Annotated in this window: 99 protein-coding genes, 4 pseudogenes and 1 riboswitch (2 of these 104 running past the window's edge); of the genes and pseudogenes, 40 read left to right on the plus strand and 63 right to left on the minus strand. The window is 63.4% G+C overall.

The features are described from left to right. Positions 1-860, plus strand: a pseudogene (locus NL532_RS00845) (polysaccharide pyruvyl transferase family protein) (its annotated part extends 190 nt beyond the left edge of the window); the annotation flags it as partial. Between the two features lie 225 nt (positions 861-1,085). Here the strand turns inward: NL532_RS00845 and NL532_RS00850 are convergent. The 9 genes from NL532_RS00850 to NL532_RS00890 all read right to left on the minus strand — a co-directional run bounded on the left by NL532_RS00850 (position 1,086) and on the right by NL532_RS00890 (position 11,721). Then, positions 1,086-2,549 (minus strand): lipopolysaccharide biosynthesis protein, encoded by a 1,464-nt coding sequence (locus NL532_RS00850; RefSeq protein ID WP_023684224.1) that lies wholly within the window; start codon positions 2,547-2,549, stop codon positions 1,086-1,088. Next, on the minus strand, positions 2,546-3,715 hold the full coding sequence (locus NL532_RS00855; protein ID WP_023736209.1) for a glycosyltransferase: 1,170 nt from the start codon (positions 3,713-3,715) through the stop codon (positions 2,546-2,548). Before NL532_RS00855 ends, NL532_RS00850 begins: the two co-directional genes overlap by 4 nt. A gap of 221 nt (positions 3,716-3,936) precedes the next feature. Then, entirely contained in the window at positions 3,937-5,178 is a 1,242-nt protein-coding gene (locus tag NL532_RS00860) for a glycosyltransferase (RefSeq protein ID WP_023828590.1), read from the minus strand. 223 nt (positions 5,179-5,401) lie between these two features. Next, positions 5,402-6,481 carry a glycosyltransferase gene (locus NL532_RS00865; RefSeq protein WP_023828591.1) on the minus strand — a complete coding sequence of 360 codons (1,080 nt, stop codon included), beginning with the start codon at positions 6,479-6,481 and terminating at the stop codon, positions 5,402-5,404. Between the two features lie 31 nt (positions 6,482-6,512). Further along, positions 6,513-7,844 carry a UDP-glucose dehydrogenase family protein gene (locus NL532_RS00870; RefSeq protein ID WP_023828592.1) on the minus strand — a complete coding sequence of 444 codons (1,332 nt, stop codon included), beginning with the start codon at positions 7,842-7,844 and terminating at the stop codon, positions 6,513-6,515. A gap of 55 nt (positions 7,845-7,899) precedes the next feature. Further along, positions 7,900-8,799: an endo-1,3-1,4-beta-glycanase ExoK gene (gene exoK / locus NL532_RS00875; protein WP_023828593.1), complete on the minus strand. Its 900-nt coding sequence runs from the start codon at positions 8,797-8,799 to the stop codon at positions 7,900-7,902. Between the two features lie 121 nt (positions 8,800-8,920). After that, entirely contained in the window at positions 8,921-9,316 is a 396-nt protein-coding gene (locus tag NL532_RS00880) for a cytochrome P450 family protein (RefSeq protein ID WP_023828594.1), read from the minus strand. A gap of 127 nt (positions 9,317-9,443) precedes the next feature. Next, positions 9,444-10,466 carry a glycosyltransferase family 2 protein gene (locus NL532_RS00885; RefSeq protein ID WP_023702337.1) on the minus strand — a complete coding sequence of 341 codons (1,023 nt, stop codon included), beginning with the start codon at positions 10,464-10,466 and terminating at the stop codon, positions 9,444-9,446. A 130-nt stretch (positions 10,467-10,596) separates the two neighbouring features. After that, a complete protein-coding gene (locus NL532_RS00890; RefSeq protein WP_023732547.1) occupies positions 10,597-11,721 on the minus strand; it encodes a nucleotidyltransferase family protein in 1,125 nt (374 codons plus the stop codon). A 478-nt stretch (positions 11,722-12,199) separates the two neighbouring features. Here NL532_RS00890 and NL532_RS00895 point away from each other — a divergent pair, with 478 nt between their 5' ends. From NL532_RS00895 to NL532_RS00920, 6 genes are all read left to right on the plus strand, one after another. Further along, positions 12,200-12,352 carry a lasso RiPP family leader peptide-containing protein gene (locus NL532_RS00895; RefSeq protein ID WP_023684233.1) on the plus strand — a complete coding sequence of 51 codons (153 nt, stop codon included), beginning with the start codon at positions 12,200-12,202 and terminating at the stop codon, positions 12,350-12,352. A gap of 162 nt (positions 12,353-12,514) precedes the next feature. Next, positions 12,515-12,784, plus strand: coding sequence for a PqqD family protein (locus NL532_RS00900; protein WP_245259933.1), 270 nt, complete (start codon positions 12,515-12,517; stop codon positions 12,782-12,784). Positions 12,785-12,809: 25 nt separating this feature from the next. After that, a complete protein-coding gene (locus NL532_RS00905; RefSeq protein WP_023702339.1) occupies positions 12,810-13,184 on the plus strand; it encodes a lasso peptide biosynthesis B2 protein in 375 nt (124 codons plus the stop codon). A 3-nt stretch (positions 13,185-13,187) separates the two neighbouring features. Further along, on the plus strand, positions 13,188-15,104 hold the full coding sequence (locus NL532_RS00910) for a lasso peptide isopeptide bond-forming cyclase (RefSeq protein ID WP_023816355.1): 1,917 nt from the start codon (positions 13,188-13,190) through the stop codon (positions 15,102-15,104). Further along, positions 15,104-16,072, plus strand: coding sequence for a phosphoenolpyruvate carboxykinase (ATP) (locus NL532_RS00915; protein ID WP_023715553.1), 969 nt, complete (start codon positions 15,104-15,106; stop codon positions 16,070-16,072). The genes NL532_RS00910 and NL532_RS00915 overlap by 1 nt, the downstream gene beginning before the upstream one ends. A gap of 5 nt (positions 16,073-16,077) precedes the next feature. Next, entirely contained in the window at positions 16,078-17,913 is a 1,836-nt protein-coding gene (locus tag NL532_RS00920; protein ID WP_023715552.1) for an ABC transporter ATP-binding protein, read from the plus strand. A gap of 47 nt (positions 17,914-17,960) precedes the next feature. On the opposite strand, the gene NL532_RS00925 is transcribed toward NL532_RS00920, so the two are convergent. Then, positions 17,961-18,206 carry an exopolysaccharide production repressor protein gene (locus NL532_RS00925; RefSeq protein WP_348524265.1) on the minus strand — a complete coding sequence of 82 codons (246 nt, stop codon included), beginning with the start codon at positions 18,204-18,206 and terminating at the stop codon, positions 17,961-17,963. Positions 18,207-18,840: 634 nt separating this feature from the next. Between NL532_RS00925 and NL532_RS00930 the strand changes: the two genes are divergently transcribed. The 3 genes from NL532_RS00930 (at position 18,841) to NL532_RS00940 (ending at position 22,167) form a co-directional block, all read left to right on the plus strand. Beyond that, a complete protein-coding gene (locus tag NL532_RS00930) occupies positions 18,841-19,518 on the plus strand; it encodes a sugar transferase (RefSeq protein ID WP_023746616.1) in 678 nt (225 codons plus the stop codon). 218 nt (positions 19,519-19,736) lie between these two features. Continuing rightward, a complete protein-coding gene (locus tag NL532_RS00935) occupies positions 19,737-20,960 on the plus strand; it encodes a polysaccharide biosynthesis/export family protein (protein WP_032885928.1) in 1,224 nt (407 codons plus the stop codon). 115 nt (positions 20,961-21,075) lie between these two features. Next, complete coding sequence (locus NL532_RS00940) at positions 21,076-22,167, plus strand: acyltransferase family protein (protein WP_023828595.1); 1,092 nt, start codon at positions 21,076-21,078, stop codon at positions 22,165-22,167. Between the two features lie 10 nt (positions 22,168-22,177). On the opposite strand, the gene NL532_RS00945 is transcribed toward NL532_RS00940, so the two are convergent. From NL532_RS00945 to NL532_RS00965, 5 genes are all read right to left on the minus strand, one after another. After that, complete coding sequence (locus NL532_RS00945) at positions 22,178-23,461, minus strand: O-antigen ligase family protein (RefSeq protein ID WP_023828596.1); 1,284 nt, start codon at positions 23,459-23,461, stop codon at positions 22,178-22,180. 288 nt (positions 23,462-23,749) lie between these two features. Further along, complete coding sequence (locus NL532_RS00950) at positions 23,750-24,577, minus strand: SDR family NAD(P)-dependent oxidoreductase (RefSeq protein WP_023684241.1); 828 nt, start codon at positions 24,575-24,577, stop codon at positions 23,750-23,752. 101 nt (positions 24,578-24,678) lie between these two features. After that, positions 24,679-25,164, minus strand: coding sequence for an acetone carboxylase subunit gamma (locus NL532_RS00955; RefSeq protein WP_023828597.1), 486 nt, complete (start codon positions 25,162-25,164; stop codon positions 24,679-24,681). Next, positions 25,161-27,365, minus strand: a complete 2,205-nt coding sequence (locus tag NL532_RS00960) for a hydantoinase B/oxoprolinase family protein (RefSeq protein WP_023828598.1) — start codon at positions 27,363-27,365, stop codon at positions 25,161-25,163. Before NL532_RS00960 ends, NL532_RS00955 begins: the two co-directional genes overlap by 4 nt. A gap of 12 nt (positions 27,366-27,377) precedes the next feature. Next, positions 27,378-29,537, minus strand: a complete 2,160-nt coding sequence (locus tag NL532_RS00965) for a hydantoinase/oxoprolinase family protein (RefSeq protein ID WP_023828599.1) — start codon at positions 29,535-29,537, stop codon at positions 27,378-27,380. 110 nt (positions 29,538-29,647) lie between these two features. On the opposite strand from NL532_RS00965, the gene NL532_RS00970 reads away from it, so the two are divergent. Continuing rightward, a complete protein-coding gene (locus NL532_RS00970) occupies positions 29,648-30,427 on the plus strand; it encodes a helix-turn-helix transcriptional regulator (RefSeq protein WP_023806175.1) in 780 nt (259 codons plus the stop codon). Positions 30,428-30,436: 9 nt separating this feature from the next. Here the strand turns inward: NL532_RS00970 and NL532_RS00975 are convergent, their stop codons facing one another. The 8 genes from NL532_RS00975 to NL532_RS01010 form a co-directional block, all read right to left on the minus strand. Next, positions 30,437-31,018: a DUF1349 domain-containing protein gene (locus tag NL532_RS00975; RefSeq protein WP_023755594.1), complete on the minus strand. Its 582-nt coding sequence runs from the start codon at positions 31,016-31,018 to the stop codon at positions 30,437-30,439. A gap of 14 nt (positions 31,019-31,032) precedes the next feature. Next, positions 31,033-32,472 carry an aldehyde dehydrogenase family protein gene (locus tag NL532_RS00980; protein ID WP_023828600.1) on the minus strand — a complete coding sequence of 480 codons (1,440 nt, stop codon included), beginning with the start codon at positions 32,470-32,472 and terminating at the stop codon, positions 31,033-31,035. 168 nt (positions 32,473-32,640) lie between these two features. After that, positions 32,641-33,126 carry a hypothetical protein gene (locus NL532_RS00985; protein ID WP_023668827.1) on the minus strand — a complete coding sequence of 162 codons (486 nt, stop codon included), beginning with the start codon at positions 33,124-33,126 and terminating at the stop codon, positions 32,641-32,643. 98 nt (positions 33,127-33,224) lie between these two features. After that, the gene (locus tag NL532_RS00990; RefSeq protein ID WP_023668828.1) at positions 33,225-34,106 is read right to left on the minus strand and encodes an ABC transporter permease; all 882 of its coding nucleotides are present in this window, start codon (positions 34,104-34,106) and stop codon (positions 33,225-33,227) included. Next, complete coding sequence (locus NL532_RS00995) at positions 34,103-35,062, minus strand: ABC transporter permease (protein WP_031202827.1); 960 nt, start codon at positions 35,060-35,062, stop codon at positions 34,103-34,105. The genes NL532_RS00990 and NL532_RS00995 overlap by 4 nt, the downstream gene beginning before the upstream one ends. Positions 35,063-35,099: 37 nt before the next feature. After that, positions 35,100-36,743, minus strand: coding sequence for an ABC transporter substrate-binding protein (locus NL532_RS01000; RefSeq protein ID WP_023828602.1), 1,644 nt, complete (start codon positions 36,741-36,743; stop codon positions 35,100-35,102). A gap of 35 nt (positions 36,744-36,778) precedes the next feature. Continuing rightward, positions 36,779-37,555 carry a DUF427 domain-containing protein gene (locus tag NL532_RS01005; protein WP_023828603.1) on the minus strand — a complete coding sequence of 259 codons (777 nt, stop codon included), beginning with the start codon at positions 37,553-37,555 and terminating at the stop codon, positions 36,779-36,781. A gap of 15 nt (positions 37,556-37,570) precedes the next feature. Then, the gene (locus tag NL532_RS01010; RefSeq protein WP_023668832.1) at positions 37,571-38,929 is read right to left on the minus strand and encodes an LLM class flavin-dependent oxidoreductase; all 1,359 of its coding nucleotides are present in this window, start codon (positions 38,927-38,929) and stop codon (positions 37,571-37,573) included. A gap of 191 nt (positions 38,930-39,120) precedes the next feature. Here NL532_RS01010 and NL532_RS01015 point away from each other — a divergent pair, with 191 nt between their 5' ends. Beyond that, positions 39,121-40,923 (plus strand): dipeptide ABC transporter ATP-binding protein, encoded by a 1,803-nt coding sequence (locus NL532_RS01015; RefSeq protein WP_023745189.1) that lies wholly within the window; start codon positions 39,121-39,123, stop codon positions 40,921-40,923. Between the two features lie 81 nt (positions 40,924-41,004). Here NL532_RS01015 and NL532_RS01020 read toward each other — a convergent pair. Then, positions 41,005-41,184, minus strand: a pseudogene (locus tag NL532_RS01020) (ATP-binding cassette domain-containing protein); the annotation flags it as partial. A 139-nt stretch (positions 41,185-41,323) separates the two neighbouring features. On the opposite strand from NL532_RS01020, the gene NL532_RS01025 reads away from it, so the two are divergent. From NL532_RS01025 to NL532_RS01050, 6 genes and pseudogenes are all read left to right on the plus strand, one after another. Continuing rightward, on the plus strand, positions 41,324-42,559 hold the full coding sequence (locus tag NL532_RS01025; protein ID WP_050590935.1) for an ROK family transcriptional regulator: 1,236 nt from the start codon (positions 41,324-41,326) through the stop codon (positions 42,557-42,559). A 16-nt stretch (positions 42,560-42,575) separates the two neighbouring features. Continuing rightward, a complete protein-coding gene (locus NL532_RS01030) occupies positions 42,576-43,655 on the plus strand; it encodes a Gfo/Idh/MocA family protein (RefSeq protein ID WP_023828604.1) in 1,080 nt (359 codons plus the stop codon). After that, positions 43,655-44,491 carry a sugar phosphate isomerase/epimerase family protein gene (locus NL532_RS01035; RefSeq protein WP_023694227.1) on the plus strand — a complete coding sequence of 279 codons (837 nt, stop codon included), beginning with the start codon at positions 43,655-43,657 and terminating at the stop codon, positions 44,489-44,491. The genes NL532_RS01030 and NL532_RS01035 overlap by 1 nt, the downstream gene beginning before the upstream one ends. After that, positions 44,488-45,291: an alpha/beta fold hydrolase gene (locus NL532_RS01040; RefSeq protein WP_023694228.1), complete on the plus strand. Its 804-nt coding sequence runs from the start codon at positions 44,488-44,490 to the stop codon at positions 45,289-45,291. Before NL532_RS01035 ends, NL532_RS01040 begins: the two co-directional genes overlap by 4 nt. Positions 45,292-45,441: 150 nt before the next feature. Next, positions 45,442-45,501, plus strand: a pseudogene (locus NL532_RS01045) (hypothetical protein); the annotation flags it as partial. 71 nt (positions 45,502-45,572) lie between these two features. Continuing rightward, positions 45,573-46,007, plus strand: a complete 435-nt coding sequence (locus NL532_RS01050; RefSeq protein WP_280799750.1) for an ROK family protein — start codon at positions 45,573-45,575, stop codon at positions 46,005-46,007. A gap of 26 nt (positions 46,008-46,033) precedes the next feature. On the opposite strand, the gene NL532_RS01055 is transcribed toward NL532_RS01050, so the two are convergent. From NL532_RS01055 to NL532_RS01080, 6 genes are all read right to left on the minus strand, one after another. Further along, on the minus strand, positions 46,034-47,032 hold the full coding sequence (locus tag NL532_RS01055; protein WP_023668840.1) for an ABC transporter ATP-binding protein: 999 nt from the start codon (positions 47,030-47,032) through the stop codon (positions 46,034-46,036). 30 nt (positions 47,033-47,062) lie between these two features. Next, positions 47,063-48,124 (minus strand): Gfo/Idh/MocA family protein, encoded by a 1,062-nt coding sequence (locus NL532_RS01060; RefSeq protein WP_023755586.1) that lies wholly within the window; start codon positions 48,122-48,124, stop codon positions 47,063-47,065. A gap of 250 nt (positions 48,125-48,374) precedes the next feature. After that, the gene (locus NL532_RS01065; RefSeq protein ID WP_023668842.1) at positions 48,375-49,214 is read right to left on the minus strand and encodes a carbohydrate ABC transporter permease; all 840 of its coding nucleotides are present in this window, start codon (positions 49,212-49,214) and stop codon (positions 48,375-48,377) included. A gap of 225 nt (positions 49,215-49,439) precedes the next feature. Beyond that, positions 49,440-50,369, minus strand: a complete 930-nt coding sequence (locus NL532_RS01070) for a carbohydrate ABC transporter permease (protein ID WP_023828605.1) — start codon at positions 50,367-50,369, stop codon at positions 49,440-49,442. 240 nt (positions 50,370-50,609) lie between these two features. Further along, on the minus strand, positions 50,610-51,869 hold the full coding sequence (locus NL532_RS01075) for an ABC transporter substrate-binding protein (RefSeq protein ID WP_023668844.1): 1,260 nt from the start codon (positions 51,867-51,869) through the stop codon (positions 50,610-50,612). 1 nt (position 51,870) lies between these two features. Next, on the minus strand, positions 51,871-52,827 hold the full coding sequence (locus NL532_RS01080) for an N-acetylmuramic acid 6-phosphate etherase (protein WP_023828606.1): 957 nt from the start codon (positions 52,825-52,827) through the stop codon (positions 51,871-51,873). Positions 52,828-53,026: 199 nt separating this feature from the next. Between NL532_RS01080 and NL532_RS01085 the strand changes: the two genes are divergently transcribed. The 6 genes from NL532_RS01085 to NL532_RS01110 all read left to right on the plus strand — a co-directional run bounded on the left by NL532_RS01085 (position 53,027) and on the right by NL532_RS01110 (position 60,133). Further along, positions 53,027-53,905 carry a glucosamine kinase nucleotide-binding domain-containing protein gene (locus tag NL532_RS01085; RefSeq protein WP_023668846.1) on the plus strand — a complete coding sequence of 293 codons (879 nt, stop codon included), beginning with the start codon at positions 53,027-53,029 and terminating at the stop codon, positions 53,903-53,905. Beyond that, positions 53,902-54,684, plus strand: a complete 783-nt coding sequence (locus NL532_RS01090) for a GntR family transcriptional regulator (RefSeq protein WP_023732576.1) — start codon at positions 53,902-53,904, stop codon at positions 54,682-54,684. The genes NL532_RS01085 and NL532_RS01090 overlap by 4 nt, the downstream gene beginning before the upstream one ends. After that, complete coding sequence (locus tag NL532_RS01095) at positions 54,681-55,712, plus strand: SIS domain-containing protein (RefSeq protein WP_023694234.1); 1,032 nt, start codon at positions 54,681-54,683, stop codon at positions 55,710-55,712. Before NL532_RS01090 ends, NL532_RS01095 begins: the two co-directional genes overlap by 4 nt. Further along, positions 55,709-56,884, plus strand: coding sequence for an N-acetylglucosamine-6-phosphate deacetylase (gene nagA / locus NL532_RS01100; RefSeq protein ID WP_023732577.1), 1,176 nt, complete (start codon positions 55,709-55,711; stop codon positions 56,882-56,884). The genes NL532_RS01095 and nagA overlap by 4 nt, the downstream gene beginning before the upstream one ends. A gap of 9 nt (positions 56,885-56,893) precedes the next feature. Continuing rightward, the gene (locus NL532_RS01105; RefSeq protein ID WP_023828607.1) at positions 56,894-58,006 is read left to right on the plus strand and encodes an NAD(P)/FAD-dependent oxidoreductase; all 1,113 of its coding nucleotides are present in this window, start codon (positions 56,894-56,896) and stop codon (positions 58,004-58,006) included. A 72-nt stretch (positions 58,007-58,078) separates the two neighbouring features. Further along, entirely contained in the window at positions 58,079-60,133 is a 2,055-nt protein-coding gene (locus NL532_RS01110) for an ABC transporter ATP-binding protein/permease (RefSeq protein ID WP_027049251.1), read from the plus strand. Positions 60,134-60,207: 74 nt separating this feature from the next. Here the strand turns inward: NL532_RS01110 and NL532_RS01115 are convergent, their stop codons facing one another. The 5 genes from NL532_RS01115 to NL532_RS01135 form a co-directional block, all read right to left on the minus strand. Then, on the minus strand, positions 60,208-61,719 hold the full coding sequence (locus NL532_RS01115; RefSeq protein ID WP_031202829.1) for a malonate--CoA ligase: 1,512 nt from the start codon (positions 61,717-61,719) through the stop codon (positions 60,208-60,210). 230 nt (positions 61,720-61,949) lie between these two features. Then, positions 61,950-62,687 carry a GntR family transcriptional regulator gene (locus tag NL532_RS01120; protein WP_023694237.1) on the minus strand — a complete coding sequence of 246 codons (738 nt, stop codon included), beginning with the start codon at positions 62,685-62,687 and terminating at the stop codon, positions 61,950-61,952. A gap of 494 nt (positions 62,688-63,181) precedes the next feature. Continuing rightward, the gene (gene rpe / locus NL532_RS01125) at positions 63,182-63,859 is read right to left on the minus strand and encodes a ribulose-phosphate 3-epimerase (RefSeq protein ID WP_023746599.1); all 678 of its coding nucleotides are present in this window, start codon (positions 63,857-63,859) and stop codon (positions 63,182-63,184) included. Positions 63,860-64,162: 303 nt separating this feature from the next. Further along, entirely contained in the window at positions 64,163-68,035 is a 3,873-nt protein-coding gene (locus NL532_RS01130; RefSeq protein ID WP_023828610.1) for a DUF7929 domain-containing protein, read from the minus strand. A gap of 10 nt (positions 68,036-68,045) precedes the next feature. Further along, positions 68,046-70,319, minus strand: a complete 2,274-nt coding sequence (locus NL532_RS01135) for an NHL repeat-containing protein (RefSeq protein WP_031202833.1) — start codon at positions 70,317-70,319, stop codon at positions 68,046-68,048. Between the two features lie 202 nt (positions 70,320-70,521). Between NL532_RS01135 and NL532_RS01140 the strand changes: the two genes are divergently transcribed. After that, a complete protein-coding gene (locus NL532_RS01140; RefSeq protein WP_023696926.1) occupies positions 70,522-72,114 on the plus strand; it encodes an ABC transporter substrate-binding protein in 1,593 nt (530 codons plus the stop codon). 6 nt (positions 72,115-72,120) lie between these two features. Next, positions 72,121-72,984, plus strand: a complete 864-nt coding sequence (locus NL532_RS01145; RefSeq protein WP_023696925.1) for a hypothetical protein — start codon at positions 72,121-72,123, stop codon at positions 72,982-72,984. A gap of 6 nt (positions 72,985-72,990) precedes the next feature. Here NL532_RS01145 and NL532_RS01150 read toward each other — a convergent pair whose 3' ends face one another. The 7 genes from NL532_RS01150 to bcoG form a co-directional block, all read right to left on the minus strand. Then, the gene (locus NL532_RS01150; protein WP_023696924.1) at positions 72,991-73,932 is read right to left on the minus strand and encodes an alpha/beta hydrolase; all 942 of its coding nucleotides are present in this window, start codon (positions 73,930-73,932) and stop codon (positions 72,991-72,993) included. Positions 73,933-74,055: 123 nt separating this feature from the next. Beyond that, entirely contained in the window at positions 74,056-74,838 is a 783-nt protein-coding gene (locus tag NL532_RS01155) for a carnitinyl-CoA dehydratase (protein ID WP_023828612.1), read from the minus strand. Beyond that, positions 74,831-76,909, minus strand: a complete 2,079-nt coding sequence (locus NL532_RS01160; protein WP_023828613.1) for an acetate--CoA ligase family protein — start codon at positions 76,907-76,909, stop codon at positions 74,831-74,833. Before NL532_RS01160 ends, NL532_RS01155 begins: the two co-directional genes overlap by 8 nt. A gap of 3 nt (positions 76,910-76,912) precedes the next feature. Further along, positions 76,913-78,076, minus strand: a complete 1,164-nt coding sequence (locus NL532_RS01165; protein WP_023736236.1) for an acyl-CoA dehydrogenase family protein — start codon at positions 78,074-78,076, stop codon at positions 76,913-76,915. 5 nt (positions 78,077-78,081) lie between these two features. Next, positions 78,082-79,176, minus strand: coding sequence for a carnitine 3-dehydrogenase (locus tag NL532_RS01170; protein WP_023828614.1), 1,095 nt, complete (start codon positions 79,174-79,176; stop codon positions 78,082-78,084). A gap of 2 nt (positions 79,177-79,178) precedes the next feature. Further along, on the minus strand, positions 79,179-79,802 hold the full coding sequence (locus NL532_RS01175; RefSeq protein WP_023738057.1) for an HD domain-containing protein: 624 nt from the start codon (positions 79,800-79,802) through the stop codon (positions 79,179-79,181). A gap of 14 nt (positions 79,803-79,816) precedes the next feature. Beyond that, complete coding sequence (gene bcoG, locus NL532_RS01180) at positions 79,817-80,740, minus strand: 3-dehydrocarnitine:acetyl-CoA trimethylamine transferase BcoG (protein ID WP_023668863.1); 924 nt, start codon at positions 80,738-80,740, stop codon at positions 79,817-79,819. 77 nt (positions 80,741-80,817) lie between these two features. On the opposite strand from bcoG, the gene NL532_RS01185 reads away from it, so the two are divergent. Beyond that, positions 80,818-81,798: a GlxA family transcriptional regulator gene (locus NL532_RS01185; protein ID WP_023668864.1), complete on the plus strand. Its 981-nt coding sequence runs from the start codon at positions 80,818-80,820 to the stop codon at positions 81,796-81,798. Between the two features lie 61 nt (positions 81,799-81,859). On the opposite strand, the gene NL532_RS01190 is transcribed toward NL532_RS01185, so the two are convergent. Together NL532_RS01190 and xylA are read right to left on the minus strand one after the other, a co-directional pair. Then, a complete protein-coding gene (locus NL532_RS01190) occupies positions 81,860-82,063 on the minus strand; it encodes a hypothetical protein (protein WP_023668865.1) in 204 nt (67 codons plus the stop codon). A 205-nt stretch (positions 82,064-82,268) separates the two neighbouring features. After that, positions 82,269-83,594 carry a xylose isomerase gene (gene xylA / locus NL532_RS01195; RefSeq protein WP_023816371.1) on the minus strand — a complete coding sequence of 442 codons (1,326 nt, stop codon included), beginning with the start codon at positions 83,592-83,594 and terminating at the stop codon, positions 82,269-82,271. Between the two features lie 113 nt (positions 83,595-83,707). Between xylA and NL532_RS01200 the strand changes: the two genes are divergently transcribed. Beyond that, entirely contained in the window at positions 83,708-84,070 is a 363-nt protein-coding gene (locus NL532_RS01200) for a nuclear transport factor 2 family protein (protein WP_023689938.1), read from the plus strand. Positions 84,071-84,260: 190 nt separating this feature from the next. On the opposite strand, the gene xylB is transcribed toward NL532_RS01200, so the two are convergent. From xylB to NL532_RS01215, 3 genes are all read right to left on the minus strand, one after another. Beyond that, positions 84,261-85,715, minus strand: a complete 1,455-nt coding sequence (xylB, locus tag NL532_RS01205) for a xylulokinase (protein ID WP_023828615.1) — start codon at positions 85,713-85,715, stop codon at positions 84,261-84,263. Between the two features lie 81 nt (positions 85,716-85,796). Then, on the minus strand, positions 85,797-87,122 hold the full coding sequence (locus NL532_RS01210; protein ID WP_023702516.1) for a tetratricopeptide repeat protein: 1,326 nt from the start codon (positions 87,120-87,122) through the stop codon (positions 85,797-85,799). A 24-nt stretch (positions 87,123-87,146) separates the two neighbouring features. Next, a complete protein-coding gene (locus tag NL532_RS01215; RefSeq protein ID WP_023702517.1) occupies positions 87,147-87,770 on the minus strand; it encodes a LysE family translocator in 624 nt (207 codons plus the stop codon). Between the two features lie 229 nt (positions 87,771-87,999). Between NL532_RS01215 and NL532_RS01220 the strand changes: the two genes are divergently transcribed. From NL532_RS01220 to NL532_RS01245, 6 genes and pseudogenes are all read left to right on the plus strand, one after another. After that, a complete protein-coding gene (locus tag NL532_RS01220) occupies positions 88,000-88,767 on the plus strand; it encodes a L,D-transpeptidase (protein WP_023828616.1) in 768 nt (255 codons plus the stop codon). Between the two features lie 99 nt (positions 88,768-88,866). After that, on the plus strand, positions 88,867-90,033 hold the full coding sequence (locus tag NL532_RS01225; protein WP_023828617.1) for a diphosphate--fructose-6-phosphate 1-phosphotransferase: 1,167 nt from the start codon (positions 88,867-88,869) through the stop codon (positions 90,031-90,033). Next, positions 90,033-90,797, plus strand: coding sequence for an MBL fold metallo-hydrolase (locus NL532_RS01230; protein ID WP_031202836.1), 765 nt, complete (start codon positions 90,033-90,035; stop codon positions 90,795-90,797). Before NL532_RS01225 ends, NL532_RS01230 begins: the two co-directional genes overlap by 1 nt. A 15-nt stretch (positions 90,798-90,812) precedes the next feature. Then, a pseudogene (locus tag NL532_RS01235) lies at positions 90,813-91,043 on the plus strand (PDZ domain-containing protein); the annotation flags it as partial. A gap of 134 nt (positions 91,044-91,177) precedes the next feature. Then, positions 91,178-91,789 carry a sulfite oxidase-like oxidoreductase gene (locus NL532_RS01240; RefSeq protein ID WP_023684287.1) on the plus strand — a complete coding sequence of 204 codons (612 nt, stop codon included), beginning with the start codon at positions 91,178-91,180 and terminating at the stop codon, positions 91,787-91,789. Beyond that, complete coding sequence (locus NL532_RS01245) at positions 91,786-92,526, plus strand: FAD-binding oxidoreductase (protein ID WP_023828619.1); 741 nt, start codon at positions 91,786-91,788, stop codon at positions 92,524-92,526. The genes NL532_RS01240 and NL532_RS01245 overlap by 4 nt, the downstream gene beginning before the upstream one ends. Before the next feature lie 45 nt (positions 92,527-92,571). Here the strand turns inward: NL532_RS01245 and NL532_RS01250 are convergent, their stop codons facing one another. The 8 genes from NL532_RS01250 to NL532_RS01285 all read right to left on the minus strand — a co-directional run bounded on the left by NL532_RS01250 (position 92,572) and on the right by NL532_RS01285 (position 100,412). Then, the gene (locus tag NL532_RS01250) at positions 92,572-94,038 is read right to left on the minus strand and encodes a nucleotidyltransferase family protein (protein WP_023828620.1); all 1,467 of its coding nucleotides are present in this window, start codon (positions 94,036-94,038) and stop codon (positions 92,572-92,574) included. Next, the gene (locus NL532_RS01255; RefSeq protein WP_245264019.1) at positions 94,038-94,730 is read right to left on the minus strand and encodes a glycosyltransferase family 2 protein; all 693 of its coding nucleotides are present in this window, start codon (positions 94,728-94,730) and stop codon (positions 94,038-94,040) included. Before NL532_RS01255 ends, NL532_RS01250 begins: the two co-directional genes overlap by 1 nt. Continuing rightward, complete coding sequence (locus NL532_RS01260) at positions 94,715-95,467, minus strand: glycosyltransferase family 2 protein (RefSeq protein ID WP_023684291.1); 753 nt, start codon at positions 95,465-95,467, stop codon at positions 94,715-94,717. Before NL532_RS01260 ends, NL532_RS01255 begins: the two co-directional genes overlap by 16 nt. A gap of 33 nt (positions 95,468-95,500) precedes the next feature. Next, positions 95,501-96,244, minus strand: coding sequence for a glycosyltransferase family 2 protein (locus NL532_RS01265; protein WP_023668880.1), 744 nt, complete (start codon positions 96,242-96,244; stop codon positions 95,501-95,503). Beyond that, complete coding sequence (locus NL532_RS01270) at positions 96,241-97,290, minus strand: hypothetical protein (protein WP_023806205.1); 1,050 nt, start codon at positions 97,288-97,290, stop codon at positions 96,241-96,243. The genes NL532_RS01265 and NL532_RS01270 overlap by 4 nt, the downstream gene beginning before the upstream one ends. Before the next feature lie 152 nt (positions 97,291-97,442). After that, on the minus strand, positions 97,443-97,865 hold the full coding sequence (locus tag NL532_RS01275; RefSeq protein WP_023684294.1) for a PqqD family protein: 423 nt from the start codon (positions 97,863-97,865) through the stop codon (positions 97,443-97,445). Positions 97,866-98,026: 161 nt separating this feature from the next. Continuing rightward, complete coding sequence (locus NL532_RS01280) at positions 98,027-99,127, minus strand: FAD-binding oxidoreductase (RefSeq protein WP_023828621.1); 1,101 nt, start codon at positions 99,125-99,127, stop codon at positions 98,027-98,029. Between the two features lie 37 nt (positions 99,128-99,164). Next, positions 99,165-100,412, minus strand: coding sequence for an aromatic ring-hydroxylating oxygenase subunit alpha (locus tag NL532_RS01285; RefSeq protein WP_023828622.1), 1,248 nt, complete (start codon positions 100,410-100,412; stop codon positions 99,165-99,167). Positions 100,413-100,529: 117 nt separating this feature from the next. Further along, a riboswitch (cobalamin riboswitch) is annotated at positions 100,530-100,731 on the minus strand. Between the two features lie 499 nt (positions 100,732-101,230). Between NL532_RS01285 and NL532_RS01290 the strand changes: the two genes are divergently transcribed. The 3 genes from NL532_RS01290 (at position 101,231) to NL532_RS01300 (ending at position 102,012) form a co-directional block, all read left to right on the plus strand. After that, positions 101,231-101,437 (plus strand): DUF680 domain-containing protein, encoded by a 207-nt coding sequence (locus tag NL532_RS01290; protein WP_023668885.1) that lies wholly within the window; start codon positions 101,231-101,233, stop codon positions 101,435-101,437. A gap of 66 nt (positions 101,438-101,503) precedes the next feature. Continuing rightward, positions 101,504-101,707 carry a DUF680 domain-containing protein gene (locus NL532_RS01295; protein ID WP_023668886.1) on the plus strand — a complete coding sequence of 68 codons (204 nt, stop codon included), beginning with the start codon at positions 101,504-101,506 and terminating at the stop codon, positions 101,705-101,707. Positions 101,708-101,778: 71 nt separating this feature from the next. After that, positions 101,779-102,012: a DUF680 domain-containing protein gene (locus NL532_RS01300; protein WP_023715518.1), complete on the plus strand. Its 234-nt coding sequence runs from the start codon at positions 101,779-101,781 to the stop codon at positions 102,010-102,012. A 73-nt stretch (positions 102,013-102,085) separates the two neighbouring features. Here the strand turns inward: NL532_RS01300 and NL532_RS01305 are convergent, their stop codons facing one another. From NL532_RS01305 to NL532_RS01325, 5 genes are all read right to left on the minus strand, one after another. Next, positions 102,086-103,198, minus strand: a complete 1,113-nt coding sequence (locus NL532_RS01305; RefSeq protein WP_023668888.1) for an ABC transporter ATP-binding protein — start codon at positions 103,196-103,198, stop codon at positions 102,086-102,088. A gap of 66 nt (positions 103,199-103,264) precedes the next feature. Continuing rightward, a complete protein-coding gene (bglA, locus tag NL532_RS01310) occupies positions 103,265-104,929 on the minus strand; it encodes a beta-galactosidase BglA (protein WP_031202838.1) in 1,665 nt (554 codons plus the stop codon). Positions 104,930-104,934: 5 nt separating this feature from the next. Further along, the gene (locus NL532_RS01315; protein ID WP_023668890.1) at positions 104,935-106,089 is read right to left on the minus strand and encodes a carbohydrate ABC transporter permease; all 1,155 of its coding nucleotides are present in this window, start codon (positions 106,087-106,089) and stop codon (positions 104,935-104,937) included. Position 106,090: 1 nt separating this feature from the next. Then, positions 106,091-107,104, minus strand: a complete 1,014-nt coding sequence (locus NL532_RS01320; RefSeq protein ID WP_023668891.1) for a carbohydrate ABC transporter permease — start codon at positions 107,102-107,104, stop codon at positions 106,091-106,093. Between the two features lie 235 nt (positions 107,105-107,339). Continuing rightward, positions 107,340-108,695, minus strand: a complete 1,356-nt coding sequence (locus tag NL532_RS01325; protein ID WP_023668892.1) for an ABC transporter substrate-binding protein — start codon at positions 108,693-108,695, stop codon at positions 107,340-107,342. 364 nt (positions 108,696-109,059) lie between these two features. On the opposite strand from NL532_RS01325, the gene NL532_RS01330 reads away from it, so the two are divergent. Next, positions 109,060-110,082 (plus strand): substrate-binding domain-containing protein, encoded by a 1,023-nt coding sequence (locus NL532_RS01330; protein WP_023668893.1) that lies wholly within the window; start codon positions 109,060-109,062, stop codon positions 110,080-110,082. Positions 110,083-110,248: 166 nt separating this feature from the next. Continuing rightward, complete coding sequence (locus NL532_RS01335; RefSeq protein WP_023828624.1) at positions 110,249-111,595, plus strand: NAD(P)/FAD-dependent oxidoreductase; 1,347 nt, start codon at positions 110,249-110,251, stop codon at positions 111,593-111,595. Between the two features lie 25 nt (positions 111,596-111,620). Here the strand turns inward: NL532_RS01335 and NL532_RS01340 are convergent, their stop codons facing one another. From NL532_RS01340 to NL532_RS01350, 3 genes are read right to left on the minus strand one after another with little or no spacing between them, the layout of a single operon-like run. Then, positions 111,621-113,033 (minus strand): S8 family serine peptidase, encoded by a 1,413-nt coding sequence (locus NL532_RS01340; protein ID WP_023711314.1) that lies wholly within the window; start codon positions 113,031-113,033, stop codon positions 111,621-111,623. Then, positions 113,023-113,691 carry a hypothetical protein gene (locus NL532_RS01345; protein WP_023755564.1) on the minus strand — a complete coding sequence of 223 codons (669 nt, stop codon included), beginning with the start codon at positions 113,689-113,691 and terminating at the stop codon, positions 113,023-113,025. The genes NL532_RS01340 and NL532_RS01345 overlap by 11 nt, the downstream gene beginning before the upstream one ends. Before the next feature lie 14 nt (positions 113,692-113,705). Further along, the gene (locus NL532_RS01350; RefSeq protein ID WP_023683483.1) at positions 113,706-114,272 is read right to left on the minus strand and encodes a sigma-70 family RNA polymerase sigma factor; all 567 of its coding nucleotides are present in this window, start codon (positions 114,270-114,272) and stop codon (positions 113,706-113,708) included. A gap of 235 nt (positions 114,273-114,507) precedes the next feature. Between NL532_RS01350 and NL532_RS01355 the strand changes: the two genes are divergently transcribed. Further along, positions 114,508-114,769, plus strand: partial view of an integrase core domain-containing protein gene (locus tag NL532_RS01355; protein ID WP_023826017.1) — the start only. 929 nt of this gene lie beyond the right edge of the window; 262 of the gene's 1,191 nt are visible here — the first part of the coding sequence; it begins with the start codon at positions 114,508-114,510; its stop codon lies off the right edge, out of view.

A 114,769-nucleotide genomic window follows, 5' to 3' on the forward strand; every position in this document is an offset into this window, starting at 1 on the left:
TGTCGGAATCCCTGTTCCGATACAAGAATGGCAGCGGGCTGAGGGACCGGTTCAAGCCGATCTACAATCGGCTCGTTCTCCAGGCCCTGCGCTGGTTTGGCAGCAGCGCGCTAGGCAATTTTTTCAGCCATCGCGACCGGCGCGGTCTCGATATCTACGCCGACGCGGACATGGTGGTCACCACAGGGGGAACCTATCTCGTCGAGAACTACAATCTCGAACGACGCCTCAATCAGTTCAGGCTCGATGCCGTATTTGGCAAAGATCCGGTCTTCTTCACGCAATCCCTCGGTCCGTTCGACAAAAGTTACAACCGCCAGGAGCTCGGCCCGATCTTTGACCGCAGTCCGCTCATCCTGTTGCGCGACGAACGGTCGCGGACCCATATCCGGGACTTGGTGAAGGATCTCGGCAAGTGCCACGTGGTGGCCGATGCCGTATTCGCCTTGGCCGATACCGACAGGATCCGCAAGCGTCTCGCTTCCAGCCAGCCGCCGGCCTCGGCGGGCCGCGTCGCTATTTCGGTCCGCCACTGGAACTACGTCAGCGACGGTGAGGGCGGCATGCGCCGCTATCTGGATTCGGTCCGCGAGATCGCCACAATTCTTGTCAGGGACCTTGGCAAGGAGGTGACCTTCGTCTCCACGTGTCAGGGCGTGCCGGAATATGCCCATGACGATTCCAAGACCGCACAGGCCATCGTTGCCGAGCTCGATCCTGAGATCGCCAGCCACGTGACAGTGGACGCTTCGTTCCACACGCCGGACCAGTTGATGGCGCTGGTGAAGGGCTTCGACTTCGTCGTCGCGACGCGCATGCATATGATGATCATGTCGCTTTGCGTCGGCACGCCGGTGCTGCCGATCGCCTACGAGTTCAAAACCAAGGAAGTGGCCAAGCGAATCGGTGTCGACGATGTGCTGCTCGACATCGACACCGTGACGCCCGAAGAGGCGCGCGAAAAGCTCGGCCGATTTGCGGGAAATCTCGACCGCTATCGCAAGACAAGCCTTCAGGCCGTGCTCGAAGAACATGCTTCGGCAATGTCGGCCACAAACCTGCTGGCGCCGCTGATCGCCGGCCGCTCAGCGGATATTGCGCGCGGCGTTGGACAGGGTGGTGAACAAGGCGCGTCGCGACTGCGGGACGGCAAGCATGAAAACGAGACCGATGCCGTAGTTGAGGGCAAGCGCCAAAAAGACCGCGAGCAGGTCTGACTGGCCCGTTAGAGACGCCGGCAACCACAGGTACAGGAACCAGGCAAGCAGGGACGAGGCGATGAAAAGCCCCTGCATGAGCAGGAAGTCGGCGGCGGTCACCGGACCGACGCGATGGACCAGTAGCGCCAGCACGGGAACGCGCAGCACGTAACCGCTGATGGCATAGGCCGCGGCAACGCCGACGGCGCCCCAGTGCAGGCCAACGACGAAGGCAGCGACGGTCGTCAGCGACGAATAGATGCCCCAATGGAACATGGTCTTCGTCTTGCCCTGACAGATGAATATCCATCCCGTCGTGCTTGAAACGGACTGGACCAGGCTGGCGATGCCCAGCCAGGCAAAGATCGGTGCGACCGGTGCCCAGCCCGCGCCGAAGAGAAGTCCGACGATCTGATTGGAGGTCAGCGTCAGCGCCGCGATGCCCGGCATGGTAACGGCCGCCAGCATCCAGTTGGTGCGCACATAGATATCGCGAAAGCGGGCCTTGTCATCGTGGATGCGGCTGAGCAGCGGCACCATGACCCGTGTAAGCGGCTGGTTGATGTTCTGAAGCGGGAACAACAGGAGCTTGTAGGCGCGGTCGTAATAGCCGAGTTCGATCGCCCCGGAATATTTTCCGATGAGAATGTTGTCGAGATTGCGCGAGAAGAAGTTGGCGAGGTTGAAGCCGGTCAGGTTGGCGCCGAACGACAATATATCGGCATCGACCTTCAGGTCCGGCCGCAAAGGCGTCCAACGCGCCACCAGCCAGGCGGCAGCCAGGGCGATAGCTGCCGAAACCGCCGGGCCGATGACCAGCGACCAGTAGCCCAACCCCGCATAGGCCGCGATCGCGGCGGCCAGAAGTCCGGCGGCGGCGCTTATCACGTCGTTCAGTGCGAGCTGGCCGAACTGCAGGTGCCGGTTCATCAACGCCAGCGGCACTGCGGCGAGACTGCCGAGAAGCAGCGGCAGGGCGGAGCCAAGGGTGATGCCGGACATACGTTGATCGCCATAGAACGCGGCGATGGCAGGCGCCAGGCCGGCCACTACCACGGCACTACCCAGCCCGACGAGCGCGCTGATCCAGAACACCTGGTTGAGCTGCTGGTTGCTGATGTCCTTGCGCTGAACCACAGCCTGCTGCAGGCCCAGATTCTGAAGCAGCCCGACGAAGGCCACGATCGGCCCGACGGAAGCCACCAGACCGAAATCCTCGGGGACGAGCAGACGGGCCAGCACGATGACGGAGAGAAACTGGATCGCCATCTTGAAGCCCTGGGCGCCGATGGTTACCAGCCCGCCGCGCAGGGCGACACGACCGAACTGGGGGGGCGGATTGGCGTTCATGCAAGCGACCTCGTTTCGCCAAGCCGCATGGCGATTTCCACGAAATGTTGGTTCAGCAGATCGGAGTTGAACTCGGCCTCGATCTTCTTGCGCGCTGCGAGAGCGATCTCTTCACACGGCTTCGGATTCTCGGCGATCCAGGCAAGCTTTCCGGTCAGCGCCGCAACGTCCCGCTCAGCCACGAGAAAACCCGTCTTGTGATCATCGATCAGTTCAGGGATCCCGGAATGATACGTGCTGACCACCGTCAGGCCGGCGGCCATCGCTTCCATCAGGGAAACCGGAATGCCTTCCAGATCGCCATCGCGGGCGCCGACGCTGGGCAGCAGGAACACATGCGCATCGCGCAGACGCTGTTTGACTTCGCTGTGCGGCCGGGGCCCAAGAAAATTCACCCTGTCGGCAATGCCAAGCTCTGCGGCGATCCCCTTCAGCTGCTCGAGAAGTTCTCCGCCGCCGATCACCGAGTAGATCCAGTCTCGCCGCGGCAGGCCAGCAAGCGCGCGAAGCGCATATTCGATGCCCTTCTTTTCAGTCAGGCGGCAGACCGAGATGAAGGAGAGCGTAGCCTGCTCCCATGAACGCCACCGATAGTCGATGTCACTCGGCCGCACCCCCATATGGTGAACCACAACCTGCTCCGGCGATGCACCGACCTCAATCAAGGCATCGCGGAAAAACGCATTCACCGGCAGTTGAAGAACGCCCTTTTCGAACACAATCTTGTAGCGCGCGAGCGTATTGTCATGCAGCGGTTCGCCGACATCACGGCCGTGAAATATCGTCACCAGGGGAGCGGAAATCCTCCCGCGCTTGATCGCGCGGGCCACGCGCATGCCGTTGTTGCCGAAATGGGCAACGATGACGTCGGCGCCCTGCAGTTTTCGCGCATGAGCAATGTCGATGGCGGTCGAGAGCTTGTCCCAGAACCTGCCGGACCACTTCCTGAGCAGCGGGCGATAGCGACCCAGGCCACCCCACCAGCATACGACCTTTCCTGGCAACGCCTGCCAGCGCGGATCATCGATGTTGCTGTCCCTGCCGAAGGACGTCTCGTTGCAGACGACGCCGACTTCCATGCCGCGCTCAAGGCATCCGGCTATCTGGTCGAGAACAAAGGTTTCGGACAATGAGGGAAACTTGTCGACTACAAAGCAGATCTTCATCGGCAGGATGCGCTCGTCCGGGGAGCCGGTGTCCCTTTGACAAAAGCCGGGCCGAAGACAGGGTGGCGGAAGCACAAGACATGCAGCATGGAACTCTACCGCTGTTGGCCCACCCGCAGGAACGTTAGTACAGGTCTTGCTGCACTGCAACATTTTTGGTGCAGTGTAGCAAGATTTCCCTCAGCTTGGCGTGCCTGCCGATCAAACGCAGAGGAGCAGTGTCAGCCGGCAGATGAAGGATCCGCCAAGCCCTCGGAAACGCCGACATGACCGGTGGGTGCATGCGCAGAGCTCGATGTGGCCAGTTGGGTAACGATCTGCGCAAAACGTTCATTCAGAACATCTGCGTTGAAGTCCTCCTCGACTTTGCGGCGTGCGGCAAGCGCGATACGCTCGCATTCGGTCGGGTGCTCCGCGGCCCAGGTAAGCTTGCCGGCAAGCGCTGAAATATCTCGCTCGGGCGCAAGCAACCCCGTCTCCCCATCCTTGATGAGCTCCGGGATTCCCGAATGATACGTGCTGACCGCAATCAATCCGGCGGCCATGGCCTCCATGAGCGCGACCGGAATGCCTTCCATATCCCCGTCGCTGGCAGTGATACTTGGCAGCAAAAAGAGATGCGCCATGCGAAGCCGTCTTTTCACCTCTGCGTGAGGGAGGCTGCCGAGGAATGTTACGCGACCAGCCAAGCCCAGCTCTACGGCCAGCTTCTCCAGATTCATCCGCAGAGGACCGTCGCCAACAATGTCGTAACGCCAGTCTAGCTGCGGCTGGGAGGCCTTGAGGGAGGCCAGGGCTCGCAAGGCGAACTCGACGCCTTTCTTTTCGACCAGGCGGCAAACCGTCGTCACGACCAGTTGGGTGCCTTCCCACGATTCCCAGCGATAGCCGATTTCGCGGGTGTCAATTCCCATATGGTGGACCGTCGTGCTCGCCTGGGACAGGCCGGCTTCCAGCAGCATCGTGCGGAAGTAATCGTTGACGGGCAGGTTCAGGGTCCCATGCTTGGTCAGCCCGGCATATTGTGTCGCGAGCACTGCCTGCCGCGCCGGGATCGCCACGTCCGCGCCGTGAAAGATGGTTATGATCGGTGGTTTGAGCACCTTCCATTTCTTCAGTGCGGCTGCTCTCTCGCCGTTCTGTCCGAAGTGGGCGACAATCACGTCGCAGCGGTTCAGGCGGCGTGCAAAGGCGATGTCGAGAACGGTCGAGGCCTTGTATCGCAGACGCGGCGGCAGACGCTGTACAAATTTGCTGATTACAGCGGCCCATCGCCACCAATGTCGGGTTCTGGCGAGCAGCGTCGCCATCGGCTCGCTTTGCCGGTCAATTCGGTGGTCACCTTGCATCTTTTCGCAGACCACTTCGACCTGAAAGCCCCGCGCCAGCAGCCCAGCCATCTGGTCCACGACGAAGGTTTCCGAAAGCAGAGGGAATTCGCCGACGACAAAGCCCACGCGCATGACCCGCCCATAAGGTTGGGGCTTGCTCGGACCAAGCGGTCCATATCGCACAAGCCCTAATGTAGACAGGCAGAATACACGTTGATTGCTGCAGTGCCACAAAATATTGCACTGCAGCAATTAAAAGTGATCCGGACGGGCGCACGACGCCTGGACCTGGCTAACGGGAACTTTGCGCGACCACGGTCGTGCAGCGTCTCAGCTGAAATGCAACACGACGCGTTTAGGCTGCGCGCTCCAAACCGACACGTCTTGCGCGGTCGAGAACGCCCATGAACGTTGCGAACTGGCTGTCGGGGTTCATCTGCCGCCGCTCCGAAAACTGACGTGCTGTCGCTGACAGCCGCTTGTACTCGGCCTCATCGCTCCACAGCCGCCTGATCGTTGCGACCCAGTCGGCGAGCGGGGCGTCGTAGTCCAGTACCACGCCGCCGGCGCCGATCGCTTCCGGCAGACCGCCGCGCCGCGAGCCGACCACGGGAATGCCACTACAATGCGCTTCCGAGGCCACCCGGCCCCAGGCTTCTTCCCATTTGCTGGGCGCAAGCAGGATTTTCGTGCGGCCGTAGACCGTCTTCATGTCGCTGGTGCGGCTTTCCAGCTTGACGTTCTGGAGGGGAGAGATTGTTGCTTCGATCCGGGCTCGATGATCGTCGTCGAGCTTCCAGCTTTCGACGAACAGGAACGGGATCTCGGGACAGGCGGCGGCAATGCGCACCGCAAGATCGAAGCCTTTTTCCTCATATGGATTGATGAGCGTGACAAATTCACCGGTCGTCGGTGTGCTGTAGAACGCGGGATTGATGGTCGGCGGAATAACCGTCGAATCGATATCGAATTTTGCCTTATAGGCGCGCGCGGTGAACTCGGAGTTGGCGATATAGACCGCCGAATGGAGCTCACGCAGATCGCCGGCCAATTCGTCGAATTCGACATTCCTCAGATAGACGGTCAGCGGCACGCCAAGCCTCTGCAGCTCTCTGCCGATCGGCACCGACTTGTGGCACTGCACGACCGCGACATCCGGCCTCAACTTTTTGACGGCGAAGTCGGCCGCTTCCCAGGGGAACCACGCCCGTACAACCGGATAGCCCGGGAAATTGTCGATGACCGCGCGCTGACGAAGGAGCTTCATCTTGGCGCGCGCCCTGAAGCCGAACATGCCGTCGCCGAACAGCGCTGCCAGAACGGATGCCTCGTGACCGTTTTCGCGCAATTGCTCGACCAGGTGGTGGGTGCTCGACTGGACGCCCCCGCTGAATTGCGGCGTGTAGCCGGTGCCGCCTGCAAACAGAACTTTCATGAACCTGGCTCCGCGTTGTGCCGCCCTGCCTTCACGCCGCCATCCTGCCGATCGAGAAATACTCGATGCCGTGACGGGCCATGACCTTGGGATCATAGAGGTTACGGCCATCGAAGATGACCGGCGTGGTCAGGGCATCCTTCACCGCGTCGAAGGACGGGGCGCGGAAACTCTTCCATTCGGTGGCGATCAGCAACGCGTCGGCGCCGCGCAGTGCCGCCTCCTTGGTGCCGCACAACAAAAGGTCGTCGCGCAGGCCGTAGATGGCCTGGCATTCCTGCATCGCCTCGGGGTCGTAGGCCTGCACATTGGCGCCGGCCTGCCACAGCGCCTCCATCAGGACGCGCGCCGGCGCCTCGCGCATGTCGTCGGTGTTGGGCTTGAAGGCGAGGCCCCAGAGCGCGAAGGTCTTGCCCTTGAGACTGCCCTTGAAATAACGGTGCACCTTGTCGAACAGCACCGACTTCTGGGCATTGTTGCGCTCCTCCACGGCGCGCAGCAGCTTGGCGTCGAACTTGACACCTTCGGCGGTCTTGATCAGCGCGCGGACATCCTTGGGAAAGCACGAACCGCCATAGCCGAGGCCGGGATAGATGAAGTGGTAGCCGATGCGCGGATCCGAGCCGATGCCCTTGCGTACCTCCTCGATGTCGGCGCCGAGCTGCTCGGCCAAATTGGCCATTTCGTTCATGAAGGAGATCTTGGTCGCCAGCATGCAGTTGGCGGCGTACTTCGTGAATTCGGCGCTGCGCACGTCCATCACGATCATCTTCTCGTGGTTGCGGTTGAACGGCGCGTAGAGCTCCCGCATCACCGCCTCGGTGCCCTCGCTGTTGGTGCCGACAATGATGCGGTCAGGCTTCATGCAGTCGGCGACGGCGGAACCCTCCTTGAGGAACTCAGGATTGGAAGCGACGTCGAAAGCCAGGTCCTGGCGCCCGCGCGCCTTCAGCGTCGCGGCGATTTTGGCCTTCACCTTTTCGCAGGTGCCGACCGGCACGGTCGACTTGCCGACGACGATCTTGGGACCGTCCATCTCGCGGCCGATGGTCTCGGCCACCGCCAGCACATATTTGAGGTCGGCCGAACCATCTTCGCCGGGTGGCGTGCCGACCGCAATCATCTGGATCTCGCCATGCTTGACGCCGGCGGCGGCATCGGTGGTGAACTTGATGCGGCCGGCGGCGTGGTTCTCCTTGACCAGGGCCTCCAGTCCCGGTTCGAAAATCGGCACCAGGCCCTGGTTGAGCCGCTCGACCTTCTTTTCATCGACATCGACGCACACCACCTGGTGCCCGACCTCCGCCAGCACCGCGGCCTGCACGAGACCGACATAGCCAATTCCAAAGACCGTCAAATTCATTCGGGTTAATTCCTGTTCACGCCCTTTGGCCTTATATGGCCGGGCCGGTTCAGATCTACTTTATGCTGCTTACACTGCATGCCAGCGATTCCGGAAACTGGCACGGCTGGCCGAGCGCGGTGAAGGCGACGCGCTGCACCTGCATCGTCACCTGGCGGCCGGGGTCCGAAAAGGCGCCCATCCAGTTTTTCAGCGTGTCGCTGCCCCAGAGGCTGAAGAATATCTTCTGCGAGTGGGTCGGCAATTGCTCGGGATTGGTCACTTCCTGGACCAGCTTGCCGTTGACGTACCAGCGCAGCCGGTCCTTTTCCCAGATGAAGGCATAGTCGTTGAAGCCCTTGTCGGCGCCGCCTTCGACCTCGGCCAGCTTCTCGTTTTTGGGTTTGCCGGCGATGTAGCTGTTGACCTGCACCTTGGATGTATCCTTGGTCAGCACCTCGAAGTCGATCTCATACCAGGGCTGTTTGTCGGCAGGGCCGATATAGGTGAAGAAAGCGGCGTTGAGACCGGATCCGGTGTCGGTCTTCATCCGTGCTTCATAGGTCCCATAGCCGAAGCGCTGCTTGGTCTGGATCTCGGCGCAGGCGAACTCGCGGTCCTTCAGTTTGCGCTTTTCGAAGCCGAGCGTCAGCATGTTGTCGGAAAATTTTACCAGGCTTTTCGACCAGGTGCAGTTCTGGTGATTGCCGTTCGACCAACCGTCGGAGACATACCAGCGCGAACGATCGAAACTCTTGAAATCGTCGACGAAGGACGGTGCGCTTTGCATCTCCGGGGAGGCGTCCTGGGCGCGGGAGGGGTGGGCGGCGCCGAGCAGAGCTGCGGCTGCCGCCAACAGAAGCGCACCAACGGATAGAAGACGCGTTGGGTTTACAAGACGCATTGGCCGATTTGGCCGCGCGGAAATCATGGCATCGATTGCCGCCATGGGCGTCGTCTTCGGATCTGCGTTCATATCAATTCACCTTTGTGCTGTTCCGCCCCAACCCAAAGTCACCGATTGGCCCACATTGCTAACGGGCCGATCCCGATCCTCCGTCCCCGAACTTTCTCTTCTGTGTCTCGTGTGACCGTGTTCAGCCGAAGCGACCTGCGGGTTTGACATATTCCCCGTGCGAATCAGAACCCTGGCCATCCTCGCCGACGATCGCGTCGAGTGAATGACGCAGTTCCTTCATCCGGCTCGTCTGGCGCACCAGCTCGGCGATGCGCTGTTCGCAGTTCAGGATGGACTTCGTCAGCTCGCCGACTTCCGACAGCTTGCGTGCCGACGCCGAGCCGTTCTCCATCGACTCGACCAGGAAGGCCGCGTTGGTGGACTTCGACCGGTAGCGGGCCTCCAACCCGGTCTTCTCGGCCGCAATCTCGGCCGTGATCTGATCCAACAGCTTTGCCAGACGGTCGAAACGCGCCAGATCGGTCTGCTTGTCGCGCGCTGGGTCCCTGGACCTGAAGCCGAAAATTGAAGCCATCCGGTTGGCCTTCCAAAATTGCTGCACCGCAACATACAGTGCCATCGTCGGGGCGTGTAGGCAACCTCCGAGTTTCAGAAAGGCAATTTTTTCAGCCTTGCGGCCGCCGTCCCGGACTTGGCGGAGCCTACTTTTGCGCCGCCGTGCTGGTAGCGGCCATGAGGAAGCGCAAGGGCGGCACCGGCTGCTGCCGCGGGGACAGACCGGCGTGGCGAAACAAGGCATCGAGCTTGTCGGCGGCCACGCCGACAACGATAGGAATGAGGTTCGACTGGCTGGCCAGCGCATAGGCGGCGGCAGACGCCATGCCGCGCTCGGCCTTCACATCGAGGAAATTGCGCAGCCGGTATTTGTCACGCACATGCCGCTCGTGCTTGCGCAGCAGGGCCTTGGAGCCTTCCGGCAGGCTGTCGATCTTGAGCAGTGCCAGATCCGCATCGGCGAGGCGCTTCAGATCCTGTGTCTTGTGGCGCCCGCTCAGCGAATCGGCGCGCACGATCGCGCCATAGCCGCAGGAACGGATGACCTTGAAGCGTGCGCCAAGGGCAAAGGCGCGGGCGTACAGTTCATAGTCTTCGCCGAGACGCAGGTTCTCGTCGTAACGCAGCCCATGCCTGTCGAGGAAAGCTCTTGATATCACCGGCTTGAGAAAGCCGAGTTCGCCGCGCTGGACACGCCGTCTGGAGATGTTGCCCTCGATGAACCGCTCGAAGTCGAGGAATTCCGGGTCCGCCGAAAAGGACGGGGCGACGATCTTCGAGACATCGGTCGCCGTATCGTCACGGATCAGCATGATGTTGTCGGCGGCGAAATCCCAGTCGGCGCTGGCAAACAGCTGGCGAAACCGTCCCTGAAGGAAGAAATCGTCGGCGTCGAGAATGCTGATGAAAGGCGATTTCGACCCGGCAATGGCGGCGTTGCGGGCGAAGGACGGGCCGCGATTGGCGTCGAGCCGGATGACCGAAAGCCGGCCGCTGCCATCATCGGCAGCGCTGGCCACCTTTGCGGTGTCATCGGTGGAGGCGTCGTCGACGACGACGACTTCCGCCACCTCCGGCTCGCGCAGCGCCGAGGCGATGGCTGCGGGAATGGTCCGGGCCGCGTTGCGCGCCGCGATGATCACGCAGACCCGGGATTCTGTCATGGACATAGGGTGGCCTTTCGATTGCATAAAGTGTCGCGAGGCCCCTCGCCCTCCCGGCGCGCGGCGCCGGACCCCGATCCATCCCCAGCGGATCGGGACGGAACGTTATCTGCCTGCTGCATGACGACCCTCATCGTCACCGGCTTTCCCGCTCGAAAATCCGCCGGCTGAGGTCGGCTGACGCGGCCCAGCCGGCCTCGGTCAGGTAGCGGACAGGTTCGCGGCCGCACAATTCCCACAAAACGGTGCGCCGTTGCGGCCATCTGAGCGACGACAGCCACGGCGCGATGACCATGTGGAACAGGTCTTCATTGCCGATGCGTGACAGGATCCTGGTGGCCCGATCCGACAGCAGCGTGCCGGCGCCACCAAGCAGCACATCGGCGGCGCGCAGGCCCAGCAGCAGGGTGTCAGCCAGCCCCTGCTCGGCCGCGTAGTCTAGCACAGTCTGCTGCTCGGCCTCGCTCAGCCGACTGGCAGCGGCCCGGACATCGCAGACATAGCCCGCGCATGGCTCGCGGTTGAACAGCGCCTTTGCGACACTGATGCAGGACAGAAGCAAAGTGTCGGAGGCCGAGATGAACGGCACGCTGGAGCCGGCGATCGCAAGCGCGCGCTTGCGGCGCAGGAACCCTTCCGTATCGCGCGGGCTGGGCGATCCCGGCTGCTGGAGCCGGTAATGGAGATCGACGGTGGACAATTTCCGACCTTGGCTGCGAACCATGTGCTGCTCGCCCAGAAAGCGCACCCACCAGACGGAGCGGGACTTGCCGGCGACCTCGTAGCCGATCGAGCGCAGCGCATCGCGAGCCCTAAAGAAGCCGGCCGGCGACACCAATATGTCAACATCTCCGGACGGCTTCATGAAATGGTCGCCATAGAGCAGTTGCTGCTGGAGGGGCCCCTTCAGGAACACGAAATCGATGCCGCTGCCGCGCAGCGCCTTGTCGATGGCCATCGAATCCATGATGCCGGACGAGTTCATCGCAATCGTGCGCCGGCGATAAGTGTCGAGCCACTCGAGCAATCCCGGCGGCGTCTCGCCCGCCGGTGGGCGCGACAGCGCCTTCAGCATGAAGGTGGCGACCTTGTTCAGCCTGGCGATGTCGCAAACATCGGCAACGGAGATGGCCGGTGCAGGCGCGGCGCTGGGGCTCGCCCCGGAGGCGAAGAACAGCCGCAGGCACGCCTGCACATAGGCCACTTCGTCGGCGCAGCCAGCGGCGCGCAACCTTTCGAAGGTCCCTTCCTGCAAGGCCATCTGCTGCAGCATCTCCGCAAAAAATTCGCCAGGCGCGTTATATTGCAAGTGCGAAGCAAAGCATCGCCAAATTCATGCGCCGCGTCCAGTTTTTCCTTTGGCGCCAATTTCCTGCAACCTGAACGTTTCGCAACACAGTCCTAGATGCAAGGCGCCGCCTGATCGGGGCTTGTGACGGGTACGTCAGCAACAATTTTGTGGGAATGCGCCAGCGCCCAAGTGAGGAGCATTCGAAGGAAAATTTAACGTAATTAAATCAGATACTTAGTTGATGGCCTCGGACACTCTGCTGAATTCTCCTGGGATGTGAAAATGCAAAGCGCTTTGATCACCATTGAAGGGAGTCGCAACCGAGAATTGATTAACGGCTGGTAAATCAGGCTTGACTCATAAATGCTGCCATGCAGCTATTGCGGTGCAGCAATAGCTCGCTGCCGGCAATCGACAGGCCGCTTCCAGTCCACAAGTGGAGAGTAAATTGGAACAGAATGTTGAAAAGCATGAGTACGAAACCCCTAGCCTGACGGTCCACGGCTCGATCGAGACCATCACGCAAGGCGGTAGCGGTACTACGGCACTCGACGCCTCGTTTCCGGCACATACGCCGGTCGGCGAACTCACCTTCTCCTGAGTATTCTCTCGTTGGGGTGACAAAGTCCGGACTCTGCAAACAGAGCGCACTAAGGAGAGTCGGGGGTCAAACCCCGGCTCTCGCGTCTTTGTCCGGAATTGCCGAAGCGTTGGTTGTGAGCGAGGTTTAGGAATGGACTGGAACCCCACGGACCATGATCGGATGAGCGCGAGCAAGGATGCCGTGGCCTGCGAATTCGGCAACGGCCTGGCGCTGCTCGATATGAGGTCCAACATCTATTACAGCCTGAACAGCGTCGGCGCCTATATCTGGGAGCTGATCCAGGAGCCGCGGCCGATTTCCGAAATCCGCAGCGCCGTGCTGGATCGCTACAATGTCGATCCGGAACGCTGCAAGGCCGATGTCGATGGATTGTTGAAGGGCTTGGCGGACGCCGGGCTTGCGAGGCTCCATGATGAGGAACTTGTCTAGAGCTTTCTCACTTAGCGGGCCGGAGATGCTCTTTCTCGCCCACTGCCTTGCGGTGGTCGTGGCGGTGCGGCTGGGGCTGACGCTGCTTTCCTACAACAAAGTGCGCCGCATGGTGACCCGGCTCGACGCGCGCGAACCAGCCGACATCGGCGATCTCAGGCGTGTCGCCTGGGGCGTGGCTGCGGCTGCCCGCCTGGTGCCTGGCGCAAGCTGTCTGACCCAAGCGCTTTCCGGCCAATATTTGCTTGCCCGCCAGGGCAACGCCTCAAAAATCCGCATCGGCATCGAGCGCGATACCGGCACCGAGTTGAAGGCGCATGCCTGGCTGGTCAGCGGCGACCATATCGTGCTCGGCGGCTCGCTTGGCGGGTTTAACCATCTCGTCGACCACGGCCAGTGAGCGATGAGCGGCGTCGCCGGAATTCTGCTGAGGCAGGAAGGCAGGCAGGCCGCCGCGGCCGACATCCAGCGCATGCTTGCCCGCATGCAGCATCGCGCGCCTGACGGCAGTTCGTGGTGGATCGACGAGGGCGTCGTTCTTGGCCACGCCTGGCTCAACACCACCGATGAAGCCGGCCCCGGCCCGCTGACCATGGCCGGCGGCAAGCTCGCAATCACCGCGGATTGCCGGCTGGACAACCGCGACGAACTCTTGGCCAGGCTCGGCATCCGGGACAATTCGGTTGCCGACGCCGTGCTTGTGATGCGCGCCTATCTGCGCTGGGGCGAAGCCTGTCCCGAATATCTGCAGGGCGACTTCGCCTTTGCCATCTGGGACGCCGAGCGCCAGAAGCTGTTTTGCGTGCGCGATCATTTCGGCGTCAAACCCTTCTACTACCATTCGAGCGACCGGCGTTTCGTCTTTGCTTCCGAGATCGGGCCGATCCTCGATGTCGGCGGCGTCGACATGCGCATCAGCGAACACCAGATTTCCGGCTTCCTCGCCGGGCTGCCCGACGATCCGCAATCGACTGCCTATGCCGATATCTTCCGCCTGCCGGCGCGCCATAGCCTGACGGTGACCGGGAACCAGGTGGTGTTGCGCCGCTACTGGCAGATCGAACCGTCGCCAAGACCGATGCGGGCGGACACGGCCGAGGAATTCCGCCATCTGTTCTCGCAATCGGTCCGCAACCGCATGCGCGGCACGCCTGCGGTCGGGGCGATGCTGAGCGGAGGCCTCGATTCCTCCTCGATCGCCTGCGTGGCGGGCCTGCAGAATGCCGCCCAGCAAAGACCGAGGCTGCCGACCTTCTCGCTGGTGTTCGAAAAGGGCTCGCCGATGGATGAGCGTCCGTTCATCGAGGCGGTGCTGGGCCAGCAGAAGGTCGACGGCACTTTGATTTCCGTCGGCGACTACGCGCCCTTCGCGGAATTCGAACGCATTCTGGAGGAGCAGGAAGAAACGTTCCTGGCCCCCGGCCTGTCGCTGACCCGCGACATCTACAGGACGGCCGGCGCCAAGGGCATGAAGGTGCTGCTGGACGGCCATGGTGGCGACGAGGTGGTTTCGCAAGGCCACGGCCATCTGCACGAACTCGCCGATGCCGGCAAATGGATGGAGCTGTGGCGTGAGCTGCGCAGCGCTTCCAACACTTATGGCGACGGCATGCTCGGCCTTTACTACAAGTTCCTGACCCTCTACGGGCCTGCCTGGCGCGTCGCGAGAATCAAGCGGTTCGCGAACCGCGTGCTTGGCAAATTGCGGCGCCATCCCACTGGGCGGCCGGCGACGAGCTGGCGCGGCCTGATCAATCCGGACCTGGCGATGCGCACCGACCTCGTCGAACGGTTCCGCAGGGCCGGCTATATGCCGCCCGCGGTCAGCGCCAGCGAGACCTTGACCCATCGCTGGCTGCTGTCGAACGGCATGGTGCCGCACGCCTTCGAGGTACTCGACAAGGCGGCGGCGAATTTCGGCGTCGAGCCGCGCTACCCCTTCTGGGACAAGCCTCTGGTCGAGTTCTGCCTGACACTGCCCGGCGCGGAAAAGCTGAACCAGGGCTTTGGCCGCTCGGTGTTGCGCCGCGCCATGGAAGGAATTTTGCCGCCGGCAGTGCAGTGGCGGCGCGACAAGATCGATTTCACCTCGAACCTGGTCAAAGGCATGCTCGGCAATCACCGCGATCTCCTGGACAAGGTGCTGGTGAAAGATGCGGCGCGGATTGCCCCTTACGTCAACCTGCCTGAGGTGACCGCCGCCTATGGCCGCATTTCCAGCCAACCCGAGGCCGCGACCTTGCCCGATGTCCAGTATGTATGGCGTTCGATTTCGCTATCATTGTGGCTGCGGCAGGTGCAACAGCGCGGGAGCCAATGATGATGCCGGCCAACATGCCTCTTGCCGCTGATGACCGCCATGCAATTGCTGCTCGCGCACAGCACTTCTACAAAGCCTATGGGCTGACGATCGCTTCGCAGGTCGAACTGCCTGAGCTAGAGCCGAGCGAACCAGCTTGCGTCGATGTGCTGATCACGGTCGGCCCGATCGACCTGCCAAAACCCTCGCCCGAGACCGGAACCGCTTTCCGTTTCGAGCCGCGGCAGCAATATTTGGCATGGCAGACGGTCGGCGCCTTCCTGATCACCGATGCCTGCCGGATCGAGGTGGAGCCGGCGCCCGATGTCGACGATGCGCTGCTGGCGTTTCCGCTGCTCGGTCCGGTCATGGCACTGCTCCTGCACCAGCGCGGCCTGCTCATCCTGCACGCCAGCGCCATTGCGGTCGGCGGCAAGAGCGCTGTCTTCATGGGCGACAAGGGCGCCGGCAAATCGACGACGGCGAGCGCGATGATCCGTGCCGGGCATCGATTGCTGACCGACGATGTCGTGGCGCTCGATCTCACGGACCGGCCGATGATCGTTCCGGGTTTTCCGCAGCTGAAACTCGCCGCCGATGCCGCCGCCGCGTTTCCCATCCGCCAGGCAGAGATACGCCCGCAGGTGCATGCGGCGATCGACAAGATGCAGCACCGCCTGCACGCCGGATTTGCGGCAGACGCGGTGCCGGCGACCCGGATCTATATCCTCGAGCGCAGCGACAAGGCAGCGATCACGCCGCTGCCAGGCATCGGCGCCCTGCCGGCGATCATCAAATTTTCCTATGTGACGCGTTTCGGCCGTCCAGCCCTGGTCGGCGATTTTGCCACGACACATCTTCGCCAATGCGCCGCCCTGGCCAGCCAGATCGGCGTCTGTCGCCTCGAAGTGCCCACCGGGCTCGACCGTATCGGCGAAGCCGTCGCCCTGATCGAAAACGATCTGGCGGCCGACAAAGGGCCGCGGTGACTGACATGTCCGCATCGCAGATCCTGCGCTTTTCGTTTTACCGCGATGTCGCCGGCTTCGGCGCCGCCATGGCCCGGATCGGCGGGCGCAGGACCTTCACGGCATTGCTGTTCCTGATCCTGGGAAGCCTGACCGAAGGCATCTCGATCCTGCTTCTGGTGCCGCTGCTGCATCTGGTCGGGCGACCCGAGCAGAATTTCGCGGTCAGGTTGCCTGACCGCGACTGGGTGCGCTGGCTGGCTCCGGACGGAACGCTGCAATTGACCACGGTGCTTTGCCTGCTGGTCGGGCTTGTCGCGCTGCAGGCGGCGTTCAACCGCTATAAATCCGTCTACATGGCGCGGCTGCTGCTCGACTTCATCAATCGCCTGCGCATGAACCTGTTCGAGAGCATCGGCAAGGCGCGGTGGGGGATATTCGCGCGCATGCGCAGCTCCGATCTCGACCATGCGCTGACCGGCGATATCGACCGCGTGCAGTCGGCGGCGTTCTCGCTGCTGATGCTGGTGCAGATCGCCGTGCTTCTGGCGGGTTATCTCGTTGTCTCGCTGTTCATTTCGACAGTGATGACGGCATTTGCCATTGTCGTCGGCATCGTCACCTTCCTGGCGCTGCAGCCGTTTCGGGCACGAGCCAGCGCCTTCGGCCGGGTTTTGACCAGCAATCGCCAGGAGCAGTACCGAACGGTCTCGGAGTTCCTCGGCGGCATCAAGGTGGCCAAGAGCCTGAATGTCGAGGCGACCTATTACGCACAGCTTCGCGCGACGCTGGAGAAGATGAAGGCCGACAACATCAACTACGTCCGCAACAGCACCATCGGCACCGCTCTGTTCCAGGTCGCCAGCGTCATTGGTCTGAGCTTGTTCATCTATGTCGCCCTGATCCGCTTCAACCTCTCACTGGCCGAGATCGTTGTGCTGCTTCTGGTGTTCATGCGCATTGCGCCGCGTTTCATGGACATGCAGATGCAGGCGCAGCAGGTGCTGATCAACCTGCCGGCCTATGCCTCGATGCGCGACATGCAGGCGCGTTTCGATGCCGAACGCGAGCCGGCAAACCTCGAATCGGATGCCAAGCTGTCGCTCGATGTCGGGCTCAACATCCGCAATGTCTCCTTTGCCTATGAGGCCGGCGGCAAGCCGGTGGTGAGCGATGTCACCTTTGGCCTTCCCGCCGGCAAGGTAACGGCGCTGATCGGTCCGTCAGGCTCGGGCAAGAGCACGCTTGCCGACATGCTGCTTGGCCTGCTCGAACCGAGCGAGGGCAAGATCCTGGCCGATGGCGTCGAGATCGGCGCCGCCAACCGCCGGCGCTGGCGCGACCAGGTGGCGTATGTGCCGCAAGACGTGTTCCTGCTGCACGATACGATCGCCGCCAATCTGCGCCTTGCCGCGCCGCAAGCCAGTGACGCGGAGCTGTGGACTGCACTGCGCGCTGCGCATGGCGCCGACTTCGTCGAGCGGCTGGAGTTGCGGCTCGACACGGTGGTCGGCGACCGCGGCGTCCGGCTCTCGGGCGGCGAACGCCAGCGCATCGCGCTGGCGCGCGCGCTGCTGCGCAAACCTTCGCTGCTCATTCTCGACGAGGCGACCAGCGCGCTCGACTGGCAGAACCAGTCCCTGATCGCCAAATCGATCGACGGCTTGCGCGGATCGATGACGATCCTGACCATTGCGCACAGGCCATCGATGATCGCCTTCGCCGACTGGGTGGTTGCAGTCGAAAACGGACGAATCGTCGAAGTGGGGCAATATCAGAGGTTGAAAGCGAAGGCCGGCAGCCGCCTGTCGAAAATGCTTTCAGGCGAGCAATCGGAACCCGAGCCGGCCGAAGCAGGCTGAGTCCGGCTGCAAGATGATCCGAGGCCGACCTTGCGGCTTCAGACTGCTCAATGCACGCTGCGCCTCGCCGAGAGCTTCTCGCCTTCAACCGCCTTGTCGGCGCCGAGGCTTCTTTCGGCGTCGCGAGCCCTGTCGGCCGATGTCGGCGCGCTGCTGGCGATCATAACATACACCAGCAGGAAATAACCGACTTGGATGAGGACAGCGCAGCCGATGACGCGAAGCACCGTTGTGGTGACCGTCGCGCCGTCGACATAGGACCACGCGACCACGATCGCGAGGGCGAAAACCATTCCAATGACGAATTTTGGTAATGACATGTTCGGCGGCCCGTCAACCGGCCCGAGCATGCAAAAGCGATGACTTACCCACCCGAGTATCTCCCCATTCGCCATGCGAGCTTATTTAGCTGCTCTTTTTCGGCCGGTTGCTTCCGGCCTTCCCAACCCATCCAGACTCTATCAGGAATAATTTGCGACTCTATTAAGGCGCGAAACTGACGGCAAGGGCAACCAGCAATAATTTTCGGGTTGGCGGCGGCTTGGACTCCGCCATGCTGCGATGCACACGCAGGGGTGGTGACCTAACTCGTCATGCGCTTTATACTACAGTAGAATCTACAATGTTGATTAGTATTTTACTTGATTAATTTAGCAAAGCCAGTGATTCGAAAATCAGTTAAAGCCGTTCCCTCTGCGGCAAAGGACGATTTGCCCAAAACCCGCCGAAAAAAGGCATTACATTTCCTACGGTTGCTAATTATTCGTCACAAACCCGCCATAAAGGGCAAAATTTGGGCAAGGAGCGTTTATTATTTAGTCAATTCCTGACGTGACTATTTCAGCCATATGGGAAATTGTGTGTTGCGCTGCAGCATTTTTTTGGTATCGTGGCATAAACCATCCGTTCAACGTATGGAGCTTTTGCATGAGGGACGTTGCCAAGTCGGCCAATGCGGCATTTTCGCATGTCGGCGTAGATTTTCCGCCACCCATCGGCGGGCTGCTGAAGCGCAGTTTCGATGTTTTCGGTTCACTTGTCGGCCTGGTGGCGCTTAGCCCGCTGTTCCTGATGGTGGCCCTTCTGGTCAAGCTTTCCGACGGCGGCTCGATCTTCTACGGCCACAAGCGCATCGGACGCGGTGGGCGGATTTTCCCCTGCCTCAAGTTCCGCACCATGGTCGAAGACGGCGAACGTGTGCTGGCCGCCTATCTCGCGGCCAATCCGGAAGCCAACGCCGAATGGATCGCGACCCGCAAGCTGAAGAACGATCCGCGCGTCACCCGCGTCGGCGCCGTTCTGCGCAAGCTCAGCCTCGACGAGCTGCCGCAGATCATCAACATCCTGCAGGGCGACATGAGCCTTGTCGGGCCTCGCCCGGTGGTGCGCGACGAGCTTGAGATCTACGGCAGCGCCGCGGTCTATTATTTGAAGTCGCGGCCGGGCCTGACCGGGCTCTGGCAGGTGAGCGGACGCAACGATGTCTCCTATGACAGTCGCGTCGCGTTCGACCGTCACTATGTCGAGAACTGGTCGCTGTTCGAAGACGTTCGCATCATCCTCAAGACCGTGCCTGCGGTGTGGATGTCGCGCGGTTCCTACTGACCGACCGCAACTGGTCAGCAATCGGGCCGGCACGGCCCGAAGCCAATCCGGTCCAAAGCTATTCGGCGATGGGCCGGTCTCGCATTGCAGCCATAGTGTTCTGCCAGGTTCCGAAGGAGGCACTCGGCAGCAGGCCTATCGGGCGGATGGGGCCAAAACGGATCGGAAACGTTCAGTTGAAAACAGACATATCAGCGTATTTTCGCCTTGCCGGCCCGATGCGGCCGGCACGGCTCGTCGCCACGTGCCTCGCTCTGTCGCTCGCGGTTCCAGCCATGGCCGACGAGTACCGGCTCGGCTCGCAGGACAAGCTCAACATCCGCGTCGCCGAGTGGCAGACGGTGGAAGGCACGTTCCGTGACTGGTCGGCGGTAAACGGCGAATATTCGGTCGGTCCCGCCGGCAATTTGTCGGTGCCGTTCGTCGGCGAACTGCCGGCCGCCGGCAAGACCACGTCGGAGGTTGCGGCCGCGATCAGCGTCGCCCTGCAGCGCAAGCTTGCCTTGTCGGACAAGCCGGAAGCCTCGGTGGAAATGGTGCAGTTCCGGCCGTTCTACATCTCGGGCGAGATCCAGACGCCTGGCCAGTTTCCCTATGTGCCGGAGCTGACCGTGCTCAAGGCGATCAGCATCGCCGGCGGCATCCGGCGCAACGCCGATTTGGGCACCCAGCTCGGCAAGGACCTGATCACCGCCAAGGGCAATTTCGACATTTATGACGACCAGCGCGTGCGGTTGATCGTCAAGCGTGCCCGCATCGATGCCGATCTCGCCGGCAAGGAGAGTTTCGAGGCGCCTAAGGAAGTCGAGGGCGACCCGCGCCTGGCGACAATCGTCGCCGACGAAATGCAGATCCTGATCTCCGACCAGAAAGCGTTGAAGCTGAAGCTGCAGGCGCTTGACGATCTGAAAGGGGTCCTGCAGTCCGAAATCGAGGCGCTGCAGAAAAAGATCGTCAACCAGCAAAAGCAGGTCGACCTGGCGCAGCAGCAGGCGGACAGTATCGGTCCGCTGGCGCAAAAGGGCCTGGTCGCCAACGCACGCCTGCTTTCCTCGCAACAGTCGGTCACCGATCTGCAGGGCAAGATCCTGGACTATGAGACGGCGATCCTCACCGCCAAGCAGTCGGTCAGCAAGGCGACGCAGGATGCCATCGATGCCCAGAACACGTTGAACTCGAGACTTGCCGCCGACCGGCAGCAGGTCGAAGCAGACCTCAACGAAGCCGCACTCAGGGTCAACATGCAACAGGGCCTGATGGCCCAGGCATCGGACCCGGCCACGACCGCCGCCATCACAAACAACAATGAAGAGCCGGCGCTCATCTATTCGCTGGTGCGCGTGACCGACGGCAAGACCAGCGAGATCGACGCCAAGGAAGATACGCCGGTGCTGCCGGGCGACGTCATCAAGGTGAAGCTGGCGCCGACGGCCAGCCAGTAAGTTCCTGTCTCGCTCAGCTAGACCGGAACGACGGAGGGGCGGGAGAACCAGTTCGGCTCGTTCGCGCCAGGGTGCGGGCGGGAACTTCCGTTTTTCGACCGCTTGAAGGCATTCCATGCAGCCCGCCGCACCGCGCCACGTCTACCTCAATCTCGATGCCATCCGCGGCGTCGCGGCGATCAGCGTCATGCTCTACCACTTCTCGCCGTTCCTGGCCCCCGGCAAGGTGCTGCCGTCGAGCTATCTGGCGGTCGACCTGTTCTTCCTGCTCAGCGGCTTCGTCATCGCGCATGCCTATGACCGCAAGATCGAAAACGGCATGGGCTTCGGCACGTTCGTGGCGATCCGCCTGATCCGCCTCTACCCGCTCTACCTCGCCGGCACGCTGCTCGGTTTCTTCTATCTCATCGTCAAGAACCGGCTGATTCCGGCGGAATACATGCCGATCTCCGAGATCGGCACCATGCTGACGACCGGCATGTTCTTCATCCCGCTGGTCAGCGACGCCTATCGCACGATCTTTCCGCTCAACCCCGCGTCGTGGTCGCTGTTCTTCGAGCTGATCGTCAACATGGCCTATGTCGCCTTCTTCTTCCTGCTGACGAAACGCGTGCTGAGCACGCTCATCGCCGTCAGCCTGGTGTTGCTGGTGGTCGTCTCTATCATTGCCGGCACCCTCGACTTCGGCATGACCGGATCGACCATCATCAGCGGCCTGCCGCGCGTCTGTTTCTCGTTCTTCCTGGGCGTGCTGCTTTGCCGGTCCATGACACGCTATCAAAGCGGGCTCGGCTTTCTGCGGCGCGGCTGGTGGATAGAGGCCGCGATCGCACTGACGCTCGTCGTCTTTGCCATCGCGCCGGCCGGCGGCGCGCGCGTCGCCTACGATCTCGCCTGCGTCGTCTTTGTTTTCCCGGCGCTGGTGGTGGTCGGCACTATTGCGCCGACGGCGCCGCGCCTGTCAGGCCTCTATGGCTGGCTGGGGCGGATTTCCTACCCAATCTACATCATCCACACGCCGCTGCTGATGATCATCGCCGGGGCGGGCAAGGCCGCAGCGATCGACCCGTTCGCGCATCATCCCTGGTTCGGAATCGTCATGGCGGTTTCCGTCATCGTCATCGCCGACATCGCCACGCGCCTCTATGACGAGCCGTTGCGCCGCTTCCTGCAGCGGCTGATGCTGCGCAAGCGCGCCGTCGCCTGAGATAAGCAAGTCAGACGCGCGCCGGCATGCGGCCGTTGGCGGTGTTCTCGTCCGGCACCGGAACATAGGCCCGCCTTGCCCTGGCGAGCGGCACCGGGCGCAGCTTGAACAGGCCGTAATAGACGATGAACGAGGCCATGAAATAGGGGCCGAGGATCTCGACCTCGAAGAAGGAGCGGATCAGCATCATGCCGACCGCGCCGGCGAGCACCACCGAATCGGCGCTCCAGTCACCGAACACCACCTTCGAAACATGGCCCCAGAAGGAGCGCAGGATGATCAGCGCCAGCATCGTCACGCCGATGAAGCCGAGCTCGACCAGCGTCTCGATATAGGTGTTGTGGAAATGGAAGCCGGTGCGGGTGGAGATGTAGAACTCGGCCCAGAGCCGTTCCGGATCGGCAAAACCCTGGATCCAGTAGGCGGCATAGCCATAACCGAGCACCGGACGCTGCTGCGCGGCGGCCCAGCCCTGTTCCCAGAGATAGGTGCGGCCGGTCAGCGTCGAATCCTTGCCGAAGATGCCGAGCACGACATCGAGCAGGCCAAGGTTCAGCGCAGCCATCACACCGCCGACCAGCGCGGTAGCGCCGACGACGAACAGCACGCGGCGGTAGCGGCGTGACAGAACCTTGCTCATGGCAAGCAAGGCAACGACACCGATCACCGCCGGAAGCGAAGCGACCGACGTCGCCGAGTGGGCGATCGCAAGCATATAGACCGACAGCAGGATGATCGGCGCGGTCCAGACGAAGCTCATCCAGTTGCGCCGGTAGAAGGCCAGAAAAGCGAAGCAGAAGAAGATGCCGAGCGAGGCGAAGAAGCCGATCTGGTTCTTGGAGCCGAAGGCGCCGACGAAATTGGTGGTGCCGTCGATAGTGTCGAGCGCATAGGCGCCAACCTTCAGCGAATACAGCAGCACGATGAAGATGCCGATCAGCGAGCCCAGCACCAGCGTGCGCGTGCTGATGGTGCGCGCCGCGATGTAGGCGCACAGCATGTGGGAGAAATATTGCAGCCCCGCCCGCGCGCTGGTGCCGGCCGCTTGCGACCAGAACAGCGACAGGCAGACATAGGCCGCAAACAGCAGCGGCAGCCAGGCGCTGGAGAGATCGCGGGCGAAACGCCGGTAATCGACGAACAGCAGCGGCAGCCATACCAGATAGTAGGCGAGGATCAGGATCTGGCCGAAATTGGTGGAGTAGGCGAAGGCAAAGACCGACACCGCAACGGCGAAGGCGGCATAGACCTTGTTGTTGTCCGGATCGATCAGAATGGATTTCGGGATCTTCATATCCGTACCGGATTTCTCATGCTGCCGCCTTTCGGCTGGGCTGAAGCGCCCATGGTCGGCTTTTCTGCGTCAGGTCCGCCCTTGCATGCGCGATCGCCGGAACCTGCCCTTGCCGGACCCCTATCAGCGGGCATCCATTGTGCAGTGCACAATATAACCTCTATGCCTGTCACTCAATGGTAAATTTGCCGCGAGGGGTAAAGTTGCCGCAGGCAGGGCCAAAACGACCATGCAACCGACAAATGGCGTTAATGCGGCTCGCTCGTTCGAAAATACAAGCTGTGGCCGCTACCACAGCGCCCCGCCGGTGATCTGGATGTTTTCCATGGTGATGCCCTTGGCCAGATCCGAGCACAGGAACACGGCTAGAGCCGCGATTTCCTGCGGCTGCAGCATGCGCTGCTGGGGATTGCCCTTGGCGATCTCGGCCATCGCTTCCTCGGCGGTTCTGCCCTTGCCCTCACGCTCGACGACCTGCGCCACGTTGCGGCGCATCAGTTCGGTCTCGACCCAGGTCGGGCTGATCATGACGCAGGTGACACCGTGCGCGGCGCCTTCCAGCGCCACGCAGCGGGTAAGGCCGAGCAGCCCGGCCTTCGAGGCGCAGTAGGCCGGGTTGTCCTTCCAGCCGACGGAAGCCGCCGTCGAGCCGATGTTGACGATACGGCCCCAGCCGCGCTCGATCATGCCGGGCAGCACAGCTCGGGTGACGCGGAACGCTCCGCTGAGATTGGTGTCGACGATCTTGTCCCACAGCGCGTCGGAATGGCCGCAGACCGGCTGTTCGGCGGTGGTGCCCGCAGCATTGACCAGTATGTCGGCCGGGCCGATGGCGGCCTGCGCGTCGGCTGCAAACCGGTTGGTCACCTCGCTGTCGCGGACATCGAGATGGGCGGCACAAACCCTGGTGCCGTGTGCCGACAGGGCCAACCGCACGCGCTCGAGTTCATCGGCGCCGGGATAGTAGGCGGCGTCGGATCTGTCGGCGCCGGCGGGCGCGATGTAGGAGCCGACGGCGACATTGGCGCCGGCTTGCGCCAGGGCCGTAGCAATGGCGAAACCCATGCCGGAAAACCCGCCGGTGACGATGGCGCTGCGGCCGGAAAGGTCTGTCATGGTGGGCAGTCTCCGATGCGACGTACGATGCGTTTATTCATAGTCCGTCGCCGGCTAGGAGCGCTACCTTGCCGGCAACGCGGCCGTAACATCGAGTTTCGCTAGAGCGGTTTGCCCAGCCACTCGCGATAGAAGCCTTCGAGATCGGGTTCGAAATCATGCACGATCGGATAGCCGGGTGCCGCCGCCTCGACCTCGTGCATGGTGCCGCATTCCGGACAGATGAATTCGCGGATTTCCATCCATTGCGGATCGGGGATATCGCTGTTGGGATAGATCTCGCGCAGCGCTTCCTCGGTGTTTCGCACGTTGATCGCAGCCTTGAGCTTCCAGTTCTTGCGGTAGTCGCCGAAGGACTGGCCGCATTCGCAACGGGTGATGCGCTCGTCGCCGCTCTGGCAGATGAACAGGTGATCCGAGACCGGCAGCAGGATCGGGTCCTTCCAGGTGACACGGTCCTGATAGACGGCGAGCATCTTGAAGAAGCGGTCGTCGTCCTTGTAGGCGCTCATGATGCGCTTTGTCTGAGGCCAGGGGAGCTTGCCGGCTGAGAGATCGCCGAGGACTTCCTTGCTGTACGAGGTCATGGCTTTGCTCCCGGCATGAAGATCGATCTGGCGTCGACGGTCCAGAAATCGCTGAAATCCCTGGTGAAGCGCGACGACAGCTTGATCGCGCTGGCATACATTTTCTTCACCTCGGGCGCGAAGTCGGCCTTCTCGACACGGCCGCGTTCGGCAGCGATCCAGTCCGAAACCGGGATCGCCTTGGCCAGACGCTCTCTGCGCATGGCGGCACGACGTTCGACGGTGGCGTCGATATCGGCAACCGGATAACCCTCGGCGTCGTCCTTCAGCACGATGCCGAAAATCTGGATCGCCGCCTGGCGGGTGAGAAAACCGTTCTCGACATCCCAGGCGGTCTTGACCGGATCGCGCTCCAGCACGTCGCCGTAACCGCCGCCACCATTGTAGGAATGGCTGAAGATGTCCCCCGACTTGTGCGGCGAGGTGATGTAGGGGCCTTCGACCACGGCATGGTCGCCGCCGATGTTCTTCTCGTAGTCGGAGACATGCGGATCGATACCTGGGGCATGCGCGAGCGGTTCGCCTTTTGCCGCCAGTTCATGGATGTTGGAATTGCGTACCGCGCGATGCTTCTGGCAGGTCGGCGCGGGATAGCCGCCACACATGCCGCCATTGTCGAATACCCGCGAGGAGTGTTCCGAGGTGTGCAGTCGCAGGTGCGAGGTCTTGTTGATCAGCCAGGTCGAGACGAAGGAACAGCCGCCGCGATATTTGCCGGCGCCCCCTGAATTGGGGACGATCGAGCGGCCGATATAGACCATCGGCATCGATTGTTCCCAGACCTCGATGTTGCCCATGTCGGATTCCGGATTCCAGCCGACATAGGCGGTGTCGAGGCCATCGGCGATGGCCAGCGCGCCGGAGCCGGCGGCGGCGCATTCGAAATGCGCCATGCCGAACGGCGTACCGTACTGGCTTTCGCCGCCCATCTCGATCATCGGGCTGTTGACCTGGCCAACGAAGGCCTCCTCGACGAAGCCGCGCGCGACGAAGCCGCGCGACAAAAGGCGCTGGAACACGCCATAGGCCGGCAGCAGCAGCGCCCAGGATGTGGCGGTCGCCACCATCTCATTGTCGGGGTTGGTCCAGGTGCCGTGCGGCAGCTTCAGCTCGGTCGCCATCCAGGCGCCGTCATTGACCAGGCCCTCGAAATTCATGTGCTGGGTCAAGGTGACGAACATGCCGCCATCCATGCCGGCCGGCGTGCAGTTCATCGAATGGTAGCCCCAGGGTTGCGTGCCCTCGAAGTCCATGGTGATCTTGCCGTCGGTGGTGATCTCCATCTCGATCGGGATGTTGTAGAGCCAGTCGGGATCGCCAAGCAGCTGGAAGCCGGGCTTGCCCGCCGTGACATGGCCGTAGAAGGTGTGGCCACGATAAATGCCGGGCACGGTGAGCTGGCGGGTGCGGGCGAGCTGGGCGCGACGGCCCTCCTCGATGAACTCCTTCGACACCTTCATCCAGTAGTCGAGGCCGATCTCGGAGATCAGCTGCTTGACGCTTTCGCGCATGTCGATGCAGGAGGCGACCTTGGCCTTCTCGTCGAGCACCCAGTAGATCGGCATGCGTAGATTGCGCTCGCAGCGGATGACGTAGTCGCGGCGGATCTCGTCATTCTCGCCGATCTTCTCGGCGCAGACGAACAGGCCTTCGGTGAAGCGCTCCTGCGCCAAGCAGACGTCGCCGCCGGGCGTGATGCCGCCGGCTTCGAGCTCGTGGCAGACCGCACCGGCCCAGCCGACCAGCGTGCCTTGATGGAAGATCGGCACCACGTCCATGACGTCGGGCACCTGCACGGTGCCGATGAAGGCATCGTTGTTGGCAAAGATGTCGCCTTCGCGGATCTTCGGGTTTTCCTCGTAATTGTTCTTGATCATCCATTTGATGAAGCGGCTCATCGTGTGGACGTGGACCATGATGCCGTTGGACAGCGCGATCGCATCGCCCTCGGGCGTATAGATCGCCACCACCATTTCGCCGACTTCGCGCACGCCGGGCGAGGCCGAGATGCGGCGGGCCATTTCGCGGGCCGAGACGCAATAGGCGCGCAGCTTGGTGTGCAGCGTCTCGAATTTCAGCGGGTCCTGGTTGCGTAGCGTGAGCTCGGTGATGCCGTCATAGCAGCCGGTCTCTTCCATCAGCCGTTCTGAATCGAGCAGCCGTTCGCGAAGGCGCAGGGCCGAGGCAGGTCTGTCCAACATGGCGGTGCCCTTTCAAGAATGAGTGTAATGCAGCAGCGTCCACTCATCCACGTGGACACGGTCCTGCGGATGAACAACGAGCGTGGTGGCGGGATGTTCGATGATGGCCGGACCGATCACCTCATGGCCGGGCTGCAGTAGGTCCATCTCGTAGAGATTGGCCTTGTGCCAGCGTCCCCCGATATAGGCCTCGCGCACGCCCTTGTGCGCTGCTGCCGGGGCCGACTTGCCGAGCGGGCGCTTCAAGAGCACCGGCTTGACCTTGTCGGCGGTGGCGATCAATCCGAGCTCGGTGATGGTGAAGCCGGCTTCGCCATAGCGCGAAATGCGATGGTTGACCTTGGCGTAGACCGCCTCGAACTCGTCGATGACCCTACGCATGTCGTCAGCCGAATTGACCTCGGCAAGCGGTGCCATGACCTCGACATCCTCGAGCTGGCCGGTGTAGCGCATCATCAGGAACGGCACGGTCTTGATCTTGTCTCTGATATGGCCGTCGCTGATCATCTCGTCGACCGCCGCCTTGGTGAGATCATTCCAGACGTCGGTGACCTTCTTGCCGAAAGCGAGCAGCTCGTCATCGCTTGCGCGGGCGCCGATGTCGTGCTGCGTCGAGACCGAATGCCGACGCATGAAATCGGCGGTGGTGCAGCCGAAGGCCGAGAAGGCGGCGGCAAACTGGAAGGTGATGATGTCCTTGAAGCCGATGCCCCTGGAGCAGCCGGCCAGATGCAGCGGACCCGAGCCGCCATAGGACAGCAGCGTGAATTCCGAGGGATGGATGCCCTGGCCGGAGATGACCCGGCGCAGCGCGTTGTTGGCATCGGCTTCCAGCATGTCGATCATGCCTTCGGCAGCCTCCTCGACACCGACGCCAAGGATGCTGGAGCATTTTTCCTCAAACGCTTTGCGCGCCTTCTCGACCTGCAAGACGACCTTGCCGCCGAGGAAATAATACGGGTTGAGGCGGCCTAGTATGGCGTCGCAATCGGCGATGGTGGGTTCAGTGCCGCCCTTGGCGAAGCAGATGGGGCCGGGGTCGGAACCGGCGCTTTCCGGCCCGAGCGAGACTTTCTTGGTCAGCGGGTCGACCTTGAGGATCATGCCGGCGCCGGCGCCGATCGTGTCGAGATGCAGCGTCGGCACGTTGAGCTTGAAACGGTCCATCAGCGGCTCGTTCTCGATCCGCGTCTGGCCGCGCGAAATGACGCCCATGTCGAAGGAGGTGCCGCCCATGTCCGAGCAGATCAGGGAGTCGTTGCCGATGAGCTTGCCGACATAGGCCGCGCCGAGAATACCGCCGATCGGGCCGGAAATCATGGTTTCGTGCAGGCGCGGATGGTTGATCGAGGTCAGGCCGCCAAAGGACAGCAGCGTCTGCACGCCGTATTTGAAGCCGTATTTTTTCGAAACGTCCTCGATGCTCTTGAGCTGCTTGCGGCCGCGCGACGTCGCGTAGGCTTCGATCAGCACCGAGTTCAGCCGCGACTGTTCGCGGATGACCGGGCGGACCTCGTGGCTGGTGTAGATGAGGATGTCGGCGCCGGCTTTCAGCACCTCCTCGCGGCAGATCTCGGCGATGCGCTTTTCGTGCACCGGATTGACGTGCGAGAAGATGGTCATGATGCAGATCGCTTCGACCTTGTCGGCGATCAGCTTTTTGGCCGCAGCCGAGACCTCATGGTCGTAGAGCGGCAGCACGATGTCGCCGAACTGGTCGATGCGCTCGGTGACGCCATGGGTGCGACGGCGCGGCACCAGCGGATCGGGATGATGGTGGGTCACCGCATGCAGCCGGTCGGCATAGGAATAGTCGGCCCAGGCCTGCAGGCCGCGACCCATCAGGATCATGTCTTCCAGACCCTTGGTGGTGATCAGGCCAAGCCGGCGCCCGGTGCGCGACAACAGTGTATTGAGCATGCCGGTGCCGGAATAGAGCACGACGTTGACGCCGGAGAACAGCTGCTCCAGCGAGATGCCCCAGGCGTCGGCCGCGTCTTCGGCCGATGCGAGGAAGCCTTCGGCCTCGTTCTTCGGCGTGGTTGCCGACTTGCCGATCTTGAAGTGGCCGTCCTGGTCGACAAGGATCGTGTCGGTCATGGTGCCGCCGGCGTCGATGCCGATGACGATTGGATTGCCGACGATGGGGCTGGTGAGGTTGGGTTGGGTCACGGTCGCCTCAGGATTGCTGTAGGATGGCTCAAGCTAGATTCCTTGGGCGGCCTTGCGCCATATGCCAAAAGACACAATGTCCGCCGGACCGGGATCGCCGAGAAAAGGGCATGCGCATGGGCAATATCTGGGGGCCGCTCGCCAGGGCGATTGCCGCCACCGGTACGGACAGGCATGTCGACTGCCTGATTGACCTGATCGGCGCCGATATCGAGCACGATCTCGTCACCGTGACCCGATATTCGGCGACGCAGACGCCGGAATTCATCAAGCACCGGCGCTTCTCCGACGAGATGGTCCGGCGCTATCTCGACAATTACTACGTCTTCGACCCGTTCTATGCCTCGTGGCGGCGTGAACGCCGGCTGGGCATCCTGCCGCTGAAGCGGCTTGCCGACGACGAGGCCAAGCGCGGCCAGTACATAGCGGGCTTCCTGGCGCAGTCGGAAATCTGCGACGAGGTCGGCATCATGCTGGCCGATGGCGGCGACTGGTGCCTCGGCATCTTCCTCGACCGCTCGACCTCCACCTTCAAGGAGAGCGAGATCGCCCTGCTGGACGAGCGGCTGCCGGTGTTCGAGGCGCTGCATGCACTCGACATTGAGGCGCGGGGGACGGAATTCTCCCGCACATCGGCGCCGACCGGCCCCGGCGCCTCGCCCCGGCAAGAGCCGACTATTCCTGCGAGCCTGTGGCCGGAGCTTTCCTTGCGCGAGCGCGAACTGGTGCAGCTGATCCTCGCGGGTCACCCGACCGCCAACATCGCCGAGCGGCTCGGCATCACCGTTGGCACGGTGAAGAACCACCGCCGCCGCATCTATGAGAAGCTCGACATCACCACCGAAAGAGAACTGTTTTTACAGTTCTTCCAGCACCGCGCGGACGGCTAGGTATCGCCCTCAGTCGTGCAACTGCCTGGAAATCGGCGGGCCGACCGTAAAGCCCGAAAAGGTGACTTCGAAACCCTCGCGCTGCGGCGAGCAGCACATCATGCCGACATCGACGGATTTCGAGACCGGGAAATAGGCCAGCCGCACCGGCTTCCAGTGACTATCGGTGGAGTCCAGATACTGGACGCGGATCGCCTCGGCGTGGCGGGTCAGGCGGATGCGGACGCCGTCGGGGCCGGCCGCGATGGCTACAAGGGACCAATCGGAGGTGTCGTTGGTGACGACGACAGAGAAATACGCCAGCCCGTCGGTGTATTCGATGCCGGCCTTGATCCAGTGCGTTTCGCTCAGCCGCAGCATCAGCCCGGCCTGGTCGTAGAGCACCTTGTAGTCGCCCTTGACGGTGACTTCGGCGCTGAAGTCACCCTCGACCGGCCGATACAGGAAATGGCCATTGTCACGCCAGAAACCGTAAAAGGTTTCGCGCCAGAAGTCGGTTTCCTTGCCGGTGCGCACATGCACCGTGTCGTCGCCGACAACATGATGCGGCGGCGGGTTGAGCCAGGTCAGGTCCTCTTTCGCCGCCGTCATCGGTTCCCCCGCGATCAGCCGGCAAATGTATAGGCCGTCTTTACCGTGGTGTAGAACTCCGCGGCATAGCGGCCCTGCTCGCGCGGGCCGTAGCTCGAGCCCTTGCGACCACCGAACGGGACGTGGAAATCGACGCCCGCCGTCGGCAGATTGACCATCACCATGCCGGCTTCGGAGTTGCGCCGGAAATGCGTGGCATGCTTGAGGCTCGAGGTGCAGATGCCGGACGTCAGGCCGAAGGGGGTGTCATTGGCAACCGCCAGCGCCTCGTCATAATCCTTGACACGGATGACATTGGCGACCGGCCCGAAGATTTCTTCGCGCGAAATGCGCATGGCGTTGGTGCTCTCGGTGAACAGTGCCGGCCTGAGGTAGAAGCCGGGCGTTTCGCGATCGAGCCGCTCGCCGCCGAAAGCGAGGTTGGCGCCTTCCTTGCTGCCGATGGCGATGTAGTCCTCGTCCTGCTTGAGCTGGCTCGCATCGACGACCGGTCCTATCTGGGTCTTGGTGTCGAGCGCATCGCCGATGACGAGCTTTTCCAGGCGCTCCTTGAGCGCGGCGACGAAGCGGTCGTGAATGCCCTCGGTCACCACCAGGCGAGAAGAGGCCGTGCAACGCTGGCCGGTCGAGAAATAGGCGCCGTTGATGGCGCATTCGACCGCCGTGGCGAGGTCGGCGTCATCAAGCACGACCATCGGGTTCTTGCCGCCCATTTCGAGCTGGAACTTGCGCATATGCTCGACGCTTGCGGCGGCGACGCGTTTGCCGGTGCCGACCGAGCCGGTGAAGGTGATGGCGTTGAGGTCGGGGCTGTCAAGCATGGCCTGGCCGACCACCGAGCCCTTGCCCATGACCAAATTGAGCACGCCTTTCGGCAGGCCGGCGCGGTGCAGGATGTCGACAATGGTCCAGGCGCTCTCCGGCACCAATTCGGCCGGCTTGAAGACGATGGTGTTGCCGTGGGCCAACGCCGGCGCGATCTTCCAGGTGGGGATGGCGATCGGGAAATTCCACGGGGTGATGATGCCTACCACGCCGACGGCTTCGCGGGTGATCTCGACGCCGACGCCCGGGCGCACGCTGGGCACCAATTCACCCGACAGGCGCAGCGTCTCGCCGGCGAAGAAGTCGAAGATCTGGGCGGCGCGGATGGTCTCGCCAATGCCCTCGGCCAGCGTCTTGCCCTCTTCGCGCGACAGGGCGCGGCCGATCTCTTCCTTGCGCGCCATGATCTCGTCCGACGCCTTTTTCAGCACGGCATGGCGAACCAGCGGCGCCGAACGCGACCAGGCCGGGAAAGCAGCCTTGGCCGCCGCGATGGCCTGCTTGGCCTGTTCGGCACCGGCCGAGGCATATTCGCCAACGACATCCCCCGTGTTCGAGGGATTGATGTTGCGCGAGCCGGCTTCGCCCACCCACTCGCCGTCGATCAGATTTTTACGAAACAGGGTCATGTCGCAGTCTTCCTTGTAATGGTTCGCTGGCGGTGCCGTATGCCTGAATCATTTATCAGACAAATGACGACACTGTGAGGCCTGAAGTCTAGCTGCGGACTGGATAGCCGATGGCGCGCTGCTGTGAAAGCCGCGACCTCAAAACGGACGATATGAAGCAGGCCGCTGTCAGCTCGGAAAAGTCCAGAACAGGCAAGCCAGCGTTGCCGCGGCGAAGATGACGAAGAACAGGCTTCTGAGCAGGATGTTACGGCGCAGCTCGTTCATGGTGAAATGACAGCCGACGATTGCCGCGGCAAACAGAAAGCGCCAGTTGAGCAGCGCCCATAACACACTGCTCTGGCCGAAGGCCCAGCGGGCGACGAGGCAGCCGACAATGGTCGCGAACAAGGCGATTACCGCCCAGAACAGCGCGTCCGCCGCATGGGTGAGCACGATGCCGGCGGCGCGGATCGGCAGGATCATCATCAGCATGGCGCTGAAGAAATAGACGGCGGCGAGCGGCAGGAACGAGCCAGCATCGGCGATGCCGTCCAGCCGCCGGACCCCGATCGCGCCATAGGGATAGCCGTGCCGGGCAACCGCCAGGCTGAGCGCCATGAGCAATGCGGTGAACACCGCGACCAGTGCGAATGTGGAGAGAGCCTTGCTCATGCCGTTCCTTGTTCTGATGCCCTATCCGGGCCGAATCACAAGGAGCGATTTTAGCGCACGGTCCTGAATTGCGCGTCAGCTTTGGTGAGCGCCGATCTTCACCGGTCGCTGTTTTCGAAGGCGCCCATGCCTTGCGCGATCAGATTAGTGGCCATGACCAGCGAGACGATGGCCGCCGAGTTGAAGATCACCACCCACCATTTGCCGCCGGTCAGGAAGCCGTAGCCGTCGGCGACCGCCAGTCCCCAATCGGCTGAGGGAGGCTGGATGCCGAGGCCGAGGAAGCTCAGCGTGGCGATCGAAAAGAAGGCGTAGCCAAGCCTTGTGACCAGCTCGATGAGGATGGTTTCCCTGACATTAGGCAGGATCTCGAGGAACATGATGGAAAGAGCGCTCTCGCCGCCGAGACGAGCGGCGCTGACATAGTCGCGTTCGCGCTGCTCGCGCACGGCGGCACGCACCGTCCGTGCCACCAGCGGGGCATAGGCGATGCCGATCACAAGGATGACGGTGAGGTTCGATGGCCCAAGCGCGACCAGCGCCATGGTGACGAGGACGATGAAGGGAAAGGCCATCAGCGTGTCGAGCAGCCTGGCGCCGATGGCGTCGATCAGCCCGTCGAAATAGCCGAGCACGAGGCCAAGCACGCTGCCGGCGGCAACGCCGAGCAGTGTTGCTGCCGGCGCGACCAGCAGGATGTCACGCGAGCCGACGGCGATGCGCGACAGCACGTCGCGGCCAAGTTGGTCGGTGCCGAACCAGTGCGCCGCGTCGGGCGGCGCCAGCATGACGAGGAAATCCTCGGCATAGGGATCGTAGGGCACAAACAGGCTGCCGAACACGGCACAGCCGACCCAGAACAGCAGGATCAGCGAGCCGATGATGACCGAGGGCGGCAGCTGCGAAACAGTCTCGCGGATGCGACTTGCTGCCCGCCAGCGCAGCGTACGGCGCTCCGGCAATTCCATCAGTTCCATCATGGCGAGACACGGCGGCGCTGCCGCGGATCGAGCAAGGCATTCACGAGATCGCCTGCCGCGGCCGACAGCACGAAGATGGTCGCCATGACCAGCACGCCGGCTTCGAGCATCGGGAAATCTCGCGCCTTGGCGGCGTTGAGGACAAGGTTGCCGAGGCCCTGTATGCCGAACAGGGCTTCGATGACCACCAGACCACCCAGCATGTAACCGGTCTGGGTCGCGAGCACGGCGATGGTCGGCGTCAGCGCATTGCGCAGCACGTGCCGGATGAGGATTTCGCGACGCTCGAGGCCTTTCAGGACGGCGGTGCGCGTATAGTCGGCGGCCAGCGCCTCGATCACGCCGGCCCGCGTCATGCGGGTGATGTAGCCGGCAAGGTTCAGCACCAGCGGCAGCGCCGGCAGGATCAGATAATAGCCACTGACCCACAGCCCGGCGCCATCGGGAGCAGCGCCGGTGATCGGGAACCAGTTCAGCCACAGGCCGAAGACGATGAGCAACAGCAGGCCGGAGACGAAGTCCGGGACGATGCCGAAGGACACGCCGGCGAGTACGATCAGGCGGTCGATAAAGCGGCCCTGGTTGAGACCGGCGACGATGCCGGCGCCGATGCCCAGCGGCAGCAGAAAGACGAGGATAATTCCGGCAAGGGCCGCCGAGCGCTTGAAGCTTTCCAGAACGAAGGGCGCCACCGGCAGACGCAGCGACAGGGAGGTGCCGAAGTCGCCTGACAGCACGCTGCTGAACCAGTGCCAGTATTGCACGAGCACCGGCTGGTCGGCGCCGAGCTGCCTGTTCAGCGCCGCGACGGCCTCGGCATCGGCGAACGGCCCGAGCATGAGGCGACCGACATCGCCGGGCAGAACCTGCCCGGCGAAGAACACCAGCATGCTGACCAGCCACAGCGTGAGCAGAAGCGAGGCTGCCCGCACCGACACAGTGCGGCCGGTCAGCATCGGATTTTAGTGCCCGGAGTGGCTGGACGTCTCGCAATCATGCCTGGGCGAACGTCACGCGGTCGAGGAGCAGATGCGAGATCGCCGTGAAGCGGACGCCCTCGACCTTCGACGAGACGATGCGGCTGTATTGCGAGAAGTAGCTGATGATCAGCGGCGTCTCGTCCAGCAGCAAGGTCTGGATCTTGCCCGCTGCAAGGCGTTGCGCCTGAAGGTCGCGGGCCTTGCCGTATTCGAGCAGCAACCCGTCATAGGCCGGGTTGTTGAAATGCGCCGCATTCCAGGCGCCCGAACTCTTCAGCGTCGCGTTGAGGAAGATGTCGGGCGTGCCGCGATGGCCGAAATCGGTGATGCCGAGATTGGAATCGAGCCATGGCGACGAGCCGAATTTCGCCGAGCCATAATAGGCGTCCTGCGGCAGCACGTTGAGCTTGATGTCGATGCCGGCCTTCTTGGCGAAGTTCTGGATCAGCACCGCATAGTCGGGAATGTCATAGGCGCGTTCGGTGGTCAGCGTCACCGGGAAGCCGTTCGGCACGCCGGCCTCGCCAAGCAGGCGCTTGGCCTCGGCGATGTCCTGCTTGCGCTGCGGCACCGACGGATCCGCCGAGGGGAAGATCGGCGCAAACGGCGTGTCGTTGCCGACAATGGCGCGGCCCTTGAGCAAGCCCTTGACCACCGCCTCGCGATCGATGGTGAGCGCCAGTGCGCGGCGGATGCGCTTGTCGGTGAACGGCGCCTGGTCGGTCCGCAGATGCACCTCGTCATGCGAGCTTGCCTGCACGCTGAGCAGCTTGAAGTTGGGATTGCCCTCGATCGCCAATTCCAGCCGGGTCGTGCTCGGGATGACGTCGAGCTGGCCGGCCTGCAGCGCCAGCACCTGCGCCTGCTCGTCGTCGAAGAACTTGATTTCGACGCGGTCGGGCAGCGCCTTGTCGCCCCAATAGTCAGGGTTGCGCACGAAGCTGGCGCCCTGCTTGGGGCGGAAGGATTCGAGCTTGAACGGGCCGGTGCCGTTGAAATTCTTCTCGAAATCGCCGGCATAATCGGCCGGCAGGATGACGGCATTGTAGACGTCGGACGAGACATAGAAGGGGAAGTTGCTGTTGGGCCCGTCGAGATCGAAGGCGACTGTCAGGTCGTCGACGACCTTGGCGCCGCCCTTGGACAGGATGCCCTTATAGGCAGACAAAGCGGACGAACCGCTGGCCGGATCGACCAGCCGCTCGAAGCTCGCCACCACATCCTTGGCGGTGACGGTGCGGCCGTCGTGGAATTTCACGCCCGGCCGCAATTTGAAGGTCCATCGGCTGGCGGTCTCGTCGGCCTCCCACGACAGAGCGAGCTTGGGCTGCAGACCGTCCTTGGGATCGTCGAGGATGAGATATTCGCCGACCTGGCTGATGACGCCGATGCTGGCCGGATCGGTGATGGAGACGGGATCGATCGCCTTGGTCGGCTGTCCGAGCCCAACGCGGACCGTGCCGCCGGCGCCGGCAGCGCGCGCCGTGCCGAAACCAGCAAGTCCCTGCGAGGCGGCAAAGCCGGTGAGGCCGATCAAGGCTGCGTATTTCAGCAGATCGCGGCGCTTGAGGAAGCCGGCCTGGTGCTCATCGACGGCGACGTTCCAGATGTCGCCGGACAGATTGCGAAGCGTATTGATGTCGTTGCGTTTGGTCATTCTGGAACCCCTGTCTGAAATGACTGTTGAATGGCTTAAGCGACTGGTTCGCCGTCGAGATGGATGCGGTCGACGGCTTGCGGGTAAAAGGCGATGAGGCCCCTGATCTTGGGCATTTCGGCAATGGGATCGCGGTAGCTCCAGGCGACATCGGGGCTCACCGAGCCGTCGGCGCGCCGGCCCGACCAGTAGGAGGCGATGCCTTTGTAGGGACAGCGCGTCGTGCTGTCCGAGTCGACCAGACGGTCGAGCCTGACATCGTCCGGATGCAAATAGAAACGCGTCGGCAGATGCGTTTCGAACAGCAGCACCGGGCGATGGCTGTCGGCGATCACTTCGCCGTCGAACCAGATCTGGAGATGGCTTGAACTCTGCAGAGCGTCGATGCGGGCGTATGGGTCGCGGGCGTGGACGAAGACTTCTTCCTCCTCCTCGAACCATTGGTCGACCGCTTTCCAGGTGAAGGCGATGCGGCCGGCCAGTGGCGACAGGCTTTCATCCTGCGGCGCGACAAACGACCAGGCCGCATTGGGAGAAGCTTTCGATCCCGTCTCCAGGTCCCAATAGGTGGTTTCGCCGCCGACTGGATGCGGCTGGCGATGCTCGGACGGCTTCAAGAGCGAGCGGTCCACCGAGGAGGCCGGGAAGAAATAGATCGGCAGAAAATGGTTGGAGCGCAGCACCAGGACGTTGCGGCTGTCGGCGATGGTGCGGCCGGCGAATTTGACCCGAATGCGCTTGGGGCTGTGCAGAACATTGATGAGCTGCGGAGCCGTGGCTTCGCGGGGCTGAAGTTTTGGCGCTGCGGTCATATCAGTTGCCCCAAGTCAGGATACGGCGCGCACATTGTCGCGCTGTTCGGCGAAGCGGTTGGCCGGCCGAGCCAGGCCGAAACGATCACGCAGCGTCCCCGGCGCATATTCGGTGGGGAATACGCCGCGGCGCTGCAGTTCCGGCACGACCTGCTCGGCAAAATTCACCCAATCCTCCGGGAGCAGCGGGAACATCAGGTTGAAGCCGTCGGCGGCACCTGCCTCGAACCAGTCCTGCAGCTGATCGGCGATCTGGTTCGGTGTGCCGACGACGGTCGGCACCGAACCGCTGTTGGCGAGCTTGCGAGCGATCTCGCGCAGAGTGAGGTTCTGCTTCGACCATTCCTTGACGCGATTGAGCGAGGTGCGGCCGCCATTGAAGGTGCTCTCGTCCGGCAGCGGCGGCAGCGGGCCGTCCGGCGGATATACGGAGAGATCGACGCCGCTCCAGCTCGAGAGAAGGTCGATGCCGACCCGATCGGGAAGCAAGCTCTGCAGATACTCCTGCCGCTCGCGTCCCTCCGCTTCGGAAGCTGCGACGATCGGCAGGATGCCCGGCAGGATCTTGAAGCTCTCGGGCTTGCGGCCGTAACGGGCGAGGCGCTCGTTGATGTCCTGCCTATATTTGATGCCGTCTTCCTTGGTGCTGTAGATGGCAAAGTGCGCATCGGCATGCGCGGTAGCGAAATTCTTGCCGTCTTCGGACGAGCCGGCCTGGACGATCAGCGGATGGCCCTGCGGCGGGCGCGAGACATTGAGCGGTCCGCGCACCTTGAAGTGCGGGCCCTTGTGGTTGATCGCATGGACCTTGTCGGGATCGGCGAAATAGCCCGATGCCTTGTCGATAAGCAGGGCTTCGTCTTCCCAGCTGTCCCACAGTGCCTTGACGATATCGAGGAATTCGGTGGCGCGCTCATAGCGAAAGGCGTGCTCGATATTGCCGTCGCGGCCGAAATTGCGGGCCTCCTCGTCCATGGCCGACGTCACCACATTCCAAGACGCCCTGCCCTTGCTGATATGGTCGAGCGAGGCAAACATGCGGGCGACATTGTAGGGCTCGCTGTAGGAGCTCGAGGCGGTGGTGATGAGGCCGATATGCCTGGTCACGCCGGCAAGCGCCGACAACAGCGTCAGCGGTTCCAGGCGGGCATTGGCGTAATGGGCTACGCCGCTCTGTACGGAATCCCAGATCGCAACATGGTCGGCGACGAAGATCGTATCGATCCTGGCGCGCTCGGCAGACTGGACGAGATCGCGGTAGAAGTCGAAGTCGAGCACTTCGCGGCCGGGCGCGCGCGGATGGCGCCATGACATACGATGATCGCCCTGCGGGTTGAAGAAAAACGCGCTGAGGATCATGTGGTCGCGTGCCATGTCGGCCTCCTTGCAGAACTGCTCCAAGGGACCGTCGCGACGCCTCGACCGGCTGCGACAATCTCTCCTGAGCGATGAAAGGTAGATTGCGCTCCAGCTTAATTCGAGTAATTTTATAGAGATTGTGCGGCGCGAAAGCGGAAGCGATTGCCCTCGAAGACCGCGCCGAAAGAAAGTGGTTTCAGCAAGACATGTCGTCATCGGTTCTGAACGTCGAGCAGCTCACCGTCGCCTATGATGGACGCCGGGGATCGCATCCGGCCGTCAACGGCGTGTCGCTCGCCATCGGCGAAGGCGAAGCGCTCGGCCTTGTCGGCGAGTCCGGATCGGGCAAGAGCTCGGTGGCTCTCGCTATTCTGCGCTATCTGCCGCGCAACGCCCGGATCGCCGCGTCGGCGCTCGAATTCCAGGGTCGCGAGATCCGCAGTCTCTCCGGCGAGCAGCTTCGCCGGCTAAGGGGCGATCGCATCGCGGCTGTCTACCAGCATCCAGGTGCGGCACTCAATCCGGCCATGACGATCGGCCGGCAGATCACCGAAACGATCATGCGGCATCGCCAGGTTCGGCAGGACGAAGCACGCACCCGCGCCGCCGAACTGCTGAGCCGTGTCAGGGTGAGCAATCCGGAACGGGTGCTCGATCTCTATCCGCACGAATTGTCGGGCGGCATGCAGCAGCGCGCCAACATCGCGATTGCCATTGCGCTCGACCCGTCGCTGCTGGTGCTGGACGAGCCGACGACGGCGCTTGACGCCAGCGTCCAGTCCGAGATCGTCGCCATCCTGCAGGACTTGCGCCGCGATCACAAAACCAGCGTTCTGCTGATCAGCCATGACATCAACATGGTCCGCCGGGCCTGCGATCGGGTGGCCGTGATGCAGTCGGGGACGGTGGTCGAAAGCGGCATCGCCAACGATGTCTTCGAGAACCCTGTTCACGCCTACACCAAGGCGCTGATCGCCTCGATCCCGGCGCTCAACTTCACCAAGCGCGACGGCAGGCTGGCCGAGATGCACACAACCAGCCCGTCGAAGCCTGTCCGCAGCGATCAACCGGAAGCCGCACGTCCGATCGCCGTCGCCTGCAAAGGCATCAGCCACGCCTTCGGCTCCCAGGCCGTCCTGCACGATATCGACCTGGAGATAGCCCAGGGCGAGACGTTCGGGCTGATCGGCGAATCCGGCTCCGGCAAGTCGACATTGGCAAGGATCGTGACTGGCCTCCAGACGCCGGACGCTGGGTCGGTCGAGCTGTTCGGCAGCACTGTCGCGCCGCGCGTCGAGAAAAGAAGCCTGAGCGAACGGCGCGACGTGCAGATGGTGTTCCAGTCACCCGACCGCACGCTCAATCCGCGCCAGCGGATCGGCAGGATCCTCGGCCGTCCGCTGCGGCGGCTCGCCGGCTTTGGCCGCAGCGAGGTGAAGCAGCGTGTCGGCGATCTCCTGGCCTCGGTTCGTCTTGCCGCTACGACCGTCGACCAGAAGCCGAGATCGCTGTCTGGTGGCCAGCGCCAACGGGCGGCGATTGCGCGCGCCTTTGCCGGCGTGCCGAAGCTCGTGGTGTTGGACGAGCCGACCTCTGCGCTCGACGTTTCGGTGCAGGCGACCGTGCTCAATTTGCTCAACGACCTGCAGCGCGACAAGGACACCACCTATCTGTTCATCAGCCACGACCTAAGGGTGGTGCGCTATATGGCCGACAGGATCGGCGTGCTCTATCGCGGCCGGCTCGTCGAGACGGGGTCATCCGAGCAGATTTTCCGTGGCCCCAACCACCCCTACACGAAGCTGCTTCTGGCCGCCTCCTCGGATGAGACGGCGCCGAGGGCTCCGGCTCAGCTCCACGTCGCGGCACACGATGCCGAAACCTCCGGATGCTCCTTTGCCGCCCGCTGTCCTGTCGCGCTGCCCGATTGCCGAAAGGCGCAACCACCCGTCAGGCAGGCCGGCGACGGTCATCTGATCGCCTGCTGGAGGGACACAGGCAGTCTCTGATTGCGAAGCGGGCCGGCCCAACTGCAAGCCTGCCTTCGAAGAGATGTCCCCCGGCCGATGCGCCGGAGGACAGGCTTGGGAGGCGCCGGACGTCGGCTGGAAATTTCCGGCGATGGTTTTGACCAGCGTCGATTTGCCGGCACCATTGTCGCCCATCAGGCCGAGAACCTCGCCCTCATTGATGTCGAGCGACACATTGTCCAGCGCGCGGACGGCACCGAAATCCTTCACGATATGTTCGAGACGCGCTAGAACCGGCACGCATCCTCCCATGCCAATTTGTAAGTTTCTGATACAAATCCTCGTTTGAAACTTGGGTCAAAGGGCTTGGGGATGCTGAATATCTTGTTGCAATGCACCCAACCTTGGGTCTTTCAAACCGCCTAGAAATTCTATTAGTATGCAAATCAAACAAATTGTGGAGAACGACGTGCTGGTGTCGACCGATCTTCGGCCGAACGAAACGAGGGCACTTGCGGCGCTGTTTCGTGCCGGCGCGTTGAGCCGAGCGGCGCTCGCACGCGATCTCGGCCTGACCCGGTCGACCACCGGCGCCCTGGTGCTGGGGCTGACCGAAGCCGGTCTGGCGCGCGAGCGGTCGGATGGAACGGATGACGAGCAGGATAGCGAGGGTCGGGTCGGCCGTCCCGGTATCCTGGTCGAGATCGAAGGCAATGGCGGCTTCTTCCTTGGCGCTTATATCGGCGTCAACTGGATCGCAGTCGTGACTGTCGACCTTGCCGGCGCGCGGCGTGCGAGCGCCTCTAGGGCATTTGCCGGCCCCGGTAGCACGCCCGAAGCCGCGGTCGACATCATCAAGGAGCTCGTTGCCGAGATCCGGTCGCAATTGCCTGAAGGCACGCGCCCCTACGGGCTCAATGTCGCCGTGCCCGGCTTCCCCGCAGCTGATGGCGTCTCATACCATGCCACCATCCTTGGCTGGCACGGGGTCAATCTAGCGGAGCTTTTGGGCAATGCCTTTGGCGACGATTTTCCGATCCTCTTGGAAAACGATGCCAATGCCGTCGCGGTGGCCGAGACATACCGGCCGCAGCCGGGAAAGGACGATGAGGATGCCCTGGTCATCCTGATCGAGAACGGCGTCGGCGGCGGCATCATCAATGCCGGCAGGCTGCATCGCGGCCGACTCGGCGGCGCCGGCGAAATCGGTCATCTGCGCATCGGCGACGAAGGTTTTGTCTTCGACGCGAAGCGCCCGGGGCGGCTGGAATCCTATGTCGGCAAAGATGCGTTGCTGGCTCGCTATTTGCACATAAGCGGACTGCGCGCCGGCGTGGATGAGTTTGTCGCGGCGCTTGCCGGCGGCGATCCGGCAGCCGTCGCCACCGCGCGCGACTGGGCGCTCTGGTTCGGCCGCGGCCTGGCGACGCTCACCTGCACCTTGCAGCCGGAGCGCATCATCCTCTCGGGCTCGGTCAATGCCGTCTATCCTTTCGTCGCTGAGCAGGTCGAGGCTTTCCTGTCGGACTTCCTCGCCGAAGGCTATCCCGTTCCCCGGATCGAACTGGCGCGCGTCCGCGCCGACGGTCCGGCATTGGGCGCTGCCTGCCTGCTGCATCAGGCAGCTTTGTCGGGCGATCCGCAATTTCAACTTCGCGGCCTCGCCGCGCGCTAATCAGGAGAAAGATTCCATGCCTCGCAAAGATGAAAAGCGGCTGCGTGTCGGCGTGCTCGGCTGCGGTCCGATTGCGCAGGCGGCGCATTTCGAATCCTGCACCAAGGCGCGCAATGCCGATCTCTATGCCATCTGCGATGTCGCCGACGATCTGCGCGACAGGATGGCGGCGACCTACGCGCCCGAAAAATCCTATGCCGACTATGGCCAGATGCTGGCCGATCCCGACCTCGATGCCGTCATCATCGCGACATCGGACACGTTCCACGTCAAGGCCACGGAACTGGCGCTGGATGCCGGCAAGCACGTGCTGTGCGAGAAGCCGCTGGGCGTTTCGGTCGAGGAAGTCGAAGGCTTGCGGGCGGCGGTCGACAGGAGCGGCAAGGTGCTCCAGGTCGGTCATATGAAGCGCTTCGATCCCGGCATCCAGGCGGCCAAGGCCTTCGTCGACGACGAGATGGGTGAGCGGCTGGCGTTCAAGGGCTGGTATTGCGACAGCACCCATCGCTACCCGATGACCGATGCGGTCCAGCCGCTGATCATCACCAGCACCAAGGCGCGCAAGCCTTCCGTCAATCCCAAGGCGGATCTGCGCCAGTATTACATGCTGGCGCATGGCAGCCACCTCATCGACACGGCGCGCCATCTGCACGGCCCAATCGAGGCGGTCGAGGCCCGGCTCACCGAGCGCTACGGCGCCTATTGCTGGTTCATCACCACCATCTTCGCCGACGGGTCGGTCGGCCATCTCGACCTGACGGTTGCCGTGCGCATGGACTGGCACGAAGGGTTTCAGATCTATGGTCAGAACGGCAGCGTTCTCGCGAAGACCAATAACCCCTGGTACTACAAGAGCAGCGAGGTCGACATTTTCCGCGAGGCCGATGGCAGCTGGCATCGCACGCTTGGCGCAGACGGTCACTTCTATCGCCGCCAGCTCGAAGGCTTTGCCGATGTCGTGCTGAATGGCGCGCCCATGGTTGGCGCCGGCATAGACGACGGCATCGCATCGGTCAGGGGGATGGCGGCCATCGCCCGCTCCGCCGCTGCCGGCGGCCGCGCCGTCCGCCTCGCCGACGTCGACGGGGTCGTGTGATGCAGCTTGGGATCTTCGCCAAGACCTTCACCACCACCGGCGCCTTGCCGGTTCTGCGCGCGGTCGCGGACGCCGGCTACGCGGCGGCGCAGTTCAACCTGGCGTGCCTTGGACTGCCGTCGATGCCGGACAGCATCGAGCCGGATGCGGCCCGATCCGTCGTTGAGGCGAGCCGCCAGACCGGTGTTTCGATTGCAGCAGTGTCTGGAACCTACAACATGATCCATCCCGATCGCAGGGTTCGCGATCAGGGACTCGCCCGGCTCGAGGTACTGGCTGCGTCATGCGCTGACATGGGCACGCGGCTGATTACGCTGTGCACCGGCACCAGGGATGCTGAGGATCAGTGGCGCTGGCATGCCGACAATGCCACTGACGCCGCCTGGAGCGATCTTCGGGTGGAGATGGAAGCCGCGATCGCGATTGCCGAGCGCTTCGACATCGAGCTTGGCATCGAACCGGAACTTGCCAATGTCGTCTCCAGCGCGCGGGCCGCACGCCGCCTGCTCGATGAGGTGAACAGCAAGCGCCTGCGCATTGTGCTCGACCCGGCCAATCTGTTCGAAGTGGCTGACAGCGCGGAGCGTCATCGCCTGATCGACGAGGCCGTCGACCTGCTGGCCGCCGAGATCGGCATGGCCCATGCCAAGGACCGCCATGCCGACGGCAGTTTTGCCGCCGCCGGACAGGGCGTTGTCGACTTCCCGCATTTCATTAGCCGCCTTCAAGCTGCCGGGTTCGACGGCCCCCTGATCACGCACGGCCTGATGGAGGCCGAGGCGCCCGGCGTGGGCGCCTTCCTTCGCTCTGCGCTCGAAGAAAGCGGAAGAGCGTGAAACAGACCTTCAGCCGCGACGGTGCCGACCTTGCTTACCGGGACGTCGGCGCCGGCTTCCCCGTCATCTTTCAGCATGGGCTGGGCGGTGATGAAGCGCAGGTCGCCGACGTGTTTCCCGACCTGCCGCAGACACGGCGGGTGACGCTCGAATGCCGTGGCCAGGGTGGATCCGGCTACGGGCCGGTCGAGCGGCTTTCGATTGCGACTTTTGCTGAAGATGTCGAAGCGCTCGCCGACGATCTCGGCATCGGTCCGGCCGTCGTCGGCGGCATTTCGATGGGTGCGGCGCTGGCGCTGCGCCTGGCAGTGCATAGGCCGGCCCGTGTGCGCGCTTTGGTGCTCGCCCGGCCCGCCTGGGTAGCCCAGGCGGCTCCGGAAAATATGAGGCCCTATGCCGTCGTCGGCGATCTCTTGATGCGGCATTCGCCTGAAGACGCCAGGCGTCTGTTCGATGACAGCGCTGTTGCCGGCGAACTGGCCAGATTGGCGCCGGACAATCTCGGCAGCCTGCAAGGCTTCTTCACTCGCCCGGACCCGGTTCTGTTCGGCAGGCTGCTTTCGGCGATCGCCGGCGATGGTCCCGGCGTGAGCGAGGCGGACATCCGCGCTATCGCGGTGCCGACTCTTGTCATCGGCCATGACCATGACCTCGTCCATCGCCTGGCCGACGCACAGACGCTGGCCGGACTCATTCCGTCGGCCCGGCTTTGCACCATCACAGCCAAATCGCAGGATCGCGCCGCCTACCGGCTGGAATTCCGCGCCTGTCTTTCGGAATTCCTGGAACCGCTCGCATGACGCATCAAACGATGGACGACACGATCGCCGTGGTCGAGATCGGCGGCACGTCGGTCAAGGTTGGCTTTGCCGACCACGGCATCCCGGTGGATTCCCGAGCTGAACGGCATCCGGCTGGGTACGGAACTGGCATCGCGGCTCCGCGTTCCCGTGCGGCTCGAACGCGACGTCGTGCTGCAATTGCTGGGTGAAAGCGTCGCCGGCGCAGTGAAGCGGCAAAAGGAGGTGCTGGCGGTCTATCTCGGCACCGGCATCGGTGCGCCTATCTCGGCAAGGACGGCATTTTCAGGGGTGGCGGCTGGGCGCTCGAGATCGGCCACATGCCGATCTACCGGCCCGACGAAAGCGGTCCGCCAAACCGGGTCGAGACCTATGCCTCAGGGGCAACGCTCGTCGAACTCGCGACAGACTACGATATCCCGGTGGCCGATCTGTTTTCGGCGGCCGGGCAGCCGCCATCGCTGCGCGAATGGCTCGACGAAATCGTCTGGCAGCAGGCGGTGGCCGTCGCAACCGCAGCCGCCCTGTTTTCCCCGCAGACGATCCTGATCGGCGGCGGTATCGTCGACATGAAGTCCTATCCCCGCCAGACGCTCAAGCAGCGCATCGCGGACAGCCTGCCGCATTCGCTTGTTGTAGAGCCTCTGGACATACGCTGGGCGGCCCTGGGCTGGCAGGCGGCGATCCATGGCGCGGTGCTGCTCGGCGCGGTGTGATCGCCGTGATTGCTGTCGGCGAAGGATTACTTGATCGTCTTGCCGTCCGCCCCAAACCGGTATGTCTTACCCGGCTCGGGCGTTGCATACAGCGTCGCACCGGGCTCGGCGTCGTAGACACCGAAAATGCGCACCGTGATCAGCCCGGCCTTTTCGCAGTCGAGATAGAGGTTGGTGTCGGCGCCGAGATGTTCGGCGTGCACCACCGTTCCCTTCCAGGCACCGGACCTTGGATCCACGGTCAGATGCTCCGGCCGCACGCCTATCGTCTTGGCCGTCTCGCCCAATCTGGCGCCGTCGATGAAATTCATCTTCGGCGAGCCGATAAAGCCGGCGACGAACTCGTTTGCCGGCGAATTGTAAAGCTCCATCGGGCCGCCGATCTGCTCGATCTGGCCGGCGTTGAGCACGACGATCTTGTCGGCCAGCGTCATCGCCTCGACCTGATCATGGGTGACGTAGATCATCGTTGCCTTCAGCCGGCGATGCAACTGCGCGATCTCCAGTCGCGTGTTGACGCGAAGCGCTGCATCGAGGTTCGACAAGGGCTCGTCGAAGAGAAACAGTTTTGGCTCACGCACCACGGCGCGGCCGATGGCGACGCGCTGGCGCTGGCCGCCCGACAGTTCCGCCGGCCGGCGCTCGAGATACGGTTCCAGCGACAGCATCGACGAGGCGACGCCGATGCGTCGCTCGATCTCTGGGGCGGGCGTGCCGGCCTGCTTGAGGCCGAGGCCCATATTGTTCTTCACCGTCAGATGCGGGTACAAGGCATAGGTCTGGAACACCATGGCGATGCCGCGTTTTGCCGGGGGCGTGGCCGAGACATCGGCGCCGTCGATCACCACCCTGCCGGAGGTCGAATCCTCCAGCCCGGCGATGACCCTGAGCAAGGTTGACTTGCCGCAGCCAGATGGGCCGACGAAGACGACGAATTCGCCGTCGGTCACTTCGAGGTTGATGCCTTTCAGCACCTCGACCGGCCCGAAGGCCTTCTTCACATTCTCGATTACCAGCGAGCCCACGGCTTCGTCCTTGTTCTAGAGTTTGCCCTACTAGAGCTTAACTGGGGCGCCGCTGCGCACGCTCTCATCGGCGGCAAGGCAGACGGCGAGCGATTTGACCGCGTCGTCCATGTGGCGGGTCAGGTCGATGTCTTCCCGGATCGCCTTCAGCACGAAGGCCTGTTCGAGATCGCAGAGGTCCTGGTGGCCGGGTTCGCCGTCCATCGACAGCATCTCGTCCGGCCTGGCGAACTTGCCGTCCGCGCCGGTCGCCGCACTGTGCAGGCGGATGGTCGAGGTCTTGGTGTGGGTGTCGATGTCGTCCGACTTCACACCTTCCTTCATGACGATCGACACGCAGCCATTGGGCGAAATCACGTCCTTCACGAAGAACGCTGTCTCCGAGATCATCGGGCCCCAAGCCGCCTCGTACCAGCCGACCGAGCCGTCGTCGAACAGCACCTGGAGATGGCCGTAATTGTACATTGTCGGCGCGATCTCCTCGGTCAGCCGCAGCCCCATGCCGCGCACCTCGACCGGCCTGGCGTCGGTGATCTGCAGCATCACGTCGAGATAGTGCACGCCGCAATCGACGATCGGCGACGTCGTCTGCATCAGTTGCTTATGCGTCTGCCAGGTCGGGCCTGACGATTGCTGGTTGAGGTTCATGCGAAACACGTAAGGGCCGCCGAGCTTGCGCGCCTCGGCGATCAGCCTGACCCAGGACGGGTGGTGGCGCAGGATGTAGCCGATCACCAATTTTCGGCCATTGGCCTTGGCCGCGGCGACGACGCGCTTGGCGTCCGCCACCGTCGTTGCGAGCGGCTTCTCGACGAAGACGTGGCAGCCGGCCTCGAATGCCTTCACCGCATAGTCGGCATGGCTGTCGGAATAGGTGGCGATGCAGGCGACATCCGGCTTTTCATCGCGCAACGCGTCGTCGAAGGAGCGCCTGATGCCATAGCCCGACAGCCCGTCCGGTAACGGCACGTCGGAGCGGTTGATCAGGGCCGCGATCTCGAAGCCCGGATTAGTGTGGTAGGCCAGCGCATGGCTACGCCCCATGTTACCGAGGCCTGCGACGACGACGCGAAGGGGCGATTTAGAGGTCACCTAACTACTCCAGATGTTCCAGTTGTTCCTTCTGAGAGGGTGTCACCCCACCCGGCGCTTCGCGCCGACCTCCCCATCGAGGGGAGGTAGGACGTTGGCGCGAACACCCTCACTGCCAAAGAAGCTTCTCCGAAAGTCGCCCTTTGGCGGTCGTGAATGAAGCCACGACCTTTTACCTCCCCTTGATGGGGAGGTCGGCGCGCAGCGCCGGGTGGGGTGAAGGCTCCAGCAGAGATTTGTAGGGCTCCGCTCACTTGACGGCTCCGGATGTGATGCCGCGGATCAGCTGCCGCGAGAAGATGACGTAGAGGGTCAGCACCGGCATGATCGCCAGCGAGAGTGCGGCCAGGATGGCGTTCCAGTTGGTGACGAACTGGCCGAGGAACAACTGCGCGCCGAGCGTCACCGTCTTGGTCTCTTCCGACGGCGCCAGGATCAGCGGGAACCACAGATCGTTCCAGATCGGGATCATGGTGAAGACGGCGACCGTCGCCATCGACGGCCGCACCAGCGGCAGCACCAGCCGGAAGAAGATCGTGTATTCCGACAGGCCGTCGATGCGGCCGGCATTCTTCAGATCGTCGGACACCTGCTTCATGAATTCCGACAGGATGAAGACGGCCAGCGGCAGCCCCTGCGCGGTGTAGACCAGGATCAGCGCCGTCAGCGTGTTGACCAGCCCGCTCGCCACCATCAATTGCAGGATGGCGACGGTGCCGAGCCGGATCGGGATCATGATGCCGAGCGCGAGGTAAAGCCCCATCAGCGTGTTGCCGCGGAAGCGGTATTCCGAGAGCGCGAACGCCGCCATCGCGCCGAACAGAAGCACGAAGAACAGCGAGGCGACGGTGACGACCAGGCTGTTCTGGAAATAATGGATGAAGTCGCCCTGGCCGATCACCGTGGTGTAGCCGATCAGGTCGAAGGTTTTTGGCGTCGGCGGCGTCAGCGGCTCGCTGAAGATGCCGGCGCGCGATTTGAACGAGTTCATGATGACCAGGATCACCGGAAACAGCGCGATCGCCGTGTAGGTCAACAGGATCGCGTGGGCGCCGATGGTGCGGGGCAGCGAACGGGTGGCGGTGCTCATTGGAAGGTCTCCTGACGAGCGATGACTGTTGAGGTCGGCACCAAGGCACCCCCCTCTGTCCTGCCGGACATCTCCCCCGCAAGGGGGGAGATCAGATGCCGCGACTGCTTTCGCCAATCGCCAACGTTGCAAGACGAGCGGCAAGGCCAGAGCTGCCAATCTCCCCCTTGCGGGGGAGATGGCCGGCAGGCCAGAGGGGGGTGTTCAAGCTCGACATCTCGCCCCTCAGAACTGGTAGCGACGCAGGCGCGTCTGGACGAGAAACAGGTAGACGCAGACGCCGCCGAGGATGATCAGGAACATCATCGTGGCGATCGCCGCACCCATATTGGGATCGCCGGTCTGCAGCTGGAAGCCGAAGAAGGCGCGGTAGAGGAAAGTGCCCAGAATATCGGTCGAATAGTTCGGGCCGGCCAGCGCCCCTTGCGCGGTGTAGATCAGGTCGAAGGCGTTGAAATTGCCGACGAAGGTCAGGATCGAGATGATGCCGATCGACGGCAGGATCAGCGGCAGCTTGATCTTCCAGAACTGCGAGATGCCGGTGATGCCGTCACATTCGGCCGCCTCGATCACCTCTTCGGGGATCGACAAAAGGGCTGCATAGATCAGCATCATCGGGATGCCGACGAACTGCCACACCGAGATCAGGCTGAGCGCGGTCAGCGCATATCGCTCCTTGCCCAGCCACGGCGTGAACAGGCTTTTCAAGCCGACCAGGTCCATCAGATGCGGCGCCACGCCCCATAACGGCGACAGGATCAGTTTCCAGGCGAAGCCGACGATGACGAAGGACAGGATGGTCGGCACGAAGATCGCGGTGCGGTAGAAGGCGGCGAATCTCAGCCTCGGGCTGGACAGCAATGCCGCTAGCATGACACCGATCGGGTTCTGCACCACCATGTGGATGATGAAGAACCAGGTATTGTTCCGCAGCGCGTTCCAGAAGCCGACCGACCAGTTGGGGTCGCCGAACAACGTACGGAAATTAGTGAAACCGACGAACACCTGATGCTGATCGACATTGCGGAACAGCGACAGCTGCAGCGTGCCGGCGAGCGGCAGGATCATGATCGCCGTATAGACCAGCAGCGCCGGCGCCAGGAAGACGCCGATATGCCAGCGGAACGGTCGTTTCGGTCGTGTTTGTGCGGCCATGAGTGCGGTCCCCGCCGAGGTTTAGCAATGCCTTCGACGGCAGCGCTGCCCCCTCACCCTTACCCTCTCCCCGTGAAGGACGGGGAGAGGGGGCGCCTGCGTTTCGGCTGATCCTTCTCCCCGTCACTATACGGGGAGAAGGTGCCGGCAGGCGGATGAGGGGCGGCGCCGTCGTTCGCAGTCGATGATGCTTTCGAAAAACGCAGGGCCGTCCACTTGGGGCCCTGTCTGTCTCTGAGCTTACTTGCCCGGCTTGTACCAGCTATCGAGGCCGTCCTGCAGCTTCTTGGCGGCAGCTTCCGGCGTGTCGGTGCCGTTGATGACGTTGGCCGATTCAACCCAGGTTTCGTTCTCGAGGTTCGGCGTGCCGCGCGACAGGATCTGGTAGGTCGAGCGGATCGTCGACTTGCACTTGTCGCGCCAGGAGACGAATTCCTGCGCCAGCGGGTCTTCCATCTTCACCGGGGTGGAATTTAGGCTGAAGAAGCCCGGCAGTGCGTTGGCGTAGATGGTGGCGAAGTCCGGCGAGGCGACCCAGGACAGGAAGGTCTTGGCCGCGTCGGCATTCTTCGACGCCGCATTCAGGCCCATGCCGATATCGGTATGGTCGGAGATGTAGCAGGTGTCGCCGGCCTTCTCGACCGGCGGCGGGAAGGCGCCCATCTTGAACTGCGCCTGGGTGTTGAACAGGCCGATCTCCCACGATCCCGCCGGGTAGATGGCGGCGCGGCCAAGCGTGAACAGGTTCTGGCTGTCCGGATAGGTCTGGGCCTCGAAGCCGTCGCCGAGATAAGGCTTCCACTTGGCCAGTTCCTCATAGGGAGCAACCCAGTCCTTGTCGGTCAGCTTCTGGTCGCCCTTGATCAACGCTGCGCGGCCCTCTTCGCCCTTCCAGTAGTTCGGACCGATGTTCTGATAGCCCATGGTCGCGGCTTCCCAGAGGTCCTTGGTGCCCATGGCCATCGGGATGTAGGTGCCGTCGGCCTTGATCTTGTCGAGCGCGGCGAAGAACTCGTCACGCGTCGTCGGCACCTTGAGGCCGAGCTTGTCGAAGGCGTCCTTGTTGTAGATGAAGCCGTGAATGACCGAGGCCATCGGCACGCAGAAGCTCGCCTTGCCGTCGTCGGTCTGCCAGGCGGCCTTGGCAACGGGCGAAAAGTTTTCCATGCCGGGCAGCGCCGACAGGTCGGCAAGGTTGCCCTTCTTGAACAGTTCGAGCGACTTGTCGAACGGGCGGCAGGTGATCAGGTCGCCAGCCGAGCCGGCGGCGAGCTTGGCGCCGAGTGCGGCGTCATACTCGGTCGGCGCCGACGGTGCGAACACCACTTTGATGCCCGGGTTCTTGGCCTCAAAAGCCGGGATCAGCTTGTCCTTCCAGATGGCAAGGTCGTCGCCGCGCCAGCTTTCGATATTGAGCGTTACGTCATCGGCGTGAGCCAACCCGGCGGTGCCGAGAATGCTGGTGCCGAGAAGCAGTGCCGTCAGTAATTTCGTTGTCATGCTAGTCTCCCTGTTGACCTTTTTCAGGTTCGGTTTTGAGAACAGGGGCCTTCGCGCCCTTGTTCCCCTCGATCGCGGAAAGGGCTGGCCGCAGCTTCTGGCCGGTCCCTTCCAGTATCTTCTCGGCCGCAACGGCGTTGGCAGCGCCGGCGGCGAGCAGAATGGCTGTCTTGACGACGCCGCCGCTCGCTTCGAGCAGCCGCACGGCGTCTTGCCGGTCGCGGCCGCTGATAGCGGCGACGATGCGAGCCGCGCGGTCGCGCAGCTTGATGTTGTCGGCGGTGAGATTGACCATGTAGCCGTCATGGACATGGCCGAGATGAATGGCGGCAAGCGTCGACAGCATGTTGAGCGCGATCTTCTGGGCAGTGCCGGCGCCCATGCGCGTCGAGCCGGCAATCACCTCCGGTGGCGTCTCGAGCAGGATGGCGACGTCGGCCAGCCTGAGCAGGGGCGTGTCCTTGTTGTTGGCAATGGCGATGGTTGCCGCGCCCCGGCTGCGCGCATCCTTCAGCGCCTGCACCGCATAGGGCGTCGAGCCGCTGGCCGAAATCGTGATCAGGCAGTCGCCCTTGCCGATGCCGGCGCCGGCAATTGCCGTCGAGGCTTCGTCGGTGTCGTCTTCCGGTCCGCCGGCCAGGGTCTTGAAAGCGTCGTCGCCACCGGCGATGAGGATGGCGATGCGTTCGCGCTTGATGCCGAAGGTGCCGGGCAACTCCAGCGCGTCGGCCAGCGCCATCAGGCCGGAGCTGCCGGCCGCAGCATAGGCGAGCTTGCCGCCGCCGTTCAGCCGCCCGGCGATGATTTCGGCTGCGGCGGCGATGGCGGGAATGGCGTCGCGCACAGCCTTGGCGGCCTCGATCTGCGCATTGACCAAAGAAGAAAGGATGGCGTCCGGGGCCTGGATGTCCAGTCCCTCGGCATTGCTGTGAAGCGCTTCGGTGCGCGGTTCGGCCATCCCTGTCCCTCCGATGGAAGAACAATACCAAAAAAATACCACTTGTCCACACGCATTAACGAAATTGCGAACTGGAAAGCGTTGAGCCGGCAAAATTCCCGGGTTTTTCAACCTGATACGCCTTAATCTTTTTGAAACGGAAATTAATCCCTTGGCTATTGGTATTTTATTGGTATTATCCGCCCGGAGGAGACATCGCGTGAAATTCGTGCTCGGTATCGACGGCGGCGGCACCAGCTGCAGGGCAGCCCTTGCGACAGGCGATGGCGTTGTCATTGGCCGTGCCAAAAGCGGCGCCGCCAACATCCGCACCGATCTCACCGGCGCTCGCACCCACATCGTCGAGGCTGCTCGTCAGGCCTTCATCGCCGCCGGGCAAGATCCGGACCTGATCCCGCAGACACCAGCCATTCTCGGCCTTGCCGGCGCCAATGTCGGCACCTACCGCCAGCAGCTTGAAGCAATCCTGCCGTTCAGCATCAGCCGCGTCGAGACGGACGCCGAGATCGCGCTCGAAGGGGCAGTCGGCTCTGGTGACGGCGCCATGGCCATCCTCGGCACCGGCACCGCCTATATGGCGCGCAAGGGCGGCACGTCGCGCGCCATCGGCGGCTGGGGCTTTCAGGTCGGTGATCAAGGCAGCGGCGCCCGGATCGGCCGCGACCTGCTGGAGCAGACGCTGCTCGCCCATGACGGCGTCCGGCCGCGCTCAGCCCTGACCGACAGCATGATGGCCATTTTCCGCAACAATCCCGAAGACGTGGTCGAGTTCACCACCAATGCCAAGCCCGGCGATTTCGGCGGCTTCGCGCCCAAGGTTTTCGAGCATGCCGAGAAGGGCGACAGCGTCGCCAACTGGATCGTGGACAAGTCGGTTGCCGATGTCGAGGCGTCGCTCCACGCGCTCGACCTCTCTGATGACGCCCCGCTCTGCCTGCTCGGCGGGCTGGCGCCGCTCTATGGGCCGCGCCTTTCCCAGCGCTACCAGGCGCTGCTGAAAGCGCCGCTCGACGATGCCCTGGGCGGCGCCGTGCAGATGGCGGCCCGCATCTTCGTCAAAGCGGAGGCGACGCGATGAGCGATGCCGCCGACCAGATCTTCGCCACGCTGAGGCAGTCGTCGCAGAGCGGCGCCCCGCTCTACCTGCAGCTCAGGAAAAGCATCGAGGACGCCGTCAATCGCGGCCTGATCGGGCCGGGCGATGCGCTGCCTTCCGAGCGCGACATCGCCACCAAGGCCGACATTTCGCGCGTCACCGTCCGCAAGGCGGTGCAGGATCTGGTCAAGGGCGGCATCCTCGTGCAGCGCCACGGCTCCGGCACCTTCGTCGCGCCGCGCATGGAGCGCGTCGAGCAGTCGCTGTCCAGGCTCACTTCATTCACCGAAGACATGGCAAGGCGCGGCATGGCGGTGCGTTCAGCCTGGCTCGATCGCGGCCTCTACGCGCCCTCGCCCGACGAGATGATGGTGCTCGGCCTGTCGTCGAACGAGCTGGTGGCGCGCGTGGCGCGCCTGCGCATCGCAAACGACACGCCGCTGGCCATCGAGCGCGCCTCGTTGTCGGCCAGCGTGCTGCCGGATCCGGCCGGGATAGGCTCGTCACTCTATGCGGCGCTGCAACTGACCGGCAACCGGCCGGTGCGGGCGGTGCAGCGCATTTCCGCCGCCAATCTCGGCGACGCCGATGCGCGTCTGCTCGAAGTGCCATCCGGCATTGCCGGCCTGCACATCGAACGCATTTCCTATCTCGCGAGCGGCAAGGTGATCGAGTTCACCCGCTCCATCTACCGCGGCGACGCCTATGATTTCGTCGCCGAACTGCGCCTGACAGGGCCGAGCGAAGAGGGCCGACCATGATCCCCAAGACCACCCATATGCGGCGCGAGATCGACGAAATTCCGCAAGCCGTCGCGCGCCTGCTCGATGGCTCGGCGGCGGTGCTGACCGAGGCCGGACGCGGCATTCGCGAGCGCGATCCGAGCTTCGTCGTTACCGTCGCGCGCGGTTCGTCCGACCATGCCGCCACCTTCATGAAATATGCCGTCGAACTGACCGCCGGCCTGGCCGTGGCATCGGTCGGTCCGTCGATCGCCTCGATCTACGGCGCCAAGCTCAAGCTCGCCGGTTCCGCTTGCCTCGCCATCTCGCAATCCGGCAAGAGCCCTGACATCGTCACCATGGCCGAGACGGCACGGGCCGGCGGTGCGCTCACCGTCGCCATCACCAACACCGCCGATTCGCCGCTGGCGCGGGCTTCGGATTTTGCCATCGACATTCTGGCCGGCCCCGAGCGCAGCGTCGCGGCGACCAAGACATTCGTCAATTCGGCGGTCGCCGGCCTGGCGCTGATGGCGCATTGCACCGGCGACGACAGACTGCTGGCCGCCCTTGCCCGCCTGCCCGAGCATTTCAGCAAGGCGATCGCCTGCGACTGGATGGCGCTGGCCGGCGCATTGGAGACGCCGCAATCGCTGTTCATCCTCGGCCGTGGCCCGTCGGCAGCGATGGCCGACGAGGCGGCGCTGAAATTCAAGGAGACCTGCGGCATGCATGCCGAGGCCTACAGTGCAGCCGAAGTCATGCACGGCCCGCTGGCGCTGGTCGGGCCAGGCTTCCCGGTGCTGGCGCTCGCCGCCCGCGATGCCTCCGAGCCGTCCGTGGCAGAGGCTGCCGACAACCTTGCCGGCAAGGGTGCAGCAGTTTTTGTAACCTCGGACAAAGCCAAGAGCGCGGCGCGGCTGCCGCATGTCGCCACCGGTCATCCCTTGACCGACCCGCTGACGCTGATCGTCTCCTTCTACGGCTTCGTCGAAGCCTTCGCCCGCCATCGCGGCCTCGATCCGGACGTACCGCGCAATCTGCGCAAGGTGACGGAAACCGTATGAGCGACCGTTTTGCCCTGACTGGCGCCCGAATTTTCGATGGCGACGACTGGCATGATAACGCCGCCCTTGTCGTGCACGGCGATGTGGTCGAAGGCATTCATCCCGTCGGCGCCATTCCGTCGGGCGTTGCCCGCATCGACGCCGGGGGCGGCATGCTGGTGCCGGGTTTTGTCGACCTGCAGGTCAATGGCGGCGGCGGCGTCATGCTCAACGACCATCCCGATGTCGCCTCGCTGGCAACAATCTGCCGGGCGCATGCGCCGTTCGGCACGACCGCACTGCTGCCGACGCTAATCACAGATACGCCTGACATCACCGGCGCGGCCATTGCCGCCGGCACCGAGGCGGCACGGCAAAAACTGCCGGGGTTTCTCGGCCTGCATCTCGAGGGACCGCATCTCTCGGTCGCCCGCAAGGGGGCGCATGACCCGGCTCTGATCCGGCCGATGACGGATGCGGATGAAGCGGCGCTGGTCGCGGCACGCAAAAACCTGCCGGTGCTGCTGACGACGATCGCGCCCGAATCCGTCGAGCCCGCCCGTGTTGCGGCTTTGGCCAAGGCCGGCATCGTCGTCAGCCTCGGCCATTCCGATACCGGCTATGCCACGGCCAGAGCCTTTGCCGACGCGGGCGCCAGCGTGGTCACACATCTGTTCAACGCCATGAGCCAGATCGGCAACCGTGAGCCGGGGCTGGCGGGTGCGGCCATCGACATAGGCAGTCTGTCGGCCGGGATCATTGCCGACGGCATCCATGTCGATCCCGCCACCATGGCAATCGCGCTGCGCGCCAAGCAGGGGCCGGGCAGGATCGTGCTGGTCACCGACGCCATGGCGACGATCGGCACCGACATGACGTCGTTCACCCTTAACGGCCGCATCATCTATCGCAAGGATGGCAGTCTGCGGCTGGCCGACGGCACGCTGGCCGGCGCCGATCTCGATATGATCTCGGCCGTCCGCTACATGCACAGGATCGTCGGGCTGGACCTGTCGGAAGCGTTGCGCATGGCCTCGCTCTATCCGGCGCAGGCGGTCGGCCAGGCCCACCGGCTCGGCCGCTTCGCCAATGGCACGGCTGCCGATATCGTCGCTCTGTCGGACGCCCTCGACGTCAACGGCGTCTGGATCGGCGGCGACAAGGTTTTTGCAGGCGCGGACAGTCCGCGCTAAAGTCCACCCATGCATGATGTCGACTGCGTTGTCGCCGGAGCCGGTGTTGTCGGCCTCGCCATTGCCCGCGCGCTGGCGCTGTCGGGCCGCGAGGTGCTGGTGGTCGAGAAGGCCGCAGCCATCGGCACGGGCACCAGTTCGCGCAATTCGGAAGTCATCCATGCCGGGCTTCATTATACGCCGGGCAGCCTGAAGGCCCGTCTCTGCGTCAACGGCCGCGAGCGTCTCTATGCCTATTGCCGCGAGCACGACGTCGCCCATCATCGCACCGGCAAACTGATCGTTGCCGTCGAACCCGACCAGTTGGACAAACTGCAGGCGATCCAGATCAACGCGGCGCAATGCGGAGTCGGTGACCTCAAGCTTTTGACGCGCGCAGAGGCCGAAAGCCTGGAACCGGCGCTGAGCTGCGCCGGCGCGCTGCTGTCGCCGTCAACCGGCATCGTCGACAGCCAGGCGCTGATGCTGTCATTGCGTGGAGACGCGGAAGCGGCCGGCGCATCTTTCGCCTTGCTCACCGTTGTCTCAGGCGCGAGCATCGAAGCCGACGGCATCCGGATCGACACGCGCGACGCCGATGGCGAGGGTTTCACCTTGAAGACCGGCGCCTTCATCAACGCCGCCGGCCTCGACGCGCAGGCGCTCGCCGGCCGCATCGAAGGCCTCCCGCAAGACCGTGTTCCGCCGCTGTGGCTGGCGCGCGGCAATTATTTCGCGCTTTCCGGCCGCTCGCCCTTTTCGCGGCTGATCTATCCGGTGCCGGTCCATGGCGGCCTCGGCGTGCATCTGACCCTCGACATGTCGGGGAGCGCGCGCTTTGGCCCGGATGTCGAATGGATCGATCGCGTCGACTATACCGTCGATCCCGCACGAGGCGCTGCCTTCTACGACGAAATCAGGCGCTACTGGTCCGGCCTGGCGGACGGCGCCCTGCAACCGGCCTATGCCGGCGTCAGGCCGAAACTGTCCGGTCCGGGCCAGCCGGCCGCCGACTTCGTCATCCAGGGACCGGCTGACCACGGGGGCGGTCAGATCGTCAATCTGTTCGGCATCGAGAGCCCTGGCCTTACCGCCAGCCTCGCCATGGCAGAGCATGTCGTTGGGCTTTTATATCCGCAATGACGGACGTTTCCTGAAACGTCGGGCAGGCGCATACCATGAAACCTTTTGATATGGAGGTCGTTGTCGGGGCATATGTCCGAGGCAAAACCCAAATCGGAACCGACCGACGGTGTCGGAGCGCGCGATGCCACGAAGTCGCGCCGGGAAAAGCCGTCACGGCAAACGCGCGGAGATGGACCGCGCGAGGACACGCCGCGCGAGAAAAAAGCATCGACAGTGGAAGCCGCCTCCGAGCCCGTTGGCGAGGCTGCGCCGCCGCCGGATGCCGTCGAACCCGATCCCAAGCTGACGCCTGAGCAGGCCGAGCAGGCGCGCAAGAAATATCTGCTGCGGCGTTTCTGGATCAGCGGGCGCGGCTATTGGGGGAGGCATGGCGACAAGCTCGCCTGGCCTTTGACGATCGGAGTGCTGCTGCTGATCTGCATCAACATCGGTTTCCAGTATGGCATCAATGTCTGGAACCGCTCGATGTTCGATGCCCTCGAGCAGCGCAACGCCCGCACGGTCTATCTCCTCAGCGCCGTATTCGTGCCGCTGGTGATCTGCAGCGGCAGCCTTGTCGTCGCGCAGGTCTACCTGCGCATGACGATCCAGCGCCGCTGGCGTTCCTGGCTGACCACCGGGGTGGTCGCGCGCTGGCTGGCAAACGGCCGCTACTACCAGCTGAACCTCGTGGGCGGCGACCACCAGAACCCCGAGGCCCGCATGACCGAGGACCTGCGCATCGCCACCGAGTCGCCGGTCGATTTCACCGCCGGCGTCCTCAACGCGTTCCTGTCGGCCTCGACCTTTATCGTCGTGCTGTGGACCATCGGCGGCGCGCTCACCCTGCCGATCGGCGGCGAGAGCATCACCATTCCCGGCTTTCTGGTCATCACCGCGATCATCTATGCCGCCATCACCTCGACCTCGATGGTGGTCATCGGCCGCGATTTCGTCCAGCTCTCCGAGCGGAAGAACCAGGCGGAGGCCGAACTGCGTTACACGCTGACGCGCGTGCGCGAAAACGGCGAGAGCATCGCCTTGCTGGGAGGCGAGGACGAGGAGCGCAGCGGCATCGACAGAAATTTCGGCCACGTGCTGAGGCAATGGGCTCTGCTGACCGGACAGCACATGCGCACGGCGGCGGTGTCGCAGGGATCGAGCCTGTTTGCGCCGGTCGTGCCGATCCTTTTGTGCGCGCCAAAATTCCTCGAAGGCTCGATGACGCTTGGCGAGGTGATGCAGGCGGCGTCTGCCTTTGGCATCGTGCAAGGCGCGTTCGGCTGGCTGGTCGACAACTATCCGCGCCTCGCCGACTGGAACGCCTCCGCGCGGCGCATTGCCTCGCTGATGATGTCGCTCGACGGGCTCGAGCGCGCCGAGCAGAGCGATGCGCTCGGACGCATCAACCGGGGCGAAGCGGAAGACGGCGCCATCCTCAGCCTCGACAATCTTTCCGTGACACTCGACGACGGCACCTCCGTGGTCAAGGAAACCGAGGTCGTGATCGAGCCGGGCGAGCGGGTGCTGGTTTCAGGCGAATCCGGTTCAGGCAAGTCGACGCTGGTGCGGGCCGTCGCGGGCCTGTGGCCATGGGGCGGCGGCAGCGTCAATTTCCACACCGACAGGCGCCTGTTCATGCTGCCGCAACGCCCCTACATCCCTTCCGGAACGCTTCGCCGCGCGGTCGCCTATCCCGCGGCGGCGGACAAGTGGACCATCAAGCAAATCAAGGCTGCCCTCGACAAGGTGGGGCTTGGCTATCTCACCGGCAGGATCAAGGAAGAGGCGCCATGGGACCAGACGCTGTCGGGCGGCGAAAAGCAACGCCTCGCCTTCGCGCGCCTGCTGCTGCATCGCCCCGATATCGTGGTGCTGGATGAAGCGACTTCGGCGCTCGACGAGAAGAGCCAGGACACGATGATGTTGACGGTGATCCGCGAACTGCCTGACGTCACCATCATCAGCGTGGCGCATCGTGCGGAGCTCGAAGCCTTCCACAGCCGCAAGATCACCCTGGAGCGGCGGGAGGGCGGCGCCAAGCTCGTCAGCGACGTCGACCTCATCCCGCGCAAGCGCAAACGCAGCCTGCTGAACCGCGCTTTGTGGGGTTCCAGCACTCGGGTGAAAAAGCCGCGCAGGTAAAAGGCGCCACTGCCGAACCGCGAACAGAGATGTCCAGGCGAAGCGCTTGGGCAAAGACATTAGCCGGCTATGGATTAGCCGTAGAGACCCTTGTAGGTCTCGCGCAGCAGGTTCTTCTGCACCTTGCCCATCGTGTTGCGCGGCAGCTCGTCGACGAAGATCACCTGCTTCGGATGCTTGTATTTGGCCAGCTGGTCGGCAATGGCGCCAACGATCTCGGCCCCGGTGATCTGCGATGCCGGCGCCCGCACCACGACAGCGGTGACGCCTTCGCCGAAATCGGGATGGGCAATTCCGATGACGGCACTTTCCAAGACGCCGGCAACCGCGTCGATCTCGCTCTCGATCTCCTTGGGATAGATGTTGTAGCCGCCGGAGATAATGAGATCCTTGCCGCGGCCGACGATGTGGACGTAGCCGTCCGCGTCGATGATGCCGAGGTCGCCGGTGATGAAGAAGCCGTCCTTGCGAAACTCCGCCTTGGTTTTTTCCGGCATGCGCCAATAGCCGGAAAAGACATTCGGACCTTTGACCTCGATCATGCCGACTTCACCCTGGCCAAGCGCATCGCCGCTGTCAGGGTCGGCGATGCGCAGCGAAACGCCGGGCAGCGGGAAGCCGACCGTGCCGGCCCGACGCTCGCCCTCATAGGGGTTCGACGTGTTCATGTTGGTCTCGGTCATGCCGTAGCGCTCGAGAATGGCGTGGCCGGTGCGCTCGCGCCAGGCCTTGTGCGTTTCGGCGAGCAGCGGCGCCGAGCCGGAAACGAACAGGCGGATGTTCTTCGCCGCCTGGGCATCCAGCCCGTCCTGCTGCAGGAGCCTGGTATAGAAGGTCGGCACCCCCATCAGCACTGTCGCGCGGGGCAAGAGCGAGACGATGCGGCCGGCGTCGAATTTCCGCTCGAACAGCATCGAGGCGCCGGCCATCAGGGTGACGTTGGTGGCGACGAACAAGCCGTGCGTATGGAAGATCGGCAACGCGTGGATCAGCACGTCATCCCCGGTGAAACGCCATTGCTCGACCAGCACGCGCGCATTGGAGGCCAGGTTTTCATGGCTGAGCATGGCGCCCTTGGAGCGTCCGGTGGTGCCGGATGTGTAAAGGATTGCGGCCAGATCGTCCGGCCCGCGCGCCACGGCGTCGAAATCCGTGGGCTGTTGTGCCGCCAGTGCGGTCAGCGAGCCCTCACCATTGCTGCCAAGCGTGACGGTGGCAGCACCCGACGCCTGCGCCAGGGGCGCGATAGCGCCGGCGCGGGCCGGGTCGCAGACGACCAGCCGCGGCTCGGCATCCCCGAAGAAATAGCCGAGTTCGGCCAGCGTGTAGGCGGTGTTGAGCGGCAGGAAGACCGCGCCGGCGCGCAGGCAGGCGAGGTAAAGGAAAATGCATTCGGGGCTTTTTTCGACCTGCACGGCAACGCGGTCGCCCGGCTCGACGCCGAAATGCCTCAGCGCATGTGCCAGCTGTGCCGATTGCGCCAGCATGTCACCATAGGCGATTGCGCGTCCGTCATCGGTCGCCATCAGGATGCGCTCGGAGGCTGAAATCCGGCTGCGGAACGCGTCGAACAGGTGATTGGTCATGCGCCTTCCCTAGAGCATGATGCCGAAAAGTGTGAAGCGGTTTTCGGAGGACATAATGCTCTACCCTTTGATTTAGAGCCGGATGGCCTTGGAACAAAGGAAACGATTTCGCCTCCGTCCGGCAAAAACGTGAAATCGGGTTTGCCGCCGATCAGATGAAGGCAAGCGGACTTGGATAACGGGCGATTTTGGATAGCGGGCGGATTTTGGATAGCGGACCGGAAGCGCTTCTATCTGCGGCTGCGCAGCGCCTTGGTGGCGCTCACGCGTGGATCGCCGCTGTCGTTGAAGCGCTCCATGCACATGGCTGCCGTCAGACGGTAGTGGTTGAGGAGGGCTTCAACGGCGCCGTCGGCATCGCCATCCACCGTGCGCTCCGCAATCAGCCGATGTTCACTGATTTCGTCGCGCTCGCTGCCGTCCTGGGAGATCAGCCGGTAACGGGAGGCCTGATCCGAAAGCTGGTCGCAAAAGCCGGTCAGCCAATGCGAGCGGCAGCCTGCGATCAGTGCCCGATGGAAGGCGCGGTGCAGCTTTTCCCATTCCGGATTGTTCGAGGACGGATCCTCCGGCAAGCGGCGCGGGGCACGCGCCAGGCGATGCAAGGCCAGCACGAGCTGCTCTTCCCATTCGCCGGTGCGGTTGGCAATGGATTCACGCAGCGCCCGCTCTTCCAGCCAGCAGCGGGTGCGCGTCAATTCCTCGAGTTCCGGGGCACTGACCGGCATGATGAAGAAACCGCGCTGGTCGTGGCGGCCGAGCAGGCCTTCCGAAGCAAGTCGGTTGAGGGCCTCGCGAACCGGTGAGGCGCCGGCGCCGTAACGGGAAACCACCCATTCGACACGAAGCTTGCTTTCACTTTCAAACACGCCGCGCAGGAGATCGTCGCGAAGCTGTTGATAGACCGTACTAGCGAGTGTGCTCTTGGGTCCCGCGCCTTCGCTCACATCGGCAGATCCGTAGGTCAATATGACTCCTGTAGCTCTCCCATGCTCCGCTAGCCCGTTCGCGAAGCAAACGATTTCCCCTGTAAATTTACTGTAACTCCTAAGGCATCCGCCCCTCAAGCGAAAGATCACGATATTCGACTTAAAGAGGAAGGTTGACCGCATCTTATCCGCCGGAAGTAACTAAAATCGTGAAAAACTTGTTCTTCTGAAGAAAGTTTGTCTGCCAGCATGGCAGGTGCCCTCGAGAAACAGCTTCGAGATCCCGAATACGGATAATTTTTTCTTAACGCGCGTCATGCCGCCGGATTGACCTCTCCCCGCATGCAGATCCCTTCGGCAGTTATCCACTAGATTTATGGGCCAAAACTAGTGCCGGATGCCGCGATCCTGTCGCTTGCCGCGATGCCCTTGCGGCTGCCACCCGTTGACGGCTTTTTGGGAGATCGAAGGATCAGGCAGGGAGATCAGGCCGAGGAGAACCGACCAGCCGGGAACTTGCCCTGGAACTGATGTCAGCCGGCAGCCCGGTCGGCCGCGGTTCGGATGGCTTCTATATTGGCCCGGTAGGCTTCGACGCTGCCGCCCTTGAAGATGGCGGCGCCTGCCACCAGCACATCGGCGCCGGCTGATGTGACCAGGGGGGCGGTTTCCGGCGACACGCCGCCGTCGATCTCAATGCGAATCGGCCGGTTGCCGATCAGCGCTTTCACCCGCTTGACCTTGTCGACCATGGCCGGGATGAAGGCCTGGCCGCCAAAGCCCGGATTGACGGTCATGATCAGGATCAGGTCAAGCCGGTCGAGCACATATTCGATCGCACTTTCCGGCGTCGCCGGATTGAGCGATACGCCAGCCTTCTTGCCGAGATCCTTGATGGTCTGAAGCGAGCGGTCGAGATGCGGTCCGGCCTCGGCATGCACGGTCATGCCGTCGCAGCCGGCATCGGCAAAGGCGGCCAGATAAGGATCGGCCGGCGCAATCATCAAATGGCAGTCGAAAAAGGCCTTGGTGCGGTTGCGGATGGCCTTGATCACCGGCGGGCCGAAGGTGATGTTGGGCACGAAATGCCCGTCCATCACGTCGAGATGAATCCAGTCGGCGCCGGCCGCCGCCACCGCCTCGACCTCGTCGCCGAGCTTCGAGAAATCCGACGCCAGCACCGATGGCGCGATCAGGGTCTTCCTGCTCATGATGCGGCCCCTTTGGGCGCCCTGTTTGCGGGCGCGGCCTTGACGACTGCTAGAGCAATTCCAGGAAAAGTGGGAACGGCTTTCCGTCCGGAATTGCGTGAAAACAAAGAGATAGAGCGGTTCGGCGTTTCCACGAAACGATGAACTGCTCTAGACCATGATCCCGAAAAGGGAAAGTCGGTATTTGCTGCGCCCGGCAGCGGGTTCGGCGAATACCTGGCCGCCCGATCGCCGCAGCGCGCCCAAGGAAAACCCCGCCGGATCGCTCCGACGGGGCTCTGAATTTTGACTCGTATCCAGATCCTATGGCTTGAAGTTGGCCGCCGGATCCCTTTGCGGCTGTACCTGCGTCTGCGGCGTGCGCTTCGGTATGAACTGCTGAAGGACACCTGGATTGAGCAACAGGGTCGGATCGAGCGACGGCTGCTGCCGGATGGCTCTGCAGTTCGGGAACCGACCAACGGTGCCTTCGGGGCAGCGCCGCCTGATGATCGGCACGCACTGGCCGCCGACCATCTGCGAGCCCGGGGCGCAGTCTCCCACCTGCGGCCTCGGCTTGCGGCATGCGCCGTCGATCACCTGGGTGCCGCGCGGGCAAACACACTCGCCGCGCTTGTTGTGCACCTGGCCGCGTATGTCGCACTGTTCCAGCACAGGCTTCTTCTGCCGGCAGGCATTGCCTTGCACCTCGGTACCCCGCGGGCAGACACAATTGCCGTTGGCGTCGTGGACCTGGCCGCGGATCGAGCACTGCTCGGGCTTCGGCCGGATCGGCCGGCAGACCTTGCCCCTGACTTCTGTGCCGTCCGGGCAGACGCAATCGCCATTGGCGTTTTGGATCTGACCACGGATCGAGCATTGTTCAGGCTTTGGCCGGATCGGCCGGCAGGCTCCATTGCGCACCTCTGTCCCACGCGGGCAGACACAATCGCCATCGGCGTCATGAACCTGGCCGCGTATGCCGCACTCCTGAGGCTTCTGCTTGTCGCGCACGCAGGCATTTGCCTGTCGGTCGAGATGCGTACCTTCCGGGCAGTAGCAGCCATTGCCGTCCGACGTCGGGACCGAACCGGGGATGGTGCAGCCAGGGTTGTCGGTCTTGACGCAAGCGCCGTTCTCAAGCTCGGTTCCGCGCGGGCAGACACAGCGTCCATCCTCGGTGCGGATCTGGCCCTTGAGCAGCACGCAGGGCCTCGGATCCTTCGGCTGGATGATGACGCCGCCGTCGGGCGAGCACTGGCCGTTGCGGAACGTCGTGCCTTCCGGACACACGCACCGGCCGGCATCGTTCATGACGAAGCCTGGCGAGCATTCCTTCTTCACCTCGCGCTTGATGGTGAACGGATGGCAGGCATAGGCCTTGCCGCGATCGCCCTGGACGTTGGTCAGGTCGCCGGGCAGTACGTCGCCGCCGCCTTGCACCCTGGTGTCGGGAGACAAGACGCCGACGCAGTTCTGGCCGCTGACGTTGCCCCGCAGATTGACCAGGGGAGCGTCGGGAAGGACCACGGTGACCTTGTGCACATGGCTTTCCCCGGCGCCGAGCGTCAGGTTGGCAATGCAGGTCAACGGCAAGGTCGTCGGTTCGGGCGAGCAGCCAAAGGGCGGTTCGATCGAGGTGATCGCGACGCCTTGCAGCCGCCCCAGGCCGTCCACCCCGATCGCATCGCCGATGCGGACCGGACCGGAGAAGGCGGTCTGGCCATCATTGGTGATGGTGATCTCGAACGAGCAGGGTTGCCCCGGCTGGCACTCGGCATCGCCGGTCTTCTTGACGCTAATGGTGGACGTGCCGCCGCCCTTGGCGCAGGCCTGGCCGATCGGGTAGACGACGTCGTCTCCAGGGGCCGGGCCGTATGAGCCGCGTGCGCAGTTCTCGAACGCGCCATTGGCCAAGACCGTCACGTCGAAGTGCCTGGAGGTTCCGGGCGTCATCGCGGCGCCGGGTATCTGGCATGACAGCGCATTGGCCGGAACCGCTCCGCAGGCCCATTCCGCACCGTCGGGTGTGACGGTCTGGATCTGGACCGGCGCGCCACCCGATATCAGCGTGGCAGCATCGTTGACCCGCACCGGACCGGTGGGGGCAGAGGTGCCAAGGCTGATGACGGTGATGCGGCAGGAAACCACCGCCGCACCGGCGAGCGAGCCATTGCAGACCTTGGTGATGCGTAGGGTCGGCTTGCCGCCATTGGGATGACGGAAGCGTTCCTTGGCGCAGGCCTTGTTGTTGGTGAGGTCGACCTCACCGGAGACGGGCTTCAGCGCCGCGCAGTTCTCGACCGAATCCGACTGGTAGCCGGCCGGCATGACCGCCCTGACGACGATCGGCGTCGATGCGCCCGGCATCAGCACGATGCCGGCATTGTCGCAGCGGAACTGGCCGGGACCGTTCGGTCCGCATGTCCAGGGCGGAGACGGGCCGAAGGTCGAAGAGGCCGGCGCGCCGCCCGGGTAATTGTCGACAACCGTCAACGGCCCATTATAGGGGACGCTGCCATTGTTGATGATGTCGATCACGAAGTAGCAGATGCCGTCGGGCGTGCAGACCGGGATGCGGGCACGCTTCTTCAGGATCAAGTCGACCTTCTTGTCGACTGGGGGCCGGCAATCGCGGTCGCGGTCGCCACGCCGGCAGATCGGGATCGAGGCACAGCCGCGATCGTTCTGCTGGCTGCCGAACAGCGGCTTGCCGCTGGCGCCGTAATTATAGGTGGCGCAGTTGCGCAACGCGCTGCCTTGCCAACCACCCGCCGGCTTGAAGCCGAGCTTGAGGTTGATGGAGGCCCCCGGATTGAGCGTGGTCACCGGATAGGTGCACGTCATCGGGGTCACGCCGGGCATGCATACCCAGGGCGGGTTGGGCCCTGAATCCAGAGTCGAGCCGGCCGGCAGCGTCACCTCGTCGAGCACGATCTTGCCGTGATACGGCCCGTCGCCGACATTGGTGACCTTGATGGTGAAGTCGCAGCCGCCGCCCATCGTGCAACGCGTCACGTCGGCGCGTTTCTCGACCTTGAGGTCCGGTTCCTTGTCCTTGGGGGGACATCTCAAGTCACGCGGGATGACGATGTCGATGGTCTGCGTGCAGCATAGTCCCCAACCCTCCTTCGGGCCGGCATAGGTCTCGATGCCGGTGACGATGAGGTGGATGACGTCGCCGGGCGATGCACCGACGATCTTCCAGTTCAGCACACCGCCGCCCGCCGGCACCAATTGCGTGTCGGGGATGATGGTGATGCCTGGGGTCGTCGTCGATACCTGCACCCATTTGCCGCCCATCTCCGGGCCGACAGGCATGTGGTAGATGAACGCGCCGCCGCCTTGCACGCAATCGACCGTGCCGCGCTCCACCTTGAAACATTCCCGGTCGGGAGGCGGAGGCCGCTTGTCACAGTTGGTGAGGTCGATCTTGATCGAGGTCTTGGCCCCGGTCTTGTAGTCGCCGTCGTCGGGCTTGCCCGGATCCTGCGACGGGATGATGGCCCCCGTGCCGACGCCCGGCGTCACCTTGATCATGCCCTGGTTGTCGACGATGGTCGGCGAAGGAAACGCCGCATGGTCGATCTTGGCGGTGATCTTGAAATTGATGACGCGTTCATTGCCAGCCCCAGCGCCGTCGAGGTCGGTGGTGGAAATCCGGAAATCGGAAACCCTTGCCGTATCGTTCGGATTAGCCGAGGTGCTGATTGTCGCACCCGGCAGCGGTCCGCCAGACGCATCCGTGCCGTCGCCGGACACGTTGACGTTGACGATCGCAAGACCGTGCGGAAGCTGATCCTTGAAGTCGAGTTGGAGTTTCTTCAGCCTGGCCGAAAAGCTTGGGTCGGCAAAGCCTTGCGAGTCGCCGCGCAGGCCAAAGCTCAGGGAGTAGACGACGTAGTCGCAGCTCCTCTGTGTGCCTGTTTTGGTGAAGAACGGCACGATCCGTTCCGGCCTCGGATTGACGATTTTTGAATTGTCGAGGTCGAGCCGCAGTTCCGGAGTGATCGGGACTGCATCTTCGGCGTGGCTTGCCACAGGGGTGAACATGGCGACCGCGATACCGGCCGCCATCAGCCAGCGCGCGCCGCGCCTGGCATATGACAGGGGTTTCATGATGGTCTCCATGACGGTTGGCTGCTTGCCGGTGGATTGACTGCTGTTCGCGGTCGGGGAAAGTGCGAGATTTTTCATCTTCCCCTCCTCAACGTTCGCAGCTGACGGCTGGGGTTCTGAGCGGCAAAGTCATCTTGCAGCAAGGGTAGTAGCCACCCTTGTCCTTGTCGGACTGCCTGTAGAAGCAAAGTCCAACATCGACTCTGTCGCCCGGAGAATGGCCGGTGATGTCGACCGTGTAAGGCTTACCGGGAGCATGCGACTGGGGTGATGTCACCCCGACGCCTGGTGTCCTGGACTTTGTCTCACTGGAAGGCTGGACCTTGATCGAATCGCCGCCAAAGCCGGCATGGTCATGGAGATAGAGGTCGGCCTGGAGGCCGCGAGGCGTGCAGTAGAACTGAACATCCTCGACATCGATGCACGGAGGCAGATCGCCGGGCGGTGGGAAGCCCGGCGGATAGAACGGCGGCAGATAACCGCCTGGGATCTCTTCATAATAGCCGGCACGGCCGTCGCAGGGGTGCCAGACCTCGACGTCGCCGACATGGCCTTCCACTTCTGGGTCTTCGAAATAGCCGTCGAAGTCGACGAACCACGAGCCGAAAGGCGGCACGTTGGCCGGCTTGACCAACGGCGTCGGCGTGATCTGCACGCCGTGCACGGCAAGCGGCCCGCCGGCGGCGAGCTGGTCGGCAAGTGTCGGGTTGTCGCGCAGCTTGTCGCCGGTGTTGACCAGCGTGTCGGTGCACACGCCGGTGTCGAGATTGCCGTCGGCGTCATAGCCATATTGCAGGTCGAGCCCACCGGCCGACTGCCGGTTGCCTTGCGGGAAGCCGACTGCATATTCCTGCGGCTCTTCCACCCAGACCGATTCCGTCGCCGGATCGTCCGGGTTTTCGCGCCAGTAGCGGATGACCTCGCCCTTGCCGGAATCGGCGAACTGGCTGTAATCGTAGCGATTCTCGACCGGGCCGCGCTGCGCCAGATACATGAAGCCCTGGCTGTCGAAGGCGATGTCGGTGACGGCGTAGTCCTTGTCGGCCTTGACCGTCAGCTCCCAGCGCGGATCACCGGCAAAGCTGCCATCGCGGGCAATGCCAACCGACCAGATCTCGGCCTTTTCGCCGACCGAATAATAGAGCCGGCCGCCATGATAGGCGACGGACCAGACGCGGCGTTCGTCCTGCGTGTAGCCCCATGTGTCGGGGTCTTCCGAGTCGAAGGCAGCACCCTGTATGTCCATCACCGCACCGTCATCGGCGACGGGAGCCAGCCCATGCGCCGGCCGCCCGGCAACGCCGTGATCGAATGTGTCGATCAGCGTGCCGTTGGCGTCGAGGCGGTGGATGAAGCCCGTGTCGAGGTCGCTGGCGAAGAACTCGCGGTGATTGCTGTCGAAGCTGATGTCGCCGATGCCGGAACCGCTGTTGGTGTCAATGTCGGCGAATTTGGAGACCGCGCCGGTGATGCCGTCGATCTTCCAGATCGTGCCCGGACCGCCACCGCTTTCGGTGCCGAACTGGCCGTCCATGAAGACGGCGCCTGCGGTTCCGCGGCGCTGTCGCTCGGGCCGACCGTCGGCATCTTCGTCCGGGGTGACGATACGGATGCCGTGCAGCGAGGTCGCGCCGGCATAGAGGTTGGGGACGCCCGTGGGAACGCCGTCGCGCACACCGTCATCATAGGTAATGGCGAATACCTGGCCGATCTGTTCGGCCGTCACCTCGAAAGGCGGCGGCGTGTAGACGAGCTGGCCGGAAGCCGGTCCGCCGAGCGCCGAAACGTCGAAGACGCGCAAGGTGGCGCGCGTCGTGTCGATGAAGGTTTCGTCGACCGGGTCGACGCCGGGCGGCAGCCCCCCCCTTTCGGAATCGGCAGAGTCGAAATTGGGAATGACGGTGCCGGAAAATCCGGTGACCGCCATCGAGCCGGGATAGATGATCTGGGTTTCCTGCGCTTGGGCGGCTGTGTCCAACCAGAGCGTGGCGCTCAGCGCCAGGGCAAGCAAACCGCCGGCCAGATGGAGCGAACGGCGCAAACCGCCGCTTGGAGACGACATGGACGCGCCGCGATCGCAGGACATAAAACTCCCCCCGAAGTTTTCGGGAGGAACATCCGGTCCGGCCGCGCGAAACAGGGCAAGGCGCGGCGTTCCGGCACGTTCGTCCCTGATCGAATTGTCTGCTTTCCTCATCTTCACGATACGCCTGCTCCTGCGCAGGGTCAACGGAATCAGCCGAAAGCCCAGCGCATCGACTCCATCCCGAAGGCGGTGGTCGCGCTGAGCTTGCGTTGGTCCCGGAGACCGTGGAGCCTCTGGGGTCCTGGTCATGGGGGCATCCTTTCCGGCCCGCACCATGCGGCGCCTGGTCGTCAGTCGCAGGCTGGAGCGGAAAGGTTCATGCAAAACGGCGGCCGGGTCTGTCCGCCATTTCACAGAGGCGCGGCCAATTCCTTGTGTCAACTCAAGGTGGAAAACAGTCTTGGCGCGCGAAAGACCGGCCGGCTTACTTACCGTCAGTGCCGGCTTCTGCTAGCGTCTTCCCAACCCTGGGGGGATCATGACACGCAGGCACTTCGTTCTCTTGCTGGCGGCGCTTTTTCCATGTGCGTTGCCGGTCCATCAATCCGTAGCCAAGACCTTGGTCTACTGCACCGAGGTTAGCCCCGATACGTTCGATCCCGCACTCGCCTCCGGATCCCGCGACGCCTCGGCCACCGCTCTCTACAACCGCATGGTCGAGTTCGAGCCCGGCACCACCAAGGTGCGCCCCGGCCTTGCCGAAAGCTGGGAGATTTCCGACGACGGCCTCACCTACACATTCCACCTGCGGCACGGCGTGAAGTTCCACAGCGTCGAGGGTTTTACGCCGAGCCGCGACTTCAACGCCGATGATGTGCTGTTTACCTTCGACCGGCAGGCCAACGCGCAGAACCCGTTCAACAATTACGCCAAACGCCAGTACATTTACTTCGACGGCATCGGCATGCCGGATCTTGTCGCCGGTTGGCGCAAGCTTGACGACCATACTATGGTGATGAAGCTGAAGGCGCCGCATTCGCCGATGCTTGCCGACCTGGCGATGGATTTCGCTTCGCTCGTTTCCAAGGAATATGCCGACAAGCTCGTCGCAGAGAAGCGGCTTCTCGACTTGGCGCTGAAGCCGGTCGGGACGGGTCCGTTCCAGCTTGTCGACTACCAGCAGGATGCAGTCATCCGCTACAAGGCCAATCCGGACTACTGGCGCGGCAAGCCGAAGATCGACGATCTCGTCTTCGCCATTGCCACCGATGCCAGCATTCGCATGGAAAAGCTGCGCGCCGGCGAATGCGATCTCATGCCCTATCCAAATCCGGCCGACCTGGAGGCGATCAAGGCGACGCCCGGAATCAAGGTCATGCGGCAGGAGGGCCTCAATACGGGATACCTCGCCTTCAACACCTTGCAGAAGCCCTTCGACGATCCAAGGGTGAGGAAGGCGATCGCCATTGCCATCGACACGCAGGCGCTGGTCGACGTCGTATTCCGCGGCACCGGCGAAGTCGCACGCAATCCGCTGCCGCCAACCTCCTGGGCCTATGACAAGACGAGCCCCGATCATGTCTTCGACCCCGCTGCCGCTAGGCAGGGGCTCGCCGATGCCGGCGTAAAAGACCTGCACATGAAGATCTGGGCGATGCCGGTGCAGCGTCCGTATAACCCGAATGCGCAGCGTATGGCCGAAATGATCCAGTCCGACCTGGCAAAGATCGGTGTCACCGTGGAAGTCGTGACGTATGAGTGGACTGAATACCTTGCCCGCTCGAAGTCACGCGACCGCGACGGCGCCATGCTGTTCGGCTTCACCGGCGACAATGGCGACCCCGACAACTTCCTGTCGGTGCCGCTTGGCTGTGCCGGCGTCGGCACCACCAATCGTGCCAACTGGTGTTTTCCGGCCTTCGACGATCTGCTCAAGCAGGCAGCCGGGATCGTCGATCCCGCTGCCCGCGCAAAACTCTATTCGCAGGCGCAAACGATCTTCAGGGAGCAGATGCCGTGGGTCGCTATCGCCCACTCCGTGGTCTCGATCCCGATGCGCGAACAGGTGACGGGCTATGTCATGGACCCCTTTGATCACCACGATTTCTCGGGCGTCGATATCAAGGAATAGCGTTCGGTGTCTGCCGCAGATCTCGATGTCTATGTAGAGAGCCTGCGCAATTTCCGACTGGTGCGGAGCTATTGCATCGCGCAGTTACTGCCTTACCTGGAACAGGCTGGATTGAAAGTGCGCCTGCTCGACCGGCCGGCCGGCCGAGATCGGGCGCCGGTGGCCTTTCTGCATGTCGACCTGACAATCGTGCCGCCAACGTACCGCGGTCTCGGCCACCTCTACGACCGCACCATCAATGGCCGCGCGCTGTCCATCCACCGGCACCTTTATTCGACACTGAAGCTGGAGGCCGGCGACAGCCACAAGGGGCCGGTTGTCGTCAAGACGGTCCTCAACTCCAGGGGCCGACCAGAGCAGCGCTGGTGGCAGCATCGCAACGGCCTGACCAGGAGCGCGCATGCCATCCGCAAGCTCTTCGAACCCGGCTACAAGGACCGCCTGTGCCCGCCCTATAAGGTCTACCAGACGATCGGCGAGGTTCCGCGGGATGTATGGCGCAACAATCGCCTGATGGTGGAAAAGTTCGCTTTCGATACGCTCGACCTGCCCATCGTCAAGCACCGCTACATGTTCCTGCTCGGTGCCGAGGTCAACATGCGGCAGGTCTACGACGATGTGTTGTGCGCCGGCTCAAAAATCCTGAGCAATGAGGTGGGCGGCGCCGTGCCACCGGAAGTGCTGGCGGTGCGGCAGCGGCTCAACCTGGACTTCGGCGCCATCGACTATTTCATTGTCGATGGCAAAGGCGTTGTCGTGGATGCCAACAAGACCGTCGGCTCAAACCCTGAATGGCTGAAGAAAAACCGCTTTCGTCGGGAATTCAACGATCGCATGGCTGAGGAACTGATCGCCTTTGTCCGCGGTTGAGCCGGATCACCAGATCCAGTCGCCCTTGCCCAGCACCGACACCGCTTCGACGATACGGTTGAAGCTGGCGCGGGCCCGGCCGACCGTGTGCCTGGCCCGGAGATAGCCATGCACCAGCCCCGGCTCCTCGGACCAGCTGGCGTGTCCGCCTGCGGTAAGGATGCGGTCGCGGTAGGCCTCGCCGTCGGACGACAGCGGGTCGCATTGCGCGGTGATCAGCACGGTTGGCGGCAGTTTGGTGAAATCGGTGTCGGCGAGCGGCGACAAGGTGATGTCACCAGTACCGTCAGCGCCGCCGGTGCGGATGTGCTTGTAGAATTCGAGATCGCGCATGGTCAACATCGGTGCTTCGGCGTGCGCGACATACGAGCCCTTCGAACGGTCGCCGCCGAGGCCCGGATAGATCAGCACCTGGCCGATCGGCTTTTTGGCATGGCCACGCGTTGCGTGAGCAACAGCCGCGCAGAGATTGCCGCCGGCGCTGTCGCCGCACAGCAGAATAGGGCGGTCGTAGGTTTTGGCTGCCCATTCGAAGGCACGTAAAGCATCGTCGAAAGCGGCCGGGTGCAAATGCTCCGGCGCCAGCCGGTAATCGATGGAACCCACCTCGTAACCGGTGCGGGCGCAGAGCTCGGCGCAGACATCGTCATGGCTGTCTAGGCCGCCGAGGATGAAACCCCCGCCATGGATGTAGAGCACCATCGCCGCCGTGTTCGGGGTAGCGCTGCGATAGATGCGGATCGGGATGTCGTGTGATCGGTTGGCAATGAAAGTCGTTTCCGCCGTCACACCATTGGGATAGCCGGCAAAGAACTCGCGGCACATCCGGTCATAAATCGCACGCTGCTGGGCGATGGTGTAGTCGATCGTATCGGGCGGGTAATAGGAATTGGTCCGCTCGATGAAGGCCCAGGTCTCGGCATCGATGAGGGTTTTGTAGTCGGTCATGCAGCTCCTTTACCTCCCCCTTGATGGGGGAGGTCGCCGCGAAGCGGCGGGTGGGGGTGGTGGCGCATCACCCCACCCCGGACCTTCGGTCCGACCCTCCCCATCGAGGGGAGGGTAAAGAGGCTACTTCCCCTTCCACACCGGGTCGCGCTTCTCCGCAAACGCCCGGAACCCTTCCATACCGTCCTCGGAGCCATAAAGCGCATCGACCGTCGCCAGTTGCCGGCGCGTGACGCGGTTCATGGCATCCTGGAAGGTCAGCGCCTCGGCCACCCGCGCCGTCTCCTTGATCGCGGCAAACACCAGCGGCGGGCCGCTGGCCAGTAGCCTTGCGACCTCCCAGACGCGGTCTTCAAGCTTTTCCTTGGGCAACACTTCGTTGACCAGGCCCCAGCGATGCGCTTCCGCTACATCCATCCAGCGGCCGGTGAGCAGCAAGTCCATGGCGACATGATAGGGAATGCGCTTCGGCAGCTTGATCGTCGCGGCGTCCGCTAGCGTGCCGGCGCGGATTTCGGGCAGTGCGAAGGAGGAGTGGTCGGAGGCGAAAATGAGGTCGCAGGACAGCGCCAACTCGAAGCCGCCGCCGACCGCCATGCCGTTGACGCAGGCGATGACCGGCTTGTTCATGTCGCGCAGCTCCTGCAGGCCGGCAAAGCCGCCGACGCCATAGTCGCCGTCGACCGCGTCGCCACCGGCGGCTGCCTTCAAATCCCAGCCGGCGCAGAAGAACTTGTCGCCGGCGGTCTTGACGATGGCGACGCGCAATCCGGGATCGTCGCGGAACGCCTTGAAGGTCTCGCCCATCAGCCGCGAGGTCCTGAGGTCGATGGCGTTGGCCTTGGGCCGGTCGAGCGTGACCTCGAGGATGGTGCCCTCGCGGCGGGTCGAAATGACGTCAGACATTCTTCTTCTCTCCCAGCACCAGCAGCGCGTCGGCGATCCAGGCGCCCTTGCCCTCGGCGCAGACGATCAGCGGATTGATGTCGAGTTCCTCGATCTCTCCGGCATTCGTCTGCACGAAGCCGGCAATGCCCGCGATGGCGTCGATGGCAGCGCCGATATCGGCCTTGGGCCGGCCACGATAGCCGTCGAGCAGCGGAAACAGTTTGAGGCCACGCAGGGCGGCCTCGATGTCGTCGCGCGTCGCCGGCAGCATCAGCGTGACGCTGTCGCGCAACAGCTCGACCAGCACGCCTCCGGTGCCCAGCGTCATGACCGCGCCGAACATCGGATCGCGGGTGAAGCCGACGATCAACTCGGCAACGCCGTCGCGCACCATGCGCTCGACATAGAGGCCGGTGCCGAGCGGCAGCAGATCATGCGCCGCCGTGCTGACCGATTCGGCGTCTTTCAGATTGAGCCGCACCGCGCCGACTTCCGACTTATGGGTGACGCCGAGCGCCTTCAGCGCCACCGGGAAGCCGAGCGCCATCGACGAAATCACCGCCTCTACGGCGTTAGCGGCACGTTCTGCCTTCGGCACCGGCAAGCCGGCCTTGATCAGCCGCGCCTTGGCTTCGGCCTCGTCAGGGGTGACATGATCGCCGCCGGCAGCACCTGCAGCCGACGTGTCGATCGGCTGCGCCTGCGGCTCGGCCCAGGCCCAGCCGATGAAGGCCGCCGCGCCTGCGGCATCCATGGCCTCGGAAATACCGAACAACGGCACCATGCCGCGCGCCATCAGCTCGGCGGTGTATTCCTCCGGCAGGTTCTCCGGCAGCGACGAGACAATCGCGCCATGCGCCTTGTTGGTCTTCAGCGCCGATTCGAAGGCGCGCAGCGTCGCCCACCAGTCGGTGACCGAGCAGCGGTCGGGGCGCGGGAAATCGAGCACCAGCATGTTGAGGTCGAAACCGCCCGACACCATGGCGGTGAAGGTGGCGGTCATCGCCGGTTCGTTGTTCCAGATGAAGGTGTGATAGTCCAACGGGTTGGCGACCGCGACCAGCGGCCCGAGCGTCGATTTGACATGGGCGCGGTGCTTGCTGGTGAGCTCCGGGAAATTGACCCAGCGGCCTTCGGCGCTGTCGGCCATGACAGAGGCTTCGCCGCCCGAGCAGCTCATCGATGACAGTCGATAGCCGGGCAGTGGTCCTGTGACATGCAGCAGCTTCAGCGCCTCGATAAAGGCGGGGATGGAATCGACGCGCGCAATGCCGAGCCGCCGCAGGAATGCGCCCGAGGCAGCGTCCGAGCCAGCCAGCGATGCCGTGTGCGAGACCGTCGCCTGCCGCGCCTGTTCGGAGCGGCCGACCTTCATGGCGATGATCGGCTTCTTCAGTTCGCGCGCCCGCGCCGCCAGCTTCTCGAAGCCGGCTACCGAATCGAAGGCTTCGATGTGCAGGCCGAGCGAGGTGACGCGCTCGTCCTCGATCAGGCCGAGCGCCATTTCGGAGAGGCCGGTCTGCGCCTGGTTGCCGGCGGTCATCAGGAAGGCGATCGGCAGGCCGCGCTTCTGCATCGTCATGTTGATGGCGATGTTGGAGGACTGGGTGATGATGGCGACGCCCTTGGCGCCTTCGGGCAGCCTGATGCCGCCATGCTGGTCGGGCCATAGCAGCGCGCCATCGGCATAGTTGATCAGGCCGTAGCAGTTCGGCCCGATGATCGGCATCTGGCCCGCGGCAGCCACCAGTTCGGCCTGCAGCCGCTCGCCGTCATCGTCATAGGCCTCGGTCTCAAGAAAGCCCGCGGCAAAACAGACGGCGCCGCCGGCGCCACGCTTGGCCAGCGCCTTGATCACCTCGATGGTGAGATGCCGGTTTACGCCGACAAAGGCGGCGTCGGGCGCCCCGGGCAATTCGGCGACCGAGCGATAGGCCTTGCGGCCGGCGACCTCGTCCTTGTTCGGATGCACCGGCCAGATTTCGCCGACAAAGCCCATCTTGATCGATTGGGCGACGACGGCGGCGGCCTGGGCCCCGCCGAACACCGCGATGGATTTTGGGCGCAACAGACGCTCAAGCTTGTGCATGGGTTATGCCCCGAACGGGCGCAGCAGCGCCCGCGAAATGATGTGGCGCTGGATTTCCGATGTCCCTTCCCAGATGCGCTCGACGCGGGCGTCGCGCCAGATGCGTTCCAGCGGCAGGTCGTCCATCAGCCCCATGCCACCGTGGATCTGGACGGCTTCGTCGGCAACGAAGGCGAGCATTTCGGTAGCCTTCAGCTTCGCCATGGCCATGTCCTGATCGGTGACGGTGCCCTGATCGTACTTCCAGCCGGCTTCGAACACCATCAGGTCCGCCGCCTTCAATTCCGTCGCCATGTCGGCGAGCTTGAACGACACGCCCTGGAACTTGCCAATCTGCTGGCCGAACTGCTGGCGCTGCGCCGAATATTCGATGGCATGACCGAGCGCCCGCTCGGCGCGGCCGAGGCAGGTGGCGCCGACCTGCAGGCGCGTGGCGCCGAGCCAGGAATTGGCGACGTCGAAACCCTTGTGCACTTCGCCGAGAACTTGGGCTCCCGGCAGGCGGCAATCGTCGAATTCGAGGATGGCATTGGTGTAGCCGCGATGCGAGACGTTGCGGTAGCCGTCGCGCACGGTGAACCCCCTGGTGCCCTTGTCGACGAAGAAGGCGGTGATCTTCTTGCGCTTGCCGCGCGGCGTTTCTTCCTCGCCCGAAGCCATAAAACAAATCGCGAAATCGGCGAGATCGGCATGGGAGATGAAATGCTTGGTGCCGTTAAGGACCCAGTCGTCGCCGTCCTGCACCGCGGTCGCCTTCATGCCTCGCAGGTCGGAGCCGGCGCCGGGCTCGGTCATCGCCAGGCAGTCCCACTTCTCGCCGCGGATGCACGGGAACAGGTACTTTTCGCGCTGCTCGGGCGTGCCGGCGAGCAGGATGTTGGAGGGGCGCGCGACGCAGGTCCAGTGCAGCGCATAGTTGGCGCGGCCGAGTTCCTTCTCGTAGAGCAGCCAAGTCACCGTATCGAGGCCGGCGCCACCGACATCGGCCGGCATGTTGGCCGCATAGAGCCCGGCTTCGATTGCCTTGACCTTGATCTCCTCGATCAACTCGCGGCGCAGCACGCCGGTGCGCTCGACCTCGCGTTCATGCGGGTAAAGCTCATTCTCGACGAACGCGCGCGTCGTCTCGACAATGAGCTTCTGTTCCTCCGAAAGACCGAAATCCATGGTCCTCAGCCCTTCTTCTTTTTCTTCGGCTTTTCCGCCTTCTTCACCGGCTTCGATGCCTTGGCCTTTTCTGCGGCCCTGGATGCGGCCGGCTTCTTCGCCGCCAGCTTGGCCAACTGCCTGGTATAGTCCTTGTGCAAGGCGCCGGCGCCCCAGCCCTTGCCTTTGTTCTGTTTCGACAGAGCATCCATGATCGCGACCAGATTGTCGTCGCGGATCTTTTCCAGTTCGCGGATCGACAGGCCGTGCGCCTGGTCGTCCGACTGGGTGGCAATAAGATCGACCAGCTCGTCGTTGAACTCCGGCACGTCCATAAGCTTGGTCCACGGCCATTTCAGGCACGGCCCGAACTGCGCCATGAAGTGGCGCATGCCGGCTTCGCCGCCGGCGACGCGATAGACCTGGAACATGCCCATCTGCGCCCAGCGCAGGCCGAAGCCATAGCGCATGATGTCGTCGAGTTCCTCAACGGTGCAGATGCCGTCCTTGATCAGCCACAGCGCCTCACGCCAGGCCGCTTCGAGCAGGCGGTCGCCGACAAAGGCCTCGATTTCCTTGCGGATCACCACCGGCTTCATGCCGATCGAGGCATAGATTTCCTTGGCAACCTCGATCGCTTCGGGGAACGTCTGCTCGCCGCCGACGATCTCGACCAGCGGCAGCAGGTAGACCGGGTTGAAGGGATGTCCGACAACCAGACGCTCCGGATGCTTCTTCATCGCGACCTGCATGTCGGTCGGCTTGATGCCGGAGGTAGACGAGCCGACTATGGCGTTCGCCGGCGCATAAAGGTCGATCTCGGCCAGCACGCGGTGTTTGAGGTCGAGCCGCTCCGGCACGCTCTCCTGGATGAAATCGGCATCGGCCACCGCCTCGGCGATGGTCTTGGCAAAGGTCAGTCTGCCTTCCCTGGGCAGGCCGCCGGGAACCATCTGCCTGTAGGCGCGGCGCGCGCCCTTCATCACTTCCGAGACCTTGCGCGACGCTTCCGGGTCCGGATCGAAGATCGACACATCGATGCCGTTGAGCAGCAACCGCGCCACCCAGCCGGCGCCAATGACACCGCCGCCAATGGCGGCTGCCTTGTTGATGATGCTCATGGTCAGGCTCCGGTTCTTGTCGTGGCGGTTTCGGGGTCGATGAGAGGCACGCGCTCGCCGACGCGGATCACGGAGGGGTCGTAGGCCTTGCGGGCGAAGACTTCGAGCACGAACTGGCGGAAGAATGCGATCGGCAGCGTGTCGTAGTCCGGGTCGAAGCTCGACTGGTCCCAGCGTTCGCAAAACTGGTCGCAATCGTCGAAATAGGCATGGCCGGCGAAGCGGTCGCGAGCATGGCGGTTGCCGCCGAGATGATGCGCGTAATAGAGCCGCTGGAAGTCGCCATGCTTTTCCACCACCCAGGTGCATTGCTCGCGCACGAAAGGTTTCAGGATCGAGGCGGCGTATTCGTCGTGATTGTACGGTGCGTAGATGTCGCCGATGTCGTGCAGCAGCGCGCAGGCGATCCAGTCGGTGTCGGCGCCGTCGCGCCAGGCACGAGTCGCCGCCTGCAGCGAATGGCCGAGCCGGGTGATCTTGTAGCCGGACAGGCCTTCGTCGAGCTGCACCAAAGCGTCGAGCAGCCGCTCGCCGGTCCTGGCGGCATAGTCGATCTCATGGGCGGTCAGGAACTCATAGTCTTGCCTGTCGCCATCCTTCATCGCAGTGAATTTGACGGTAGCCATGATCCGCTCCCGTCTTAAGCAGCCGCTGCGATCGGCGCCCGCTTGGTGAGGTTGAGCTTCCTGCGCACTTCCTCCGGCCCCAAAATCCTGGCGCCGAGATTGGTGACGATGCTGGCGGCGCGCTCGACCAGCTGCGCATTGGTGGCCAGCACGCCCTTGTCGAGCCAGAGATTGTCTTCGAGACCGACGCGGACATTGCCGCCGGCGAGCACTGCAGCGGCTGCATAGGCCATCTGGTTGCGGCCGATGGCGAAGGCCGACCAGTTCCAGGTCGACGGCACGTTGTTAACCATGGCCATGAAGGTGTTGAGGTCGTCCGGCGCCCCCCACGGCACACCCATGCAGAGCTGCACCAGCGCGTCGGGATTCAAGACCTTTTCTTCGACCAGCTGCTTGGCGAACCAGAGGTGGCCGGTATCGAAGGCTTCGATCTCCGGCTTGACGCCGAGCGCCGTCATCATGCCGCCCATTGCGCGCAGCATGCCGGGCGTGTTGGTCATGACATAATCGGCCTCGGCGAAGTTCATGGTGCCGCAATCCAGCGTGCAGATTTCCGGCAGGCACTGGCGCACATGTTCCATGCGGTTGGTGGCGCCGCCCATGTCGGTGCCTTTTTCATTGAGCGGCAGCGGCGCTTCCGGTGAGCCGAACACCATGTCGCCGCCCATCCCGGCGGTCAGGTTCAGGATCACATCGACTTCTGCCGCGCGGATGCGGTCCGTCACTTCGCGGTAGAGATGGACATCGCGGCGCGGCTTGCCGGTCTCGGGGTCGCGGACATGGCAGTGGACGATGGCGGCACCGGCCTTGGCCGCATCGATCGCCGAATCGGCGATCTGCTTGGGCGAGCGTGGCACATGCGGGGAGCGGTCCTGCGAGCCGCCGGACCCGGTCACGGCACAGGTAATGAAAACCTCACGGTTCATCGCGAGCGGCATGGACATCTCCTCCCCATAGAACAGACCCTAACAATGACCGACTTGCCGGAAACTGTTTTGCAATTTACGAAGCTCTCGTGATCAAAAGCGAAAAACCGACCATCTTTCGCGCTGAGCGATCGCCGCTCAAGGTGACGCTGCTGGTGTTTTCAGGCTCGTCCATCATGTGCGTGGCGTCGACCGTCGACCCGCTGCGCGCCGCCAACCGCATCTCAGGCGAAACGCTGTTCGATTTCAAACTGGTCTCGGTCACCGGCGAGGCGCCGGTCACCACATGCGGCCTGCCGGTGGCGGTCAGGGGCCGCTTCGATGCGGCCGAGCCGACCGACGTGCTTGTCGTCGTCGCCGGCTTCGGCACCCAGAATTACGCGACATCGGCTCTGCTTTCCGGATTACGGCGAGCAGCCCGCGCGGCTCGCGCCTGCGGCGGCGTCGAGGCCGGCACATGGCTGGTGGCGCGCGCCGGCCTCCTCGAAGGCCGCAGCGCCACCACCCATTGGGAAGACATGGAGGATTTTTCCTCCGCCTTTCCCGGCGTCGACGTGCGTCCGGACCGCTACGTCATCGACGGACCGGTCTTCACCTCGGGCGGGGCGTCGCCGACCTTCGACCTGATGCTGCATCTGATCCGCACCCGGCTCGGCATGGCCGTCGCGCTCGATGTCGCCAGCGTCTTCATCTACGACCAGGCGCGCGCCGCGACCGACGCGCAGCCGCTGGTCTCGCTCGGCCGGCTCGACGGCTACGACCCGCGTCTGGCGCAGGCTATCCGGCTGATGGAATCGCATGTCGACCAGCCGCTGACCATCGACGCGGTGGCAAAACGCGCCGGGGTGACGGCGCGGACATTGGAGAGCATTTTTCGCAAGTCGATCGGCGAGACGCCGGGCGCATATTATCTCAGGCTGCGGCTGGGCGCGGCGCGGCGGCTGGTGGTCGACACGCGGATCGCCATGGCGGATATTGCCGGGCGGACGGGGTTCTCGTCCGCCGCGGCATTTTCCAGAGCGTTTTCAAGAGCGTTCGGCGAAGCCCCGGTCAGGCTGCGCCGAGGTTGATGCATGTCGCCCAAAAGTGTGTCGCGGTTTTGGGATTACGACATGCACAGACAAAGGGAGATCAGGCTGCGTTCTGTCGATCGCTGCCGGCGTCCATCTGCGAGCGCATCTGCCTCGCCAGACGGACTTCAAATCGGCTGCTGACAGCACGATCCCATTCGTTTTTCACGCTGTCGGTCGGCCGCGGCAGCGCCATCAGCCGGTCGATGATCGATCCGGTCTCGCCGGATGAGAGCAGGGCGTCGATTTCGCGTTCATGCTGCATATCGGTTCGCCTCCTTCCTTTTCACCCGCCACAACCGCATCCTTATACGAGATACGTGACGGCAGTTTGAAGGCAAGAGCGAGGTCATTGAGGGGCGCCAAAGGGCAAACCCTTGTCGTCGGATAGGGTCTTGCGCAAACCCCATTCCGGGGCGGCCGGAATGTTATCCAGCCACCCTTGAGCACAACGAATCGGCTTTCCGCCCTCAGACGTAGCGGTTGACGATGTTTTCCAGCAACTCCTGGCGGCCGGAGCGTGGCTGCGGCTCGATCTTCTTCTTCACCACGCGCTCGGCGATGTCTTCCAGCGAGCGCTTGCCCGACAGCATCGCCTTGCCCTCGGCCGTGTTCCAACCGGCATAGCGCTCGGCCAGCGGACCCGACAGCGCCTTGTCCTCGACCATCTTGGCGGCTGCCTTGAGGCCTCGTGCGCAGGAATCCATGCCGCCGATATGGCCGATCAGCAGGTCCTGCGGGTCGAGCGACTGGCGGCGCAGCTTGGCGTCGAAATTGGTGCCGCCGGTCTTGAAGCCGCCGGCCTGCAACACCTGGTAATAGGCCAGCGCCATCTCGGGCACATTGTTGGGGAACTGGTCGGTGTCCCAGCCCGACTGGTAGTCGTTGCGGTTCATGTCGATCGAGCCGAAGACGCCGAGCGCATTGGCCAGCGCCAGCTCGTGCTCGAAGGAATGGCCGGCAAGAATCGCGTGGCCCTGCTCGATGTTCAGCTTCACTTCCTTCTCCAGCCCGAAGCGCTTGAGGAAGCCGTAGACCGTGGCAACGTCGTAGTCGTACTGATGCTTGGTCGGCTCCTGCGGCTTCGGCTCGATCAGGATCGTGCCTTTGAAGCCAATCTTGTGCTTGTAGTCGACGACGAGACTGAGGAAGCGCCCAGCCTGCTCCTGCTCGCGGGCAAGATCGGTGTTGAGCAGCGTTTCATAGCCCTCGCGCCCGCCCCACAGTACATAATTCTCGCCCTTCAGCCGCTTCGTGACGTCGATGCAGCTTTTCACCGTCGCCGCCGCATAGGCGAAGACATCCGGATCGGGATTGGTGGCGGCGCCCGACATGAAGCGGCGGTTGGAGAACAGGTTGGCCGTGCCCCAGAGCAGTTTGACGCCGGTCTTCTTCATCTTGGCGGCAAAATAGTCGGCGATCTCGTCGAGCCGCGCGGCACTTTCGGAGAAATCCTTGCCTTCCGGCCGCACGTCGGCGTCGTGGAAGCAGAAATAGGGCGCGCCGAGCAGCGAGAACATCTCGAAGGCGACGTCGGCTTTCAGCTTGGCCATTTCCATCGTGTCGACGCCGCCAGCCTTGGGAAACCAGGGCCGGTCGAAGGTCTGGCCGCCAAAGGGATCGCCGCCCGGCCAGGCGAAAGAATGCCAGTAGGCGACGGCGAAGCGCAGATGGTCTTCCAGCCGTTTGCCGGCCACCACCTCGTCGGGATTGTAGAAGCGGTAGGCCAGCGGATTGGTCGAATCCGGCCCCTCATACTTGATCGCTTTGATGTCGCCGAAAAATCCGCTGCTCATGATTTCTGTCCTCTCTCGAATAGTTCGCCCTGATTACCTCAGGCGTAATTGGTTTCGCTCTCGCTCGGGGTGAAAAGGCTCGTGTCAAAGCCACTCAACGAAGGAGACAGACCATGACCGACCTCAACACGATCGCCCAGAACTACATCACCGCCTGGAACGAGGCCGATGCGGATCGCCGCGCCGAACTGCTCAAGGCCACCTTCACGGAAGACGTCAGCTACCGCGATCCGCTCATGCAGGGCGACGGCCACGCCGGCGTTGCTGGGCTGATCGACGGCGTACAGCAGCGCTTCGCCGGCTTCCGGTTCTCGCTGAAGGGTACGCCGGACGGGTTTGGCGACCGCATCCGCTTCTCGTGGAATCTTGGGCCGGAAGGCGTGCCGTCGGTTATCGAAGGCACCGATATCGGTGTTATCGAAAATGGGCGCCTGAAGAGCGTCACCGGGTTTCTGGACAAGGTGCCGGCGCAGTGATCGATTAAGGGTGGCGCGAGACACCCCCCTCTGCCCTGCCGGGCATCTCCCCCGCAAGGGGGGAGATTGGCTGGCATCCACGCCTTCGCTAATCACCCACCTTACAAGACTGGCATACCCGCCGACGCTGCCGATCTCCCCCTTGCGGGGGAGATGCCCGGCAGGGCAGAGGGGGGTGCCTCGCGCCGACTCACGCGGTCACGCCTTTGATCGCCGGATACAGCGCCCGGTAGCGCTGATAGGCATCGGCATACGCCCCGCCAAGCGCAGCATCCGGCTCGATCGTCGCATCCGTCCTCGGCGCCGTGCACACCGCCAGCGGATCAGCCCCTGTCGCCGCGATCAGACCAAGCCTCGCCGCGCCAAAGGCAGCACCGAAATCGCCGTCGGCCGGAATGTCCACGGGCACCTGCAGCGCCGTAGCGATCGCCTTCAGCCAGTAGCGCGAGCGCGAGCCGCCGCCGATTGCCGTCACCCGCGTCAAATCCGTTCCGGCGGTCTTCAAGGCTTCGAGACTGTCGCGGAATGCGAAGGCGACGCCTTCAAGCACGGCCTGCGTCAGCACCGCGCGGCCGGATTCATGCGCCAGTCCGGTGAAGGACCCACGAATGGCGGAATCATTGTGCGGCGTGCGCTCGCCCGAGAGATAGGGCAGGAACGACACCCCGCTCGGCGCTTTCAGCACATCGCCAAGTTCGGCGGTCAATTCGCCGGCCTTCTTGCCTGAAATCTCCGACAGCCAGTTCAGCGAATCGGTCGCAGACAGGATGACCCCCATCTGGTGCCAGGTGTTGGGCAGGGCATGGCAGAAGGTGTGCACCGCGCTTGCCGGATTGGGCAGGTAGGAAGCGTTGGCAGCAAACAGCACGCCAGATGTGCCCAGCGACACAAAAGCGTGGCCGGCGCCGACCGTGCCCATGCCGCAGGCTGAAGCCGCATTGTCGCCCGCGCCACCTGCCACCGGGACGCCTGATGCTATGCCCCAGTTGGCGACCAGTTCGGCGCGCAAGGCTCCGGCCTTCTCCGTGCCTTCGACCAGCGACGGCATCTGCCTTTCGTCGAGCGATGTCGCCGCAAGCAATTCGGGGGACCAGCGCCGTTTGCCGACATCTAGCCAGGAGGTGCCGGCGGAGTCCGACATTTCTGAGATATGCTCGCCGGTCAGCCAGAACCGAAGGTAATCCTTCGGCAAAAGCACTTTTGCAACCTTGGCGAAAACCGCGGGCTCGTTGTTCTTCACCCAGGCGAGTTTCGGCGCCGTGAAACCGGGGAAGACGATGTTGCCGGTGAGTTGGCGAAAGTGCGGGTGGGCATCGAGCGCGGCGGCCTCCGCGTGGCTGCGCGTGTCGTTCCACAGGATGCAGGGGCGCAGCACCTGGTCGCCGGCATCGAGCAAGGTGGCGCCATGCATATGGCCGGAAAGGCCGATGCCCTTGACCGCGGCAAGCTCTTTCGGGTGCGAGGCTTTCAGCTTGGCAATGGCGGTCTCGCAGGCGCGGATCCAGTCGGCGGGGTTTTGTTCGGACCAGCCGGGATGCGGCCGCGATACGTCAAGCGAAGCATGGCCGGAGCCGATGATCTTCTGCCCGGCATCGATCAACAGCGCCTTGACGCCCGACGTGCCGAGATCGAGGCCGAGATACATGCATTCCTCCCATTGCCATTAATTTTTTCGGGTCTCGAAAAAATCTGGCTCGCCAGTTTTTAAAACAAGATCCGCCGCGGGTCAATTCTCTGACAAATTGGCGGCGCGTTGCGAAAACAGCGCCGACAGCGGACTGTCCGGCCGGACCAGTGCGCGCTCGGCCGTCAACGCCCAGGCAAGCGCCGTGTCGCCGGCGCGCAACGCCGCCTCGATCAGCGTGAGATCAATCACATCGCGCTGGGCGTGGCTGCCGCCAAAGCGATGGGCAATGGCGCGGATCGGTCGGATCAGGCGCACCGCTTCGCTGTAATTGCCCTCGCCGAATGCCTTGATGCCTTCCGTCAGTGGCTGGCCGACATCCCGGGTGAAGGCGGCGTTGTCGTCGCTGCCGCGCATCGCCTCGTGCTGGGCTTCGAGCAAGATCTTGACCGGCGCTTCGAGACCGGCGCCGACGAATGCCATCATCGCATGCGCATCGTTGAAGGCGTAATTGCCGGCTCCAGCCTTCGGCGCCCAGTTGGCAGCGAGCGCTGCCCAGCGGTCGCCGACATCGACACCGCCGAGATAAAGCCGCCACAGGATCGCGGATGCATCGACCATGTTCAGCGCCAGCGTCGAACGCTCGCCATAGATCGGCCCGTCATAGAGTTTGAGCACCTCGTCGGTCTCGCCGAGATCGTAGTGGAACAGCGCCAGATGCCACCAATTATGCACCTGCAGGAAGCTCTCTTTGGTCCACGCCTCGGGATTGGCGCGCATCCAGGCGATGCCGTCCCGTTGCCGGCTCTGCATCTCCATGACATGGGCGACCGCGTGCTGCGCCCAGCCGTCTCGCGGCTCGATCTCGATCGCCTGTCGGCCAAAACTTTCGGCTCTGATATAGTCGCCCATCTCCTCGAGACCGAAGGCCTGCATACCGAGAATGGCGTGATAACCTGGCATGCCGCTCTGCCAGGACGGTAGCGCGCGGCCGATACGGTCGCGCAGCATGCGGGCATTGCCGGTGAAGAAGTCGATCTGGTGGCCGACCTGCAACGCCACCACGTCGAGCGGGTTGTCGATGGCGATATCTTCGAGCAGGCGCGCGGCGTCATGCCAGCGTCCCTCGGCAAGGTGGCCAAGGGCCGCCACATGCGCCTGTTCGCGCGGCGTCGCGGCAAGCGGCAGTGCCGCAGCATGGCATGCCTGGGTGACCGCCATTGCCTCGCGTTCGGTGGCGAGGCCGAACAGATACCCCTTGAAGACATGCGCCATGACGAAACCGGGATCCGCCGATATGGCGCGGTCAACGGAGCCGACCGGGTCGCCGACGAAGCATTGCAATTCATGAACGGCCTGGCTGTAGGGTGAAAACCCGGCCTCGGTCGCGCCCGAAAACATTAGGCCGAATGGATCTCTTACTGCCATATCGGCCCTGATGCTCCGCAGTTCCTAATTGCCCGAGCGCATCGCCACCGTGGCGATCCCGGCGCCGACCAGCAGCGTGCCGCCGGTGCGGTTGAAGATGCGGATCGCCTTGGGGTTGCGTACGACGTTGCGGGCGCGCGCCGCAATCAGCGCGTAGCCGAAGGCATTGGCGAAGGCGAGCGCCAGGAAGGTCGCTTCGAAGATCAGCATCTGTGCCCAGAAATCGGCTTCCCGGTTGAGGAACTGCGGCAGGAAGGCGACGAAGAAGGTGATGCTCTTCGGGTTGAGTGCGGTGACCAGCCAGGCGTGCGCCATCATCTTGGCGGCCGAGACGGCATCTGTGCGTGGTTCGGCTTTGAGCGCGCCGCTGGCGCGAAATAGTTTTACCCCGAGATAGATCAGATAGCAGGCGCCGATCAGCTTCAGAATGGTGAACACGGTCGCCGACGCGGCCAGCAGCGCGCCGATGCCCAGCATCGACAGGGTCATGGCGGTGAAGTCGCCCAGCGCCACGCCGACGGACATCGGCAAGGCGGTGCGCCAGCCCTGGCCCAGCGCATAGGACACGACCAGAAGAATGGTCGGGCCGGGAATGATGAGCAGAACGGTGGAGGCGGCGGCGAAGGCGGCCCAGTTTTCGAACGACATCTTTGTCTCCTTGAGCGCAAAGAAAAGGATAAATCCTCGTGTGCGGAGGAATGTAAAGAGCCCTCTCCCAAAAATACACGGCGGACCATTTCGCCCGACCGCTGCGGCTATTGGCGGCACAAGTTTAATGCCGGTCGTTGGGCCTTCACCCTTTTTCAACCATGTTTGGCGAAACTGCCTGCTATCCGGCCGGACCGTGTTTCCCGCCGACAGCGTAGGGTTTGGGTGCATGCGTGAGTTGCCGCAGAATGTGACGCCGCCAGCAAATGGCGACGCAAACGAGACCGAACATCTCTATTCCCGCCGCTTCGTCCTGTCAGGGGCCGGCGCCATGACGCTGCTCGGCATGGCCGGCTGCAGCACTTCGACGCTCGAGCTGCCGCAATTCCAGCTGGATGACACGGTCACCGGCTCGGTGCGGCCGATCCGTCCGGCGATCAGCGTCGACAAGAACGTCACCGGCCCCGATGTCATGTACGCTTCGCTAAACGATGGCGGCTTCGAAGTGCCGGCGGTGCCCTATCAGAAGGTCAAGCCGGAGTTCCGCCGCCAGATCGTCGTCAACGAGACCGGCGAGGCGCCCGGCACGATTGTCGTCCATCTGCAGGAGCGAAAGCTCTATCTGGTGCAGGAGGGCGGCGACGCCATCCGCTACGGCGTCGGCATCGGCAAGGACGGCTTCCGCTGGTCCGGCCGCGCCAACATCCAGTACGGCAAGGAATGGCCGACCTGGACGCCGCCGCCGGAGATGATCCAGCGCAAGCCGGAACTGGTGAAATGGCAAAACGGCCAGCCCGGTGGCCTCACCAACCCGCTCGGCGCACGCGCCCTCTACATCTACCAGGACGGCAAGGACACCGGCTACCGCATACACGGTTCGCCGGAATGGGCGAGCATCGGCCTGGCGATGTCGTCGGGCTGCGTGCGCCTGATCAACCAGGATATCATCGACCTCTACAGCCGCGTTTCCAAGAAGAACCCGGTCGTCGTCGTCTGATCCTGTGCGGCGGTTTGGCGCCGCTGGAAACTCCCGTTGCGCGATGCGGCAAGCTAGGCCAAGGTGCCTTGAAAACCACAGCGCCGGGAGAAATCGAGCATGGCTGGAACGTTTGTCATCGCACAGGGCGGCGGCCCGACCGCCGTCATCAACCAGACGGTTGTCGGGGCCACGCTGGAAGTCCGCAAGCGCCATCCCGGCGCCAAGGTGCTGGGCTCGCTCCACGGCGTGCGCGGCATTCGTGACGGCAACTATGTCGACCTCTCCGCCATCTCTGAGGACCGGCTGCGGCTGATCGCCGGCACGCCGAGTGCCGCGCTCGGCTCGACACGCGACAAGCCCGACGCTGCCTATTGCGAAGTCATCCTCAAGGGCCTGAAGAAGGCCGGCGCGGACGCCTTCATCTATATCGGCGGCAACGACACGTCGGGCACGCAGCAGATCCTGACCGACGCAGCCGGCGGCAGCATCGCTTTCGTCCATGCGCCAAAAACCATCGACAACGACCTCGAGGAAAACGACCACACGCCGGGCTTCATCTCGGCGGCCGAATTCGTCGCCGGCGCCTTCCTGTCCGTCGATCTTGATTTCCGCGCATTGCCCGGCATCTATGTCGGCATCGTCATGGGCCGGCATGCCGGCTTCCTCACCGCGGCGGCTGCAGCCTGGCAGCTCGATCCCGACAGCGGCCCGCATCTGGTCTACGTGCCGGAACGGCCATTCTCCGCCGCCGGTTTCATCGACGACGTGCGCGCCACGCTCGACCGCCACAAGCGTTGCATCGTCGCCGTCTCCGAAGGAGTCAGCACCGCCGACGGCAAGGCGCTGGTCGAAAGCCTGGTGGCGCCGGACAAGCTCGAGCGCGACGCGCATGGCAACGTCAAACTGTCGGGCAGCGACCTGCCGTCAGCTCTGGAACGTGCGCTCGCCGAAGGCCTGCCGGGCAAGCGCGCCCGCGTCGATGCGCTTGGCTACATGCCGCGCGGCTATGTCGGCGCGATCAGCGCCGTCGACGCGCAGGAGGCTTTCGGCGCCGGCGCCTTCGCGGTTGCCGTTGCCGGCGAAGGCGGTGGCTCGGTGGCGCTGCAATATGACGGCTCCAAAACCGTGCTGAAGAAGGTGCCGCTGAAGAACGTCGCCGGCAAGACGCGCCATATGCCCGACGATTTCATGAAGCCCGATGTCAACCAGCTGTCGGAAGCGGGCATGGCTTACCTGAAGCGGCTGGTGCCGGAAAAATACAAGGTGGGAAAGCCCTTCGTCTGATGGGCGGCCGTTTTGACGGCGCCCGTTTTGATGGCGAGCGCGTTGTCGGCGACTGGTTCGGCAAGACGATCATCGACGACCGCACGACGATGCTGACCGAGCCTTTCGTGCATGATTTCGTGCGCGCCAACATCTGGCATTTCAGGGGACGCGACGCCGACCTGCTGGTCGACACCGGCATGGGCATCTGCCCGCTGGCGCCTGAGATCGACACGCCCGAGGGCAAGCCGCTCATTGTTGTCGCCACCCACATCCATCTCGACCATGTCGGCTCGCTGCACGAGTTTCCGCTGCGCGCCGGGCCGCGGCACAGTGCCGAGCATTTCGAGACCATGAACGATCGGGTGACCTACGCCTACATGTTCAACAATCTCGACGGCGCCGTTTCGAAATTGCCGGCGCCGGGCTGGACGGCGGCCGACTACAAGATTCCGCCGGCGCCGCTGACGCGCACGCTGGACGAGGGCGACATCGTCGACCTCGGCGACCGGCAGTTCCGCGTCCTGCATCTGCCCGGACATTCGCCGGATTCGATCGCTTTGTTCGACGAGGCAGACGGCCTGTTCTTTGCCGGCGACGCCATCTACGATTCCACGCTGATCGACGACCTGCCGGATTCCTCCCGGCCTGATTATCGCCGTACCATGCAGCGGCTCCTTGACCTGCCTGTTCGCCTCGGCCATGGCGGCCATGGGCCGAGCTTCGACGGCAACCGGATGCGCGAGATCGCCACAGCCTATCTCAGGCGCACCGGAGGCCTCTGACGACATTGGGATTGGAACCAGCGTGGCGCCGTGGTCGAGCGCGTCAATCCGGACAAGGCAGCTGCCAATGCCGGCCTGCAGCCGGGCGACGTCATCGTCGCCGTCGACCGGTCGCCCGTGCGGGATGCGCGGCAAGCCAACCAGGCGATCGCCGAGGCCGGCAGATCGGGCCGGAAGTCGGTGCTGCTTTTGGTCGACCGGGGCGACGCGCAAATCTTCGTCGCCGTACCCTTCGCCGCCGGTTGAGTCATGATGCGGCGGGCTCGCTGAACGATCGGCAGGCCTGCCGCACGGCCCCGCCAAAATTCCTGTTGCCCGCCGTGACATCTTCGAGAACATTACGGCAGGCCGGCAATGGCCTGCTAAAAACGGACAGTCCGATGGTCACTCGCGGTTTTTCCTCCGGTCGAAAGCCTCCGACGGAGACCGATGCGCGCATTCCGCCCGGTCAGTATCTCGAACAGGGCTTTCCGGTGCTGTCGGCGGGGCCGACGCCGCGCGTGCGCACCGAGGACTGGTCGTTCACGCTCAAGCACGGGCCGCGCCCGATCAAGAAATGGAACTGGGCCGAGTTCAACGCGCTGCCCTTGACCAAGATGACGCGCGACATCCATTGCGTTACCGCCTGGACCAAGTTCGATACCGCCTGGCAAGGCGTGCTGGTCGACGACATCCTTGCCGATGCAGGCATCGAAGCGCCGACCGGCTTCCTGCTGGCGCATGGCTATGACGGCTACACCACCAACGTGCCGGCCAAGGATCTCACCGCGGGGAAGGCGATGGTGGCGCTGCTTTATGAAGGCAAGCCAATCACTGCCGACCATGGCGGCCCGGCGCGGCTCCTGGTGCCGCATCTCTATTTCTGGAAATCGGCTAAATGGCTGAACGGGCTGCAGTTCACCGAGCGCGACGAGCCGGGCTTCTGGGAATTGCGCGGCTATCACATCTATGGCGACCCGTGGCGCGAGCAGCGCTATAGCGGCGATCCATGAGCGAAGCGCCGCAATCTCCCTGGCAGACGGCGAAAATCACCCGGATCGAAAAGCGGACGCCACGCGTCACCAGTTTCTTTTTCGCGCTGTCACGGCCATTCGCCTATCGCGCCGGACAGCATGTCGACGTCAGGCTGACGGCGCCTGACGGCTACCAGGCGCGCCGCTCCTATTCCATCGCCTCGGCGCCGGAGAGCGGCGCCACGATCGAGCTGGCGATCGAGAAGCTCGACGACGGTGAAGTCTCGCCCTTCTTCCACGACATCGCCGCGGTCGGTGACGAGATCGAACTGCGCGGGCCGCTCGGCGGCCATTTCGTCTGGTCCGATGGGGATGGCGGGCCGCTGCTTCTGGTCGGCGGCGGCTCCGGCGTGGTGCCGCTGATGGCGATGGTGCGGCATCGAACCTTGCGCAAATCGGCGGTGCCGGTGGCGCTGATGTTTTCGGTGCGGGTCTGGGACGAGGTGATCTTCCGCGACGAGCTGATCGGTCTCGGTGACCGCCGCGACGGGTTCGAGCTGGTGCTGACGCTGACGCGCGAGGCCGTACGGCGCCCGTCCGACTATTCGAGGCGCATCGACACGGCAATGGTCATGCAGGCGCTCACGCGGCTGCCGCGGCCGCCGGCGCTCGCCTTCGTCTGCGGGTCGAACGCCTTCGTCTCGGCGGCTGCCCAGGCGCTGATCGACGCCAGCATATCAGCGGAAATCATCCGCACCGAGCGCTATGGCGTCTGAGAGGGCCACAGTGGTTCACCGTTTCATTGAAACAGCCACCCGCTCTCAGGTGGGTGAAAACCTTGCCGACAGCAATTGGAACGGCAGCGCGCCATAGGCGGCGACTTCGGCCTCATTGTCCCAGTTGCGGAACTGGCGCGATGGCCGTGCCTCGATCACCAGAGGCCGGCCGGTGTCGTCCACCGTTAGCTTGCCGCGAAAGCGCAGCACACGTCCGCCGCCGGCGCGGCTGATCACCATGGAACGCAGGCGGGCGACATGGCCGCCGCCGGCATTGATTTCCATCTCAATGCGGCGCCGGATTGGTGGAACGACGATCCTGACGGTGACGTCCAGCACCATCGCTCCAGTCCTGTCCGGACGCGGCAGGGTCTGGGAAAGTGCAAACGGCGCCGACGTCGCTCTTGCCTTGCGCAATGTCGGCCTGCCGCGCCAGACGGCGGGCGTCGGCTGCTGCAGGCGGCCCTTTTTGCGTTTGAGGCGCAATTGCTTGGCAAAGCCGCGCGACAGCCAAACGAGGCCGCCGAAATCGGTGCGCGGCTTCGCCTGCAGCACCGAAGACCAGCGCGACAGGCCGGCGCGGTCGGCCAACTCAATCGTCTTTGCAAGTTCGACCTCCGGCACCGCAATGCCGATCTCCAGGCAGAGATAGGAGAGCGCCACCGCCGTGGCGACGGCGAGGCCCCGCTTGGCAACGATATCGGCGAACACGCCCCAGTCGACTGCGCCACTCTCGATGGCGACCGCACAGTCGACCAGCCAGTCGCTGTGGGTGTGGGCATCGAGGCCGCCATGTGCGATGGCGAGCGCCATGCGGTCGGCCGGAGAGGGAACAAGCACGCGGACGCCATTGAAATCGGCTGACAGCGCCCGCTGCCAGACCGCCAGATCGTCTTCGGTGCTCTGCTGCGATCCGTCATAGGCCGACTGGTGCAGGTCGATGTCGCCGAAACTGCCCTTGAAGAAATTCATCGACCGCAGGGACGCCAGCCTTGTGCGCAGATATTGCGGGCTGACGCCGGTGGCGATTTGCCAGCCACCCTCGGTCAACACGTCGAAGGCGGCGATCATGTCCTGCGGACGCACCAATATGTCGATGTCGTGCGCCACCCGGCCCCGCTGCGCCGACGCGTTGACGGCGATGCGGCTGGCGCCTTTGATTAGCATCACCGCGCAGCCGGCGTCGATCATGGCCTGTAGCGCCGGCTCGGCCTCGCGCGCAGCCAGTCGCGATTTGGTCCACAGCATCTTTTGCAGGCCGACAAGACGTGGATAGGCCGGATGCCCAGCGAGCTTGCGGCCGAACCTGTCGGAGATCGCGGCCAGCAGCCGATGCTCTCGGAAGGCAACATGGTCGATGTCGTTCTCGTCGAGCCAGCGCGCCGCGTAACGCCCTGCCGCTTCTTCATCGGGCAGCAATGCGGCCTTCAGCAGCTGGTCGAGTCCGCCAGTTGGCCATGACCAGCCATAGTCCGGAAACCGACGGCCGATACGGCGCATGGCATTGGCCATCAGTCGGCGCTCGTCTTTTTCGCTGCTCGCCTTTGCATGGCCAGCCTTACGACTTCGAGATAACCGCGATCGCGCGCGGGGTCGCGTCCATAGGACATGCTGTCGGGCCGGATGCGGCGCAAGGTCAGGACATCGTCGAGCATGGCAAGCGCAAAGCCCGCCTCGCGGACACGGGCGATCCAGTCGACCATGTCGCCGCGACCGCCTTGCGGGTCGATGATCGGACCGACGGCCTCGGCTACCTCCCGGCGGATCATCATCGTCGTGCGCGACCAGCCCGCCACGGCCACGTCCTGTTGCACATCGGGCTTATCATCGCGAAACGTCCGCCAGTGGGCAAAGACTCCTGCCGTCGCGGGAAACCGCTCGAAATGCTCCAGCTGCCTTTCGATCTTGGTCGGCAGCCACAGATCGTCCGCATCGAGCGTGGCGACGAAGGGCGTCGCCAGCGCGGCGATGCCCCTGGTGGTGGCGCTGCCTGGTCCGGCATTGTCCTGGCGCAACACCTGCACCGGCATGCCCAGCGAATTGACCACCGCGACCGTATCGTCGGTCGAGCCGTCATCGACGACGATTATAGCGTCGGGCTGGACCGTCTGGGCCGCGACCGATCGCAGCGTCTCGGCGATGGTGGCGGTCGCGTTGAAGGCCGGAATGACGACGCCGTAGCTGGCCATCACAGGAAACGCCAATTCGCAAGTTCCTTGAAATCGAAGATGCCGTCGACAGGGTGCAAGGAGCGGTCGGCCTCGCGCCGTTTCATCGACTTGTAGACGGCGCGCATGAATTCGCGAAAAGGAACATCGGCCTGCCTGGTCATGTTGCCGGGATGGCGCCGGTAATAGAGCGCAACAGTGTCGGGCATCGTGAATTTCGGCCCGCTTTCGAAAGTGCGCAGCAGATAGTCGGTGTCCTCGGCCTGGTGGAAATCCTCGTCGAAGCTGCCGATGCGTTCGACCAACCGCCGGACGAAGATAGCGGGAGACAGGTGAATGCCGCGAACCGTCACCGAGTGGCTGTCGGCTGTCGGCTCCAGCGTATCGTCATCTATGTCGTCGACCAGCGTCATGCGCGAATAGGTGAGCTCGAGGGTGGGGTCTGCGTCGAAACAGGCCAGATCCGCCTTGAAGCGGCCCGGCGGGGAAATGTCGTCGGAATCGAGAAACGATACCAGCCCGGTCTGCGGCAGCAATTGCCGCAAGCCCGCGTTGCGTGCCCGCGTCACCCCGGCATTCTGCTGCTGGAAAAGGCGAATGCACGGCGCCTCCGCGATCAGCGAGCGCACGACCGCCACCGAACTGTCGGTCGAACCGTCATCGATAACGATGATGTCGAGATCGGCGGCATCGCGCTGCCTCAGCAGCGAGCGCAGCGCCGAGCCGACATGGCGTTCGCGGTTGTAAACCGGCATGATCACGCTCAGCTTCACGCACGCATTCCAGGCTGTGATCTGTTCATTCTTTCACCACTCTGCCGGGCGCTTGATCTCGAAAAGCCCCTCGACCGGGCGCCGCGACGGATCGGCCTTGCGCCGCCGCAAGGATTTCTGAATCACACGCAGATATTCGCGCACCGCCACATCCCTTTGCTTGGTCAAATTGCCGGGGTGGCGCCGGTAGTATACCGCGACGGTGTCGGGAAAAATGTGCTTTGGGCTGGTTTCGAAAATGCGCAGCAGATAGTCGGCGTCTTCGCCCTGCCGGAACTCCTCGTCGAAAGCACCTGTACGGTCGATGAGTGCCCTGCGGAGTATCCCGGCGCTAAGGCTGACGCCGCGCACGGTGGGACCTGCGCCGCCCCGTGCCGGCTGCAGGGTTTCGTCGTCCATGAGATCGACGCGCGTCATCAGCGAGTAGGTCAGCTCGAGCGCAGGGTCGGCCGCGAACAGGGGTAGGCCAGCCTTGAATCGTCCAGCCGGCGAGACGTCGTCCGAATCCAGGAACGACACCAGTTCGGTTTGCGGCAGCAACTGCCTCAGCCCTGTGTTGCGCGCGTTGGCCACGCCCTGGTTTGCCTGCTGGAACAGGCGGATGCACGACGCTTCCCGCATGATGGCGCGGACTGCTTCAACGGAGCTGTCCGTCGAGCCGTCGTCGACAACGATGATATCGAGATCGGCATCGTCGCGTTGCCTGAGCAGGGACCGCAACGTCGAAACGACATAGATCTCCCGATTGTACACCGGCACAATGATGCTCAACTTCATGCAGCGCCCCGAAGGACGAAATCCGCAATCGTGCCGGCGATCTCGCGCGGCTCGGTCCCCAGCGACAGCCGGTAGCATGGCAGATCGCGGGTAAGCTCGCTGAAAAAGCGAAAGCCCGCTTCCCGCTCGCCCGGCATCTGCACGATTCCTGACGGGGCCAAGGCGATCATGGCATCCTTGCGCGATATGGGCATGACCGAGCTTCTCGCACCTCCCCTGATATGGGGCACTATCAAAGCAATAATGTCCAGACTTGCAGGAGGTGGTCGAGGCGCGATCTCGTCGATGCGAAAGGCATGCTTGCCTTGCCAGTTCAGCGGTTGGTACGACTTTAGCCGACCCTCCAGCTTCAGCCGCTTGAAGCCCTCCGGATCCTGCTTGAGCGTGGCAAACAGCGGATAGGCCGTCACGCCCTCGGTCCGGTCGATCAGCACATAGTCGTCGCCGACGCTATCGAGCCCATTGAGCAGGCCGGCGACGACTGTTCCCGATTTTCCGGCTCCCCCGGAGCCCGCCAGCAACACGCCCTTGCCATCGATGCCCAGCGTGCCGGCATGGGTAAGCCGCATGCCGCGCGCCGCATATTCCCAATGCAGGAAGGCGCGCAGCGGCGCCGCCTGTTCCCATGGCGGAAAGGCCTCGGCCGCCATCATCAGCTGCGCCCCGACATGGCGTTGCGGATCATGGAACTGCCAGAAATCGAGGTCATGATAGTAGCTGCCGCGCAATCCGGCCTCTTCCAGCCGGTTGGCAAAGGCATGATGGTTGTAATCGCCTCGGCCCCAGGTGGCCGGGGCGAGGACGCCATCGATGCCCGGGTGGGCGACGAAAATGCGGCAGCCGTCAGATGCAGACGGATTTTCCGGGGCCGGTATGAAGGCATGGCTCATGGCTTCCGCCAGCGTGCCATGGTCGAGGTGGACACTCAGCTCCAGTCCCGGCAACCGCACGCTGGCGGTAACGGGATAGAATGCGGCGGCGCTTTCCGCGGCCGCCAGCACATGGCGGGCATAATCCGGCAGGGTTTGCAGCGTGATCAAAGGCATGTGTTGGTTGTTCAGCGTCCAGAATTGCGCCGGGTCGCCTGATGCATGTCGCTCGGGGTGGCCCCGGTTTTGAGACGACGACATGCATAAAATAAAAGATCTAAACCGCGTCGCCTGAGTCCGTTCAAACGCGACGCGCTTTAGGGAAACGATTATGCCTGTTTCACCGCCGGCCAGCCGAGAGGTTCCTCGACCTCATGGATCGGGTCGACAATGATGAGATCGGCAAGGTCGTCATGGACATCGACCTTGAGCGGCTCATTGCTGGCAGCAAGCGCAGCCGACAGCTCGCCCGAAAGCGGTTGTGCCGGTGTTTCGGCTGGCGCAAGCAACCCGAAATCGAGCAGTCGGGCAACGAAGCTTTCGAGGTCGGCCAGGCTTGTTTTTGCGGCGCCCGCGGCAGCTCCGACCAGCGCTTCAGTGGCGACGCCGGACGACAAAGCCTGCCAGACCCGGCTGCCGGAATCGGAAAAGCCGAAATACTTGCCGTTCGAAAGATCGAGAACGACGGCTTCGCCATCGAATGATTCGAAAACGATGTCCTTGCTTGCGACCGCGTAGACCCGCTGTTGCATCGCTGTGTCCCCCGTTCCATGCGCCCATGAAGGGATGCGCCAGTTTCACGGTCTGCCAGCCCTTCCTAAGTGCGTCTAAATCACTCGGCCTATGCTTGGCAAGACAAAGACCCGCGAACACAACGCCTGCGTCGGTGACCGTTGCGGCGAAGTCGACCGGCTCAAGCCTCGATTTCGAGCGCCGACAATGGTTTCGAGCAGCAGGCAAGGATAAAACCGTCATCGATCTCGTGGTCGAGGATGCCGCCATTGTGGCTCATCTCGACTTCGCCGGAGACCTTCTTCACCTTGCAGGTGCCGCACAGGCCGAACTCGCAGGCGGCGGGAATCCGCACGCCCGAGCTGCGCGCTGTCTGCAGCACGGTCTGGCCGGCGACGCAGCCGGCATCGACCTCCGAAAGCGAGAAGCGGATCGGCGTCACGGCTTCGACAGGTGCAGCGATGCCGTCCTCGACCGGGGAGGCAAACGGCGCCGGAATTTCCTCCATCACAGGCGCGGCAAAGCTCTCCTGATGGTATTTCGTCATGTCGAAGCCGGCGGCATCCAGCATGCCGCGCACGGCGCGCATGAACGGATCGGGGCCGCAGCAGAAGATTTCGCGCTCGCGGAAATCCGGAGCCAGCAAGGGCAGCCGGATCGCGTCGATGCGCCCCATATGACCGTACCAGCCCTCGCGGCTGGAACGTTCCTCGATCATGAAGCCGAGCGACAGGCCGGGCATATGGCCGCCGAGCAGTTCGAGTTCCTTGCGGAAGATGATCTCTTCGGCACGCCGCGCGCAGTTGACGAAACCGACATCGGTCCATGGCGCGCAGTCGTTCAGCCAGCGCAGCATCGACATCATCGGCGTCACGCCGGAGCCGGCGGAAATGAACAGGTATTTGGCCGCCGGGTGGCTGTGCAACGAGAAGTCGCCGGCCGGTCCGTAGGCCTTGACATGCGAACCGGGCACCAGATGGTCGAACATCCAGCGCGTGCCGATGCTGCCGGCCTGCGCCTTGACCGTCACCGCGATCGAAAACGGCCGCGATGGCGACGACGACAGCGTATAGGTGCGCATCAGCGGCCCTTCCGGTGTCGGCAGTTCCAGCGTCAGGAACTGGCCCGGCTTGTAGCGGAACCAGGTCTGGTTGTCGGAGCGGAAGGTGAAGGTCTTGACGTCAGGCGCCTCGTCGCTGACGCCGATCACTTCCAGCACCTGCAGCCTATCGTTCCAGGGCGCCATCTGGTCGAGATGGCGATAGAGCCCAAGATCCGTCATCGCATTCATCCTCCGGTCCTTCTTCGCCTGCTCCAGCTCACGCGACGCTGCGCAGCGCCGGCCTGCCACCTTCGGCAAGGCGCGGGCCGATGAAGGCCGCGTACCATTCGACGAACTGGATCACGCCGCCCTCGTGCAGCTCCGAATAGGGGCCGGGCTCATAGGCCGGAGACAGGATGCCGAAGGCGTTTTCCTCGACGATGCGGCGGTCCTGGTCGTTGGTCTCGGTCCAGACATGGGTGAGCTCCTCAAGGTTGTAGTCGACCCCCTCGACCGCATCCTTGTGCACCAGCCACTTGGTCGTCACCGCGGTTTGCGTGGCGCTGATCGGCAGCACCCGGAAGGTGACCGCATGGTCGATCAGTATGTGGTTCCAAGTCGTCGGATAGTGGTAGTGCATCAAGGTGCCGATGCGGTCGGCGGCAACAGTGTCGGACAGGTTCTTCGTCACCGCGCGCTTTCCCGACATCGTGTAGCTGACGGCATCGCGCAGCAGCGGCGCGCGGGTGGCGCGGTATTGCCCGGCCGGATCGGTGCGGAACTTGCTCGGCAGGCCCGCCGCCTCGCATTTCGCCCAGTGCGCCAGCATCTCCGGATCGCTGTCGGCGCCCTGCACGCCGGTCACCGTCGGCGCTTCGGGGAATGTCTTGCACAGCTCCGGATGATTGCCGGCGCAGTGATAGCATTCGCGGTTGTTTTCCCAGACCAGCTTCCAGTTGCCCTTCTCGATGATGGTGCTCTCGAAGGCGACCTTGGCTTCATTCAGCCGGTGCGGCTTGAGGTAGGGCTCTATCATGGCGCGCATCGGCGCAAAGTCGGCAGGTTCTTTCGCCAGGCAGATGAAGATGTAGCCGCCGACGCTCTCGCAGGCGACGGGCTTCAGGCCGAACTGGCTCTTGTCTAAACCGTCGGCCATCTGGCGGGCAAACAGCAGCCGGCCGTCAAGCTCGTAGGTCCACTGGTGATAGGGGCAGACAAGCTTTGCCGCCATGCCCTTCTCAGTGTTGCAGACACGGCTGCCGCGATGGCGGCAGGAATTGTGAAAGGCGTTGATGTTGCCCTTCTGGTCGCGGACCAGCACCACCGGATAATCGCCGATCTGCACGGTGATATAGCTGCCGGGCTTCGGCAGTTCGCAATCATGGCCGATGAACAGCCAGTCGCGATACCAGATAAGCTCCATGTCGAGCTTGAAATAGTCCGGGTCGGTGTAGAAGGGCTGTTCCAGCGAAAAGCCTTGCTTGCGGCCGTTCAGGAGCCTCAGCATGTCGTTGCGCGTATCCATAGTTCTGTCCTCGTGGTTTAAGGACTGAACTTGGTGGTGATGGAGGAAGGATCGGACGCAGGCCGGCGCGGCGCCGGACATGCACTATCCACCTCTTGACCGCCCACCGCGATCAGTCGAGTCTATGCATCTCGGGCTGGTTTCCGGGCTCTGGAGTTGTCCTTGCGGACCATCGCGACACCTTCCCAGGCTCTTGCCCAGTGGTCTCCCGTTGCGACTTCAACTCCACCACCGTTGCGGGGGCAGCGCCGGATTCTGACCGGCTTCCCAATTCTCCGCTGCGTCGTCACGAAGCGGCACCTGAGATGCGATCATCTAATCACGGCAGCGATCGCGACGTCGGCATGAAAGCGACATCGTATCCATGCGGCGCGACACGCGCGGCATACGCTCCCCGCCGCCGGTCAAAGAGCTGAGACGTTTCTTGCGACGCCATCATCGCCGTTTCGAATCGCTGCGGATCCAGTTCGATCGGGGGCAAAAAGGGCTCAACGGTATCGAAAAGTTACTATTAGCAATCTCTAATCGAACCGAACGGTTCGTTTCTGTTGACAATGCGTGCAGGACGGTGTGAACGACGGCCCGGAAACCGACATCGGAGCGAACCACTCGGTTCGACATAAGAAACTGAAAACAATACAATAAACAGCCATGAAGGAACTTCCTGGTACAATTTCAAGGTGCAGGAGCGTGGTCCACACGGAACAACTTCGTGATTGGAAACCAGCCTATGGCTTTCCCACATCGGGGCTGTCCGAACGACGCGAATTCCTCCCAAGACACGCCGCTAGACGGACAGACAAACTGGAGTACTAAAAATGAAAAAGATCATCCTCACTGCCGCAGCCGTTTTGGCGATCACCGGCAGCGCCTTCGCCGGTAGCGACAATTACGGTTCCAATGGTGCGAACCAGCCAGCCGTCTCGGTCGACAGCTCGTATACGGCTTCCATTCAGAAGCCGGCGCACGCTGACAAGCAGCCTGTCGTTCAGGGCGCCGACCGCGACCTCTACGGCAATCGCTGATCCCGACCAAAGAAGGGCGGCTAACCCGTCGCTCTCGGGATCCCAAAAAATTCAGGAGTATTTGAAATGAAAAAGATCATCCTTGCTGCCGCCGCCGTTTTGGCCATCTCCGGCAGCGCTTTCGCCGGCAGCGACAACTACGGTTCGAACGGCGCCAACCAGCCTGCGATTACGTCGACCGATAGTGGCCATACGGCTTCGGTTGAGAAGTCGGCTCCAGCCGAGCAGGCGCCTGCCCACGGTGCCGACCGTAACCTTTTCGGCCGCTAAAAGTCGGTTTCCAGCACGTGGCGGGCTTATCCGCTGCAGCTGGCGGCATCAGAAAAATTCAGGAGACTAAAATGAAGAAGATCGTTCTTGCCACCGCAGCCGTTCTGGCTGTTTCGAGCGCTGCCTTTGCCGGCAGCGACAATTATGGCTCCAATGGCGCCAACCAGCCGGCCGCTGCCGTCGACACCACCCGCACTTCGTCGACCGGCACCAACTCGGCGGTCTACAAGCTGCTGAACTCGTCGAACGACCAACAGAAGTTCGTTCCTCAGAGCAGCGACAGGGATCGGTTCGGCAACAACTAACAGCCGAAGCTTAAAAAAAGAGCGGCGGGCCTGGCCCGCCGCTCTTTTTTCATGCCTGTACGACGCAGCTATCTCAAGCCGCCTTCACTTCCACCGGCTTGAGCGAGAAGGAGTGCCCATCGGCGTCGAAGATGTGCAGGTCCCCGGCATCCGCGGTCAGTCGCAGCTTTGCCCCGCGCTTGACCTCGACATTGCCGGGCAGCTTGGTCACCAACGGCAGGTCAGCGCGGCCGATATCGACATAGACAAGCTGCACCTCGCCGAGTTGCTCGACATAGTCCACCACGCCCTCGAAAAGATATTCCGCGCCGGTGGCGGCCGACAGATCCTCCGGCCGCACGCCGAAGCTGACTGCCGCACCCTTTGCTGACGCCGGCGTTGCGATCGGCACCGTTGCCTTGCGGCCGCCGACATGGCTGACGATTGTCGGGTTGCCCGTCCTGTCGATTGTCGCCGGCAGGATGTTCATGGCCGGCGAGCCGATGAACTGGGCAACGAACAGATTGCCGGGCTTCTTGTAGAGGTCCATCGGCGTGCCGACCTGCTCGATATGGCCATCCTTCAGCACGACGATGCGGTCGGCGAGCGTCATCGCTTCGACCTGATCGTGGGTGACGTAGATCATGGTCGTGGCAGGCATCGATTCCTTGAGCTTGGCGATCTCGATGCGGGTCGCGACGCGCAGCGCCGCGTCGAGATTCGACAGCGGCTCGTCGAACAGGAACACTTTCGGATTGCGCACGATGGCGCGACCGATGGCGACACGCTGGCGCTGGCCGCCCGACATCGCCTTGGGCAGGCGGTCGAGATATTTGGTCAGCTGCAGGATTTCGGCGGCCTGCCGCACCCGCTTGTCGATCTCGGCCTTGCTTTCCTTGCCGATCTTCATCGAGAAGGCCATGTTGTCGTAGACGGTCATGTGCGGATAGAGCGCATAGGACTGGAACACCATGGCAATGCCGCGCTTGGAAGGCGGCACGTCGTTCACCACCTCGCCGGCGATCTTCAGCTCGCCGGAGGTGATCTCCTCAAGCCCGGCGATGGACCGCAGCAAGGTCGACTTGCCGCAACCCGACGGGCCGACGAAGACGATGAACTCGCCCGACTTTATGTCGAGGTCGATGCCGTGGAGAATGTGCAGATTGCCGTATGATTTCTTCACCTGTCTCAGCGTGACATCGGCCATAATTTCCTCCCAGTGATTTCCCTAGAGAACCTGGATTTCCTCAAAAAATCCAGTTTCGTCAAAAACTCAGTCGATGCGCCCGAACCAGGCGCCGTAGCCGCCGAGGCGGATGGAACCTGTGCCGGATTGTCCCGAAAAACCGTGCCCGGCCAATGGCAGCAGCGCCTGACCACCGAGATCGACCTCGGCCGGCTTGCTGGCCAGATTGAAGACGCAGACGATCTGCTCATTGCCCTCACGGCGGGTGAAGGCGACGGTCTCGCCCTCGCTTTCGATGAACTCGATGTCGCCTTTGGCCAGGGCCGGATGCTGGCGGCGGAAACCGAGAAAGCGCCGGTAGTGCCCGAGCAGCGAGGCCGCGTCGCCCTGCTGAACATTGACCGCTTGCGACAAGTGCTTGCCCGGCACCGGCAGCCAGGGCTTGGCCGTCGAAAAGCCGGCATTGCTGGCGGTTGCATCCCACACCATCGGCGTGCGGCAGCCGTCGCGGCCCTTGAATTCGGGCCAGAAGCGAATGCCGTAGGGGTCCTGCAGATCCTCGAACTGCAACTCGGCTTCGCCCAGCCCAAGCTCCTCTCCCTGATAGAGGCAGACCGAACCGCGCAGCGACATCAGCAGCGCCGAGATAACCTTCAGATAGGCGGCCGGGTCGGCCTCGTCGGCGGCCCAGCGCGAGGCCGGACGCATCACGTCGTGGTTGGAAAAGGCCCAGCACGACCAGCCGTCGCTGGCGACCTTGCCGAAGGCTTCCAGCACCTGGCGCACCTTGGCGGCGCTGATCTTTTCCGGCGCCAGGAAATCGAAGGAATAGCACATGTGGACGCGTTTGCCGCCGGCGGTGTAGGCGGCGACCACTTCCAGCCCACGCTGCGAATCGCCGACTTCGCCGACCGCGGCGGCCGCCGGATATTCGTCGAGCAGCGCCCGGAACCGTTCGAGGAAGGCAAGGTTTTCCGGCCGGCTCTTGTCGTAGATATGGTCCTGGTAGTTGTAGGGATTGACCGCAGGTGCTGTCTGGTCGTTGCGCTCTTCGGGCGGCAGCGGCGGATTGTTCTCCAGCCCCTGGCTGTGGAAGTAGAAATTGATGGTGTCGAGGCGGAAGCCGTCGACGCCGCGCTCCAGCCAGAAGCGGGTGACGTCGAGCAGCGCGTCCTGGACTTCCAGATTGTGGAAGTTGAGGTCCGGCTGCTCGGACAGGAAATTATGCAGATAATATTGCTGGCGGCTGGTGTCCCACTGCCAGGCCGAGCCGCCGAAGATCGACAGCCAGTTGTTGGGCGGCGTGCCGTCCGGCCTGGCGTCGGCCCAGACATACCAGTTGGCCTTGGGATTGCTACGGCTGGCGCGGCTCTCCTTGAACCATGGATGGTTGTCGGCGGTGTGCGACAGCACCTCGTCGATCATCACCTTGAGGCCGAGGTGATGGGCTTCCGCAACCAGCGCGTCGAAATCGGCGAGCGTCCCGAACATCGGGTCGACGTCGCAATAGTCCGAGACGTCGTAGCCGAAATCCTTCATCGGCGACTTGAAGAAGGGCGAAATCCAGATGGCGTCGACGCCGAGCGAGGCGATGTAGGGCAGCCTGCGGATGATGCCCTTGAGGTCGCCGATGCCGTCGCCATTGGAGTCCTGATAGGAGCGCGGATAGATCTGGTAGATCACCGCGCCCCGCCACCAGTCGCGATCGACGGCGAGATCGGGCTTCGAGGTCGCCTTCAAAGCGGCTTGCATAAGTCTCAACCTCCTTTGACCGAGCCGGCCAGCAGCCCGCGGACGAAATAGCGCTGCAGCGAGAAGAACACGATCAGCGGCACGATAATGGTGACGAAGGCCGATGTCGTCAGGATTTCCCAGTCGCCGCCGCGCGAGCCGAGCAACGCGTTGAGCTTCGCGGTCAGCACGATCTGGTCCCCTTCGGTACCGAGGAAAACCATTGCCACCAACAAATCGTTCCACACCCACAGGAACTGGAAGATTGCAAAGGACGCCAGCACCGGGAAGGACAGCGGCAGCACGATCTTGACGAAGATTTCGAAATCGCTGGCGCCATCTATGCGCGCCGATTCCATGATCTCGCGCGGCAGGCCGGCAATATAGCTGCGCAGGAGATAGATGGCGAAGGGCAGGCCGAAGCCGGTATGCGCCAGCCAGATGCCGAGATAGGTTTTCGACGGCACACCGAAGAAGATGCCGACGCCGTTGTAGATCTTCAAAAGCGGGATCAAGGACATCTGCAGCGGCACGACCAGCAGGCCGATGATTGTGGCGATCAGCAAGGCGCGGCCGGGAAAACGCATCCACGCCAATGCATAGGCGGCGAAGGCGGCGATCAGGATCGGGATGACCGTCGCCGGGATGGTGACGGTCAGCGAGTTTATGAACGAGCGGCCGATGCCCTCCGAAAACAGCACGGTCTTGTAATTGTCGGTGGTGAATTTCGGTGGCGCCGACGAGGCGTAATAGACGCGCTGGCCACGGTCGCCTTCGAAAGCCTTGGGCGAACTCATGACGAACGTTCCGTCGGCATTGAGCTGCAAGGTCACGCCGTCGCCGAGATCGGCAGTGGTGCCGGCCGGATATTGCGTCGGTGCCGCCGACTTGACGCCGAAGGCGCTGATGTTGCGCGCAGCACCGTCGCCGAAGATATTGCCGGCAAGCACGAACTTGCCGTCCTTCTCGACCTGCGCCGAGGCCGGCGGCAGGCGGCCGGCTTCAGTCTGGCTGGAGCTGGAGAACGAGTTCCACCAGCCCGAGGCGATGATCTGGTCCTTGTCGCGCAGCGACGAGACCAGGATGCCGAGCGTCGGCACGGTCCAGACGGCGACGAAGACAAGCACGGCGATGTGGACGCCGAAGCGGCTGGCAAAGGACTTTCCGGTCGCGACGGCCATCTCAATGTCCTCCCGTCTCTTTGTTCGCCTGGCGGATGTTCCAGACCATGATCGGGATGACCGCGATCATGATGATGATGGCGATGGTGGCGCCGCGGCCGAAATCGCCGCCGCCGCGGAACATCCAATCGAACATCAGATTGGCCAGCACCTGGCTGTTCCATTGGCCGTTGGTCATGGTCAGCACGATGTCAAACACTTTCAGCACCAGGATGGTGATCGTCGTCCAGACCACGGCGATGGTGCCCCAGATCTGCGGCACCATGATCTTCCAGAAGATCTGGAACGGATTGGCGCCGTCGATGACCGCGGCTTCAAGCGTCTCTTCGGGGATGCCGCGCAACGCCGAAGACAGGATGACCATGGCAAAGCCGGTCTGGATCCAGATCAGGATGATCATCAGGAAGAAATTGTTCCAGAACGGCAGCGATATCCAGACCTGCGGCTGGCCGCCGAAATACTGGATGATGGCGTTGAGCAGGCCGATCTGCGTCTGGCCCTCGCCGCGATATTCGTAGATGAATTTCCAGATCACGCTGGCGCCGACGAAGGAGATCGCCAGCGGCAGGAAGATCAGGCTCTTGGCGATTGTGCCCCACCAGATCTTGTCCGTGAGCACGGCGATTATCAACCCTAGAAAGGTGCAGGCGGCGGGCACCACCGCCAGCCAGATGATGTTATTCAGGATCGAGTTGCGGAACTCGCGGTCGCCGAACGCCCATTCATAGTTGGCGAAGCCGACAAAATGCTGGCCGCCGCGGTCGAGGAAGGACAGCCAGAGCGTCGCCACCACCGGATAGATCAGGTAGACGGTGAGGATGATCATCGCCGGGCCGACGAACAGCCACGGACGGACCAGTCCTTGCCGGCGCAGATTGTCGATGGCCGCAGCCCCGGCCACGCCGCGCGACGGGAATATCAGGTCGACCAGCTTGTTGGCGCCCCAGAAATAGGCGACGCAGCCGCCGACGCCGATGATGATGACAAAAATGGCCGATAAGATCTGAGCAGCCATGGGTCCCTCTTCCCTGCGCATGATCGGCCGGGCCTTGAACAGCCCTGGCGATGTGGCTCTGCGCCGATTTAAGTTATTCTGAAACGAACGAACGCAAATCGGTCCGGCGTAAGGCGCCGGTCGGATCCGGGCCATAGCGGCCCGGACCCAGTCTGTGGAGGAAGTCCTGAATTTGCCGCCAAAGCGGCTGATTACTTGGCAGTGGTTACTTGCCAGCTGACTGCTTGCCAGCTGACTACTTGATAGCGTCCCAGCTCTTCTGGATGTCGGTGGCGACATCCTGCGCCGACTTGCCGCCGACCAGATCGATCATGCCGGTCCAGAAGGCGCCGGCGCCGATCTTGCCCGGCATCAGGTCCGAACCGTCGAAGCGGAAGGTCGAGGCATTGGCAAGGATATCGCCCTGCTTCTTCAGCGCGTCGCTGGCATAGGCATCCTTGTTGACCGACTTAAGCGGCGTGACGAAGCCGCCCTGGGCCATCCAGATTTCATGTGCCAGCGGCATTTTCAGGAATTCGATGAACGCGCGTGCACCCTTCGAGTCCTTGGTGATCATGGCCAGCGTGCCGGCGCCGAGCACAGGCGTGCCCAGCTCGGGCTTGGATGCATAGGGCGGGAAGTAGAAGAAGTCGGCGTCCTGTCCAACCTTTGTGCCTTCCGGGAAGAAGGTCGGGATGAACGATGCCTGATGGTGCAGGTAGCATTTCGGCGGCACCGAGAAGAGGCCCTTCGGGCTGTCGCGGAAGTCGGTCGCGGCAACCGCCTTGGCCCCGCCGTCGACCATCTTGTCGTCGGTCGCGATCTTGCCGAAAATGTCGATGGCGTTGACCACCGCCGGATCGTTGAACGGGATCTCGTTCTTTACCCACTTGTCATACACGTCGGGCGCCTGGGTGCGCAGCATGATGTCTTCGACCCAGTCGGTCGCCGGCCAGCCGGTAGCGCCGCCTGAGCCGAGGCCGATGCACCACGGCGTGCCGCCGTCGGCGATGATCTTCTTCTCGAGATCGGCGAGCTCTTCCTGGGTCTTGGGAACCTTGTAGCCGGCTTCCTCGAAATTGTCCGGCGAGTACCAGACCAGCGATTTCACGTCGGCCTTGTAGGGAAAGGCGAAGAAGCCCGGCTTGCCGTCCTTGTCCTTGAAGGTGCCGAGATCGACCCATGACTGGCCGGCGCCGTAATTGTCCTTGATCCATTTGGCGGTGTCGTCGCCCAGCGGCGTCAAAAGGCCCTTGGACGCCAGATCCTGGATCAGGCCCGGCTGCGGCAGTACGGCGATATTGGGCGGGCTGCCGGCCTGGGTATCGATGACGATCTGCTGTTCGTAATTTTCCGACGAGGAGTATTTGATCTCGGCGCCGGTGGCTTCCTGAAAATATTCGAGAACAGTGCGGATGAGGCCTTCGTCCTCGCCGCGCCAGGGCCCGAAGATGGTCAGTGTCTCGCCCTTGAGATCGACCTTCTTCAGTTCTTCGTAATTGGCCCAGTTGAAGCGCTTGTCTTCCCCGGGCTTGAACTTCAGTTCGGCTTGCGCCGGCAGGGACAAGGCGAGCGTGGCAAACGCTGCGCCAAGCAGAAGCATCTTCTTCATCGGTATTCCTCCCAGTGTGGACACATACACCCGGACGGAACCTCCATTCCGCCCGCCGACGCTGCAGGACTGTGACTCGTTCAGAAAGGAACCGCAACCTTTCGAAGAGTCTTCCAAAGCGCTTTGGTCTTTTTGATCTCGCCATTGAATCGGCTGGAAGTCAAGAGGGCGGTGGGCTAATCGATTTAATTGCGGGCCGCAAGACTTGGTAAAGTGCGCTGCAGCGCAGTTTTACGGCGGTGCAGCACCGTATTAAGCTTCAAACTGGCCGGACCAGTGCGTATGGTCGACCAGCTCGGCCGCGCCCATTGTGGCGCCGCGTGGCTTCAAAATTAAAAGCGCTTTGAGGGTTGGAGGCCTCCCAGTGAACCTGAAGCAGCTCTCTCATATGCTGGCCCTGTCGCAGACAACGGTAAGCCGTGCGCTCAACGGCTATCCCGAGGTCAACGAGGAAACCCGCCGGCGTGTGGTGGATGCCGCCAAGCGCCACGGCTACCGGCCCAACCCGAGCGCGCGCCGGCTGGCGACCGGCAAGACCGGCATGATCGGCTATGTCCTGCCGACGGGCGCCTCCGTCGACATCGACCCGCATTTCGTCGAATTCCTCTCCGGCCTCGGCGACTATGCCCGCTCGCACGAGCTCGACCTGGTGCTGTCGCCGGCCGATGCCGACGACCAGGAAACCACCTATCGCCGCATCGTCGCCAACCGCCAGGTCGACGCCGTCTACATCTCCTCGCCGCGCCCGGCCGACCGGCGGGTGGCGCTGGTCAACACGCTCGGCATTCCCTTCATCGTCCATGGCCGCAGCGAGGGTTCCGATTTCGACTACCCTTTCACCGACATTGACAATGAGGGCGGCTTCCACGATGCGGCCCGGCTGCTGGTTCAGCTCGGCCACCGGCGGCTGGCGCTGATCAATGGCGACGACCGCGAGACCTTCGCCATCCACCGCGAGCGCGGCATGCGCAGGGCGCTGGCCGCGAGCGGCCTGACGCTCGGCGAGCGCCATGTCTGTTCACTCACCATGACCGAGGAGAACGGCTACCGCGCCGCCAGGCGCCTGCTCGAACAGAGCGAGCGGCCGACGGCGATCGCCTGCTCCAGCCTGATCATGTCGCTCGGCGTCGTGCGCGCGGTGCGCGACCTTGGCCTGACCATTCCCGGCGACCTGTCGTTGATTGCCCATGACGACGTCTTTCCATGGCTGAAGCCGGAGAATTTTTCCGTGCCGCTGTCGACGACGCGCTCGTCGATCCGCCTCGCCGGCGCCCGCATCGCCAAACGCCTGGCAGCGCGCATTTCCGGCTTGGAAGAAGGGGCGCGGGGCGAGGTCTGGCCTGTCGACCTGGTGGTGAGAGGCTCGGTCGCCGGCGCGCCGGTTTAGGGATTAATCCAATTGCTCCGCTGGGCAAGTTCACCCATGTGGATGTTGCCCGCAGATAGATTGACTTCGTTGGGACAACGGTCTGCCTGGACCTGTCCTTGATTTGGCTTCGAGTGGGTGGCAACCAGTAAGCCAGAGCCATCAACCAGTCCTCAGGGTGCGCCACTTGCCCATATTCCCGTTCTCCGAAACGGATCCAATCCGGCATCCTGGCCCACCGCCGAAAACGTCGGAGGTGGTCATTGTCGGTGGCGGCATCATCGGTGTGACGACGGCGCTTTTCCTGGCACAGCGGAACATCCCGGTGACGCTGCTGGAAAAAGGACGCATTGCGGCCGAACAGTCGTCCCGAAACTGGGGCTGGATTCGAAAGCAGGGACGCGACGCCGACGAGCTGCCCATCGTCATCGAGGCTATTCGCCTGTGGCGGCAACTGGCTGAGGAATGCGGCGAGGACATCGGCCTGACCCAGACAGGTGTGACCTACCTCGCGAACACCGACAAGGACATGGCCGGCTTCGAAGCGTTCATGAAGATCGCTGCGACGCATGCGCTCGACACCCGTCTCCTGGATGCAGACGAAACCGCGGCACTCATCAAAGGCATGTCGCGCAAATTCAAGGGCGCGATGACGACGCCCTCCGACATGCGCGCGGAGCCTTGGCTGGCGGTGCCGGCACTTGCCCGGCTCGCCGCGCGAAAAGGCGTCAAAATCGTCGAGAATTGTGCCGCGCGAACCCTCGAAATCTCAGGCGGCAAGATCAAGGGCGTGTGGACCGAGGCGGGGTATGTCGAGGCCTCCAGCGTGCTGGTCGCGGGCGGCGCCTGGTCATCTCTGTTCTTGCGCAGACACGGCATCTCCATCCCCCAGCTCAGCGTCAGGGTAACCGCAGCCGCAACGGACCCCTTGGCTGAGATCTATGCCGGTGCGGCGGCCGACGAACACATCGCGTTCCGGCGCCGGCAGGATGGCGGCTACACGCTCGCCGCGGGCGGCAGCCATTTGCTTTATTTGGGGCCCGACGCATTCCGGCACGCCACCAAATACCTTCCCGCCCTCAGGGACAATCCGTTCGGGACGCGCTACTTTCCGTTCGCGCCGTCAGGCTACCCTGATGCGTGGTCGACGCCGCGCGATTGGGCACCGGATTCCGTCAGTCCTTTCGAAAAAATGCGGGTGCTGAACCCGCCCCCTGAACGAGCCGGTCTACGTTCGATAGAACGCAATTTCGGACGTCTTTTTCCACAGCTCGAGACGGTTCGCCTGAAGGCAGGCTGGGGCGGCATGATCGACGCCATGCCCGACGTCGTCCCCATCGTGGATCATGTGGCGGCCGTCGGTGGTCTTTTCGTCGCGACGGGAATGAGCGGTCACGGCTTCGGCATCGGGCCTGGGATAGGCCGCGTCGTTTCCGACATGATCCAGGGAAACCAGACCGGGCACGACCTCAGCCGCTTCCGGCTGTCGCGCTTCCATGATGGCAGCCCTGTCCGGCTGGGTCCGGCGCTCTGAATTGGTGGCGCGAAATTCGCCCGGTTTACTTGTTCGCCGCCGCCTTCGTATCCAGCAGCCCATAACCGAAATCATTGTCCCGTCCCTTCGGACCGAGATCCCTGGCGGTGGCGGCCAGCGCCTTTTCGATATCGTCGGCCGAGCGCTCGGGTGAGGCGTGGATCAGGTTGGCGATTGCGCCGGACACGATCGCGGCGGCAAATGAGGTGCCGGTGACGACGTCAGAGCCGGCGCCGCTCGGCGCCACCATCTCGACGCCGGGCGCCGAGATGAAGACATAAGCGCCGCGATTGGCCTGCTGCATCAGCCCGTCCTTGGCGTCGGTGGCGGTGACCGCGATCACGCCGTCATAGGCGGCGGGGTAGCCATAGGGCGCTTTCGGCCCGTTGTTGCCGGCAGCAGCGACCAGGATGATGCCGAGCCCGCGCGCATTGCGGCAGGCGGTGGCGAGCAGATCGTTCTTGGGGCCGACGAAACTCATATTGATGATGCTGACATTCTGGTCCGCCGCCCAGTCGAGCGCCGACAAGATGACATCCATGGTCGACCTGCCGTCCTCGAAGGCGCGGGCGTGATAGATCCTGGCGCCGGGCGCCATGCCTTCGAGCGCGCCGACGCCGGCGATCAGCCCGTCGACCGAGGTACCGTGGTCACGCTTTTCGACCGGCACGTTGGGCATGGCGTCGAACTGATCAGCAATGACGCCGGAAAGCGCCGGATTGGTGTCGTCTATGCCGGTGTCGATGACGGCGATGCGCACGTTTTCGCCACTGGCTTGCTTGTTGTCGAGCTGAATGCGCTCGAAGGCATAGTTGACGATGCCGGCCGCCTGCTGCAGCGAATAGATATGGTTTGGCTCGCGCCGCAGGGTGCGGCCATCGGCGGCCAGCTGCGCCAGCACGGCGCCGACCGGGCGGCCGTCGGGAATGCCGAAGCGCACCAGCGTGGTGCCGAGCAGCCGCGACTGGCGCTGCGAGCGCACTTCAAGGCCGAAGGAGGCGGCGATCTGCTGGACGGCGCCGGCATCGCCGTCGACGGTCACCAGCACCTCGTCGGGCACGAACTCGCCGGCGATGGCACGGCGCGGCGCGGTCGCGACAAGATCGGTCGGCGAAACGATCGCCCCGCCGGCGGGTGGCCCGGCCTGCGTGTCGGCAGGCGGCGCTGACGGCCGCGGCGTCGGCACGGGCGCTACGGGAGCCGGTGGGTTGGGAAACAGGTCGACGATCAGGGCCGGAAGGGTAACTGCGCCTGGTTCGCCGCCGACGTTGGCCTCATTGCCGTCTTTCGGGCAGTCGGCAGCCGCCGCTCCGGCCGCGTCGGTGCAGTCGGCCCGGCCGGCATTGGGATCATTGGTCTGCGCCGACGCCGGCACGGCGACGATTGTCGTCGCCGCCACCAGGATCGCCGCAAATCGAATGACCGCCCTAGCTGCCATCAACCGGTTTCCTTCCCTCGATCACAGTCTCCGCGAACGGCTGGGCGGCAATAAGGCCGACGAGCCTGGTGTAGTCTGCTCCGGTCTTGACCGGGATGGCAATGCGGAAGACGCCCGAGGCGGCCGGCCCGCCGGCGATCTTCAGCGCGTTCTGGTCGAGGAAGACAGCGATGTCGGACATCTTCGCATCCGGCTTGAACTTGACCAGCGCGAACGGCAGTTTCGCCAGATCATCCTCGGCGCCGGCAACCTCGAAATCATGGCTCTTGCCGCCGGTCTGCACGTAGGACTGCACCACGACCAACGCCAGCAGCACCGCCGCTGCCGCCCAGGCGACACCGACCGGCACCGCCATGAAACGGCCGAGTGCCTGCGCCAGCCAGGAACGGCCCGCGGGAGCGCGGACCGGTCCGGCTTCGGCGTCGAGCGCCCTGGCAAAGCGGCTGAGCGCATCGGCCGGTGGCCGGATCGCCTCGTTGGCGGCGGTGGCGCCGGAGAATTCCGCCTCAGCCTCGCCAAGCGCCGCCGTCGCCGCCGGATCGGACGCCAGCCATTCCTCGACGGCTTCGAGGTCCGAGCCTTCCAGCGAGCCGTTCAGGTAGAACGGCAGCAGCGTTTCCATTTCGTCACGGCGCGACATTTTTTCAGCGGCGCTCATGTCTTCAGGATTGCTCATGGCCACCCCCTGTCGTAACCGGCGGCCTTGAGGGCTTCGCCGAGTTTCTTGCGGGCGTAGAACATTCGGGTCTTGACGGTGGCGACCGGGATGCCGAGCACCTCGCCAATCTCCGTCACCGACTGTCCATGGTAATAGGCAAGGTCGATCACCGAGCGGTGTTCCTCCGGCAAGGCATCGACGAAGCGCCGCAAAGCGGCGCCCTTGTCTTCCTTCATGGTGGCGACTTCCGGCGTGTCGGCGCCGTCGGGAACCTGCGCCGCATCGTCGTCATCGATCCAGTCTTCTTTTTTCTTGCGAAGCATCGACAGCGCCTTGAACCGGGCGATGCCGAGCAGCCATGTCGAGACTTCCGAGCGCCCTTCGAAACCGGGCGCCTGGCGCCACAGCTCGAGAAAGACCTCGTTTGCGATATCGTCGGCCATCATTTCCGATCCCGTCTGGCGCACCACGAAGCGGTAGACCCGCGCGTGGTGACGCATGAACAGCAGCCGAACAGCGGCACGGTCGCCCTTCGCGACCCGGTCGACAAGCGCGCGATCAGTCTCGGTCGCTGCCGTCATGGCCGGTCGAGCCGCCTGGCTCCTGTCTGCTCTGTCGCCGATAGGTTCAAAAAGGTTCATCCTTCCGCCAAGGAATTTTGGCGAAGCTAACCGAAGAAGGTGAGTGTTGCCAGAGTGTCTCCCTTCTCCCCGTCACTATACGGGGAGAAGGTGGCGGTGTCCGAACCGGATAGATAGGTAACAGAATGGACCGATAGCATGGGTGACAGTTTTCTTGTCCGCCGGAGGACCGGCGATGGTTTGGCGAGAGACTGGCATCATGGACGAGCGGCTACGGTTTGTTGTGGAGTGTCTTTCTGGGGATGAGACGATGGTTGCGCTTTGTGCGGCCTACGGGATCTCACGCAAGAACGGCTACAAATGGCTAGGACGCTATCGGACGTTTGGGCCTGAGGGTTTGCACGACCTGCCGCGAGCCCCGCTCAATCATGGCCGTGCGACAGCTCAGGATCTGGTTGAGCGGATTGTGGCGGCCAAGGAGCTGCATCCGCTCTGGG

The organism is Mesorhizobium sp. C120A (assembly GCF_030323105.1).
Lineage (GTDB): Bacteria > Pseudomonadota > Alphaproteobacteria > Rhizobiales > Rhizobiaceae > Mesorhizobium.

Excerpts from the sequence above, each read along its gene's own strand:
- NL532_RS00850 (WP_023684224.1), bottom strand. The coding sequence starts at position 2,549 with ATGAACGCCAATCCGCCCCCCCAGTTCGGTCGTGTCGCCCTGCGCGGC.
- NL532_RS00855 (WP_023736209.1), bottom strand. The coding sequence starts at position 3,715 with ATGAAGATCTGCTTTGTAGTCGACAAGTTTCCCTCATTGTCCGAAACC.
- NL532_RS00860 (WP_023828590.1), bottom strand. The coding sequence starts at position 5,178 with ATGCGCGTGGGCTTTGTCGTCGGCGAATTCCCTCTGCTTTCGGAAACC.
- NL532_RS00865 (WP_023828591.1), bottom strand. The coding sequence starts at position 6,481 with ATGAAAGTTCTGTTTGCAGGCGGCACCGGCTACACGCCGCAATTCAGC.
- NL532_RS00870 (WP_023828592.1), bottom strand. The coding sequence starts at position 7,844 with ATGAATTTGACGGTCTTTGGAATTGGCTATGTCGGTCTCGTGCAGGCC.
- exoK (WP_023828593.1), bottom strand. The coding sequence starts at position 8,799 with ATGAACGCAGATCCGAAGACGACGCCCATGGCGGCAATCGATGCCATG.
- NL532_RS00880 (WP_023828594.1), bottom strand. The coding sequence starts at position 9,316 with ATGGCTTCAATTTTCGGCTTCAGGTCCAGGGACCCAGCGCGCGACAAG.
- NL532_RS00885 (WP_023702337.1), bottom strand. The coding sequence starts at position 10,466 with ATGTCCATGACAGAATCCCGGGTCTGCGTGATCATCGCGGCGCGCAAC.
- NL532_RS00890 (WP_023732547.1), bottom strand. The coding sequence starts at position 11,721 with ATGGCCTTGCAGGAAGGGACCTTCGAAAGGTTGCGCGCCGCTGGCTGC.
- NL532_RS00900 (WP_245259933.1), top strand. The coding sequence starts at position 12,515 with ATGAGCGCGAGCAAGGATGCCGTGGCCTGCGAATTCGGCAACGGCCTG.
- NL532_RS00905 (WP_023702339.1), top strand. The coding sequence starts at position 12,810 with ATGCTCTTTCTCGCCCACTGCCTTGCGGTGGTCGTGGCGGTGCGGCTG.
- NL532_RS00910 (WP_023816355.1), top strand. The coding sequence starts at position 13,188 with ATGAGCGGCGTCGCCGGAATTCTGCTGAGGCAGGAAGGCAGGCAGGCC.
- NL532_RS00915 (WP_023715553.1), top strand. The coding sequence starts at position 15,104 with ATGATGCCGGCCAACATGCCTCTTGCCGCTGATGACCGCCATGCAATT.
- NL532_RS00920 (WP_023715552.1), top strand. The coding sequence starts at position 16,078 with ATGTCCGCATCGCAGATCCTGCGCTTTTCGTTTTACCGCGATGTCGCC.
- NL532_RS00925 (WP_348524265.1), bottom strand. The coding sequence starts at position 18,206 with ATGGTTTTCGCCCTCGCGATCGTGGTCGCGTGGTCCTATGTCGACGGC.
- NL532_RS00930 (WP_023746616.1), top strand. The coding sequence starts at position 18,841 with ATGAGGGACGTTGCCAAGTCGGCCAATGCGGCATTTTCGCATGTCGGC.
- NL532_RS00935 (WP_032885928.1), top strand. The coding sequence starts at position 19,737 with ATGCGGCCGGCACGGCTCGTCGCCACGTGCCTCGCTCTGTCGCTCGCG.
- NL532_RS00940 (WP_023828595.1), top strand. The coding sequence starts at position 21,076 with ATGCAGCCCGCCGCACCGCGCCACGTCTACCTCAATCTCGATGCCATC.
- NL532_RS00945 (WP_023828596.1), bottom strand. The coding sequence starts at position 23,461 with ATGAAGATCCCGAAATCCATTCTGATCGATCCGGACAACAACAAGGTC.
- NL532_RS00950 (WP_023684241.1), bottom strand. The coding sequence starts at position 24,577 with ATGACAGACCTTTCCGGCCGCAGCGCCATCGTCACCGGCGGGTTTTCC.
- NL532_RS00955 (WP_023828597.1), bottom strand. The coding sequence starts at position 25,164 with ATGACCTCGTACAGCAAGGAAGTCCTCGGCGATCTCTCAGCCGGCAAG.
- NL532_RS00960 (WP_023828598.1), bottom strand. The coding sequence starts at position 27,365 with ATGTTGGACAGACCTGCCTCGGCCCTGCGCCTTCGCGAACGGCTGCTC.
- NL532_RS00970 (WP_023806175.1), top strand. The coding sequence starts at position 29,648 with ATGCGCATGGGCAATATCTGGGGGCCGCTCGCCAGGGCGATTGCCGCC.
- NL532_RS00975 (WP_023755594.1), bottom strand. The coding sequence starts at position 31,018 with ATGACGGCGGCGAAAGAGGACCTGACCTGGCTCAACCCGCCGCCGCAT.
- NL532_RS00980 (WP_023828600.1), bottom strand. The coding sequence starts at position 32,472 with ATGACCCTGTTTCGTAAAAATCTGATCGACGGCGAGTGGGTGGGCGAA.
- NL532_RS00985 (WP_023668827.1), bottom strand. The coding sequence starts at position 33,126 with ATGAGCAAGGCTCTCTCCACATTCGCACTGGTCGCGGTGTTCACCGCA.
- NL532_RS00990 (WP_023668828.1), bottom strand. The coding sequence starts at position 34,106 with ATGATGGAACTGATGGAATTGCCGGAGCGCCGTACGCTGCGCTGGCGG.
- NL532_RS00995 (WP_031202827.1), bottom strand. The coding sequence starts at position 35,062 with ATGCTGACCGGCCGCACTGTGTCGGTGCGGGCAGCCTCGCTTCTGCTC.
- NL532_RS01000 (WP_023828602.1), bottom strand. The coding sequence starts at position 36,743 with ATGACCAAACGCAACGACATCAATACGCTTCGCAATCTGTCCGGCGAC.
- NL532_RS01005 (WP_023828603.1), bottom strand. The coding sequence starts at position 37,555 with ATGACCGCAGCGCCAAAACTTCAGCCCCGCGAAGCCACGGCTCCGCAG.
- NL532_RS01010 (WP_023668832.1), bottom strand. The coding sequence starts at position 38,929 with ATGGCACGCGACCACATGATCCTCAGCGCGTTTTTCTTCAACCCGCAG.
- NL532_RS01015 (WP_023745189.1), top strand. The coding sequence starts at position 39,121 with ATGTCGTCATCGGTTCTGAACGTCGAGCAGCTCACCGTCGCCTATGAT.
- NL532_RS01025 (WP_050590935.1), top strand. The coding sequence starts at position 41,324 with ATGCAAATCAAACAAATTGTGGAGAACGACGTGCTGGTGTCGACCGAT.
- NL532_RS01030 (WP_023828604.1), top strand. The coding sequence starts at position 42,576 with ATGCCTCGCAAAGATGAAAAGCGGCTGCGTGTCGGCGTGCTCGGCTGC.
- NL532_RS01035 (WP_023694227.1), top strand. The coding sequence starts at position 43,655 with ATGCAGCTTGGGATCTTCGCCAAGACCTTCACCACCACCGGCGCCTTG.
- NL532_RS01065 (WP_023668842.1), bottom strand. The coding sequence starts at position 49,214 with ATGAGCACCGCCACCCGTTCGCTGCCCCGCACCATCGGCGCCCACGCG.
- NL532_RS01070 (WP_023828605.1), bottom strand. The coding sequence starts at position 50,369 with ATGGCCGCACAAACACGACCGAAACGACCGTTCCGCTGGCATATCGGC.
- NL532_RS01075 (WP_023668844.1), bottom strand. The coding sequence starts at position 51,869 with ATGACAACGAAATTACTGACGGCACTGCTTCTCGGCACCAGCATTCTC.
- NL532_RS01080 (WP_023828606.1), bottom strand. The coding sequence starts at position 52,827 with ATGGCCGAACCGCGCACCGAAGCGCTTCACAGCAATGCCGAGGGACTG.
- NL532_RS01090 (WP_023732576.1), top strand. The coding sequence starts at position 53,902 with ATGAGCGATGCCGCCGACCAGATCTTCGCCACGCTGAGGCAGTCGTCG.
- NL532_RS01095 (WP_023694234.1), top strand. The coding sequence starts at position 54,681 with ATGATCCCCAAGACCACCCATATGCGGCGCGAGATCGACGAAATTCCG.
- nagA (WP_023732577.1), top strand. The coding sequence starts at position 55,709 with ATGAGCGACCGTTTTGCCCTGACTGGCGCCCGAATTTTCGATGGCGAC.
- NL532_RS01105 (WP_023828607.1), top strand. The coding sequence starts at position 56,894 with ATGCATGATGTCGACTGCGTTGTCGCCGGAGCCGGTGTTGTCGGCCTC.
- NL532_RS01110 (WP_027049251.1), top strand. The coding sequence starts at position 58,079 with ATGTCCGAGGCAAAACCCAAATCGGAACCGACCGACGGTGTCGGAGCG.
- NL532_RS01115 (WP_031202829.1), bottom strand. The coding sequence starts at position 61,719 with ATGACCAATCACCTGTTCGACGCGTTCCGCAGCCGGATTTCAGCCTCC.
- rpe (WP_023746599.1), bottom strand. The coding sequence starts at position 63,859 with ATGAGCAGGAAGACCCTGATCGCGCCATCGGTGCTGGCGTCGGATTTC.
- NL532_RS01130 (WP_023828610.1), bottom strand. The coding sequence starts at position 68,035 with ATGAAAAATCTCGCACTTTCCCCGACCGCGAACAGCAGTCAATCCACC.
- NL532_RS01135 (WP_031202833.1), bottom strand. The coding sequence starts at position 70,319 with ATGGTGCGGGCCGGAAAGGATGCCCCCATGACCAGGACCCCAGAGGCT.
- NL532_RS01140 (WP_023696926.1), top strand. The coding sequence starts at position 70,522 with ATGACACGCAGGCACTTCGTTCTCTTGCTGGCGGCGCTTTTTCCATGT.
- NL532_RS01150 (WP_023696924.1), bottom strand. The coding sequence starts at position 73,932 with ATGACCGACTACAAAACCCTCATCGATGCCGAGACCTGGGCCTTCATC.
- NL532_RS01155 (WP_023828612.1), bottom strand. The coding sequence starts at position 74,838 with ATGTCTGACGTCATTTCGACCCGCCGCGAGGGCACCATCCTCGAGGTC.
- NL532_RS01160 (WP_023828613.1), bottom strand. The coding sequence starts at position 76,909 with ATGCACAAGCTTGAGCGTCTGTTGCGCCCAAAATCCATCGCGGTGTTC.
- NL532_RS01165 (WP_023736236.1), bottom strand. The coding sequence starts at position 78,076 with ATGGATTTCGGTCTTTCGGAGGAACAGAAGCTCATTGTCGAGACGACG.
- NL532_RS01170 (WP_023828614.1), bottom strand. The coding sequence starts at position 79,176 with ATGAGCATCATCAACAAGGCAGCCGCCATTGGCGGCGGTGTCATTGGC.
- NL532_RS01175 (WP_023738057.1), bottom strand. The coding sequence starts at position 79,802 with ATGGCTACCGTCAAATTCACTGCGATGAAGGATGGCGACAGGCAAGAC.
- bcoG (WP_023668863.1), bottom strand. The coding sequence starts at position 80,740 with ATGCCGCTCGCGATGAACCGTGAGGTTTTCATTACCTGTGCCGTGACC.
- NL532_RS01190 (WP_023668865.1), bottom strand. The coding sequence starts at position 82,063 with ATGCAGCATGAACGCGAAATCGACGCCCTGCTCTCATCCGGCGAGACC.
- xylA (WP_023816371.1), bottom strand. The coding sequence starts at position 83,594 with ATGAGCAGCGGATTTTTCGGCGACATCAAAGCGATCAAGTATGAGGGG.
- NL532_RS01200 (WP_023689938.1), top strand. The coding sequence starts at position 83,708 with ATGACCGACCTCAACACGATCGCCCAGAACTACATCACCGCCTGGAAC.
- xylB (WP_023828615.1), bottom strand. The coding sequence starts at position 85,715 with ATGTATCTCGGCCTCGATCTCGGCACGTCGGGCGTCAAGGCGCTGTTG.
- NL532_RS01210 (WP_023702516.1), bottom strand. The coding sequence starts at position 87,122 with ATGGCAGTAAGAGATCCATTCGGCCTAATGTTTTCGGGCGCGACCGAG.
- NL532_RS01215 (WP_023702517.1), bottom strand. The coding sequence starts at position 87,770 with ATGTCGTTCGAAAACTGGGCCGCCTTCGCCGCCGCCTCCACCGTTCTG.
- NL532_RS01220 (WP_023828616.1), top strand. The coding sequence starts at position 88,000 with ATGCGTGAGTTGCCGCAGAATGTGACGCCGCCAGCAAATGGCGACGCA.
- NL532_RS01225 (WP_023828617.1), top strand. The coding sequence starts at position 88,867 with ATGGCTGGAACGTTTGTCATCGCACAGGGCGGCGGCCCGACCGCCGTC.
- NL532_RS01230 (WP_031202836.1), top strand. The coding sequence starts at position 90,033 with ATGGGCGGCCGTTTTGACGGCGCCCGTTTTGATGGCGAGCGCGTTGTC.
- NL532_RS01240 (WP_023684287.1), top strand. The coding sequence starts at position 91,178 with ATGGTCACTCGCGGTTTTTCCTCCGGTCGAAAGCCTCCGACGGAGACC.
- NL532_RS01245 (WP_023828619.1), top strand. The coding sequence starts at position 91,786 with ATGAGCGAAGCGCCGCAATCTCCCTGGCAGACGGCGAAAATCACCCGG.
- NL532_RS01250 (WP_023828620.1), bottom strand. The coding sequence starts at position 94,038 with ATGGCCAATGCCATGCGCCGTATCGGCCGTCGGTTTCCGGACTATGGC.
- NL532_RS01265 (WP_023668880.1), bottom strand. The coding sequence starts at position 96,244 with ATGAAGTTGAGCATCATTGTGCCGGTGTACAATCGGGAGATCTATGTC.
- NL532_RS01270 (WP_023806205.1), bottom strand. The coding sequence starts at position 97,290 with ATGCCTTTGATCACGCTGCAAACCCTGCCGGATTATGCCCGCCATGTG.
- NL532_RS01275 (WP_023684294.1), bottom strand. The coding sequence starts at position 97,865 with ATGCAACAGCGGGTCTACGCGGTCGCAAGCAAGGACATCGTTTTCGAA.
- NL532_RS01280 (WP_023828621.1), bottom strand. The coding sequence starts at position 99,127 with ATGACGGATCTTGGGCTCTATCGCCATCTCGACCAGATGGCGCCCTGG.
- NL532_RS01285 (WP_023828622.1), bottom strand. The coding sequence starts at position 100,412 with ATGGATACGCGCAACGACATGCTGAGGCTCCTGAACGGCCGCAAGCAA.
- NL532_RS01290 (WP_023668885.1), top strand. The coding sequence starts at position 101,231 with ATGAAAAAGATCATCCTCACTGCCGCAGCCGTTTTGGCGATCACCGGC.
- NL532_RS01295 (WP_023668886.1), top strand. The coding sequence starts at position 101,504 with ATGAAAAAGATCATCCTTGCTGCCGCCGCCGTTTTGGCCATCTCCGGC.
- NL532_RS01300 (WP_023715518.1), top strand. The coding sequence starts at position 101,779 with ATGAAGAAGATCGTTCTTGCCACCGCAGCCGTTCTGGCTGTTTCGAGC.
- NL532_RS01305 (WP_023668888.1), bottom strand. The coding sequence starts at position 103,198 with ATGGCCGATGTCACGCTGAGACAGGTGAAGAAATCATACGGCAATCTG.
- bglA (WP_031202838.1), bottom strand. The coding sequence starts at position 104,929 with ATGCAAGCCGCTTTGAAGGCGACCTCGAAGCCCGATCTCGCCGTCGAT.
- NL532_RS01315 (WP_023668890.1), bottom strand. The coding sequence starts at position 106,089 with ATGGCCGTCGCGACCGGAAAGTCCTTTGCCAGCCGCTTCGGCGTCCAC.
- NL532_RS01320 (WP_023668891.1), bottom strand. The coding sequence starts at position 107,104 with ATGGCTGCTCAGATCTTATCGGCCATTTTTGTCATCATCATCGGCGTC.
- NL532_RS01325 (WP_023668892.1), bottom strand. The coding sequence starts at position 108,695 with ATGAAGAAGATGCTTCTGCTTGGCGCAGCGTTTGCCACGCTCGCCTTG.
- NL532_RS01340 (WP_023711314.1), bottom strand. The coding sequence starts at position 113,033 with ATGGCAGCTAGGGCGGTCATTCGATTTGCGGCGATCCTGGTGGCGGCG.
- NL532_RS01345 (WP_023755564.1), bottom strand. The coding sequence starts at position 113,691 with ATGAGCGCCGCTGAAAAAATGTCGCGCCGTGACGAAATGGAAACGCTG.
- NL532_RS01350 (WP_023683483.1), bottom strand. The coding sequence starts at position 114,272 with ATGACGGCAGCGACCGAGACTGATCGCGCGCTTGTCGACCGGGTCGCG.